This is a genomic window from Pseudomonas sp. BN415, assembly GCF_029871195.1.
GTDB lineage: Bacteria > Pseudomonadota > Gammaproteobacteria > Pseudomonadales > Pseudomonadaceae > Metapseudomonas > Metapseudomonas resinovorans.
This window is the reverse complement of record NZ_SSOK01000004.1, coordinates 54,036-150,886: the sequence shown is the minus strand read 5'-3', so window position 1 is coordinate 150,886 and position 96,851 is coordinate 54,036. Positions and strand designations below refer to the sequence as shown.

Annotated in this window: 89 protein-coding genes (1 of these 89 only partly in view); 58 read left to right on the top strand and 31 right to left on the bottom strand. The window is 64.6% G+C overall.

Annotated elements, in window-relative coordinates:
* From E8F20_RS00915 to mdcH, 22 genes are all read left to right on the top strand, one after another.
* Positions 1 to 504, top strand: a 504-nt coding sequence (locus E8F20_RS00915) for a DUF2931 family protein (protein ID WP_280282022.1), incomplete at its 5' end; no start/stop codon positions are given.
* A gap of 111 nt (positions 505 to 615) precedes the next feature.
* Positions 616 to 1,593: a hypothetical protein gene (locus tag E8F20_RS00910; RefSeq protein WP_280282021.1), complete on the top strand. Its 978-nt coding sequence runs from the start codon at positions 616 to 618 to the stop codon at positions 1,591 to 1,593.
* Positions 1,568 to 2,143, top strand: coding sequence for a hypothetical protein (locus E8F20_RS00905; RefSeq protein WP_280282020.1), 576 nt, complete (start codon positions 1,568 to 1,570; stop codon positions 2,141 to 2,143). The genes E8F20_RS00910 and E8F20_RS00905 overlap by 26 nt, the downstream gene beginning before the upstream one ends.
* Positions 2,144 to 2,190: 47 nt before the next feature.
* Entirely contained in the window at positions 2,191 to 2,454 is a 264-nt protein-coding gene (locus E8F20_RS00900) for a PAAR domain-containing protein (protein WP_280282018.1), read from the top strand.
* A gap of 36 nt (positions 2,455 to 2,490) precedes the next feature.
* Positions 2,491 to 3,705 carry a hypothetical protein gene (locus tag E8F20_RS00895; RefSeq protein WP_280282017.1) on the top strand — a complete coding sequence of 405 codons (1,215 nt, stop codon included), beginning with the start codon at positions 2,491 to 2,493 and terminating at the stop codon, positions 3,703 to 3,705.
* A 9-nt stretch (positions 3,706 to 3,714) separates the two neighbouring features.
* Positions 3,715 to 7,083 (top strand): ImcF-related family protein, encoded by a 3,369-nt coding sequence (locus E8F20_RS00890; RefSeq protein ID WP_280282016.1) that lies wholly within the window; start codon positions 3,715 to 3,717, stop codon positions 7,081 to 7,083.
* Positions 7,080 to 8,663, top strand: coding sequence for a type VI secretion system protein TssA (gene tssA, locus E8F20_RS00885; RefSeq protein ID WP_280282015.1), 1,584 nt, complete (start codon positions 7,080 to 7,082; stop codon positions 8,661 to 8,663). The genes E8F20_RS00890 and tssA overlap by 4 nt, the downstream gene beginning before the upstream one ends.
* A 28-nt stretch (positions 8,664 to 8,691) precedes the next feature.
* Positions 8,692 to 10,461, top strand: coding sequence for a type VI secretion system baseplate subunit TssF (gene tssF, locus E8F20_RS00880; RefSeq protein ID WP_280282014.1), 1,770 nt, complete (start codon positions 8,692 to 8,694; stop codon positions 10,459 to 10,461).
* Positions 10,425 to 11,519 carry a type VI secretion system baseplate subunit TssG gene (gene tssG, locus E8F20_RS00875; protein WP_280282013.1) on the top strand — a complete coding sequence of 365 codons (1,095 nt, stop codon included), beginning with the start codon at positions 10,425 to 10,427 and terminating at the stop codon, positions 11,517 to 11,519. The genes tssF and tssG overlap by 37 nt, the downstream gene beginning before the upstream one ends.
* Positions 11,500 to 12,036 (top strand): type VI secretion system lipoprotein TssJ, encoded by a 537-nt coding sequence (gene tssJ, locus E8F20_RS00870; protein WP_280282012.1) that lies wholly within the window; start codon positions 11,500 to 11,502, stop codon positions 12,034 to 12,036. Before tssG ends, tssJ begins: the two co-directional genes overlap by 20 nt.
* Positions 12,037 to 12,039: 3 nt before the next feature.
* Positions 12,040 to 12,471, top strand: a complete 432-nt coding sequence (gene tssE, locus E8F20_RS00865; RefSeq protein WP_280282011.1) for a type VI secretion system baseplate subunit TssE — start codon at positions 12,040 to 12,042, stop codon at positions 12,469 to 12,471.
* 17 nt (positions 12,472 to 12,488) lie between these two features.
* The gene (locus E8F20_RS00860; protein WP_280282010.1) at positions 12,489 to 13,622 is read left to right on the top strand and encodes a type VI secretion system ImpA family N-terminal domain-containing protein; all 1,134 of its coding nucleotides are present in this window, start codon (positions 12,489 to 12,491) and stop codon (positions 13,620 to 13,622) included.
* Between the two features lie 130 nt (positions 13,623 to 13,752).
* On the top strand, positions 13,753 to 14,343 hold the full coding sequence (locus tag E8F20_RS00855; RefSeq protein ID WP_280282009.1) for an RNA polymerase sigma factor: 591 nt from the start codon (positions 13,753 to 13,755) through the stop codon (positions 14,341 to 14,343).
* Positions 14,340 to 15,344 (top strand): FecR family protein, encoded by a 1,005-nt coding sequence (locus E8F20_RS00850; protein ID WP_280282008.1) that lies wholly within the window; start codon positions 14,340 to 14,342, stop codon positions 15,342 to 15,344. Before E8F20_RS00855 ends, E8F20_RS00850 begins: the two co-directional genes overlap by 4 nt.
* 336 nt (positions 15,345 to 15,680) lie before the next feature.
* Positions 15,681 to 18,098, top strand: a complete 2,418-nt coding sequence (locus tag E8F20_RS00845; RefSeq protein WP_280282007.1) for a TonB-dependent receptor — start codon at positions 15,681 to 15,683, stop codon at positions 18,096 to 18,098.
* A 212-nt stretch (positions 18,099 to 18,310) separates the two neighbouring features.
* Entirely contained in the window at positions 18,311 to 19,972 is a 1,662-nt protein-coding gene (mdcA, locus tag E8F20_RS00840) for a malonate decarboxylase subunit alpha (protein WP_280282006.1), read from the top strand.
* Positions 19,972 to 20,823: a triphosphoribosyl-dephospho-CoA synthase gene (locus E8F20_RS00835; RefSeq protein ID WP_280282005.1), complete on the top strand. Its 852-nt coding sequence runs from the start codon at positions 19,972 to 19,974 to the stop codon at positions 20,821 to 20,823. Before mdcA ends, E8F20_RS00835 begins: the two co-directional genes overlap by 1 nt.
* Before the next feature lie 2 nt (positions 20,824 to 20,825).
* Complete coding sequence (locus E8F20_RS00830; protein ID WP_280282004.1) at positions 20,826 to 21,143, top strand: malonate decarboxylase subunit delta; 318 nt, start codon at positions 20,826 to 20,828, stop codon at positions 21,141 to 21,143.
* Entirely contained in the window at positions 21,136 to 21,990 is an 855-nt protein-coding gene (locus E8F20_RS00825; RefSeq protein ID WP_280282003.1) for a biotin-independent malonate decarboxylase subunit beta, read from the top strand. The genes E8F20_RS00830 and E8F20_RS00825 overlap by 8 nt, the downstream gene beginning before the upstream one ends.
* Positions 21,987 to 22,769, top strand: a complete 783-nt coding sequence (mdcE, locus tag E8F20_RS00820) for a biotin-independent malonate decarboxylase subunit gamma (RefSeq protein ID WP_280282002.1) — start codon at positions 21,987 to 21,989, stop codon at positions 22,767 to 22,769. The genes E8F20_RS00825 and mdcE overlap by 4 nt, the downstream gene beginning before the upstream one ends.
* An 87-nt stretch (positions 22,770 to 22,856) precedes the next feature.
* Positions 22,857 to 23,474, top strand: a complete 618-nt coding sequence (locus tag E8F20_RS00815) for a malonate decarboxylase holo-ACP synthase (protein WP_280282001.1) — start codon at positions 22,857 to 22,859, stop codon at positions 23,472 to 23,474.
* Entirely contained in the window at positions 23,471 to 24,391 is a 921-nt protein-coding gene (gene mdcH / locus E8F20_RS00810) for a malonate decarboxylase subunit epsilon (protein WP_280282000.1), read from the top strand. The genes E8F20_RS00815 and mdcH overlap by 4 nt, the downstream gene beginning before the upstream one ends.
* A 69-nt stretch (positions 24,392 to 24,460) precedes the next feature.
* Here the strand turns inward: mdcH and E8F20_RS00805 are convergent, their stop codons facing one another.
* The 3 genes from E8F20_RS00805 to E8F20_RS00795 form a co-directional block, all read right to left on the bottom strand.
* Complete coding sequence (locus E8F20_RS00805; protein WP_280281999.1) at positions 24,461 to 24,808, bottom strand: hypothetical protein; 348 nt, start codon at positions 24,806 to 24,808, stop codon at positions 24,461 to 24,463.
* A 1-nt stretch (position 24,809) separates the two neighbouring features.
* Positions 24,810 to 25,400, bottom strand: coding sequence for a hypothetical protein (locus E8F20_RS00800; protein ID WP_280281998.1), 591 nt, complete (start codon positions 25,398 to 25,400; stop codon positions 24,810 to 24,812).
* 204 nt (positions 25,401 to 25,604) lie between these two features.
* Positions 25,605 to 26,522: a LysR substrate-binding domain-containing protein gene (locus tag E8F20_RS00795; RefSeq protein WP_028629122.1), complete on the bottom strand. Its 918-nt coding sequence runs from the start codon at positions 26,520 to 26,522 to the stop codon at positions 25,605 to 25,607.
* Positions 26,523 to 26,749: 227 nt separating this feature from the next.
* Here E8F20_RS00795 and E8F20_RS00790 point away from each other — a divergent pair, with 227 nt between their 5' ends.
* Entirely contained in the window at positions 26,750 to 27,331 is a 582-nt protein-coding gene (locus E8F20_RS00790) for an alpha/beta hydrolase (protein WP_280281997.1), read from the top strand.
* Positions 27,332 to 27,399: 68 nt separating this feature from the next.
* Complete coding sequence (locus tag E8F20_RS00785) at positions 27,400 to 28,320, top strand: sigma 54-interacting transcriptional regulator (protein WP_280281996.1); 921 nt, start codon at positions 27,400 to 27,402, stop codon at positions 28,318 to 28,320.
* A 143-nt stretch (positions 28,321 to 28,463) separates the two neighbouring features.
* Here the strand turns inward: E8F20_RS00785 and E8F20_RS00780 are convergent, their stop codons facing one another.
* The 6 genes from E8F20_RS00780 to E8F20_RS00755 all read right to left on the bottom strand — a co-directional run bounded on the left by E8F20_RS00780 (position 28,464) and on the right by E8F20_RS00755 (position 33,703).
* Positions 28,464 to 28,838 (bottom strand): nuclear transport factor 2 family protein, encoded by a 375-nt coding sequence (locus E8F20_RS00780; protein WP_280281995.1) that lies wholly within the window; start codon positions 28,836 to 28,838, stop codon positions 28,464 to 28,466.
* Between the two features lie 124 nt (positions 28,839 to 28,962).
* The gene (locus E8F20_RS00775; protein ID WP_280281994.1) at positions 28,963 to 30,153 is read right to left on the bottom strand and encodes an MFS transporter; all 1,191 of its coding nucleotides are present in this window, start codon (positions 30,151 to 30,153) and stop codon (positions 28,963 to 28,965) included.
* Between the two features lie 228 nt (positions 30,154 to 30,381).
* Positions 30,382 to 31,128 (bottom strand): L-cystine ABC transporter ATP-binding protein TcyN, encoded by a 747-nt coding sequence (tcyN, locus tag E8F20_RS00770; RefSeq protein WP_280281993.1) that lies wholly within the window; start codon positions 31,126 to 31,128, stop codon positions 30,382 to 30,384.
* Positions 31,128 to 31,796, bottom strand: a complete 669-nt coding sequence (gene tcyL, locus E8F20_RS00765; protein ID WP_280281992.1) for a cystine ABC transporter permease — start codon at positions 31,794 to 31,796, stop codon at positions 31,128 to 31,130. The genes tcyN and tcyL overlap by 1 nt, the downstream gene beginning before the upstream one ends.
* Positions 31,793 to 32,590: a cystine ABC transporter substrate-binding protein gene (tcyJ, locus tag E8F20_RS00760; protein WP_280281991.1), complete on the bottom strand. Its 798-nt coding sequence runs from the start codon at positions 32,588 to 32,590 to the stop codon at positions 31,793 to 31,795. Before tcyJ ends, tcyL begins: the two co-directional genes overlap by 4 nt.
* Positions 32,591 to 32,701: 111 nt before the next feature.
* Positions 32,702 to 33,703, bottom strand: a complete 1,002-nt coding sequence (locus E8F20_RS00755; protein WP_280281990.1) for a D-cysteine desulfhydrase — start codon at positions 33,701 to 33,703, stop codon at positions 32,702 to 32,704.
* A gap of 285 nt (positions 33,704 to 33,988) precedes the next feature.
* On the opposite strand from E8F20_RS00755, the gene E8F20_RS00750 reads away from it, so the two are divergent.
* The 9 genes from E8F20_RS00750 to E8F20_RS00710 all read left to right on the top strand — a co-directional run bounded on the left by E8F20_RS00750 (position 33,989) and on the right by E8F20_RS00710 (position 42,492).
* Complete coding sequence (locus tag E8F20_RS00750; protein WP_280281989.1) at positions 33,989 to 34,771, top strand: MetQ/NlpA family ABC transporter substrate-binding protein; 783 nt, start codon at positions 33,989 to 33,991, stop codon at positions 34,769 to 34,771.
* Positions 34,772 to 35,105: 334 nt separating this feature from the next.
* Complete coding sequence (locus E8F20_RS00745; RefSeq protein ID WP_028629112.1) at positions 35,106 to 35,855, top strand: GntR family transcriptional regulator; 750 nt, start codon at positions 35,106 to 35,108, stop codon at positions 35,853 to 35,855.
* Positions 35,852 to 37,579 (top strand): fumarate reductase/succinate dehydrogenase flavoprotein subunit, encoded by a 1,728-nt coding sequence (locus E8F20_RS00740; RefSeq protein ID WP_280281988.1) that lies wholly within the window; start codon positions 35,852 to 35,854, stop codon positions 37,577 to 37,579. Before E8F20_RS00745 ends, E8F20_RS00740 begins: the two co-directional genes overlap by 4 nt.
* 85 nt (positions 37,580 to 37,664) lie before the next feature.
* Positions 37,665 to 37,910, top strand: coding sequence for a ferredoxin family protein (locus tag E8F20_RS00735; protein WP_028629110.1), 246 nt, complete (start codon positions 37,665 to 37,667; stop codon positions 37,908 to 37,910).
* Between the two features lie 206 nt (positions 37,911 to 38,116).
* On the top strand, positions 38,117 to 39,526 hold the full coding sequence (locus tag E8F20_RS00730) for an ABC transporter substrate-binding protein (protein ID WP_280281987.1): 1,410 nt from the start codon (positions 38,117 to 38,119) through the stop codon (positions 39,524 to 39,526).
* Positions 39,527 to 39,588: 62 nt separating this feature from the next.
* A complete protein-coding gene (locus E8F20_RS00725) occupies positions 39,589 to 40,368 on the top strand; it encodes an ABC transporter permease (RefSeq protein WP_280281986.1) in 780 nt (259 codons plus the stop codon).
* Positions 40,368 to 41,222, top strand: coding sequence for an ABC transporter ATP-binding protein (locus E8F20_RS00720; protein ID WP_280281985.1), 855 nt, complete (start codon positions 40,368 to 40,370; stop codon positions 41,220 to 41,222). Before E8F20_RS00725 ends, E8F20_RS00720 begins: the two co-directional genes overlap by 1 nt.
* Positions 41,219 to 42,184 carry a HEAT repeat domain-containing protein gene (locus E8F20_RS00715; RefSeq protein ID WP_280281984.1) on the top strand — a complete coding sequence of 322 codons (966 nt, stop codon included), beginning with the start codon at positions 41,219 to 41,221 and terminating at the stop codon, positions 42,182 to 42,184. The genes E8F20_RS00720 and E8F20_RS00715 overlap by 4 nt, the downstream gene beginning before the upstream one ends.
* Entirely contained in the window at positions 42,184 to 42,492 is a 309-nt protein-coding gene (locus E8F20_RS00710) for a gamma-butyrobetaine hydroxylase-like domain-containing protein (RefSeq protein ID WP_280281983.1), read from the top strand. The genes E8F20_RS00715 and E8F20_RS00710 overlap by 1 nt, the downstream gene beginning before the upstream one ends.
* Positions 42,493 to 42,525: 33 nt before the next feature.
* Here the strand turns inward: E8F20_RS00710 and tauD are convergent, their stop codons facing one another.
* From tauD to tauA, 4 genes are all read right to left on the bottom strand, one after another.
* Positions 42,526 to 43,359, bottom strand: a complete 834-nt coding sequence (gene tauD / locus E8F20_RS00705; protein WP_280281982.1) for a taurine dioxygenase — start codon at positions 43,357 to 43,359, stop codon at positions 42,526 to 42,528.
* A gap of 81 nt (positions 43,360 to 43,440) precedes the next feature.
* Positions 43,441 to 44,274 carry a taurine ABC transporter permease TauC gene (gene tauC / locus E8F20_RS00700; protein ID WP_280281981.1) on the bottom strand — a complete coding sequence of 278 codons (834 nt, stop codon included), beginning with the start codon at positions 44,272 to 44,274 and terminating at the stop codon, positions 43,441 to 43,443.
* Positions 44,271 to 45,053 carry a taurine ABC transporter ATP-binding subunit gene (gene tauB, locus E8F20_RS00695; protein WP_280281980.1) on the bottom strand — a complete coding sequence of 261 codons (783 nt, stop codon included), beginning with the start codon at positions 45,051 to 45,053 and terminating at the stop codon, positions 44,271 to 44,273. The genes tauC and tauB overlap by 4 nt, the downstream gene beginning before the upstream one ends.
* Positions 45,054 to 45,106: 53 nt before the next feature.
* Positions 45,107 to 46,087 carry a taurine ABC transporter substrate-binding protein gene (tauA, locus tag E8F20_RS00690; RefSeq protein ID WP_280281979.1) on the bottom strand — a complete coding sequence of 327 codons (981 nt, stop codon included), beginning with the start codon at positions 46,085 to 46,087 and terminating at the stop codon, positions 45,107 to 45,109.
* A gap of 405 nt (positions 46,088 to 46,492) precedes the next feature.
* Here tauA and E8F20_RS00685 point away from each other — a divergent pair, with 405 nt between their 5' ends.
* The 7 genes from E8F20_RS00685 (at position 46,493) to E8F20_RS00655 (ending at position 52,965) form a co-directional block, all read left to right on the top strand.
* Positions 46,493 to 47,824: an OprD family porin gene (locus E8F20_RS00685; RefSeq protein ID WP_280281978.1), complete on the top strand. Its 1,332-nt coding sequence runs from the start codon at positions 46,493 to 46,495 to the stop codon at positions 47,822 to 47,824.
* A 378-nt stretch (positions 47,825 to 48,202) separates the two neighbouring features.
* Positions 48,203 to 48,841 (top strand): peroxiredoxin, encoded by a 639-nt coding sequence (locus tag E8F20_RS00680; protein ID WP_028629099.1) that lies wholly within the window; start codon positions 48,203 to 48,205, stop codon positions 48,839 to 48,841.
* Positions 48,842 to 48,941: 100 nt separating this feature from the next.
* On the top strand, positions 48,942 to 49,904 hold the full coding sequence (locus E8F20_RS00675; RefSeq protein ID WP_028629098.1) for a sulfonate ABC transporter substrate-binding protein: 963 nt from the start codon (positions 48,942 to 48,944) through the stop codon (positions 49,902 to 49,904).
* 51 nt (positions 49,905 to 49,955) lie between these two features.
* A complete protein-coding gene (ssuD, locus tag E8F20_RS00670) occupies positions 49,956 to 51,110 on the top strand; it encodes an FMNH2-dependent alkanesulfonate monooxygenase (protein ID WP_280281977.1) in 1,155 nt (384 codons plus the stop codon).
* 10 nt (positions 51,111 to 51,120) lie between these two features.
* Positions 51,121 to 51,906 (top strand): aliphatic sulfonate ABC transporter permease SsuC, encoded by a 786-nt coding sequence (ssuC, locus tag E8F20_RS00665; RefSeq protein ID WP_280281976.1) that lies wholly within the window; start codon positions 51,121 to 51,123, stop codon positions 51,904 to 51,906.
* Positions 51,903 to 52,712, top strand: a complete 810-nt coding sequence (gene ssuB / locus E8F20_RS00660; protein WP_280281975.1) for an aliphatic sulfonates ABC transporter ATP-binding protein — start codon at positions 51,903 to 51,905, stop codon at positions 52,710 to 52,712. Before ssuC ends, ssuB begins: the two co-directional genes overlap by 4 nt.
* Positions 52,713 to 52,749: 37 nt before the next feature.
* On the top strand, positions 52,750 to 52,965 hold the full coding sequence (locus tag E8F20_RS00655) for a molybdopterin-binding protein (protein WP_003455791.1): 216 nt from the start codon (positions 52,750 to 52,752) through the stop codon (positions 52,963 to 52,965).
* 200 nt (positions 52,966 to 53,165) lie between these two features.
* Here the strand turns inward: E8F20_RS00655 and aguA are convergent, their stop codons facing one another.
* From aguA to E8F20_RS00630, 5 genes are all read right to left on the bottom strand, one after another.
* The gene (gene aguA, locus E8F20_RS00650; protein WP_280281974.1) at positions 53,166 to 54,272 is read right to left on the bottom strand and encodes an agmatine deiminase; all 1,107 of its coding nucleotides are present in this window, start codon (positions 54,270 to 54,272) and stop codon (positions 53,166 to 53,168) included.
* An 85-nt stretch (positions 54,273 to 54,357) separates the two neighbouring features.
* Entirely contained in the window at positions 54,358 to 55,236 is an 879-nt protein-coding gene (aguB, locus tag E8F20_RS00645; RefSeq protein WP_280281973.1) for an N-carbamoylputrescine amidase, read from the bottom strand.
* Between the two features lie 196 nt (positions 55,237 to 55,432).
* Positions 55,433 to 56,077, bottom strand: coding sequence for a TetR/AcrR family transcriptional regulator (locus E8F20_RS00640; protein WP_280281972.1), 645 nt, complete (start codon positions 56,075 to 56,077; stop codon positions 55,433 to 55,435).
* A 160-nt stretch (positions 56,078 to 56,237) separates the two neighbouring features.
* Positions 56,238 to 57,296: a polyamine ABC transporter substrate-binding protein gene (locus tag E8F20_RS00635; RefSeq protein WP_280281971.1), complete on the bottom strand. Its 1,059-nt coding sequence runs from the start codon at positions 57,294 to 57,296 to the stop codon at positions 56,238 to 56,240.
* Positions 57,297 to 57,449: 153 nt separating this feature from the next.
* Positions 57,450 to 58,835: a glutamine synthetase family protein gene (locus E8F20_RS00630; protein ID WP_280281970.1), complete on the bottom strand. Its 1,386-nt coding sequence runs from the start codon at positions 58,833 to 58,835 to the stop codon at positions 57,450 to 57,452.
* Positions 58,836 to 59,113: 278 nt separating this feature from the next.
* On the opposite strand from E8F20_RS00630, the gene E8F20_RS00625 reads away from it, so the two are divergent.
* The 8 genes from E8F20_RS00625 (at position 59,114) to E8F20_RS00590 (ending at position 68,341) form a co-directional block, all read left to right on the top strand.
* On the top strand, positions 59,114 to 59,866 hold the full coding sequence (locus E8F20_RS00625; RefSeq protein WP_280281969.1) for a gamma-glutamyl-gamma-aminobutyrate hydrolase family protein: 753 nt from the start codon (positions 59,114 to 59,116) through the stop codon (positions 59,864 to 59,866).
* Between the two features lie 140 nt (positions 59,867 to 60,006).
* Complete coding sequence (locus tag E8F20_RS00620; RefSeq protein ID WP_028629088.1) at positions 60,007 to 61,365, top strand: glutamine synthetase family protein; 1,359 nt, start codon at positions 60,007 to 60,009, stop codon at positions 61,363 to 61,365.
* A 62-nt stretch (positions 61,366 to 61,427) separates the two neighbouring features.
* Positions 61,428 to 62,795, top strand: a complete 1,368-nt coding sequence (locus tag E8F20_RS00615; RefSeq protein ID WP_280281968.1) for an aspartate aminotransferase family protein — start codon at positions 61,428 to 61,430, stop codon at positions 62,793 to 62,795.
* Positions 62,796 to 62,952: 157 nt separating this feature from the next.
* Positions 62,953 to 64,053, top strand: coding sequence for a polyamine ABC transporter substrate-binding protein (locus E8F20_RS00610; protein ID WP_280281967.1), 1,101 nt, complete (start codon positions 62,953 to 62,955; stop codon positions 64,051 to 64,053).
* Between the two features lie 145 nt (positions 64,054 to 64,198).
* Positions 64,199 to 65,272, top strand: a complete 1,074-nt coding sequence (locus E8F20_RS00605; RefSeq protein ID WP_280282027.1) for a polyamine ABC transporter substrate-binding protein — start codon at positions 64,199 to 64,201, stop codon at positions 65,270 to 65,272.
* Positions 65,273 to 65,412: 140 nt separating this feature from the next.
* The gene (potA, locus tag E8F20_RS00600; protein WP_028629084.1) at positions 65,413 to 66,555 is read left to right on the top strand and encodes a polyamine ABC transporter ATP-binding protein; all 1,143 of its coding nucleotides are present in this window, start codon (positions 65,413 to 65,415) and stop codon (positions 66,553 to 66,555) included.
* A 23-nt stretch (positions 66,556 to 66,578) separates the two neighbouring features.
* A complete protein-coding gene (locus tag E8F20_RS00595; protein ID WP_280282026.1) occupies positions 66,579 to 67,460 on the top strand; it encodes an ABC transporter permease subunit in 882 nt (293 codons plus the stop codon).
* A complete protein-coding gene (locus E8F20_RS00590) occupies positions 67,457 to 68,341 on the top strand; it encodes an ABC transporter permease subunit (protein WP_137822323.1) in 885 nt (294 codons plus the stop codon). Before E8F20_RS00595 ends, E8F20_RS00590 begins: the two co-directional genes overlap by 4 nt.
* Before the next feature lie 120 nt (positions 68,342 to 68,461).
* Here E8F20_RS00590 and E8F20_RS00585 read toward each other — a convergent pair whose 3' ends face one another.
* A complete protein-coding gene (locus E8F20_RS00585) occupies positions 68,462 to 69,214 on the bottom strand; it encodes an NRDE family protein (RefSeq protein ID WP_280281966.1) in 753 nt (250 codons plus the stop codon).
* 170 nt (positions 69,215 to 69,384) lie between these two features.
* Here E8F20_RS00585 and E8F20_RS00580 point away from each other — a divergent pair, with 170 nt between their 5' ends.
* The 4 genes from E8F20_RS00580 to E8F20_RS00565 are packed head-to-tail and all read left to right on the top strand — an operon-like array spanning position 69,385 to position 72,821.
* On the top strand, positions 69,385 to 70,167 hold the full coding sequence (locus E8F20_RS00580; protein WP_280281965.1) for a sulfite exporter TauE/SafE family protein: 783 nt from the start codon (positions 69,385 to 69,387) through the stop codon (positions 70,165 to 70,167).
* Between the two features lie 9 nt (positions 70,168 to 70,176).
* On the top strand, positions 70,177 to 70,977 hold the full coding sequence (gene lgt / locus E8F20_RS00575; RefSeq protein ID WP_280281964.1) for a prolipoprotein diacylglyceryl transferase: 801 nt from the start codon (positions 70,177 to 70,179) through the stop codon (positions 70,975 to 70,977).
* Complete coding sequence (locus E8F20_RS00570) at positions 70,977 to 71,771, top strand: thymidylate synthase (protein ID WP_280281963.1); 795 nt, start codon at positions 70,977 to 70,979, stop codon at positions 71,769 to 71,771. Before lgt ends, E8F20_RS00570 begins: the two co-directional genes overlap by 1 nt.
* 51 nt (positions 71,772 to 71,822) lie before the next feature.
* Positions 71,823 to 72,821, top strand: coding sequence for a ribonuclease T(2) (locus tag E8F20_RS00565; protein ID WP_280281962.1), 999 nt, complete (start codon positions 71,823 to 71,825; stop codon positions 72,819 to 72,821).
* A 14-nt stretch (positions 72,822 to 72,835) separates the two neighbouring features.
* Here E8F20_RS00565 and E8F20_RS00560 read toward each other — a convergent pair whose 3' ends face one another.
* The 3 genes from E8F20_RS00560 to E8F20_RS00550 form a co-directional block, all read right to left on the bottom strand.
* Positions 72,836 to 74,206, bottom strand: a complete 1,371-nt coding sequence (locus tag E8F20_RS00560) for a GTPase/DUF3482 domain-containing protein (protein WP_280281961.1) — start codon at positions 74,204 to 74,206, stop codon at positions 72,836 to 72,838.
* Positions 74,199 to 75,593, bottom strand: a complete 1,395-nt coding sequence (locus tag E8F20_RS00555; protein ID WP_280281960.1) for a DUF2868 domain-containing protein — start codon at positions 75,591 to 75,593, stop codon at positions 74,199 to 74,201. Before E8F20_RS00555 ends, E8F20_RS00560 begins: the two co-directional genes overlap by 8 nt.
* Positions 75,594 to 75,689: 96 nt before the next feature.
* Complete coding sequence (locus E8F20_RS00550; protein ID WP_280281959.1) at positions 75,690 to 77,225, bottom strand: nucleobase:cation symporter-2 family protein; 1,536 nt, start codon at positions 77,223 to 77,225, stop codon at positions 75,690 to 75,692.
* A 295-nt stretch (positions 77,226 to 77,520) separates the two neighbouring features.
* Here E8F20_RS00550 and E8F20_RS00545 point away from each other — a divergent pair, with 295 nt between their 5' ends.
* Positions 77,521 to 78,033: a dihydrofolate reductase gene (locus E8F20_RS00545; RefSeq protein WP_280281958.1), complete on the top strand. Its 513-nt coding sequence runs from the start codon at positions 77,521 to 77,523 to the stop codon at positions 78,031 to 78,033.
* 19 nt (positions 78,034 to 78,052) lie between these two features.
* Here the strand turns inward: E8F20_RS00545 and E8F20_RS00540 are convergent, their stop codons facing one another.
* The 5 genes from E8F20_RS00540 to E8F20_RS00520 all read right to left on the bottom strand — a co-directional run bounded on the left by E8F20_RS00540 (position 78,053) and on the right by E8F20_RS00520 (position 87,732).
* A complete protein-coding gene (locus tag E8F20_RS00540; protein ID WP_280281957.1) occupies positions 78,053 to 82,147 on the bottom strand; it encodes a DEAD/DEAH box helicase in 4,095 nt (1,364 codons plus the stop codon).
* Between the two features lie 101 nt (positions 82,148 to 82,248).
* On the bottom strand, positions 82,249 to 82,716 hold the full coding sequence (locus E8F20_RS00535; protein ID WP_280281956.1) for a metallophosphoesterase family protein: 468 nt from the start codon (positions 82,714 to 82,716) through the stop codon (positions 82,249 to 82,251).
* Between the two features lie 39 nt (positions 82,717 to 82,755).
* Entirely contained in the window at positions 82,756 to 84,135 is a 1,380-nt protein-coding gene (locus E8F20_RS00530) for a nucleobase:cation symporter-2 family protein (protein ID WP_280281955.1), read from the bottom strand.
* Between the two features lie 301 nt (positions 84,136 to 84,436).
* The gene (ilvD, locus tag E8F20_RS00525; RefSeq protein WP_280281954.1) at positions 84,437 to 86,275 is read right to left on the bottom strand and encodes a dihydroxy-acid dehydratase; all 1,839 of its coding nucleotides are present in this window, start codon (positions 86,273 to 86,275) and stop codon (positions 84,437 to 84,439) included.
* A gap of 260 nt (positions 86,276 to 86,535) precedes the next feature.
* Positions 86,536 to 87,732, bottom strand: coding sequence for a class I SAM-dependent rRNA methyltransferase (locus E8F20_RS00520; protein WP_280281953.1), 1,197 nt, complete (start codon positions 87,730 to 87,732; stop codon positions 86,536 to 86,538).
* Positions 87,733 to 87,964: 232 nt separating this feature from the next.
* Between E8F20_RS00520 and E8F20_RS00515 the strand changes: the two genes are divergently transcribed.
* The 5 genes from E8F20_RS00515 to E8F20_RS00495 all read left to right on the top strand — a co-directional run bounded on the left by E8F20_RS00515 (position 87,965) and on the right by E8F20_RS00495 (position 92,648).
* Positions 87,965 to 88,777, top strand: coding sequence for an HDOD domain-containing protein (locus tag E8F20_RS00515; RefSeq protein ID WP_280282025.1), 813 nt, complete (start codon positions 87,965 to 87,967; stop codon positions 88,775 to 88,777).
* A gap of 30 nt (positions 88,778 to 88,807) precedes the next feature.
* On the top strand, positions 88,808 to 89,620 hold the full coding sequence (gene mutM, locus E8F20_RS00510; RefSeq protein WP_137822331.1) for a bifunctional DNA-formamidopyrimidine glycosylase/DNA-(apurinic or apyrimidinic site) lyase: 813 nt from the start codon (positions 88,808 to 88,810) through the stop codon (positions 89,618 to 89,620).
* A gap of 62 nt (positions 89,621 to 89,682) precedes the next feature.
* Positions 89,683 to 90,261 carry a lysophospholipid acyltransferase family protein gene (locus E8F20_RS00505; RefSeq protein WP_280281952.1) on the top strand — a complete coding sequence of 193 codons (579 nt, stop codon included), beginning with the start codon at positions 89,683 to 89,685 and terminating at the stop codon, positions 90,259 to 90,261.
* 72 nt (positions 90,262 to 90,333) lie between these two features.
* On the top strand, positions 90,334 to 90,672 hold the full coding sequence (locus E8F20_RS00500; protein ID WP_028629064.1) for a hypothetical protein: 339 nt from the start codon (positions 90,334 to 90,336) through the stop codon (positions 90,670 to 90,672).
* Between the two features lie 128 nt (positions 90,673 to 90,800).
* Positions 90,801 to 92,648, top strand: coding sequence for a Na/Pi symporter (locus E8F20_RS00495; protein ID WP_280281951.1), 1,848 nt, complete (start codon positions 90,801 to 90,803; stop codon positions 92,646 to 92,648).
* A gap of 75 nt (positions 92,649 to 92,723) precedes the next feature.
* Here E8F20_RS00495 and ggt read toward each other — a convergent pair whose 3' ends face one another.
* The 4 genes from ggt to E8F20_RS00475 form a co-directional block, all read right to left on the bottom strand.
* On the bottom strand, positions 92,724 to 94,427 hold the full coding sequence (gene ggt / locus E8F20_RS00490) for a gamma-glutamyltransferase (RefSeq protein ID WP_280281950.1): 1,704 nt from the start codon (positions 94,425 to 94,427) through the stop codon (positions 92,724 to 92,726).
* A 3-nt stretch (positions 94,428 to 94,430) separates the two neighbouring features.
* Entirely contained in the window at positions 94,431 to 94,682 is a 252-nt protein-coding gene (locus tag E8F20_RS00485; RefSeq protein ID WP_028629061.1) for a YfhL family 4Fe-4S dicluster ferredoxin, read from the bottom strand.
* 130 nt (positions 94,683 to 94,812) lie between these two features.
* Positions 94,813 to 95,292 (bottom strand): pantetheine-phosphate adenylyltransferase, encoded by a 480-nt coding sequence (coaD, locus tag E8F20_RS00480; RefSeq protein WP_028629060.1) that lies wholly within the window; start codon positions 95,290 to 95,292, stop codon positions 94,813 to 94,815.
* A 99-nt stretch (positions 95,293 to 95,391) separates the two neighbouring features.
* Positions 95,392 to 96,851 carry the 3' portion of a GMC family oxidoreductase gene (locus tag E8F20_RS00475; RefSeq protein ID WP_280281949.1) on the bottom strand. Its footprint extends 136 nt past the window's final position, so 1,460 of the gene's 1,596 nt are visible here — the last part of the coding sequence; its start codon lies off the right edge, out of view — the gene reads right to left on this strand; the stop codon is at positions 95,392 to 95,394.

The following is a 96,851-nucleotide window of genomic DNA, read 5'->3' as shown; positions in this document are numbered from 1 at the left end:
GAAAGCGTGGATGTGCTGGATCAGCGCGGTATGGCGTTTTTCCGTGTTCACGGTGGAGTCGCGGCGTATACGAACAAAGCGGAGGGCTGGCACCAGGGGGGTGGGGCGATGAAGCCGGTGAGCAACGTCGACCTGCCGGAGATGCTCTTCGTGCGCTGGCAGTCGCTGGTGGAGCCGCAGACCTACAAAGCCACTATTCCGATCCCGCCGTGGGTGCGGGAGGAGATGGTCAGGCCGGAACGGGTGTTTTGCCAAGGCTCGCAAAAGTGGAAAGACGATTACAGAAGGATGATTTCGCTGGGTCTGGCGCCAGGTGGCACCGTCAAGGTCTGGGTAGGGGGGCCTTGCACTGGCGGCTTCAAGGAAGTGGGCCGCTACCAGGCCAAGATCGAACCGCTGGGGCCGGATCAGGGACTGTCCGAGGGGCGCTACGCCTGGCCTGAGCTAGAGCCGGAGTCCAAAGCCTATATCGACAAGCACGGAATTCCCTATGGCAGTTGGTAAGGAATGTCCATAGAGGAATGCAGCCGCATTTTGCTGGTACTGCAACCAAGTTATTTCGCACAGTCGTGAAGTTGCTGGAGCTATTTGTAAATCCTCACAGAGGGCAGTGTCGTGCAACAAGCCAGAAATGCCGGAAAGAGTAATAAAGTCGAAGGCAGTGTTGTCAGGTTGATATCGGCAGCCAATGCCTTGTTTTGGGTGTCGCCGCCCGATAAGGAAGTGTTCAAGATCACGTCAGAACCTGCGCTTCCCGAAATAATATTTGAGTTCAAGGCAAATATAGATGGCAACTATGAGTGGTCATGGGTTATCGAGTGGGAAGCAAAAACGAGTGGCCTGAGAGAACGTGCGCGAAATGGCAAGACGCTGCAGACATTCAGTGAGTACGGAAGTTTCGTTGGGAAAGGTAAAAAGTGGGTGGCCGATTTTGGCGGAAAAATCCTGGGTGGAAAGTTGACGGTGACTGTCCTCGTGGACGGCAAGAAGCTTGAGCGCAGCGTTACGATTCGCGGTCATAACCCGAATAAGGAAGAGATTGCCACTTATGTTTACGGCCTCGACGGCGTGCGCGGTTTCGACAAATTGCTGGAACAGGAAACAGGCTCGAAGCACTTCATTAATCTGGATGGTGAGCCCATCGTTGCCTTCGATAAAGGTTATGGAATCACGCAGATGACCAATCCTGCCCCCACTTACGAACAAGCCTGGAACTGGAAGGAAAATATTGCGGCAGGTTCTTTTCTGTACAAGGAGAAAGTACGGCTGGCCGAGAAGTACCTGGGGCAAAGTGGCAGGGACTATTCGGATGAACAGTTGCAGCGCGAGGCCGTCAGTCGCTGGAATGGCGGTTCTTACCATGAGTGGGATCCCAATTCTGAGACCTGGCTGAGGAGGAAAAATCTGTTATGCGACTCCCAAACAGGAAACATCGGGTGGCTGGCGGACAAGGAGGAAAATAAGGACAAGACGGAGTCAGAGCTTCGTGAGCGGGATAAGGAAACTTACAAACTCGGAACGAAAGGGCAGTCCGCCGATCATCCATGGTTTTATACGGGGGTGTGTTATGCAGACCATGTGCTTGGGAAGTAGAGCTGTAAGTCTGCTTGCTCTTTTGGCGTTGGTGCTTGGCTTGGCGAATGACGCATTTTCTGAGGGGGAAACTTCATGGGTGACCCAGCAGGGCGAAAGCGTGCACTTGGTGTTCGCGGACGGCAGCGCTTACGACTTGAAGTTATTTCAAGATGTAGAAGGCGTTTTTATTGATAAATCCAAGCACGAAATAAATGGAGAGAGTTATGTTTCTGTTTTTCAGGTGTCGCCATCTAACCCTGGGAGTCCAACAAGGTACTGCGGCGCAGGAAGCGAGGTCTGGCTCTACGTATATAGGGTTTCTGGTACAGAACTGAAGGCGCAGACCAGAGTTTTGGTGAGTAGCTGTCTGCGCTCACTGTCTATGTTTGCGGTGGATAGGGGCGTGCAACAAGATAGCGCGGATTTTTCTGCTGTGCAGTGGAGTGGTGAAGGTTTCTCTATTCGCTGGTTTTACAATGTAGATAATTCTGGAAGTTCGATAAGCGAAACCAGGTATGTACTGCGCAACGATGAGTTTTCTGCGCAGAACATATTGAGCGAAGAGTAGCGGTTCTGCTTGGGCAGTCGATTTGATTTTTATGTCAGGAGGACAATATGAGAGGCATCATCCGCATCGGCGATAAGACCACTGGCGGTGGCACTGTTCTTTCGGGTTCAACGGCCATGCAGTTTGGCGGTATAGGTGTGGCCCGTCAGGGCGATCCGGTCAGTTGTCCGATTCCGGGGCATGGCCCCGCGGTAATTACGGAGGGGCATCCGACATTTCGTGACGACGGTGTACCGGTCGCCTTTCAGGGGGACCTGTTTTCCTGCGGCTGCGCGCTGATGTCTTCGCTTCCGGCCGCGACGGCGAGCTGAACCATGGCCGTCAGGTTGGACAAAGTGCCGCCTCGCATGGCGACGCCCACGCCGCCAAGCACCTGGATCTGGTTGTTGTTACTGGCGTCGCTGTTGGTAATGGGCTTGGGCGTGAGTCTGTGGTTGGGCGGCGACTCAATGGCCCAGCAGCCGGCGGCGTTCTGGCGCATGGCCTTGGGGGTGCCCTTTCTGATCGGGTGCGTGCTGGGTTTTCTAAGGGCCCTGGTGTACCTCGGAGCACTGAGCGTGGCCGAGGGCTGGGACGAGGCTCGCGAACAGGACCTGATCCGGAAAATGCGCCGCGGCCGTCGTTCGTTGCAAGTGCTGGGCGTCAGCTTGCAAACCGCGCTACGGAGTGCGGGGGACCAGGCGGGAACTGCGCAGCTGGACGCCTTATGTCGTGACGCTCGGGCCCTGACAGTTCAAGCCTCGTGGCAGGGAAGCGCGGTGCGTCATAGCCATCTCCCGCGCGCTGCGGACGAATCGCCGGAGCAATTGTTGCTGCGCGTGCTTCCGCCTGTGCTTGCCGAACTGGCGAGCGTCCTGGCGCGATTGCCTGACGACAAGCCCTTGGCCCTCTTGATGGAAGCAGACAGTACGTTGTCCCCGCACGAATTGCAGCGGGTATGGCGCCACGTTTGGCTTGAATCAGGCATTCGTCAGCCGCTCACGACGGTTAACGGGAGAGGGCCGGAGGCAGTCGATAAGTGGCTGGATCAACGTATTGGCGATCAGGCGCTATTGCTGGTGGTGGCGTTCCAAATCGCGCCGGCACAGCCGGAAGGGACGGCAGAGGCGGCAGTCGGACTATTGCTCGGCAACCGTCTGACGCAAGCGACACTGGAACCTAGGGCCTATCTGCACCGTCCCGAGCGGGAGCGCAAGGCGACAGCCGAGGATCTGGATCATGCAGCGCGTCAGGCGCTGGCGTGGGCCAAGGCGGAGGCTTCGGCCATTCAGGATGTGTGGCTGACCGGAGTCGACGCTACGCGCCAAGGTGCACTGGGCAGGCTGCGGGAAGCGTTGTCGATACCGGCGAAGCCGAGCCAGGGCTTGCATGATCTGGATGCGACCCTGGGCTATCCGGGGCGGGCCGCGCCCTGGGTGGCGATTGCCACCGCTGTCGGCGCTATCCACGGCAAAGCAGGGAAGGGGCAGCCGCAACTGATCTTCAGTGGGAACGGCGCCGCAGAGACGGAGCTGTGGAGCACGGTGGTAATGCCGGTGCTAGCGGCTCGGAATAGGGATTAGGGGTATTTGATGCGCTCTCGTCGTGCGATGTGGTTGGGGGGACTGGTCGGTCTGGTGTTGCTGATCGGCCTGATCTTGAGCGTACTGCTCTGGTGGCAGCCAATGCTTTTAGGGGTGCGTTCTGGCAGTGAAGAGCAGGCAATCTGGCGGCTTACCGCAGTGGGCATGACGATCATGTTGCTGGTTATGGTGAGTGGCTACGTGCTCTTGGGGCGCCGGATGGGTCGTTCGATGTACCGGGAGCTGGAGGGCGATGATGTGTTGGCCCCGGTGCAGGCCGTAGGAGCGGACGCCCATACGTCACTCGCAGCCTCAGTTAATGTCGATGCGATCAAGGAAGGCCTGCGTGGCACCAAGGGCCTTTTCTGGCGCCGCAATGTCCGCCTCCTGCTGGTGCTTGGTGAGCCCGACCAGATCGAAGCCATTGCCCCAACCTTGTCCAAGCAGCGCTGGCTGGAGTGTGAGGGTGTGCTGTTGCTGTGGGGTGGTAGCACCCAGGGTGAGCCGGATACGGCGCAGCTTAAGCAGTGGCGAGAGCTCTGCCCACAGCGCCCGCTAGACGGCATCGTCTGGGCGCTCACCCCTGAGCAGAGCGCTGAATTCGGGCACATCAGCAACGGCGTCATGCATCTGCAGAACGTGATGCGCCTGCTTCGCTGGCAGGCGCCGGTGCATCTCTGGCAGGTGTGCGCCAGTGCCTGGCGCCAGGCCGAGCGTCCGTCCGAGGCGGTGGGGTGTCGGTTCTGGCCGCGCGTCAGTGCTGCGCAACTGCAAAGCCGTCTGCAGCGCCTGGAACAGCCACTGCGCGAGCAGGGGCTGGTGCAGATGCAGGGCAACCCGCGCCACGACTTTTTATTGCGCCTGGCTCGCGATCTGCACAGTGACGGGACAGCCCGCTGGCAACAGACCCTGGCGCCATTGCTGCGAGCGCGCGGGGTGATCCTGCGTGGGCTGTGGTTCAGCCTGCCGCTACCCAGGCCCGGTGGAGGTCCGAAGAACAGCTGGCAAATGGACCCGGCCTGGCGCGGTGTGCTGAGGGACGCCACCCTAGGCGGCCATCCCCACGGCTGGACGCTGCCGCGCGCTGGCACAGCGCTCGCCCTCGCGCTGATGTTTGTGTGGGGCCTCGGCCTGCTGCTGTCCTTCGTCAGCAACCGCGCGCAGGTGGCTGAAATGCAGACAATCCTCGCCACGCTGGACCAACCCCAGGAGGGTGATGCGCAACTGCTGGCCCTTAACGAACTGGTCCACGAGCTCGACCGGCTCGATCACCGCGCCAAAAACGGCGTGCCTTGGCATCAACGCTTCGGCCTCAGCCAGAACGACGGCCTGCTCACCGCGCTCTGGCCCCGCTACGTGGCGGCCAACAACCGGCTGATCCGTGACCCGGCCGCCGCCGGCCTGGAACGCCAGTTGCGCGAGTTGCTCGACCTGCCGCCGGAGAGCCACGAGCGAGCGATCCGCGCCGGTGACGCCTACGACCCGCTCAAGGCCTACCTGATGATGGCGCGCCCGGAGAAGGCCGATTCCGCCTTCCTCAGCAAGACCCTGGCGGCCTACGAAGCGGAGCGCGCCGCTGTGGGTGACGGCCTCTGGCAAGGCATCGCGCCCAACCTCTGGCGCTTCTATGCCGAACACCTGGCGGAGCACCCCGAGTGGCGCATCGAGGAGGCCCCCGACCTGGTCGCCGAGGCCCGCCAGTTGCTGATCGGCCAGCTCGGCCAGCGCAATGGCGAAGCCAACCTCTATCGGCAACTGCTGGAGCGCACGGCCAATCAGTACCCGTCCCTGGGCCTGGCGCAGCTGGTTGGTGATACCGACGCCCAGCTGCTGTTCTACACCAACGCCGAGGTGCCCGGGGTGTTCACGCGCCAGGCCTGGGAAGGCGCGGTACGCAAGGCTATCGACGACATCGCCGCGGAGCGCCGGGAGGAGATCGACTGGGTACTCAGCGACGACCGCAGCCAGATTGCCGCGGAGCTGACACCGGACGTGCTGCGCGATCGCCTGGCCGAACGTTACTTCCGAGCGTACGGCCAGGCCTGGCTGGAGATGCTCAACAGCCTGCGCTGGCGCGAGGCACAGGGTTTGGCCGACACCATCGACCAGCTCACGCTGATGACCGATGTGCGCCAGTCCCCGCTCATCGCCCTGGTCAACACCCTCGCCTACCAGGGCCAGGCCGGCGCGCGCGGCCAGGCCCTCGGCGACTCCTTGCTGCAGTCCGCGCAGAACCTTATCGGCCAGGACAAGGCGCCCGTCATCGACCAACTGGCCGGGCTGCCGAAAAGCCCGTTGGACGAGAGCTTTGGCCCGCTGCTGGCGCTGCTCGGCAAAGGGGACGAGCACCCGGGCACTGACGACAGCCTCAGCCTGCAGGCCTTCCTCACCCGCGTGACCCGGGTACGCCTGAGGTTGCAGCAGGTGAGCACGGCGCCGGATCCCCAGGCGATGGTCCAGGCCCTGGCCCAGACGGTATTCCAGGGGCGCGGCGTCGACCTCACCGACACCCAGTCCTACGGCAGTCTGATGGCCGCCAGCCTGGGCAGCGACTGGAGCGGCTTCGGCCAGGCGCTCTTCGTCCAGCCGTTGGACCAAGCCTGGCGGAAGATCCTGCAGCCCTCCGCGGCGGGGCTCAATGGCCAGTGGCAGCGCGCCGTCGTCACACCCTGGAACAACGCCTTCGCCGGCCGCTACCCCTTTGCCGCAAGCGGCGCCGACAGCTCGTTGCCCATGCTCGGGCAAATGATCCGCGCCGATACCGGCCGCATCGACCAGTTCCTCACCCGGCAACTGGGCGGCGTGCTGCGCAAAGAGGGCAACCGCTGGGTAGCGGACACCGCCCACAGCCAGGGGCTGCGTTTCAACCCCGAGTTCCTTGAGGCGGTCAACCGGCTGGGGACGCTGGCCGACGTGCTTTACACCGACGGCGGCATGGGGATCGCCTTCGACCTGCGGGCCAAGCCGGTGCGCGACCTCGTGCAGACCACCCTGGTGGTGGATGGAAACGCCCTGACGTACTTCAACCAGCGGGAACGCTGGCAGCGCTTCCAGTGGCCGGGGACCCATGACTACCCCGGCACGCGCTTGAGCTGGATTCACGCCAGGACCGGCGAGCGGCTGTTCGGCGACTACCCCGGTACCTGGGGCCTGATTCGTCTGCTGGAGCAGGCCCACGTGACGCCGCTCGACGACAGCGAGAGCCGCTATCGCCTGCGGCTCGACGCCCCCGATGGCCTGGGACTGACCTGGCACCTGCGCTCCGAGCTCGGGGCCGGGCCCCTGGCCTTGCTGCAGCTCCGGGGGTTCAGCTTGCCGACGCGGATTTTCCTGGATTCCGGGAGCTACTCCCTGGCGCGGTCTGGAGATGAGCCATGAGCCTGTCCGCATTGATCAGCAGTTGCCTGGGACAGCGCGACCCCTTGGCCCTGGCCCGGCAGCAGGCTTCGGACTGGGAGGCCTGGCTGCAGCCCATCAGCTCGCAATGGGCGGTTGGCGAAGACCCCGGCTACGACGATGACTTCCAGCACATGCGCGAAGAGGTCAACAAGCTCTCCGGCGCCGATACCGAGCGGGTCGTGCAGCTGGCGGAAAAGCTCCTCACCCAACGCTGCAAGGACCTGCGGGTGGCGACCTACTACCTCTGGGCGCGCATGCAGCGGGATGGCGAGGCCGGCCTGGCCGATGGCCTGACCCTCCTGGCAGCGCTGATGGAGCGTTATGCCGACGACATCCTGCCGAGTCGGCCCAACAGCCGGCGCATGGCGCTGGAGTGGCTGGCCAGTGGCAAGGTGCTCGACGGCCTGTCGCTTTACCCCGAGGTGGTGAAAGTCGAAGCGGAGCGGACTGTGGCCGCGCTGGCCTGGCTGGCGCAGGGGCTGGCCACCTGGCCGGAGGACCAGCGACCGGCGCTGGGGGCGCTGTATGCGGCCCTGTCGAGCCGACTGACGCAGTCCGGCGGGGTCGATGCACTGGTGCCGCAGAATAGCGCCACCCATGAGGCGAACCGGCAGGGCGCTACACCAACGCTCTCGACGATCAGGTCCGGGCGCGACCTGCTGGACGGTGGGCGCGTGCTGGCCGGCTACCTGCGCGAACAGCCCCGGGGCTGGCTGGCGGCGCACCGGCTGATGAAGAGCCTGCGCTGGGACACGGTGCATCAACTGCCACCCGCGGAAGCCAGCGGCAACACCCGGCTCACGCCGCCGCGCAGCGACTACCGGGCGCAGCTCAAGCGATTGCATCTGCAGCAGAGCTGGAGCGAGCTGCTCGATCAGGTCGAGCGCATCTATGCCGAAGGCGTGAATCACTTCTGGCTCGACCTGCAGTGGTACCTCTGCCAAGCCCTCGGCAAGCAGCCGGCGCCCCACGACAGCTGGGCCGACATCGTCAAACGCGACCTGGGCATGTTCCTGGACCGCCTGCCGGGCCTGGAGTCCCTGCGCTGGAGCGACGGCACGCCGTTCGCCGACGACAGCACCCGCAACTGGATCGCCCAACACGTCAGTGGCAACCAGTCCTCGCAATGGCTGCCCGCACCGGCGGCTGCGGCGTCGGTGGATGCCGACATTCTCGCGCTGGAAGGCAAGGCGCTGGCGCAGGCCGACAGCGAGGGCGTGGAAGCGGCGATCGCCTGGCTCGGCGAGCGGCCCGAGGCGCAAAGCGGGCGGCAGCGTTGGCTACTGCGCTTGCTGATGGCGCGGGTGGCCGAGCAGTTCGGCAAGACCGAACTGGCCATTCACCTGCTCGCGGAGCTGGAAGCCACGGCACGGCGCCTGTCCCTCGCGGCGTGGGAGCCCGACCTGGCCTTCGAGGTGCTGGCGCGCCTGCTCAAGCTGCTGCGCCTGAAATCCCAGCGCAACGATGTGGACAAGGCCGCGCTCGGACGCCGCAAGGACGCCTTGCTGGCGGAACTGGTCGGCATCGATCCGGTACGGGCCGCGGTGCTCTGTAGCTGAGCCACATTCAAGACAGGAACCCAGCGGTATGGACAAGGACAATCTGACACTGCGTTACTTCGACGCGGAAATGCGCTACCTGCGCGAGGCCGGACAGGAGTTCGCCGAGGCCTACCCCGACCGAGCGGCGCAGCTCAACCTGGATCGCCCGGGCGCGCGCGACCCCTACGTCGAGCGCCTGTTCGAAGGTTTCGCCTTTCTCATGGGGCGCCTGCGGGAGAAACTGGACGACGATCTTCCGGAGCTGACCGAGGGACTGGTCAGCCTGCTCTGGCCGCATTACCTGCGGACGATTCCCTCGCTGTCGATCGTCGAACTGGCGCCCGACCTGCAGCAGATGAAGCGCAGCGAGCGGGTCGAGCGAGGCCTCGAGGTGCTGTCACAGCCTGTGGGGCCGCAGCGTACGCGCTGCCGCTACACCACCACCCAGGACCTGACCCTGCAGCCGCTGGCGGTGGAGTCCCTGCGCCTGGCCTACGAGCCCGATGGGCGTCCGCTGCTGCGCTTGCGCTTCGCCTGTGGCTCGCTGACCGAGTGGCCACAGGTGGACCTGAGCCGGTTGCCGCTGTACCTGAATGCCGAGGCATCCGTGGCCAGCGCGCTGCACCTGGCGTTGACCCGCCAGGTGCATGCCCTCTACGTGCGCCTGCCCGGCCAGTCGGAGCGCACGCCCTTGTCAGGGCATTTCGCTGCCCGGGGATTCGCCGAGGAGGACCGTCTCTGGCCCAAGGGTGACAGCGCCTTCAGCGGCTACCAGTTGCTGCTTGAGTACTTCAGCTTTCGCGAGAAGTTCATGTTCGTCACCGTGCATGGCCTGGAGCAACTGAACGTGCCGGAAGGGGCGCCCTGGTTCGAGCTGGAGGTGGTGCTGGCCGAGGGCTGGCCCCACGACTTCGAGCCGCGCGCCGAGCACATCCGCCTGCATGCCGTGCCGGTAATCAACCTGTTCGCGCTGGAGGCCGACCCGCTGCGCCTCGACCCCTTGCAGAGCGAATACCTGTTGCGTCCGATGCGCTTGCAGGACGGCCACACGGAGATCTACTCGGTGGACCAGGTCACCGCTTCGAAGAACGCCGAGCGCGAGGATTACGTCCCCTTCACCAGCTTTCGCCACAAGGGCGGCATGCTCCGTGACGACGCCCCGGAGCGCTACTTCCACACCCGCCTCAAGCGTGGCGCCAACGGCCTGCACGACACCTGGCTGATCCTGGGCGGCGAGGGCTTCGACGCCGACCGCCTGGTGCGGGGCGAGAACCTGTCGCTGCGGCTCACCGGCACCAATGGCCAGCTTCCCCGCAAGGCCCTACAGAGCACGTTGCTTGACAGCCTGGTGCAGTCCACCCAGACCGGCCTGCGGGTGCGCAACCTGTGCGCACCGACCTTGCCTTGCTACCCGCCGAACCGCGACCGTTTCCACTGGCGGGTGCTCAGCCACCTGGGCTCGAACTTCCTCCCCATGCTGGACAACGCCGAGGTGCTGCGCGGCACCCTGGCGCTTTACGACTGGACCAGCAGCGAACTGAACCGGCGTCGCCTGGAGGCCATAGTCGACGTGCGCCATCACCTGATCCAGCGCTTCGAGAAGGGCTTCCTCCTGCGCGGCGTCGACATCGAGGTGACGCTGGATGCCAACGGCTTTTCCGGGGAGGGCGACATCGGCCTGTTCGGTGAAATGCTCAGCCGCTTCTTCGCCCTCTATGCCGACGTCCACCTGTTCAACCAGCTCACGCTGATCCTGCAACCCACCGGAAAGTGCCTGCGATGGAACGAGAACCACAGTCAGCGTATTCCCGGCTGAGCGCCAGCGGCCTGCTGCAGGCGCTCGAAGGTCGCGTCGCCGAGGCGAGCCTCTACCGCTTCTGCCAGCTGCTGGAGCAGGCCCAGCCTGACCGGCCGCCCCTGGGCAGCACCGCACGGACTTCGGATGACCCGGTGCGTTTCCGCCCGGATCCCGGCATGGGGTTTCCCGCCGGCGAGCTGAAGGCCATCGAGTTCGACGAGCGTTGCCCCTCGGGGCCGGCGACGGTGCGTACGCGGCTGCTCGGGCTCTACGGCGTAGACTCGCCCCTGCCGACCGCCTACCTCGACGACATCGCCCAGCGTCGCGAAGGGCACGAGGCCCTGGAGGCCTTTCTCGATATCTTCAACCACCGGATATTCACCCAGTTCTATCGAATCTGGCGCAAGTACTCCTATCCGGCGACCTTCGAGCGCGGTGGCACGGACGCGACCTCCCAGTGCCTGTTGGGGCTAATCGGACTGGGCATTCCCGGTACCGCCCGGCATGTCGCGACGCCGATTTCCCGCTTCCTCGCGCTGCTCAGCGTCATGCGCCTGCCAACGCGCAACGCCGAGGGCGTGACGGCACTGGTGACGCTGCTGGCGCCTCGCACCCGCGCCACGGTGACGCCGCACTGGCCGCAGCGGGTGCTACTGGCGCAACCGGCCAGCCTGTCGTCCCGCCGCCCGGTGAACCTGTCCCAGGGCACGCCCCTGGGCAGTGTCGGCCTCGATGCCAACAGTCAGTTGCACCTGGCGTTGTACACCGAGGATCCGCAGGAGGCGCTGGGTTGGCTGCCTGGCGCTCGCCTGCACGGCGACCTGCTGGCGCTGCTGCGGGTCTACCTCGGCTGGCGCTGCACGGCGTGCCTGGAGCTGACCTTGCCGACGCGCTGCCTGCCGCGCCCGGTGCTGGGCCAGGCGACGCTGCTGCTCGGCATGACCGGCCTGCTGGGTCTGGGCAGCAGCCGGCGGGCGGATGAGCAGTGCACCGTCAGCATTCCGCTGGGCCGTTACCAGGGCCTGCTGAGCAACCCCCAAGCACGAGAGACAGAACATGTCGTGTACCCTTTCTAGAACTTTGCTGCCGGCCCTGCTGGCCACCCTGCTGGCTGGCTGCGGTCTGTACCAGAGTGTCGGCGACTCGTCGGCGGCCCTCGCGAGGTCGATCTTCTACAAGCCGGTAAAGACCCTGCACCTGGACTTCAGCGGCCGCGCCGCGATGAACACCGACAGCCTCGACATGACCGGGCTGTCGGTGCCCACCCTGGTGCGCATCTACGCCCTGCGCGACGACAAGGCCTTCCGCCAGGCGTCCTACGACCAGTTGGTGGACGACAGCCGTGAGGTGCTGGGGGCGGACCTGCTGGATGAGCGGGCGGTGCTGATCCTGCCTGATGAGGGGGGGCAGCTCAGCGTGCCGCTGGACCAGGCGGCGCGGGTGGTCGCCGTGGCCGCGTTGTTCCGTAAGCCGGATACCCTGACCGACTCCTGGCGCCTGGTGCTGACCCGCGACGAGCTTGACCCGGACCAGCCGCGGGTGGTCGAGCTGGCGGACAACCGCGTGACCCTTCGCGCGCTGCCCGAGGAGTGACCGATGACCGAGCAGGCACCTTCGCTATACGAGACGCTGCTGCAGAACTTCGCCGGCGAGCTGGAACTGCATCGGGTGCGTGAAGAGGATCAGCTTATGCTCTCGGTGCTGGATAACCTCCAGCGCATCCTCGACAGTCGCGCCGGCTCGCTCGATCACCTGCCCGACTTCGGCCTGCCGGACCTCGGCCAGGTGCTTCAGGGGTTGCCCGCGGCAGCCCACGGCCTGATCGGCACCCTCACCCACACGCTGCTCAAGTACGAGCCACGCCTGGCTGAGCTGCAAGTCCGGTTGCTGCCTCAGTCGCAGCCGGGGCAACTGGAGTACAGCCTCGATATCCGGCTGAAAAGCGGGAGGCAGGCGACCTTCGGCACCACCCTGGTGCCATCGGGCAAGGCGCTGATGCGCCACCTCAGGCAGCAGAACCATCTGTAGACAGGAAAGTGAACAGCATGAATGGACGCATTGGACGGGTTGGAGACGAGCACGGCGACCTCGCGGCGCTCTATGAAGAACTGGCCAAGCTGCATCATCCGGCCTGCCCGGATATCGATTGGCGCAAGGTCGAGCAATGGTGCCGGGAACTGCTTCGCGACAATGGCAGCGACCTGCAGATCGCCGCCTTCCTGGCGTTGGCGCTGGCCCAGCGCTATGGCCTGCCGGGCCTGGCCGAAGGCATGACCGTGCTCACCCAGCTGCTGTCGGGGGCCTGGGATCGGCTGTGGCCTCGCAACGCGACGGAGCGCACGGACATCCTCGCCTGGCTGTTCGTACAGCTCCAGCCGCTGTTGCGCGGGGTCACTGTCGATGAACGGGGCGCCGCGACTATCCGCAGCCTGGAGGCCGACCTGGAGGCCATGCAGGCGCTGTTGAAGCACTATCGCCTGCCGACGATGACGGCGATGCGGGCCTTCACCCAGCAGGTCGACTTGCTGGTTGCTCGACTGGATGACATACCGGTGCCGCCGGCTCCTGGCCTTCGCCCGGGGGGTGCGGATATGCCCGAGCCGCCGCTCCGGGTCTTCATCTCGGTTCCCGAGGCCGGGCCGGTGGCGCCGCGGGTTTATGTGGAGCGGCAACCGGCCGAGCCGACGCATCGGCGTCGGGGTGGCTTCACACTCTGGGGGCTGGTCGGGGGCGTCGTGCTGACGTTGTCCTGCGGCCTGGCCTGGCACTACTGGCAGCAACGTCAGGAGCAGGCCCGGGTGGCGACCGAGCCGATCCAGCTGGACAGCCTCCAACTGTTCAGGTCCGGCAGCGCGGAACTGAAAGCGGACTCGACCAAACTGCTGATCAATGCGCTTGCCAGCGTCAAGGCGCAGCCCGGCTGGCTGATCGTTATTACCGGCCACTCCGACGCCACCGGCGATGAGCCGCGCAACCTGGCGCTGGCACAGGCCAGGGCCGAAGCGGTGCGTGAGTGGATGAAGGACATGGGCGATGTCCCGGACGACTGCTTCGCCGTTCGCGGCCAGGGTTCGAGCCAGCCCATCGCGGACAACGCCAGCGAAGCGGGGCGCGCGGCCAACCGCCGCGTCGACATCAGCCTGGTGCCGGAGCCGGGCGCCTGCCAGGCCCATCACTGACGAGAACGGGCGCGTTTCTGGTTGAGGGCGCCGGCCTGACGTGTGCCCATCCTCTGCGTTGGTCGGGTAACTAGGCGGATTCATTTGATAAGCATTATCATCTAGGCTTTTCCTCCCTTGCCCAGCCACCATGACCGACCCTTCCTTCCCGGCCCCGCCTTTACCGGACGTTGCCGCGTCCGCCGAGTCGGCCTGCGGGGAGGATTTCCTGCGGACCTTCCTGGCCCGCCGGCAACAGATGGAAGCGGTAGTCCGCCGCAAGGTGGGTTGCCGGGCCACGGCAGCAGACCTGGTTCAGGACCTGTTCCTGCGCTTCTGGCGTCGGCCTGATACGCCGGTGGAGGACCTGGGCAGCTACCTGCTGCGTAGCGCCCACAATATGGCAATCGACCATATGCGCAGCGAGGGTTCGCGCAGCCGCGCCGAGAACGCGCTGTTGCCAGAGCAACACCTAGCCGAGCCCGCTTCGCCCGAGGCTGCCCTGCAAGCCGGCAGCGAGCTGCGCCATGTCGAGGCGGCCCTGCGCGGGCTGCCGGAGCGGACGCGGCAGATCTTCCTGCTCAACCGCATTCATGGCCGTACCTACGGCGAGATCGCCCGCGCCATGGAGCTGACCCAGAGCGCGGTGGAAAAACATATGATGCGCGCCCTGGATGCCTGCAAGGCGAGCCTTACCGAGGCAGCACAGGCGCGTCACAGCAGCCGGAGCGCCAAGCCATGAGCCTCAAACCACCGCCGTTGCGGACCGTCGAGGGCCGACGCGAGTCCGACCTGGATCAGGTCGCCTGGCTCTGGCTCGGACGTTTACAGGGGCAGCCGGCGCCAGCCCTGCGCGAGGCGTTCGAGGCGTGGCTCTACGCAGCGCCCGAGCATGTCGACGCTTACACCCGTGCCGAGGATCTCTGGCGGATGACCCAGCCCGGCGCCTCGCGCCTGGCGGTCGAGGAATCCGATCAACTGGATGCGTTGCTGGCGCGTATGGACGCCCCGCCGCGTCGTCGCGCTGGCCGCTGGGGCGCCGTCCTGGCCATGGCCGCGAGTCTGTTGCTGGTGGTCTGGGCGGGGGGGTGGCATCCCCTGGATCGGCTGGACGACCTCGGCGCCGACCACGTAACGGCCGCCGGCGAGGTACGCGACGTCACCCTGGCCGACGGTTCGGTGCTCACCCTGGATGCCGACAGCGCGGTGGCCATCCACTACGGCGCCCAGGTCCGCGAGGTGGAACTGCGTCGTGGGGCGGCTTTCTTCAGCGTCACGCCGGGGCAGGTTCCCTTCGTGGTCACGGCTAATGGCGGCGAGGCGCGCGTGCTCGGTACCCGTTTCGAAGTGCGCCTGCGACCGGCCGGTGCGCGGGTGACGGTGGAACAGGGCCGCGTCGGCGTGCGCGCCCATCCCGGCGACGTGCAGCAGGTGCTGGGCGCTGGCCAGCAAGTGCACTTCGCGGATAGCCGGACCGGTACCGTGGAGGCGGTGGACGCGCCGGCGCAGCTGTCCTGGCGCGAAGGTCGCCTGACCTTCTACCGCGCACCCTTGGGCGAAGTGCTGGTCGAGCTGGATCGTTACTACCCCGGTCGCATCGTCCTGCTCGACCGCGATCTGGCCAGCCAGCGCATCAGCGGCAGTTTCCCCAGCAATGATCCGGCGGCCGTCCTTGCCTCGCTGCAAGCGGTGGTGGGGTTCAAGCAGGATGAGTTGCTGGGGCGGGTGATGATCCTGCGCTGAGGCCTTTGCTTCCACGGAAACCTTGTAGGCGCGAATTTATTGGCTATGTCTGCATTACGTGTTGTAGGCAGCTGCATTGCCCGTAGGAGCTGGCTCTTGGCTCGATGGTAAATCTCTCGCAACAGCTAACGCAGGCAGAGCGAACTCATTCGCCAAGCAGGCTACAAGCCGGCCCTGGAAGGCAACAGGGGCCAGTTGCGAATGAACGAGGTGTACCCGGGCTCCCCGAAACTTTTTCACGTTGTCACTGAGGTACTTCATGGCGGCATCCGTGTAGTGCTTGTAATGCGAGTTATTCGCAAACAAGAAGCCAATACGCCAAGGGTGAACGACCTCATGAAGTACGGGACAACGCGGGTGCAGGGTGGTGGGCTCAGGGGCCTGGGGATGGCCTTTCTGCTGGTGGCGGGGGCGTTGCTGCCGCTGGCGGCGGGCGTGGCCCAGGCGGCCTCGGCCCAGGCCAGCGCAATGGCCTATGACTTCGCAATTCCCGCCCAGCCTCTGCCCCAGGCACTGAATGCCTTCAGCCGCGTCACCGGCCTCAGCGTGGTCTACACCGTCGATGCGCCATATGGCTTTACTGCCCCGGCGGTGAATGGCCGCATGGGCGCGAACGAAGCCCTTGGCCGGCTGCTTGCCGGTTCCGGTTTCACCTGGCGCCAGGCGGGCGCCGGCACCCTGACCCTGGAGCCGAGCGGCAACGATGGCGCATTGAAACTGGATGCGGTGAACATCGACTCGCGCCTGAGCCGGGTGGAGAGCTACCAGCCGCCGCCCGAGACCTCGATCATGCGTTCCGAGACGCCGCTGCTGGAAATTCCCCAGGCCGTTGCGGTGGTGCCCAGCCAGGTGCTTGAGGACCAGCAACCGCAGAACCTCGACGATGCCCTGTTCAACGTCAGCGGCATCACCCAGGCCAACACCCTCGGCGGCACCCTGGATGCGGTGATGAAACGCGGCTTCGGCGACAACCGCGACGGCTCGATCCTGCGCGACGGCATGCGCACCATCCAGGGCCGCAACCTCACTGCCACGGCCGACCGCGTCGAAGTGCTCAAGGGGCCGGCCTCCATGCTCTACGGCATTCTCGATCCGGGCGGGGTGATCAACGTCATCAGCAAGAAACCGCAGCTTACGGCCTACCACGCCATCACCGGTCGTGCGTCCACCTATGGCGACGGCAAGAACGGCAGTGGTGGCCAGCTCGATGTCACCGGCCCGCTGGGTGAAACCGGCCTGGCCTACCGCCTGGTCGCCGACTATGACGATGCCGATTACTGGCGCAACTTCGGCCACAGCCGCGAGAAAACCATCGCACCGTCCTTCGCCTGGTTCGGCGAGGACACCACGATCAATCTCAGCTACGAGCATCGCGAGTACCGCGTGCCGTTCGACCGCGGCACGGTGTTCGTCAACGGCAAGCCCCTGTCGATTCCTGCCGAGCGCCGTCTGGATGAGCCCTACAACATCACCGAGGGCCGCTCGGACCTGACCATCTTCGATGTTGCGCACCGCCTGAATGACGACTGGAACGCGCATTTCGCCTACAGCTACAACCGCGACACCTACGACGACTACCAGGCGCGGGTGACCCGGGTGAACAACGACGGCACCGTAACCCGCCGCCTCGACGGCACCCGCGGCGCCGTCAGCACCGAGCACTTCGCCACCTTCGACCTGGACGGCAAGATCGAGCTTGGCGGCATGCAACATGACCTGCTGATGGGCGTGGACCACGAGTACCGCAAGTTCTTTCGCGAGGACCTCATCCGCCAGACCACCCGTCAGCGGCTGAACTACAACGCGCCGGTCTACGGCCAGGTTCCGGTGCCCACTACCGTGGTCGCCAGCGACAGCGACCAGACCGACCGCATCGAAACCCAGTCGGCGTTCATCCAGGATTCGCTGCATCTGACCGATCGCTGGATATTCGTCGCCGGTGCCCGTTACCAGCTCTATGACCAGCTTGCCGGACGCGGCCGCCCGTTCGTGAAAAACACCGATATCAACGGCCAGACCTGGGTGCCGCGCGCCGGGCTGGTCTACAAGTGGAACGATTCGCTGTCGTTCTACGGTGGCTACAGCGAGTCCTTCAAGCCCAACTCGACCATCGCCCCGCTCACCGGCAATGCCTCCATCAACGGTCTCGATCCCGAGGAGGGCAGGAGCTGGGAGATCGGCGCCAAGCTGGACCTGCCGGGGCGCATCACTGGCACCCTGGCGCTGTTCGACATCGACAAGTCCAACGTGCTGGTGACCCAGAGCATCGACGGCATCGCCTATGCCACTGCCGCCGGCGAGGTGCGCTCGCGCGGGCTGGAACTGGACCTCACCGGCCAGCTCACCGACGAGCTCAGCCTGATCGGCAGCTTCGCGCTCATCGATGCCGAAGTGACCCAGGACCCGGTGCTGGAAGGCAATCGCCTGCAGAACGTCGCCCGCCACACCGGCTCGCTGTTGGCGGTGTATGACTTCGGCCCGCTGTTCGATGGCGACCGCCTGCGTGCCGGCGTCGGCGCGCGTTACGTGGGTAAACGCGCGGGCGATGCGGAGAACACCTTCGACCTGGATGCCTATACCGTGGCCGATGCCTTCGCCAGCTACGAAACACCGCTGGGCGAAAACCGCCTCAAGGTGCAGTTGAACGTGAAGAACCTGTTCGACAAGACCTACTACAGCTCGGCGGTGAACAACCTCAATGTCTCCATCGGCGATCCGCGCCAGGTGCAGGTGGCGACCACGCTGGAGTTCTGATCGCGCTGGGTTCTTTCCGTACGGTGGAAATCGCGCTTCATTTCCACCGTCGGGTGTTCGGGTCGGCTCCGAATGGTGGGTCGGTGGAGCGTGACCCACCAACCGAGGCAATCGTTAACTTCGCCGTAACGATCCCCACGCGGGCTTGATTGATGACCCACCGGTCGCGCTCCTAATGTGCGCTCCACGACAGCGGAACCCGTGGAGCCACCATGACAACAAGACCCTCCCCCCCGCCGCAATGGTCGCGCCGGCGCACTGAAAAGCAGCGTCGTCTCGACCAGGTTCGCCACCTCGCCGATGGCGTCGTGCTGCCCAGCGAACGGATCGTCGAAGCCCTCGAAGCATTGATCGCCCCCGGCGACCGCGTGGTGCTCGAAGGCAACAACCAGAAGCAGGCGGATTTCCTTTCCCGCTCCCTGGCCAAGGCCGATCCCGGCCGTCTGCACGACCTGCACATGATCATGCCCAGCGTCAGCCGCGCCGAGCACCTCGATCTCTATGAACGCGGCATCGCCCGCAAGCTCGATTTCTCCTTCGCTGGCCCGCAGAGCCTGCGCATCGGCCAGCTGCTGGAAGACGGCCTGCTGGAAGTGGGCGCCATCCATACCTACATCGAGCTCTACTCGCGCCTGCTGGTGGACCTGATCCCGAACGTCGCCCTGGTGGCCGGATTCATGGCCGACCGCGACGGCAACATCTACACCGGCCCCAGCACCGAAGACACCCCCGCCCTGGTCGAGCCCACCGCGTTCAGCGACGGCATCGTCATCGTCCAGGTCAACGAGCTGGTGGACGACGTGCGCGACCTGCCGCGCGTGGACATTCCCGCGTCCTGGGTCGACTTCGTGGTGGTCGCCGACAAGCCCTTCTACATCGAGCCGCTGTTCACCCGCGACCCGCGCCACATCAAGCCGGTGCACGTGCTGATGGCGATGATGGCGATCCGTGGCATCTACGAGAAGCACAAGGTCCAGTCGCTCAACCACGGCATCGGCTTCAACACCGCCGCCATCGAGCTGATCCTGCCCACCTACGGCGAATCCCTCGGCCTGAAGGGCAAGATCTGCCGCAACTGGACGCTCAACCCGCACCCGACGCTGATCCCCGCCATCGAGACCGGCTGGGTGGAAAGCGTGCACTGCTTCGGTACCGAACTGGGCATGGAGGACTACATCGCCCAGCGCCCGGACGTGTTTTTCACCGGACGCGACGGCTCCATGCGCTCGAACCGGATGATGTGCCAACTGGCCGGACAATACGCGGTGGACCTGTTCATCGGCGCCACCTTGCAAGTGGATGGCGATGGTCATTCCTCCACCGTCACCCGGGGTCGCCTGGCCGGTTTCGGTGGCGCGCCGAACATGGGCCACGACCCGCGCGGCCGTCGTCACGCCACGCCCGCCTGGCTCGACATGACTGAGCCGGTGACGATGCTCGAGCGCGGCAAGAAGCTGGTCGTCCAGATGGTCGAGACCTTCCAGGAAGGCGGCAAACCCACCTTCGTCGAGACGCTGGACGCCGTCGAGGTGGCGAAGAAGGCCGGCATGCCGCTGGCACCCGTGATGATCTACGGCGACGACGTCACCCACCTGCTCACCGAGGAGGGCATCGCCTACCTCTATAAGGCGCGCAGCCTGGAAGAGCGCCGCGCGATGATCGCGGCGGTCGCCGGCGTTACCGCCATCGGCCTGCGCCATGACCCGAAAGAGACCCTGCGCATGCGTCGCGAAGGGCTGATCGCATTGCCGGAAGACCTCGGCATCCGTCGTACACAAGCCACGCGGGAACTGCTGGCGGCGAAAAGCATCGCCGAACTGGTGGAGTGGTCCGGCGGCCTTTACAACCCCCCGGCCAAGTTCAGGAGTTGGTGATGAGCGCACTGATTGCACGCAATGCCGACCTGCCGCTGGCCGATTGGCTAGCGGATCTGGCGGTGGACGCACTGATCGACGAAGCCGACCTCTCGCCCAAGCCGGCGCTGGTTGACCGCCGCGGCAGCGGCGCCCACAGCGACCTTCACCTGGGCCTGATGCATGCCTCTGCGTTGTCTCTCTGGCCCTGCTTCAAGCAGATGGCCGAGGCGGCGCTGGAGCATGGCGAAGTCGGCCAGCCGCTGCGCGAAGCCCTGGGCCGCATCGGCCGCGAAGGCGAAGCGGCGATGCTCGTCACCACCGACGGGGTGAATACCCATCGCGGCGCGATCTGGGCCCTGGGCCTGCTGGTGGCGGCGCTGGCGCTGAAACCCGCTAGCCGCGACGCCCACGCCATCGCCCTGCGCGCAGCGCGCATCGCCCTCATCGACGACCGCGCCGCGCCGCTCAACGATAGCCACGGTGCCCAGGTCGCCCGCCGCTACGGTGCCCGTGGTGCGCGGGAAGAAGCCCAACTCGGCTTCCCTACCGTGATCGAACAGGGCCTGCCGCAACTGGCCCGCAGCCGCGCAGCGGGCGCCGGCGAGCAGAACGCCCGCCTCGATGCGCTGCTGGCGATCATGACTACCCTGGCTGACACCTGCGTGCTCTGGCGGGCCGGCCTGGAAGGTCTTGCCGCCATGCAGCAGGGCGCACGTGCCGTGCTCGACGCCGGTGGCAGCGCCAGCCTTGCCGGCCGTCGCCAACTGCGCGCGCTGGACGCCCGCCTGCTGCAACTCAATGCCTCGCCGGGTGGGGCCGCCGACCTGTTGGCCGCCTGCCTGTTCCTCGATAAAGCCGGGAGCCTGTGACCATGGAAACCCTGACCTTCCAATTTCCCGCCGGCCAGCCGGCCCGGGGCCGCGCCCTGGTGGGTTGCGTCGGCTCCGGCGACCTCGAAGTGCTGCTGGAGCCCGGCCGCGCCGGCATCTTGTCGATCCAGGTCGTGACCTCGGTGAATGGCAGCGGCCCACGTTGGCAGCAACTGTTCCAGCGCCTCTTCGACGGCCAATCGCTGCCGGCCCTGAACATCGACATCCACGACTTCGGCGCCACGCCCGGCGTGGTGCGTCTGCGCCTGGAGCAGGGGCTGGAGGCCCTTTCTTCTCAAAAGGAGCCCGCACATGACTGATATCGCACGCCTGCTCGAAGCACGCAGCTTCGTCGAACTGGGCGCCCGCCAGCGTGCCCGCGAGCTGCTGGATGCCGGCAGCTTCCGCGAACTCATCGGCCCCTTCGACCGGGTCATTTCCCCCTGGCTGCCGCAGCAGGGCATCGTGCCCCAGGCCGACGACGGCGTGGTGGTGGCCAAGGGCAGCATCAATGGCCAGCCGGCGCTGATCGCCGCCATCGAAGGCGCCTTCCAGGGCGGCAGCATGGGTGAAGTCGGTGGTGCCAAGATCGCCGGTGCGCTGGAACTGGCGGCTGAAGACAACCGTAGGGGCATCCCGACCTGCGCCGTGCTGCTGCTGGAGACCGGCGGCGTGCGCCTGCAGGAAGCCAATCTGGGCCTCGCCGCCATTGCGGAAATCCAGGCGGCCATCGTCGAGCTGCGCCAGTACCAGCCGGTGATCGGTCTGGTTGCAGGTCCAGTGGGTTGCTTCGGCGGCATGTCCATCGCCGCCGGCCTGTGCAGCCACCTGGTCGCCACCCGCGAAGCGCGCCTGGGGCTCAACGGCCCGCAGGTGATCGAGCAGGAGGCGGGCATCGACGAGTACGACTCCCGCGACCGTCCCTTTATCTGGAGCCTCACCGGTGGCGAGCAGCGCATGGCCAGCGGCCTGGTGGACGCCTATGTCGCTGACGACATCGACGCCATCCGCGAAACCCTGCAAGCGTTGCTCGTGCAACCGGAACAGGGCCTGCCGCGCAGCCGCCGACATTCCTGGTTCCTGGAGCGCCTGGCGCAACTGGGGGACGAATGCGAACAACTGGACGCCGCCGCTGTGCGTGCCCTTTATCAAGGAGACCGGACATGAGCCGCGGACTGAACTGGCTGCAAGGCCTTGCCGGCGGCAAAACCCTGCAAGGCTTTCCGGCTTCGGTAAAGGTGGTCGATGGCGAGCTGGGCAACCGCGCCGCACGCTTCATCGCCGTTGTGCCCGACCCGCACAACCCATTTCCCCGCGCCCGCAATGGCGAGGTCGGCCTGCTGGAAGGCTGGGGCTTGGCCAAAGCGGTCGATGAGGCCATCGAGGCTGATCGCGACGGTGCCAAGCGCGTGCTCGTGGCCCTGGTGGATGTACCCAGCCAGGCCTATGGCCGTCGCGAAGAAGCCTTGGGTATCCACCAGGCCCTGGCCGGCGCGGTAGACGCCTATGCCCGCGCCCGCCTTGCCGGACACCCGGTGATCAGCCTGCTGGTGGGCAAGGCCATGTCCGGTGCCTTCCTCGCCCATGGCTACCAGGCCCAGCGCCTGATCGCCCTGGATGACAGCGGCGTGATGGTCCACGCCATGGGCAAGGCCGCCGCCGCACGCATCACCCTGCGTAGCGTGGAGGAGCTGGAAGTGCTGGCCGCGAAAGTGCCGCCGATGGCCTACGACCTTCAGAACTATGCGTCCCTCGGATTGCTGTGGGAGCGGGTTGCCGTAGGCGATGCGCAGCAGCCGAACGAAACCGATATCGGCCGGGTGCGTGACGTACTGGTGCGCGCGGTGGAGGATATCGGCAGCAGCACGGACCTGAGTGGCCGGCAGGGTGCGGAAAACCGTGTGGCGTCTTCGAGAGTCAGGGAGATGTTAAGGGTGCAGTGGTAGAGCCCCTCACCCCCGGCCCCTCTCCCTCAGAGAGAGGGGCCGGGGGTGAGGGGGAGTCCCGAGCCGCCGAACTTCAAGGAGCCACGAATGAACAAGACTCCAAAACCCCACGACCTGCTCTGGGGCATGACATCCGACCAGCTCCCCGCTGATGCTCCTGCCTGGGCGCAGCAGGCCCTGGCCGCCGGCCATCCCGTGGTGGTGCGCCGTGCTGTTTGCGCGGACGGTCGGGTTGCCGTCGGCATCCGTGGCACCAGCCGTGAGCAGCGCCTTGCTGCTGTCATGCCGGTCCATGCCATCCAGCGTCTGCTCAGCCCCGAACAACTGCGGTCTCGTGCTGCGGCCGATTTCCCGGCGCTGCGGGCGCTGGAAGCCGTTGCCCCGATCCTGACCGCCACCAGCTTGCCCTGGGGCCCGACCGGTGGCGTCGGCTTCCAGCTCGCCACCGGCATTGCCGTGCTGCACGAGGCCAGCGACCTCGACCTGATCCTGCGTACGACGAACCCTTTCAGCCGCCAGCACGCCCGCGAGCTGCTGGCGGCACTGGCCGACGCGCCGTGCCGCATCGACCTGCAACTGGAAACCCCCAATGGCGCAGTGGCCTTGCGCGAATGGGCCGGCGAGGCGCGTCGCGTGCTGCTGAAATGCGCCGAAGGGGCCTGCCTTGTGGAGAACCCCTGGCACGTCCTGGAGCATGCTGCGTGAGCAGCCTGTTCGCCTTTCCCGGCCAGGGCGCGCAGCAGGTGGGCATGCTCCATCAGCTGCCGGCGGAAACCGCCGTCGTCCTGGAGCAAGCCAGCGCTGCCTTGGGCAAAAACGTGCTGGCGCTGGATTCGGCGGAGGCGCTGCAATCCACCCGAGCCGTGCAACTCTGTCTGCTGGTGGCCGGTGTCGCCTGCGCACGGCTGCTGATGGCGCGCAGCCCGGCGCCGGACTATGTGGCTGGGCTCTCCATCGGTGCTTATGCGGCAGCGGTGATCGCCGGTTCGCTGGACTTCGCCGATGCCGTGCGCCTGGTGGCCCTGCGCGGGGAGCTGATGCAGCAGGCGTATCCGCAGGGCTATGGCATGACCGCCATCCTCGGGCTCGATCAGGCCACCGTGGAGCGTCTGTTGGCTGACGCGCCAGGGCCGGTCTACCTCGCCAATATCAATGCCGACAACCAGCTGGTGATCGCCGGCAGCGATGCCGCCATGGCCGCCGTCGCCGAGCGTGCCCGGGTGCTCGGAGCCGGTGCGGCGAAGCGTTTGGCGATGAGCGTGCCCTCCCATTGCGAACTGCTGGAGCAACCCGCTCGCGAGCTGGCCGACGCCTTTGCCGGGGTGGAACTGCGCCGCCCGGCGATCCGCTACCTGAGCGGCAGCACGGCACGGCCGATCTTCGATCCGGAGCGCCTGCGCGACGACCTCGCCTTCAACATGTGCCGTGTCATCGACTGGCACGCCACCCTGCGCACCGCGTACGAGCGCGGCGTGCGCCTGCACATCGAACTGCCGCCCGGCGCCGTGCTCAGCGGCCTGGCGCGGCGGGTTTTCGACCAAGGTACGGTGATCGCCTTCCAGGGCGCCCGTCTGGATACGCTGGACGCCTTGCTGCGTGAGGAGGTAAGCCGGACCCGATAACCGCCGTGCCCTGCGAAAGACAACTAGGCGCTCTTGGGCCTAGGCGTTCTCGGCCTCCTGACGGCTGGACTAATAGAGTGTCAATTCTATTTCGGTCCTGTACACGGCAAAGGTAGTCACCATGCAGGCCTGGCCATTGAGCCTCAAGGTGCCGTTGGAGAGTTTCCCGGCCAAATCTGCAAGTGCTTCCCTCAGCCACTTGCGATGGGCCCCGATGGCGGCGCCGGATGCCAGTCCCGACAGAAGGCTCAGCATCTCGCTGTTGCATGCTCTATGGCTTTCGATGGCCTGCTGCACAACATCCACCGTCATCTCGTTGAAACTGTGCGTTCTGTTTGCAAAAACCTCGACGTATCGCCCCCAGAGAGATCTCATGACCAGATAAAGGGCTTCCTGTTCCACATTTTCAAGATACATATCACTTCTCCGGTGGCAGTCCATTCAAGTACAGGTTGTCCAGTATCAGCTCCTGCAGTTGTTCCTCGTTGATGCCAAATGTCGTTATCAGATTGAGCGCGCGAAAGTTATCATCTGCCGTCAGATGGGCAATTATTCGCCGTTCCTTGTCATCAATTATCAAGTAGGCCTGGCCGCCGGGTATCTTCAAGACTTTCGTGCGGCGCCCTTTCACAGTGGCTCGCCAGGTATTGTGGATGTCCTCGAGCGCAATATCGCTCAAGCCAAGTTCGGGCGTGGGTTTCTCCAGCCTTAGTAAAAGCCTGGGGAACTTGCGCATATCGATCTCATAGCCGAATTCGGGATTGCGGATGGCAGACATGGAGATCCATCGCTGCAATTCCTTGTCTCTTCGGTTAAACACCAGTGAAATACCATTTCTTTCAGAACCCATGATCGTGACGCCCCGCAGTGCATCGGTGGGTATCTGAATTGAATACGGTCTGATCAGTAGATCGGTATATGCACCTTCGTTCACGTCTGTCGGATTTAAGGCACATCCGCTCAGTGTAAGGGCAAGTGCCATGAAAAACAGGTGGCGTATGGGCTTCATATCTTTCTCCGAATTAATGGTCGATGTGAAGTTTAACTATCCAATGCGGGATAAGTTGAGAAAAGTTCAGATTAGTTGCGTTGGAAAGTTCGAAAAATTACGTGGAATCAACCAGGATATGGCGCGGAAAAGTCCCGCGATGGCTGAGTTTGTGGTCGGCGGCCGGTAGCGCGCTGGGCGATCAGACAGGCCGAAGTATTTTGTTCAGCCCTCGTTGCGCAGGCTGTACATGCGGCACTCGGCGATCAGCGCGAGCAGGTTCGGGTCGCGCTCGCGGGCTTTCAGGAAGACCACGCCGATGTGTTGCAGCAGGCGATAGCGCGCCTGCAGGCGGATCAGCTTCACCCGGTTTTCGTAGACCGCCGCGATGCGCCCGGGCAGCAGCGCGTAGCCGACCCCGGAGCTGACCATGCTGAGCAGGGTGAAGATGTCGTTCACCTGCATCGCCACCTTGGGCTCGAAGCCGGCCTGCTGGAACACCCTCGCGCCGTCGCGGTGGGTGGCGAAACCCTGGGTCAGGGTGATGAACGTGGAGTCGGCGAGGTCCGCCAGGTCGACTTCGTCCTGGTCGGCGAAGGGCGAATCAGTCGGGACGGCGAGGAAGATGTCGTCGGAGAACAACGGCAGTTGCTCGCAATCGGGGTCGTTCACGCTGTCATCCAGGGAGACCAGGATGGCGTCCAGTTCCATGTTCTTCAGGCGGTAGAGCAGGTCGACGTTGGAGCCCAGGGTGAGGTCGATGTTCAGCTCGCTACGTCGCAGCTTCAGGCCCATGACCAGCTGCGGCACGGTCTTCACGGTCAGCGAATAGAGCGCGCCGAGCTTGAAGCGTTCGGCAGAGAAGCCGGCCGCCTCGCGGGTCAGACGGACCATCTCGACGGCGTCCTGGATCAGCTTCTGCGCTTTCTCCTCCAGCACATAGGCGCTCTCCAGCGGCGTCAGGTTGCGGCCTTCATGCTTGAACAGCGGGCAGCGCAGGGCGCTTTCCAGCGAGTGGATGGCGCGGTGCACGCTGACGTTGCTGGTGTTCAGTTCCGCTGCCGCACGCGACAGGTTGCCGCTGCGCATGAAGGCGAGAAAGGTCTCCAGCTTCTTCAGGGTCAGTTCTTCGTCGATCTGCATGGCGTCCGGCTGCCGTCCGTAGGAAGGGTTGAGCAACGCGATACCCATCAAGCCCGCCGATGGGTATCGCTCCGCTCAACCCATCCTACAGGGGCGTCGCTGAGGCGCCGAGGCGACCTTTAGTGAATAAGCTAATAATGCATAAGCAAATGAATTCTTATTCCTTAACAGATATATGGCTAGCACCTAGACTGCCCAGCATCGAAATTCAGCAAGGAGGGCTCGCCATGCGCAGCCAGGCCATTCGCTACCTGATCCTGCCGGGCTGGCAGGGCTCCCCCGACGAGCATTGGCAAAGTCACTGGCAACGCAGCCTGCCCAATGCCAGTCGGGTCGAGCAGGCCGACTGGAACAACCCGGACCGTGCGTCCTGGGTGGCGGCGCTGGAGCGCGCCATCGACGCCGAACGCACTCCGGTGATCCTCATCGCCCACAGCCTGGGCTGCGTGACTGTGGCGCACTGGGCTGCGCAGTCCGATCCGGATGTGCTGCGTCGCGTGCGCGGCGCCCTGCTGGTCGCGCCGGCGGACGTGCAGCGTCCCGGTTGCCCGGACGCGCTCAAGGGCTTCGCGCCTATCCCGCGTGACCTGCTGCCCTTCCCCAGCCTGCTGGTGGGTTCGGACAACGACCCTGCGGCCAGCCCCGCGCGAGCCCTGGAAATGGCCCGTGACTGGGGCTCGGAAGCCGCGATCCTCACCGGCGCCGGGCACATCAATGTGAAATCCGGGCATCACCGTTGGGAACAAGGCTTCGCCCATCTCTATCGCTTGCAAGCGCGCGTCGAGCAATCGTCCAGAAAACGCGCCTGATCCAATCCAATTCAGCAATACGTCGGGGCCCGCTGCATCGCAGCCTGGGCCCGGCGGGAGATTTCGCCATGAGCAAGGAAAAACCCGGTCAACCGCTGCTGACCTTCGCCGATGCCGACCGCAGCCCCCTCAGCATCCGCGCCCGTGCGCTGGTGTTCGTCGACGCGCGATCGCGGCGGTTGCGCGAGGAAGTCGAGCAGCTCGCTCCGAGCACCCTGCCCGTGCTGATCCAGGGTGAAACCGGCACCGGCAAGGAATTGCTGGCCCGGCAGATCCATCGTTCCAGCGACCGTCCCGGCCTGTTCGTGGCGGTGAGCTGCAGCGCCATCAGCAAGGCCTACGCAGAGGCCGAACTCTTCGGTCACACGGCCGGCGCTTACAGCGGCTCGGCCAGCAGCCGCGCCGGCTGGTTCGGTTCGGCCAATGGCGGAACGCTTTACCTGGATGAGATTGGCGACCTGCCATTGCCCCTGCAGACCAAGCTGTTGGCGGCACTGGAAAGCCGCGAGGTTATCCGCGTTGGCGCCCACCAGCCGACCCCGGTGGACGCGCGTCTGGTAGCCGCCACCAGCATCGACCTGGCCAAGGCGGTGCGCGTCGGCAAGTTCAATGCGCGGCTCTATCAGTACCTGGACGAGGGACGGGTGGAGCTGCCGCCATTACGTGAACGGCCGGACGATATTCTGCCGTTGGCCGAGTATTTCCTCGGCATCTACGCGCAGCGCCTGGATCTGTCATTGCCGCTGATCAGCCCGGCCGCCCAGGCTGCGCTGGAAGCTTACCCCTGGCCGGGCAATACCCGTGAGCTGGAGAACAGCGTGCACTTCGCCCTCCTGGTCAGCGAAGGTGAGGAAATCCTGCCGCAGCACCTCAACCTGCCGCCCTTGCCGGGCTATGCCCAGCTTGCCGTGCAGCTGCGACGGCTGGCGGCCAACGACGAAGAGCGCGACCACCTGCGCCAGCTCTTTGCCGAAGTGCTGGCCGGGTAGCCGCGCTACATCGGTGCATGATTCGGGGCTTCGTAGAACCCCGTCGGTGGATGCGAAGGGCGACATCCACCCTACGCACGGATTGAGCTTTTCGTAGGCTGGACCACGCTTCATCGGTCCACCGTTCGGGGTCGCGGGGGGCGCTACTGGTGCAGGTAGTAGAGCTTGTTGATGATGCACCAGCGACCGCCGATCTTCAGCAGCGAGAGGAAGTCGGTGAAGCGCATGTCGGCGTAGTCGTCGATTACCTTCGCCGAGGCGGCGTCGCCGGTGATGTCCAGCGCCTGGATAGTCCAGACGGGCGTTTCGCCTTCAGCCAGCACCGGGCCGGCGTCGAGGATGGCGCCCGCGAAGTCGTCTACCGAGAGCCATTCGAGCTCGCCCTGAAAGTGGCCGATGATATGGCTCTGCGGGTGAAAGGCCCGGCGCAGGCGGTGTTCGTCGGCGAACACCATGCCTTCGACATAGTCACGCACGACGCGGTGGATGGCGTCTTGGTCAGTCTCGTGGGCAGTCATTTCCCGCGCTCCGTTGATATCGGCAAATCAGCCAAGCCGAATGCTAGTTCGCCCGGCGCGGCGCGAGCGATCCATTGCGAATAAGCGCGTGGGGAGTGCTTCCGAATCGATCTCCGCGCGCTCGTCAGTGAATCTGTCCGCTTTCCTTGAGCCGATCACGTACTGCGCGCAAGCGCGGCAGCGGAAGGCAGACGAGGATGGTCAGGGCCAGCACGCCCACACCCATCAGCGGCAGGCTGGACAGGCCCATGCTGGTGCTCAGCCACAGGCCACCGATGAAGGCGCCGCTGGCATTCCCCAGATTGAACGCGGCGTGGCTGAGGGTGGCGGCCAGGCTCGCCGATTCGCCAGCCTGTTCCACCAGCAGCAGTTGCAGAGGCGAGGAAATGGCAAAACTGGCCACGCCCCAGAGGAACAGGCAGCCCAGGGCGAGCGCCGGAATCTGCGCGAAGACGAACAGGCCCAACAGACACAATGTGCTCACCCCGAAGGCCATCGGCAGTGCGTAGCGGAAGCCTTTGTCGGCCAGGCGCCCCCCCAGCAGGTTGCCCACGGTGAGGCCGACGCCGAACAGCAGCAGGGCGAAGTTGGCGTGCTCCGGGGAGAAGCCGGATACGTCCCGCAGCAGCGGGCTGATGTAGGTGAACACGCCGAACAGCGCCACCGACGACAGGCTGCAGACGAACAGTGCGTGCAGCACCGGGCGCCGCAGGATGCCGTCCCAGGCGCCGGCCGCATTGGCCTGTGGCTTGGGCGTGGCGGGAAGCCAGAGGGCCTGGGCGAGCAGGGTGAGGAAACCGAGTGCCGCCACCACCATGAAGGTCACCCGCCAGCTGGTGGCCTGGCCCAGCCAGGCGCCGGCAGGAACGCCGAGCACGTTGGCGATGGTCAGGCCGCTGAGCACCAGGGCCATGGCCGAAGCCCGGCGGTGTGGGGGTGCCAGTTCGGCGGCGAGCAGGGTCGCGCAGCCAAAGAATCCGGCGTGGCTGAAGGCGGTGAACATGCGCATCGCCAACAGCCACTCGTAGTTCGGCGCCAGGGCGCAGCCGAGGTTGCCCAGGGCGTAGGCACCCATCAGCCAGAGCAGCGCCTGGCGGCGCGGCAGGCGGCCGAGCAGCGGGCCCAGCAATGGCGCACCGATCACCACCCCCATGGCGTAGGCGCTGACCAGCAAGCCGGCGTCGGAAAGGCTGACCTTGAGGTCGCTGGCCACTTCGGGCAGCAGGCCCATGATGATGAATTCGCTGCTGCCTACGACGAAGCCGCCCAGGGCGAGGGCCAACAGCGGCAGAGAGAGGAGGGTGCTCGGGTTCATGCGTGTTCCGGTGGCGGGGCTGTATTGCGAGGGGCGCGGATTCTACGCGCATTTCCTTGCAGGGGGCTTGTGGGGTGTGGGCCGCCGGTGGAGATGGACACTGTGGGGGCGAATTCATTCGCTATGCAGACCGCAGGTCTGCCCCTGGGGCTTCCAGAGGGGCAGCTGCGCTGCCCTTTGCGAATGAATTCGCCCCCACAAAAGCAGGGCAAGGACCTGCCGACGGCTTCAGCCGTTGATGAACTTGCTCAGGAACTGCTTGGTGCGCTCTTCCTTCGGTGCACTGAACAGGGCCTTGGCGTCGCCTTGTTCGACGATCACGCCCTTGTCGATGAAGATCGCGCGGTTGGCCACGTCGCGGGCGAAGCTCATTTCGTGGGTGACGATGACCATGGTGCGGTTCTCTTCGGCCAGGCCGCGAATGGTGGCGAGCACTTCGCCCACCAGCTCCGGGTCGAGCGCCGAGGTGGGCTCGTCGAAGAGAATCACGTCAGGCTCCATGGCCAGGGCACGGGCGATGGCCACGCGCTGTTGCTGGCCGCCGGAGAGGCGCTTGGGATAGGCGTCTTCCTTGCCTGCCAGGCCGACCTTGGCCAGCAGCTTGCGTGCCTTCTCGACGGCCCGCTCGCGGGGTTCCTTCTTCACCACCACCGGACCTTCGATGACGTTCTCCAGCGCGGTGCGATGGGGGAAGAGGTTGAAGTTCTGGAAGACAAAGCCGACGTGCTGGCGCAGCTTGCGGATCAGCCCTTGCTGTTGCTTCAGCGGCTTGCTCGCGTCGATCTCGATGTCGCCCACCTTGATCAGGCCGCCACTGGGCACTTCCAGCAGGTTGAGGCAGCGCAGCAAGGTCGTCTTGCCCGAGCCGCTGGGGCCGATGATGGCCACCACTTCGCCCGGTTCGATGGTCAGGTCGATGCCCTTGAGCACCTCCTGGCCCTTGAAGGATTTGGTCAGGTTACGGACGGTGATCATCAGCTGTCCTGCTCATGCTGGTTGACCCGAGCCTCGAGGCGACTCTGGAAGTGCGACAGCACGGTGGCCAGCACCCAGTAGATCAGCGCGGCGGCCAGGTACATGGTGAAGATCTCGAAGGTGCGCGCGGTGATCAGCTGCGCCTGGCGGAACAGTTCTGGCACCTGGATGGTGGCGGCCAGGGCGGTGTCCTTGACCAGCGAGATGAAACTGTTGCCCAGCGGCGGCAGGGCGGTGCGCGCAGCCTGCGGAAGGATGGCGCGGACCAGGGTCTGGGTGCGGCTCATGCCGATGCTGGCGGCGGCTTCCCATTGCCCCTTGTCGATGGAGGCGATGGCGGCGCGGAGGATTTCCGAGGTGTAGGCGGCCATGTTCAGCGAGAAGCCGATCAACGCCGCGGGCAGCGGGTCGAGCTGGATACCCAACTGCGGCAGCCCGTAATAGATCATGAACAACTGCACCAGCAGCGGCGTGCCACGGAAGAAGGACACGTAGATCCGCGAGAGCCACTGCAGGGCGGTGAAACCGTAGAGGCGCATCAGGGCGAGGACGAACCCCAGCAGCAGTCCGAAGAACATGCCGCCGAGGCTCAGTACCACCGTAAACACCGCGCCCTTCAGCAAGAAGGGCGCGGAATCCAGCGCAAGTTGAAGGCTTGCGTCGATCATTGGGTCACGTCAGCCTTGAACCATTTCTCGGAGAGCTTTTTCAGGGTGCCGTCGGCCTTCAGCTTGGCCAGCGCCTTGTCGATGGCGGCCAGCAGTTCCGGGTTGCCCTTGCGCAGGGCGATGCCGGCTTCCTGACGGGAGAAGGGTTCACCGGTCACAGCGAGCTTGCCGCCAGTTTTCTCGACCATTTCGAAGGCGGCCAGGCGATCCACCAGGATGGCGTCGATACGGCCGACGTTCAGGTCCTGGAACTTGGTGGGGTCGTCGTCGTAGGTGCGGATGTCGGCCTGCGGGACGTTGTCCTTCAGCCACTGCTCGTAGTTGGTGCCCAGGCCCACGCCGACTTTCTTGCCGGCCAGGTCCGCGGCGGTCTTGATGTCACCCTCGGTGCCCTTGCGCACTAGCGCCTGGATGCCGGAGACGGTGTAGGGGGTGGAGAAGTCGTACTTCTTCTTGCGCTCGTCGGAGATGGTCACCTGGTTGATCACCACGTCCAGGCGCTTGGACTCCAGCGCCGCGAGGATGCCGTCCCACTTGGTCGGCTGGAACTCGGCCTTCACGCCCAGCTCTTTGGCCAGGGCCTCGGCCAATTCCACTTCGAAGCCGGTCAGCTTGCCGCTCTCGTCCTGGTAGTTGAAGGGCGGGTAGGTGCCTTCCAGGCCGACCTTTATGGCGCCTTTCTGCTGGATGTCCTGGAGCAGGTCGGCGGCGGAGCTGGTGCCGACGAAGCTGGCGCCGAGCACCAGGCTCAGGCTGCCGAGGATGAACTGGCGACGCAGGGTTGCGAATGTCATATGAGCCTCACGGGGCAGGTGTCTAAAAGGTGGGGCAACTCTAGGGATTTGGTTATATGCAATAAAATAATAAAAAATTATTTGCTGCTTAAATTAATGCATAAGAAGGTGTCACGGTGTACCCGCAGGATGATAGGCGAACAACGCCGGCGAGCCACCGGTGTGCAGGAACAGCACCGGCCCATCACCTTCGAATGCGCCCTTGGCGATGCCATCGAGCAGGCCGGCGAAGGCCTTGCCGGTGTACACCGGGTCCAGCAGCAGGCCTTCCAGGCTGGCGACCTGACGCACCGCGTCCAGGGTGCCGGCGTTCGGCTCGCCATAGCGCGGGAAGAAATACTGGTCCCACAGCTCCACCTTGAGCCCGGCCGGTACCGGCACGCCGAGCAGTTCGGCGGTGCGTTGCAACAGGCCTTCGACCTTGGGCCGCTGGGTGGCGTCCGGGCGCGAGACGGTGACGCCGATCACACGAGTGCCAGGCAGGGCGTATTCCAGCGCCAGGGCGAGGCCCGCGTGGGTACCGGCGCTGCCGGAGGCCAGCACCACGGCGGAGAAGTGCTCGCCGCTGGCCTTGATCTGCTCGGCCAGTTCCAGGCCGGCGCGTACATAACCCAGCGCACCCAGGGCATTGGAACCACCGATGGGCACCAGGTACGGCTTCTTGCCGGCAGCGCGCAGGCGCTCGGCCGCAGCGGCCAGCAACTCGTCGGCGTTGTCCAGGTTGGCCACCAGCTCGCACTCGGTGCCGAACAGGTCCAGCAACAGGCGGTTGCCGTTGCCGAGGTAGTTGCTGTCGGAGGTGCCGATGGGGTTTTCCAGCAGTGCGACACAACCCAGGCCGAGGCGCGCGGCGAGGGCGGCGGTCTGGCGAACGTGGTTGGACTGGATGGCGCCGGCGGTGACCAGGGTATCGGCACCCTGGGCCAGGGCCTCGGCGGCGAGGAACTCCAGCTTGCGCACCTTGTTTCCGCCCAGGGCGAAGGGGGTGAGGTCGTCGCGCTTCACATGGACGCCGCGGCCGAGCTTCTGCGACAGGTGCGCAAGCTTCTCCAGCGGGGTGGGCGAGGGAACCAGATCCAGGCGGGAAAAGCGGGCGAGGGCTGCATCGAGCATGGCGTGGTTCCGATAGGCGGTTGCGAAGGCTGCCACTCTAGTGAGCCGGGGCTTCGCAGGCAATTCGCAGAGGCGACATGAACGTACCGGGCAGTCAGGGTGTGGGAATTAATATCCTGCAATTTTGTAATTCGATTATGGAATATAAAAATAAGAAATTAGTATTTTATTGGAATAAAGAATTTCCGTAGTGTCGCCCTCAACCCGGCGCACCCAGACCGGGCATCCCAACACCCGCTCGTGGCTGAAGATCCAGCCGGAGCCGCAGATTCGAAAAGGACCACCATGAAGAAGACCTTGCTGTTGACCGCCCTGGCCGCTGCCCTCTCCGCCACCCTCGCCCATGCCGGCGAGAAGCTCGTAGTAGCCGCCACCCCGGTACCGCACGCTGAAATCCTTGAGCTGATCAAACCTCAGCTGGCCAAGGAAGGCGTGGACCTGGAAGTGAAGGTCTTCACCGACTATGTGCAGCCCAACCTGCAAGTCGACCAGAAGCATCTGGACGCCAACTACTTCCAGACCAAGCCCTACCTGGACAACTTCAACAGCGGCAAAGGCACCCACTTGGTGATCGTCAAGGGCGTGCACGTCGAGCCCTTCGGCGGCTACTCCAGCAAGTACAAGTCCCTGAAGGAGCTGCCGGACGGCGCCACCATCGCCATCCCCAACGAAGGCAGCAATAGCGGCCGCGCCCTGCTCCTGTTGCAGAAATCCGGGCTGCTCAAGCTGAAGGACCCGAAGAACGCTCTGGCCACGCCGAAGGACATCGCCGAGAACCCGCACAACTTCAAGTTCAAGGAACTGGAAGCGGCCCTGCTGCCGCGCGTGCTCGACCAGGTCGACCTGGCCCTGATCAATACCAACTACGCGCTGGAAGCCAAGCTGAACCCGTCCAAGGACGCGCTGGTGCTGGAAGATCGCACCTCGCCCTACGTGAACTACCTGGTAGCCCGTCCGGACAACAAGGACAGCGACGCCATCAAGAAACTCTCCTCCGCGCTGACCAGCCCGGAAGTGAAAGCCTTCATCGAGCAGAAGTACTCCGGCGCAGTGGTGCCCGCCTTCTGATCACCTGCTAGCCACGGTGGCGCACCGGCCAGTGCGCCTCTCCTCACGCCGACGAGTCTGTACTATCGTCGGCGTTCTTTTTTCTGCTGCACTTGCAGGGGCGATTCCTTGTGGGGGCGAATTCATTCGCTGAGGACCGCGCAGCGGTCCCCGACCAGCCAGGGCAATCCTGCGACCTGCATCGCGAATGAATTTACCCCCACAAAACAGCAAGAGCACCGTCCCTCGACCTTCTATCCTTATTCAATAAAAGTATTTCAAAGCGATCTCTTATGCCCGCTACTCTCTCGCCACAACTTGTTATAACAAGTCAGGATCACGAGCGAACAACGACATGGCCGAACTGCTTCCCCTCTCCCCGGTACCGCTCTACAGCCAGCTCAAGGAGCTGCTGCGCGGGCGCATCCTCGACGGTACCTACCCGCCCCACAGCCGCATGCCTTCGGAAAGCGAGCTGGGCAAGGTCTTCGGCGTCAGCCGTATCACCGTGCGCCAGGCGCTGGGGGACCTGCAGAAGGAAGGGCTGATCTTCAAGATCCACGGCAAGGGCACCTTCGTGGCCAAGCCCAAGGCCTTCCAGAACGTCAGCACCCTGCAGGGGCTGGCCGAGTCCATGACGCAGATGGGCTACGAAGTGCTTAACCGCTTGCGCAGCTTCCGCCATGTGCCAGCCAGTCCGCTGGTGGCGGCGCGCCTGCAGCTGGAGGAAGGCAGCCCTGTAACCGAGATCCGCCGCGTGCGCCTGATCAACCGTGAGCCGGTATCTCTGGAAATCACCTGGTTGCCGAAGGCGGTGGGCGAAAAGCTGGAGAAGGCTGACCTCGCCACCCGCGACATCTTCCTCATCCTCGAGAACGACTGCGGCATTCCCCTCGGCCATGCCGATCTCGCCATCGACGCGGTACTGGCCGACGGCGACCTGACCCAGGCGCTGGAGGTGGAGGAAGGTTCGCCGATCATGCGTATCGAGCGCCTGACCCACGCTGCCGACGGCACCCCGCTGGATTTCGAACACCTCTACTACCGCGGCGATGCCTTCCAGTACCGCCTGCGCATCGACCGTCAGAAGGGATCCCAGGCATGAGTACGCGAGAGCAGGACTACGACATCGTCGTCATCGGCGGCGGCACCGCTGGCCCCATGGCCGCAATCAAGGCCAAGGAGAAGAACCGCGAGCTGCGTGTGCTCCTGCTGGACAAGGCCAACGTCAAGCGCAGTGGTGCCATCAGCATGGGCATGGACGGGCTGAACAACGCCATCATCCCCGGCCACGCGACGCCCGAGCAGTACACCAAGGAAATCACTATCGCCAACGATGGCATCGTCAATCAGGCCGCCGTCTACGCCTACGCCACCCACAGTTTCGAAACCATCCAGCAACTCGACCGCTGGGGGGTGAAGTTCGAGAAGGACGAGACCGGCGACTACGCAGTGAAGAAGGTCCACCACATGGGCGCCTACGTGCTGCCGATGCCCGAGGGGCACGACATCAAGAAGGTGCTTTACCGCCAGCTCAAGCGTGCGCGGGTGGAGATCAGCAACCGTATCGTCTGCACCCGTCTGCTGCTGGATGGCGAGGGTGCGGCGAGCGGGGTGATGGGCTTCGACTGTCGCAGTGGCGAATTCCGGGTGATCCGCGCCAAGGCGGTGATCCTTGCCTGCGGCGCCGCTGGCCGCCTTGGCCTGCCATCTTCCGGCTACCTGATGGGCACCTACGAGAATCCCACGAATGCCGGCGACGGCTACGTCATGGCCTATCACGCCGGGGCGGAGTTGGCGAACCTGGAGTGCTTCCAGATCAATCCGCTGATCAAGGACTACAACGGCCCCGCCTGCGCGTACGTCACCGGCCCGCTGGGTGGTTACACCGCTAACAGCAAGGGCGAGCGCTTCATCGAGTGCGACTACTGGAGCGGCCAGATGATGTGGGAGTTCCACCAGGAACTCGAAGGCGGCAATGGCCCGGTGTTCCTCAAGCTTGATCACCTGGCCGAAGAAACCATCCAGACCATCGAAGAGATCCTCCATAGCAACGAGCGCCCCAGTCGCGGGCAGTTCCACGCCAACCGCGGCACCGACTACCGCTCGCAGATGGTCGAGATGCACATCTCCGAGATCGGCTTCTGCTCCGGCCATTCGGCCTCGGGTGTGTGGGTCAACGAGAAGGCCGAAACCTCGGTGAAAGGGCTGTACGCAGCTGGCGACATGGCTGCCGTGCCGCACAACTACATGCTCGGCGCCTTCACCTACGGCTGGTTCGCCGGGGTCAATGCGGTGGACTACGTGGCCGGGCGCGACTTCGCCGAAGTCGACCCGGGACAGGTGGAGCGCGAGCAGGCGCGGGTCTTCGCGCCGCTGCAGCGTGAACATGGTCTGCCGCCGGCCCAGGTGGAGTACAAGCTGCGGCGCATGGTCAACGATTACCTGCAGCCGCCCAAGGTGACGAAGAAGATGGAGATCGGCCTCACGCGCTTCGCCGAGATCGAGCGGGACCTGGCGCAGATGAAAGCCAGCAACCCTCACGAGCTGATGCGCGCCATGGAAGTGGCGGTTATCCGTGACTGTGCCGAGATGGCCGCCCGCGCTTCGTTGTTCCGCGCCGAGAGCCGCTGGGGCCTGTACCACCACCGCGTCGACCACCCCGAGCGTAATGACACCGACTGGTTCTGCCATTGCCACCTGAAGAAGGGCGAGGACGGCCACATGACGAGCTTCAAGAAAGCGGTGGAGCCGTACCTGATCCCGCTGGATGCACAAGAGCAGCAGGCCTACGACCGCCTGCGCGTGAAGGCCGAAGCGGCAGCGTAGGTTTTAGGGTGGGCTTCAGCCCACCCTATGTTGACCAGCGTACAAGACCCATAACGAGAGCCCCAGGCTCCAAGGAAATCGTGAAATGGCCCATCAACCCCAGGAAATTTTCTTCCGCAGCAGTGCGCCGGTGACCATCGACGAAGACAAGTGCATCGCCGAGAAGGGCTGCACGGTCTGTGTCGAGGTCTGCCCGATGGACCTCTTGGCCATCAACCCGGCCACCCAGAAGGCCTACATGGCCTTCGACGAATGCTGGTACTGCATGCCCTGCGAGAAAGACTGCCCGACCGGCGCGGTGAAGGTGGAGATTCCTTACCTGCTGCGCTGACCGAGTGTGAGAAACCTCTAGGAGCCAGCTTGCTGGCGAACAACGGACCTGCAGGCAAGCGCTTCGCCAGCAAGCGGGCTCCTACAAAAAATGCAATCCGCCATCCGGCCAACCCCCGGACGCCTCACCTGAAAGCCCCTCGTTTCCCACCACCCGACCACGTGGCGGAGACGATTCCAACACTCATGATTCGAGGGGAAAAACCCATGCGTCTTCGTGCAACCGTCGCCGGCCTCGCGCTGGCCATCTCCAGCCTGTCCGCCTCCGCGGAAACCATCCGCATCGCCATCGGCACCCAGGACACCACCATCAACTGCGCCACCGGCGGCCTGCTCATCCGCGAGCTGGGCCTCCTGGAGAAATACCTGCCCCGTGATGGCAAGTACAAGGACGCCGACTACCAGGTGGAGTGGAAGAACTTCACCAGCGGCGCACCGCTGACCAACGAGATGGTCGCCGGCAAGCTGGACTTTGGCGCCATGGCCGACTTCCCCGGCTCCTTCAACGGCGTCGCCCATCTGGATGCGGGCAAGCGGAGCCTGTTCATCAGCGTGCTCTCGGGCAGCACCCTTGGCAGCGGCAACGGCATCGTGGTACCGGCGTCGTCCCCGGTGCAGTCGCTGGCCGAGCTCAAGGGCAAGACCATTTCCGTGCCCTTCGCCTCCACTGCTCACGGCATGTTGCTGCGCGCTGTTGCTGCCCAGGGCTGGGACCCGGAGAAGGACGTGCGCATCATCGCCCAGCCACCGGAGATCGCCGGCTCCGCGCTGCGCAGCAACCGCATCGAGGCTCACGCTGACTTCGTGCCCTTTGCCGAGTTGTTCCCCAACCGCGGCTTCGCAAGGAAGATCTATGACGGCTCCCAGGCCGAGGCGCCTACCTTCCACGGCGCACTGGTGGATGCGGCCTATGCGAAAAAGTACCCGGAGATCGTCACCGCCTACCTGCGCGCCAGCCTGGAAGCCGACCGCCTGATCGCCGAGTCGCCTGAGAAGTACAGCGAGCTGATCGAGAAGGTCACCGGCATCGAGGCCGAGGTGAACTACCTGTTCCACGGCCCCCTTGGCCTGCAGACCCGCGACCTGACCTGGAAGCCCGAGTACCGCAAGGCGGTGGCCACCTCGATCGATACCCTGAAACTGCTGAAGAAGACCGATCGGGGCCTGGATACCGCCCAGTTCATCGACGACCAGTACATCAGCGCCGCCTTCAAGCAGGCCGGGCAGGACTACGACAAGGCGCTGAAGAACTATGCGCAGCTGCCACTGGTGGCCAACGACGCGGCCACCGGCAAGCCGATCACCGACTTCAAGCGCCTGGCGCAGATATGGGTGCGCGGTGAGGGCAAGGTCCGTCATTACGCGTCGCCGGAAGCTGCGCTGACCGCCCTGGCGCAGCTGGAACAGGAGGGCAAGGACATCCGCGCCATCTATGCCCAGGCCGCCGACAGTGGCATCAAGTTGCTGGCCAACCAGGCCTGGTTCGTGCGCAACGACAAGGGTGAGCTGAGCGCCTTCCTGCTCAAGTCCCAGGCCGAGCGGTTCGCCCAGCAACACGGCGGCACGGCGCTCGATTTTGTCAGCGCCAATCAGAAGCAGGCTGTCGCCAGCCGCTGATCGCCTTGCCCTCTCCCTTCAGGGAGAGGGTTGGGGAGAGGGAAACGAGCAGGAGACGATCCATGACAAATCTGTACCGCTGGCCCCTGCGCCTCGCCTCATTGGCCACCTGCCTGCTGTTCTGGCAACTGGCTGCCAACGCGCGCCTGGACCTCGGGCTGTTCACCTTCACCTACGTGCCCACGCCCGCCGCCGTGCTCGATGCGGCCTGGCAGCTGGTGCACTCCAGCAAGCTGTTGCCGCACCTCACCAACAGCCTTTCACGGGTGTTCGCCGGTTACCTGGCCGCGGCCTTGCTGGGCGTCCTGCTGGGCCTGGTCATCGGCCGTTCGAGATGGGCCGAGGACAGCCTGCTGCCGCCGTTGGAGGTGCTGCGGCCGATTCCTGCGGTGGCCTGGATTCCCCTGGCCATCCTGATGTTTCCCTCGTCGGAGCTGTCGATGGTGTTCATCACCTTCACCGGTGCGCTGTTCCCCATCCTGCTCAACACCGTGCATGGCGTCGAAGGCGTCGACCCCCGGCTGATCGCTTCGGCACGCAGCCTTGGCGCTGGGCGTCTGGCGATCCTGCGCGAGGTGATCCTGCCCGGCGCGGCGCCGAGCATCGTCACTGGCCTCGCCATCGGCATGGGCACGTCGTGGTTCTGCCTGGTCACCGCCGAGATGATCTCCGGGCAGTTTGGCGTCGGTTATTACACCTGGGAGTCCTACGTGGTGCAGAACTACGCCGACATCGTCGTCGGCATGCTGCTGATCGGCTTGCTAGGCATGGGCAGCAGTGCCCTGGTCAAACGCTTGGGCGCGCTCGCCACACCCTGGTACCGCGCGCGGAGGAACGCCTGATGAGCAGCTTCGAACGCGCAGTGGAACCAGGCCGCATCGAGGCCAGGGGCGTCTCCATCCGTTTGGGACGGGGCCGCGAGGCCTTCGAGGCGGTACAGACGTTGGACTTCGCCATCGCGCCGGGGGAGTTCGTCTGCATTCTGGGCCCTTCCGGCTGCGGCAAGTCCACCTTGCTCGGCGCCCTAGCCGGGCACCTGAAGCCCAGCGCCGGCAGCCTAGAGGTGGATGGCCAGCCGGTGGAGGGACCTTCACCCGAGCGCGGCATGGTGTTCCAGCACCACACGCTTTTGCCCTGGCGCAGGGTGCTCGACAACGTCGCCTTCGGCCTGAAGATGCAAGGCATCGGCAAGGCCGAGCGGCAGCGCCGCGCCGCCGAACTCCTGCGCCTGGTAGGCCTGGAGGATTTCGCCGGGCGCTGGCCCAACCAGCTCTCCGGCGGCATGCAGCAGCGTGCCGAGATTGCCCGCGTGCTGATCAACCGCCCGCGCCTGCTGTTGATGGACGAGCCCTTCGGCGCGCTGGATGCGCAGACCCGCTCGCGCATGCAGGAACTGCTGCTGGATATCTGGACGCGCATCCGCACCACCGTGGTGTTCGTTACCCACGACATCGACGAAGCCTTGTTCCTGGCCGACCGCATCCTGGTGATGAGCCCGCGCCCCGGACGCTTCATCGAAGACCTGCGCCTGGACTTCCCGCGTCCGCGCCGCGCCAGCCTCCTTACCACCCCCGGCTTCACCCATCTCAAGCGCCATTGCCTGGAACTGCTGCGCCATGAAGACGGCCGCGAGCTGCCACGCCTGACGCCGCTGGGGCTGCCCACCGATCACCCGCCACTGCGAGTTGCCCTATGACCAACCGTGAAACCGACAACCCCGACATCCTCGAACTGCTGCCACGCCTCGCCGATGACGACGCTGGTGTGCGCCGCATTGCCCTGATCGAACTCGCCGACCTGGCAGACCCGGAGGGCCTACCCTGGCTCACCGACGCCCTTGCCGTGGATGACGCTGCTGAGGTGCGCGCCGAGGCTGCGCGTCTGCTGGAGGCCTGGGAGGAACCCGACGTCGTCGAGGCACTCTGCGCGGCCCTGGCCGATGGTGCCGAGCCGGTGCGCCTGGCCGCTGCCCAGAGTCTCAGTGAGCTGAAGAGCCTGGAGGCGGGGAGGCTGATTCTGCCGTGGGTGACCCATGCCGATGCCTTTGTCCGCGCCAGTGCGCTACGTGCTCTACGTGAGCTGCGCCTGGAGGAGGCCGCCGGCCCTGCGTTGTTGGCGCTGCACGACGGCGAAGCGCCGGTGCGCCGGGAGGCGGTGGGCATCCTCGGCTGGTTGAAACACGAAGCTGCGCTGCCAGCGCTGGCCCGCCTGGCCAGTGACGACGCGGATACCGAAGTACGCCGCGCTGCCACCGGTGCCCTGGGGCTGGCCAGTGACGGGGAGGTACTGCCAGCCCTTTACGCTGCCTTGGCTGATAATGCCTGGCAGGTGCGCGAGGAGGCCGCCACCACCCTCGGCAAGGTCGGTCTGACAGACGCTGGCGCGGCACTGGTGCGGGCCTTGGAAGACGAATACTGGCAGGTGCGTTTGCGCGCCGCGCGTGCCCTCGGTCGCCTGCGCTATCGCGAGGCTCTTGCAGAGCTTTCCGTGCTGCTCGGCCACGGCATCGCCAACTTGCGCAAGGAGGCTGCGCTGGCGTTGGGCGAGCTGGGCGACGCCGATGCGTTGCCGGCGCTGCGCCAGGCCGAGGTCGATGGTGATCCGGAAGTGCGCAAGGCAGTACGCATTGCCCTGGCGCAACTCCAGGGAGCGGCCTGATGGAAGCCCCCAGTGCCCTGCGCAGTTCGCGCAGCGAAGCACGTTTGTTTTTGGAGTGGGCAGATGGGGATCGGCGGGAGATCAGTCATGCCCGCTTGCGTGGTGCCTGTCCCTGCTCGCAGTGCAAGGCGACGCGGCTGCGTGGGGCGATTGCGCTGGTGGATGAAGGCGTGCGCCTGGAGCGCATCGCGCTACAGGGCTATGGCGTGCAGCTGGTGTTCAGCGATGGGCACGAGCGGGGGATCTATCCCTGGGGGTACTTGCGGGAGCTGGGCACCGCTGCCCTCACCCCCACCCCCTCTCCCTGAAGGGTTGGGGTTTGGGGGAGAGGGGGCGGACTTTCAGAACGGCTTGTCCCCCAGGATCGTCGCGCGGTGCATCACACGACGCTGCGGACGGTAGTCGTCCACGGCGAAATGCTGGGTGATGCGGTTGTCCCAGAAGGCCACGTCATTGGCCTGCCAACGCCAGCGGATAGTGAATTCCGGGCGCGTCGAGTGGGCGAAGAGAAAGCGCAGCAGCGTGTCGCTTTCCGCCGTCGAGAGTTCGTTGATGCGGGTGGTGAAACCCTCGTTGACGAACAACCCCTTGCGCCCGGTGACCGGGTGCGTGCGTACCACCGGATGGCTGCGTGGCGGGTATTTGCGCTTGGCGTCTTCCAGGCGCTCGTGTTCCTCGGCTGTGAGGCTGAAGCGTTCCTCTGGAAAGGAGCGGGACAGGTCGTGGGTGGCGGTCAGGCCTTCGAGCAGCAGCTGGATGGGGTTGGACAGCGCGTCATAGGCCGCGCTGCTGCTGGCCCAGAGGGTGTCACCGCCGTAGGGCGGGAGCTGTTTGGCAGTAAGCACGGCGCCGAGCGCCGGGGTTTCCAGGAAGGTCACGTCGGTGTGCCAGAGGGCGTTGTCACGCACATCGGTCACGGCGGTATCCAGCACCAGTACTTCCGGCTGCTCGGGAATGTTCGGGTAGATCGGGTGGATGTGCAGGTCGCCGAAGTTGCGGGCGAAGGCGGCCTGCTGTTGCGGGTTCAACGGCTGGTCGCGGAAGAACAGCACCTGGTGGGTGAGCAGGGCGTTTTCCACCGTTTTACGCAGCGAGGCATCGAGCGGCCTGCTGAGGTCGAGGCCTTCGACCAGAGCGCCGAGGGCGGGGGAGAGCGGGGTGATATGCAGGGTCATGGCAGTGAATCTCCAGATAGCGCTGAGCGGGGATTGCCCTCACCCCGACCCTCTCCCGGAGGGAGAAGGGGTAATGCGGGATCAGTGGCTCTGCCCATGCCAGGGCACGAGCTTGCGTTGCAGGGCGCGCAGGCCGAGTTCGAGGGCGAAGGCGATCAGGGCGATGACGAGGATGCCGAGGATCACCACGTCGGTGACCAGGAACTGCGCCGCCGACTGCACCATGAAGCCCAGGCCACGGGTGGCAGCCACCAGTTCGGCGGCCACCAGGGTGGACCAGCCGACCCCGAGGCCGATGCGCACGCCGGTGAGGATGTCGGGCAGGGCGCTGGGCAGGATCACATGGCGGATCAGTTGGGCCTGGGTGGCACCAAGGGACTGCGCCGCCCTCAGTCGCGCCGGGTCGACGTTGCGCACGCCGGTGGCGGTAGCGATGGCGATGGGGGCGAAGATCGCGAGGAAGATCAGCAGTACCTTGGACAGCTCGCCGATGCCGCACCAGATGACGATCAGGGGCAGGTAGGCCAGCGGTGGAATGGGCCGATAGAACTCGATTAGCGGGTCGAAGATGCCACGGGCAATACGGTTGCGGCCGATAGCGATACCCAGCGGAACGGCGGTCAGTACCGAAGCCAGCAGCGCGGCGCCGATGCGTCCCAGGCTCGCGCTCAGATGCTGCCAGAGGCTGGCGTCCATGTAGCCCTGGGTCAGCAGCACCCAACCCTTGCGGGCGATGGCCTGCGGGCTGGGCAGGAACAGGGGTTCGATCAGGCCGGCGGTGGTCACGGCCCACCAGGCCAGCAGCAGACTGCCGAGGGTCAGCAGGCTGATTGACAGGGTGCTCAGGGGCCGGCGCTGGCGTGGTTTCACAGTCGTGGCGGTCTTGCTGGCCAGGGTCAGGTCGAGACTACTCATGTGCTTCTCCTTTGGCGTTCGGCGAAGACCTGGGCGAGTACATGTTCGCGCGTCTCGATGAACTGCGGATCGGACTTGATCGCCCGTGCACTTTCCCCGGCGGCGTAGCGCTGGCCGAAGTCCAGGCGCAGGCGTTCGCTGATGCGGCCCGGGTTGGGCGACAGCAGGATGAGTTCGGTGGCGAGGAAAACCGCTTCCTCGATGTCGTGGGTGATCAGGAAAACGGGTTTGGCCGCGCGTCGCCAGACTTGCAGTAACAGCTCCTGCATCTGTTCGCGGGTGAAGGCATCGAGGGCGCCGAAGGGCTCGTCCATCAGCAGCACGCGCGGGTCGGCGGCCAGGGCACGTGCGATCCCGACGCGCTGTTTCTGTCCACCGGAAAGTTCCCAGATGCGGCGCTTGTCGAAGCCGACGAGGTCCACCAAGGCGAGCATTTCGCGGGCACGCGCCTCACGCTCGGCACGGGGCACGCCGGCGAGTTCGAGGCCGAAGGCGACGTTGCCGAGCACGTCCTGCCAGGGCAGTAGGGCATCGTCCTGGAACACCACGCCGCGTTCGGCGCTGGGACCGTTGACGGGCAGGCCGTCGAGGCTGATGCGACCGGCGCTGGGGCTGACAAAACCGGCAATGAGATTGAGCAGGGTGGTCTTGCCGCTGCCGGACGGGCCGAGGGCTACCAGCAGTTCGCCGGGGCCGAGGTCGAAGGAAATGTCGGTCAGTACCGGCTCGGCCGCGCCTGGGTACTGTGCGCTGATGCGCTCCAGCTGGAGTAAGGCCATTTTCTGCAGGGTCTCGAAAGGGCCTGCCCGACGTGTCGGGCAGGCGGGGTGAATCAGTTCTGGACGTACTTGGAGCTTACGTACGGGGCGTAGTCAGGCAGCACGGCGTCGACCTTGCCTTGCTCCTTGAGGAAGCGCGCGGTCTCGCTGATGGCCTGGGTGGTCGGTGCACCGAGGGCGGTTACCTGGTCGGCGGCGAGCGGGAAGACGTTGCCCTGCAGCAGCAGCGGGATGTCCTCGGCCTTGGCGCCGGACAGTTTCACCAGCTTGTCGATGTTGGCCTTGTCGGCCAGCCAGGCTTTCGGGTCCTTGCGGTAGGCGGCGTAGGCGTCGAGGGTCACCTTGGCGAAGGTGCGGACGACTTCCGGATGCTTCTTGGCGAAGTCCTTGCGCACGATCCAGGCGTCGAAGGTGGGCGCGCCCAGCTTGCTCAGCTCACCGGAGCTGATCAGCACCTTGCCGTTGGACTTGGCAACGCCCAGGGCCGGGTCCCAGACGTAGGTGGCATCGATGTCGCCACGCTGCCAGGCGGCGACGATGGCTGGCGGTGCGAGGTTGAGGATGGTGACCTTGGTGGGGTCGATCTGCCAGTGCTTGAGGGCGGCCAGCAGGCTGTAGTGGCCGGTTGAAACGAAGGGCACGGCGATCTTCTTGCCGATCAGATCTTCGGGCTTGGTGATACCGGCGCCATTGCGCGCCACCAGGGCTTCGGCGTCGCCGATCTGGGTGGCAATGAGGAATGTCTGGATCGGCAGCTGGCGAGTGGCGGCGGCGGCCAGCGGGCTGGAGCCGACATAGCCGATCTGCACGTCACCGGAGGCGACGGCGGTGATGACTTCAGCGCCGCTGTCGAACTTGCGCCAGTCAATGCTGGATTTGCTCGCCTTCTCATAGGCGCCATCGGCCTGGGCGACCTTGGCCGGGTCGACGGTGGTCTGGTAGGCGACGGTGAAATCCGCGGCCTGGGCGCTCAGGGCCAGGCCGCCAAGGGTCAGGGCCGCCAGCAGGCGACGGGGAAACTGGGACGAAAGCATGGGGTGCTCCTCAACGGGCTGGGGCCGGTCTAGGAGGCCGGTCCACGGGACAGGGGGTGTTGCGCTCGGGGTTGTCCGGTGGTCCGGTGAGGCGAATTTAATTGATCTAAAAAACAAAAAATAAATAACTTTTTTGCATGAGAATAGATCGGACGAATCGAAGCCGTGGGGAGTCTCCGTAAAACTGCTTATTGCTAAAAGTTATTTATATCTAAAAAATAATTCTTTTTTGAAATTAGCATTCGCCTTCTAGAGTGGCGGCCTGCCGAAAGCGGACCGCCGCATCGCTTATGCACCGGAGCCTGTGAAAACGACAGTGGCTTCGAAGGTCACGCAGCGGCGCATCGCGTCTGCTCCTGCTCCGGGCATCCCACACCCCTACAAGATCGCAATGGAGCATCGAGCATGAACAAGTCGTCCCTCGCCCTGGCCGTCGCCCTCGGCGTGCTGGCCCAGCAGGCCGCCGCTGGCGGTTTCATCGAAGACAGCAAGGCCAGCCTGACCTTGCGCAACTTCTACATCAACTCGGACAACCGCCAAGGCACTGCCGCGCCGTCCAAGCAAGAGGAGTGGGGCCAGGGCTTCCTCTTCAACTACGCCTCCGGCTACACCGAAGGCAGCGTTGGCGTGGGGGTCGACGCGCTCGGCCTGTTGGGTGTGAAGCTGGATTCCGGCAAGGGCACGCACTACAACCCGACCAGCGCCAGCTACGGCGGCACCGTGTTCCCGACCGACAACGACGGCCGCGCCAAGGATGACTTCGGTAGCCTGGGCGTGACCGGCAAGGTGCGCATCTCCAAGACCGAAGCGCGCATCGGCACCCTGCTGCCGAAGCTGCCGGTGGTGACCTACAACGACGGTCGTCTGCTGCCGCAGACCTTCGAGGGCGGGCAGGTGACCTCCAGCGAGATCGCCGGCCTGACCCTGGTCGGCGGCCAGCTGGAACACGCCAAGGGGCGTAACTCCAGCGACGCTCGCGGCCTGTCGATCGCCGGCGCGAACAACGCCCGCACGGGTCAGTTCGTCAACAAGTTCTACTTCGCCGGTGGCGACTACAAGGTCAGCGACAACCTGCTCGCGCAGTACTACTACGGCAACCTGGAAGACTTCTATAACCAGCACTTTCTCGGCCTGACCCACAACTGGGCGCTGCCGGTGGGCGCGCTGAAGTCCGACCTGCGCTACTTCTACAGCGATTCCGACGGCAAGAACGGCAGCGTTGCCGGCCGCCGCGAAGGCTTCCGCAGCGCGGGCAACTGGGCGGCCAACGATCCGGACCGCTTTGAAGTCGACAACCGCACCTGGAGTGCGCTGTTCACCTACACCCTCGGCGGCCACGCGGCCAGCCTGGGCTACCAGCAGGTCTCCGGCGACAGCGCCTTCCCGTTCCTCAACCAGGGTGATGGCGCCACCGCCTACCTGATCACCGACCGCCAGATCGGCAAGTTCCTCAGCGCCGGCGAGCGCACCTGGGTCGCCGAATACGGCTACGACTTCGCCAAGCTCGGCGTGCCGGGCCTGAAGGCCGTGGGCACCTACCTGAAGGGCAGCAACATCGAGACCCAGGGCAGTGATCAGGGCGAGTGGGAACGCGACTTCCGCCTCGACTACGTGCTGCAGGGCGGCCCGCTGAAAGGCCTCGGCGTGTCCTGGCGCAACGCCGCGCTGCGCAGCGATGCCGCCCGCGACCAGGACGAGAACCGCCTGATCCTGAGCTACACCCTGACGTTGCTGTAAGGGCGGTGGTGGGCTGAAGCCCACCCTATGATCGCGAATGAATTCGCACCTACAAGGAAGTGCCAGGCCCGAACGCTGGCACGGATAGCCCCCTCTCCCTCTGGGAGAGGGTTGGGGTGAGGGCGGCCGCGGTGTTTGAGCGTGTTGGGTTTCGCTGCGCGCTAGCGGAACGCCGCCCGCACCAACCTATGGGGTCGATGAATTAGTCGCTACGGAAACCGCCGGGAGCCTCATTCCAGAGGCCTTCCCGGCGTTTTCACGTCCATATCTTTATATCTCTAAATAGAATAAATAAAGCGTTATTTATTCTTTTTAATTTACAGTGCGGCTACGCATAGTGGGCCCCACGGAACGACACCCAGACACAGGAGCCGCACCATGAGTATCCGCCTCGGCGACATCGCCCCCGACTTCGAACAGGACTCCAGCGAAGGCCGCATCCGCTTCCATGAATGGCTGGACGGTAGTTGGGGCGTGCTGTTTTCGCACCCCGCTGACTTCACGCCGGTGTGCACCACCGAACTGGGATTCACCGCCAAGCTCAAGGATGAATTCACCGCCCGTGGCGTGAAGGCGATCGCCTTGTCGGTCGACCCGGTGGACTCCCATCACCGCTGGATCGATGACATCAACGACACCCAGGGCACCCTGGTGAATTTCCCGATCATCGCCGACGCCGACCGCCAGGTGTCCGACCTCTACGACCTGATCCACCCGAACGCCAACGACACCCTCACCGTGCGCTCGCTGTTCATCATCGACCCGAACAAGAAGGTGCGCCTGATCATCACCTACCCGGCCAGCACCGGGCGCAACTTCAACGAGATCCTGCGGGTGATCGACTCCCTGCAGCTGACCGACAACCACAAGGTCGCCACCCCAGCCAATTGGCAGGACGGCGACGATGTGGTGATCGTGCCCTCGCTCAAGGATGAAGACGAAATCCGCCAGCGCTTTCCGCGGGGCTACAAGGCGGTCCGGCCCTACCTGCGCCTGACGCCGCAACCCAACCGCTGATTCATCCGGCGCCTCGCGCGCACTTAACGACCCCGCCTTACTCACCCGCCAACGGGCCAGCAGGCAACGACATCACAAGCAAAGTCATGAGGAGAGCGCCATGCGCACCATCACTTTGCGTCGGAGCCTGGCTGCCCTGTTCGCGGCTGCCCTGGCTTTCGGCGCCATCACTCAAGCACAGGCCGAAACCCTGCGAATCGGCTACCAGAAATACGGCACCCTGGTGCTGCTAAAGGCCAAGGGCACGCTGGAGAAGCGTCTGGCCGAACAGGGCATCGACGTCAAATGGACCGAGTTCCCCGGCGGCCCGCAGCTGCTGGAAGGCCTCAACGTGGGCTCCATTGACTTCGGCGTGACCGGCGAAACCCCGCCGGTATTCGCCCAGGCAGCAGGCGCCGACCTGCTCTACGTGGCCTATGAGCCGCCGGCACCGCAGAGCGAAGCGATCCTGGTGCCCAAGGGGTCGTCCATCCAGTCGGTGAAGGCGCTGGCCGGCAAGAAGGTCGCCCTGAACAAGGGTTCCAACGTGCACTACCTGTTGGTGCGTGCGCTGGAGGAGGCCGGTCTGAAGTACAGCGATATCCAGCCCGTCTATCTGCCCCCGGCCGACGCCCGCGCCGCCTTCGAGCGCGGCAGCGTGGACGCCTGGGTGATCTGGGACCCCTTCCAGGCCGCCGCCGAGAAGCAGCTCGAGGCGCGCACCCTGCGCAATGGCGAAGGGCTTGTGGATAACCACCAGTTCTACCTGGCCACTCGCACCTATGCCCAGAAGCACCCGCAGGTGATCAACACCCTGATCGAGGAAGTGCGCGCCGTGGGCGAGGACTCCAAGGCCGATCCGGACAAGGTCACCGAACAGGTCGCGCCGCTGCTGGGCCTGCCAAAGGACATCACTTCCATCGCCGTGAAGCGCCAGGGCTACGGTGCCCAGCCGCTGAGCCCGGAGGTGGTCACTGCTCAGCAGAAGATCGCCGACACCTTCACCGCGCTGAAGCTGATTCCGAAAAAGCTCAGCATCGCCGACGTGATCTGGACGCCGCCGGCCAAGGTCGCGCAGCAGTGACTTGAACCCCTCTCCCGGAGGGAGAAGGGACACCTTTAAGGAGACCACTCCATGAGCTTGAACATCTTCTGGTTCCTGCCGACCCACGGCGACGGCCACTACCTCGGCACCTCCGAGGGCGCCCGCGCCGTCGACCACGGCTACCTGCAACAGATCGCCCAGGCAGCCGACCGTCTCGGCTTCGGCGGCGTGCTGATCCCCACCGGGCGTTCCTGCGAGGACTCCTGGCTGGTGGCAGCTTCGCTGATCCCGGTAACCCAACGCCTGAAATTCCTCGTCGCCCTGCGCCCCGGGATCATTTCGCCGACCGTGGCCGCGCGCCAGGCGGCGACCCTGGATCGTCTGTCCGGTGGCCGCGCCTTGTTCAACCTGGTCACCGGTGGCGACCCGGATGAACTGGCCGCCGATGGCCTGCACCTGGACCACGCCGAGCGTTACGAAGCCTCGGTGGAGTTCACCCGCATCTGGCGCCGCGTGCTGGAGGGCGAAACCGTCGATTACGACGGCAAGCACCTCCAGGTGAAGGGGGCCAAATTGTTCTACCCGCCACTGCAACAGCCGCGTCCGCCGCTGTACTTCGGAGGTTCCTCCGAGGCCGCCCAGGACCTCGCCGCCGAGCAGGTCGAGCTGTACCTGACCTGGGGCGAGCCGCCGGCAGCGGTGAAAGAGAAGATCGAACAGGTGCGCGCCAAGGCCGCCAAGCTGGGTCGCACGGTGCGTTTTGGCATCCGCCTGCACGTGATCGTGCGTGAAACCAACGAAGCTGCCTGGGCGGCTGCCGACCGCCTGATCGAGAACCTCGACGATGCCACCATCGCCAAGGCGCAGGCTGCCTTCGCCCGTTTCGACTCGGTAGGCCAGCAGCGCATGGCTGCCCTGCACAACGGCCGGCGCGACAAGCTGGAAGTCAGCCCCAACCTCTGGGCCGGCGTCGGCCTGGTGCGTGGTGGTGCCGGTACGGCGCTGGTGGGCGATGGCCCGACCGTGGCCGCGCGGGTGAAGGAGTACGCCGACCTCGGCATCGACACCTTCATCTTCTCCGGCTATCCACACCTGGAAGAGTCCTATCGCGTTGCGGAATTGCTGTTCCCCCATCTGGATGTCGCCCGTCCGCGCACCAACGACGGCCTGGGCTTCGTCAGCCCCTTCGGCGAGATGGTGGCCAACGAGGCCCTGCCCGAAGCCAAGCTGGCGTCGCAGAGCTGAGGGCGCGGGGATGAAATTCAACTCCATACTCCTGCGCCTGGCGCCCTGGGCCTTGCCCGTGGCGCTGCTGGCGATCTGGCAGGGTGCAGTGGCAACCGGCCTGCTCTCCACCCGCATCCTGCCAGCGCCAAGCGCGGTGCTGGCGGCGGGCTGGGACCTGCTGTCCAGCGGCGAGATCTGGACCCATCTGGCCATCAGCGGCTGGCGTGCGGGTATCGGTTTCTCCATTGGCGGCGGCCTCGGCCTGTTGCTGGGCTTCATTACCGGCCTGTCGAAGTGGGGCGAGCGCCTGCTGGACAGCTCGGTGCAGATGATCCGCAACGTGCCGCACCTGGCGCTGATTCCACTGGTGATCCTGTGGTTCGGCATCGATGAATCGGCGAAGATTTTCCTGGTCGCCCTCGGCACCCTGTTCCCCATTTACCTCAACACCTACCACGGCATCCGCAACGTCGACCCGGCGCTGGTTGAAATGGCGCGCAGCTATGGTTTGTCCGGCTTCGCACTGTTCAGCCAGGTGATCCTGCCCGGCGCGCTGCCCTCGATTCTGGTGGGCGTGCGTTTCGCCCTTGGCTTCATGTGGCTGACGCTGATCGTCGCCGAGACGATTTCCGCCAGCTCCGGCATCGGCTATCTGGCGATGAACGCCCGCGAGTTCCTGCAGACCGATGTGGTGGTTCTGGCAATCCTGCTCTACGCGGTGCTCGGCAAGCTGGCCGACGTCGCCGCTCGGGGCCTGGAGCGCGTCTGGTTGCGCTGGCACCCGGCTTACCAGGCCAAGGGAGGTGCCGCATGACCGCTGCCCAGGTTCCTCAACGCCTCAAGCGCGGCATACCGCTGGCGCTGCGCGGAATCGGCAAGGCCTTTGGCGAGCGTGAAGTGCTCAAGGGCATCGACCTGCTGATTCCTGCCGGCCAGTTCGTTGCGGTGGTCGGTCGCAGCGGGTGCGGCAAGAGCACCCTGCTGCGCCTGTTGGCCGGGTTGGACAAGCCCTCCCGTGGCGAGCTGCTGGCCGGCTCGGCGCCGCTGGAAGACGCCCGCGAGGACACTCGCCTGATGTTCCAGGATGCGCGCCTGTTGCCCTGGAAACGGGTGATCGACAACGTCGGCCTGGGCCTCTCCGGCAACTGGCGCCCGCGCGCCCTGGAAGCGCTTGAAGCGGTAGGCTTGGCCGACCGTGCGCATGAGTGGCCGGCGGCGCTCTCCGGTGGCCAGAAGCAGCGCGTGGCCTTGGCCCGCGCCCTGATCCACCAACCACGCCTGTTGCTGCTGGACGAACCGCTGGGGGCGCTGGATGCGCTGACCCGCATCGAGATGCAGCAGTTGATCGAGCGCCTCTGGCAGCAGCACGGTTTCACTGTCCTGCTGGTGACCCATGACGTGAACGAGGCGGTGGCCGTAGCCGACCGGGTGATCCTGATCGAGGACGGTGCAATCGGACTGGATCTACCGGTTGAGCTGCAGCGTCCGCGAGCCCGTGGCTCGGCCCGCCTCGCTGCGCTGGAAGCCGAAGTGCTGGATCGGGTGCTGGCGATGCCGCCGGCCCCACCGGAGCCCGAACCTGTTTCCCCCTTGCCCACGCAGTTGCGTTGGGCGCTTTGACCCAAACCCCAATACCCCGAGCAAAGGAACAACTGTCATGACCATCAAAGCCATCAACGTCCGTAACCAGTTCAAGGGCACCATCAAAGAAATCATCGAGGGCCCGGTACTTTCCGAGATCGACGTGCAGACCGCCGCCGGCATCGTGACCTCCGTCATCACCACCCGCTCCGTGCGCGAGCTGGAACTGGGCATCGGTTCCGAGGTGATTGCCTTCGTGAAATCCACCGAGGTGTCGATCGCGAAGCTGTGATGAGTGAGGACCGCTTCGCTTCCCCTGTGGGGGCGAATTCATTCGCTAAGCAGTCCGCAGGACTGCCCTGCAAGGTCGGGGACCGCTGCGCGGTCCTCAGCGAATGAATTCGCCCCCACAAGAGCAAGGCTCCCTGCAGTTTCGTGCCGCTCCAAAAACAAACCCCCGTAATGCGGGGGTTCGTTTTATCCGGCTTTCACTCAGCGCTTCTGCGGCGCCGGCTGCTGCTGGGTAATGCAGTGGATGTTGCCGCCGCCGAGGAGAATCTCGCGGCCGGGCACCATCACCACTTCGTGCTGCGGGAAGATGCGCTTGAGGATGGCTTCGGCCGTGGCGTCCTTCGCGTCGTCGAACTTCGGCGCAATGATGCCGCCGTTGACGATCAGAAAGTTCACGTAGGAGCCAGCCAGGCGGATCGACGGATCGCGTTCCTGAGTGCCTTCCACCAGGTCCACACCGGCGCATTCTTCCTCGGTGGCGTAGATCGGGCCGGGGATCGGCATCTTGTGCACCACCAGCTGGCGGCCCTTGGCGTCGCGGGCGTGCTCCAGAACCTTCATGGCCGCCTGGCAGCGCGGGAAGTTCGGGTCGTGCGGGTCATCGGTCCAGGCCAGCAGGACTTCGCCCGGGCGCACGTAGCAGCAGAAGTTATCCACATGGCCGTCGGTCTCGTCGTTGTACAGGCCGTCCGGCAGCCAGATCACAGTCTCGACCGACAGCTGCTCGCGCAGCACGGCTTCGATCAGGTCGCGGGTCAGGTGCGGGTTGCGGTTCTTGTTCAGCAGGCACTCTTCGGTGGTGATCAGGGTGCCTTCGCCATCCACATGGATGGAGCCGCCTTCGAGCACGAAGCCGTCGGTGCGGTAGCGCTTGCAGCCTTCGATTTCGAGGACTTTGCGGGCCACTTGGTCATCGCGGTTCCAGGGGAAGTAGAGGCCACCATCGAATCCGCCCCAGGCGTTGAAGGTCCAGTCCACGCCGCGTACGTCGCCGTTGTCGTTGACCACGAAGGTCGGGCCGGTATCGCGGACCCAAGCGTCGTCGGTGCTGATTTCCACCACGCGGATGTTCGGTTCGTCGAGGCGTGCGCGGGCATTCTCGTACTGGGTGGCGGAGACGCAGACGGTCACCGGCTCGAAGCGGGCGATGGCCTTGGCCACGGCGGTGAAGGCCGCTTGCGCGGGCTTGCCGCCGAGGCGCCAGTTGTCGGGGCGTTCCGGCCAGACCATCCAGGTGCGGGTATGGGGTTCCCATTCGGCCGGCATGCGGAAACCGTCATCGCGGGGGAGGCTGCTCAGTGTGTTCATCAACAATTCACCGTCTGAAATGGAGCAGGGGCCAACCCGCTGGCGAACAGTGCATCGCCATCGGGCTGGCCCCTGGATTCGGGCATTACGACTCGAGGGAGCCGTCCAGGGTCTTGATCGGGGAGTATAGGTTCGGGCGGCGGTCGCGGAACACACCCCAGGCGCTGCGCACATGCTCCAGTTTGTCGAGGTCGAAGCTGTGCACCAGGATGCCTTCTTCGGTCTCGTTCAGTTCCTCGACCTTGGCGCCGAACTGGTCAGCGATGAAGGAGGAGCCGTAGAAGGTGATGTCGTAGCCGTCCTGCTCTTCCTTGCCGATGCGGTTGGACGCCACCAGCGGCATCAGGTTGGCGCCGGCATGGCCCTGCTGCACGCGCTGCCAGTGGTCACGGGAGGTGATGTTGGCGTCGTGCGGCTCGCTGCCGATGGCGGTCGGGTAGAAGAGGATCTCGGCACCCAGCAGGGCCATGCTGCGCGCGGCCTCCGGGAACCACTGGTCCCAGCAGATGCCCACGCCGATCTTGGCGTAGCGGGTGTTCCAGACCTTGAAACCGGTGTCGCCCGGGTTGAAGTAGTACTTCTCGTGGTAGCCGGGGCCGTCCGGGATGTGGCTCTTGCGGTAGACGCCGAGGTTGGAGCCGTCGGCATCGATGATGGCGATGCTGTTGAAGCGCGCGCGGCCAGCCTGCTCGAAGTAGCTGATGGGCAGCACGACCTGCAGTTCCTTGGCGACATTCTGGAAGTGCGCGATGGCTTCGTTGGTCTCGGTCGGCGTCGCCAGCTGCAGGTAGTCCGGGTTCGGCTTCTGGCAGAAGTAGGGGGTCTCGAAGAGTTCCTGGATCAGGATGATCTGGGCGCCCTTGGCGGCGGCCTGGCGAACCAGTTTCTCGGCGTTGGCGATATTCGCGGCGCGATTCCAGGTGCAGGCCATCTGGGTGGCGGCGACGGTAACGATGCGGGACATGGAACACCTCGTCAGTACGAATCAGGGCCGGTTGCCGGATATCTATCGGCAAACGGTGGTTTTTCCGTGCTGGCGGAGTGTGCCGCCGTGCGGATGGCGACTTTATAGCCGATAAAAATCTGCTTTTAAAGCGAGATTTATCTATCGAAGACTGTTTTTCGATTTATTTGCGGATAAATATCGGTTTTGCGCGGATTCAGTCGTCCCGCTCAGCCGCGCGCTTGGGCAGGTAGGGCGGCAGGTACAGGCCAAGGTAGGCATCGAACACGCGCATGCCTTCCTCGGCCAGGCGCGGGGTGATTGCGCCGTGCAGCTGCACCGAGCGGGCGTAGACGCGGTCGCCCAGCTCCATGGCCAGGGCGAAGACGTCGACGTCTTCTGGCAGCACCGGCAACTCGAAGTGGCGCGCGAAGAGGGCGTGCATCAGTCGGCCCAGCTCGATGTCGTGCTGGCGGTCGGCCTGGGTGACTTCGGTGAGGCCGTGCTGGGCGAGTATCAGCTGACGCGCGGCGGCGTCGGCGGCATAGATCGACAGCATGCGCTCTTCTACCAGCCGCGAGAGGTCGTGCCAGTGGCGCAGGCCGTCGTGCTCGATGGGTTGCTGTAGGCAGGCGCGAAAGGCGGCGTGGATGTCGGCAGTCAGTGCTTCGAGGATCGCCGGCACGCTGGCGAAGAAGTGGTAGACGGAGGAGGGCGGCATCTCTGCGCGCTCGGCAACGCTGTAGATCGACAGGTTGGCTACGCCCTGTTCGGCCAGCAGGGCGCGGGCGGCGTCGAGAATCCCGGCGATGCGCAGCTGACTGCTGGCGCGCGGTTTGCGGGCGGTGGCGGGACGCGGCATGGGAGGCTCCTTTCCGTAGAGGCGCTATTGGACGCCAGGCGGTGGTTCAGGAGCAAGTGAGCGGATGTATGGCCCCCCTCTCCCGCTTGCGGCAGAGGGCCGCGGGAGAGGGGCTTTTCTGGGCGGACTGCGTCCTGCTGGGCGAATAAATTCGCCCCTTCTACAGGCCTTCGCGAAACGCCGTCCAGACCTCGTCGCGGGTGGCGCTGAGCTTCTCCGGCACTGGCTCGACCGGGAACAGGCGACGCTTGGTCTCCTTGTCCGGATAGAGGCCGGGCTGGTTGCGCAGGGTTTCGTCCAGGTACTGACGGGCGTCGGCGTTGCCATTGGGATAGAGCGTTGCGGTGGTGACCTTCGCCGCGATTTGCGGGCGCAGCATGAAGTCGATGAACCGGTGTGCGAGGTCGGCGCGGTTGGCACTGGTGGGGATCACCAGATTGTCGATGAAGACCACCGAGCCTTCGTCCGGGACCATGAAGGTCACCGGCTGGCCGGCCGCGGCGGCGTTCAGGGCGTCGCCGACCCAGGCCATTGCGACGCAGAGGTTGCCGGCATTGAGATCAGCAATGTAGCGCTCGCTGTCGATGTAGCGCAGGTTCGGGCGCAGGCCATTGAGCACCTCGGCGCTGCGCTTGAGCCGGCTCGGCGCGCTGCGGGCGAAGTTGCGACCCTGGTAGTTGAACAGCACGGCGAGGGTTTCGTCGGGGGCGTCCAGCAAGCTGATGCCGCACTGGCCGAGGCGAGCGCTCTGCTCGGCATCGAACAGCAGGCTCCAGCTGTGGGGCAGCGGGCCGCCGAAGGCCTTCTCCGCCAGGGGCGTGTTCACCGCGAGGCCAACGGCTCCCCAGAGGTAGGGCACGGCATGCTGGTTATTCGGGTCCATGGCAGCCAGCTTGCTCAGCAGTTGCTTGTCCAGGTGTTGGCGGTTGGGCAGTCGGGATAAGTCCAGGGATTGCAGGCGGCCCTCCTTGATCAGTCGCGGAAGGTCGTTGTGCGAGGGGACTGCCACGTCGATCGGTTTGCCGCTGGTCAGGGCCTTGTCCAGCTCTTCGGCGCTGCTGAAGGTGTGGTACTCGACCGTGATGCCGGTTTCTTTCTGGAACTCTTCCAGCACCTGCGGGGCAATGTAGTCGTTCCAGTTGTAGACACGGATCAGGTCTTCGGCCTGGGCCAGTGCGGGGAGCAATGCGAGCAACAGCGGGGCGAGCAAGCGGGGCATGACGTCCTCCCTGATAAAGCATGCAGGTTCTGTTTGTTGTGGTTTCTTGCGGGTGCTGCAAGGCGCAGGCGGCCGGAAGTGTCCGTTGCGCCGGATGTTGCAAAGGGTCCAGATACGACAACGCCGGCCCTGGGGCCGGCGTTGTGGACTCGCTTACACGGTATGCAGGTACCAGTTGTACTCGAGGTCGGAGATGGAGTGCTCGAACTCCTCCAGCTCGCTTTCCTTACAGGCGACGAAGATATCGATGTAATCCGGGCTGATGTACTTGGCCAGGATTTCGCTGTCGTCCAGCTCGCGCAGGGCATCGCGCAGGTTGTTCGGCAGGCTTTGCTCCAACTGCTCGTACGAGTTGCCTTCGATAGGCGTGCTCGGCTCGATCTTGTTGGTCAATCCATGGTGAATACCGGCCAGGATGGCCGACATCATCAGGTAGGGGTTGGCGTCGGCGCCGGCCACGCGGTGTTCGATGCGTACGGCATCTGCGCTACCGGTGGGCACGCGAACGGCTACGGTACGGTTGTCCAGCCCCCAGCTCGGCGCGTTCGGCACGTAGAACTGCGCGCCGAAACGGCGATAGGAGTTCACGTTCGGGCAGAGGAAGCCCATGGATGCAGGCATGGTCTCGAGCACACCGCCGACTGCATGGCGCAAAGCGGCGTTCTGCTCGGGATCATCGGCAGCGAAGATGTTCTTGCCAGTCTTCTTGTCGATCAGCGAGATATGCACATGCAGGCCGTTGCCCGCCTGGCCCGGGTAGGGCTTGGCCATGAAGGTGGTATCCATTTCATGGTCGTAGGCGATGTTCTTGATCAGACGCTTGAGCAATACGGCGTAGTCGCAGGCCTTCAGGGCGTCTTCAACGTGATGCAGGTTGACTTCGAACTGGGCCGGGGCGCTTTCCTTGACGATCGCGTCGGCCGGGATGCCCTGGACCTTCGCGCCTTCGAGGATGTCCTGCAGGCAGTCGGCGTACTCGTCGAGGTCGTCGATCAGGTACACCTGGGTGGACTGCGGACGCTTGCCGGAGATGGGCGAACGCGGCGGCTGCGGGCGGCCGTTGATGTTCTCCTGGTCGATCAGGTAGAACTCCAGTTCGAACGCGGCGCAGATGGTCAGGCCGAGCTCATCGAACTTCTCCACCACGCGACGCAGGACTTCGCGTGGGTCGGCGAAGAAGGGTTCGCCTTCGCCTTCGACCTCATGCATGGTCATAAGCAGCTGCGCGGTCGGGCGCTTCTGCCAGGGTTCGTCGCTGAGGGTGTCGGGGATGGGATAGCAGATGCGGTCTGCGTCGCCGATGTCCAGGCCGAGGCCGGTGCTTTCGACGGTGGATCCGTTGATATCGAGAGCGAAGATGGAAGCGGGGAGGTTGATGCCTTTCTCGTAGACTTTGGTCAGGCTGGCGCGTTCGATTCGCTTGCCTCGTACCACTCCATTCATATCTGCAATCAACAGGTCGACGAACTGGACCTCAGGATGCTCCTTAAGGAACTCGTTCGCTTCTTGAAGCTGAACGGCACGCGGGGGTACCGACATGATGCAACACCTTTATTGTTAAAAATATCAATCACGCTCTATCTAAGGTGTGAGTCAATCCGAATCACCCGTCGATGTCAAGCGAGCCCTATTTTGCCCCAAAAACGGGCTCGATGGCCAGTTTTGGGGCGTTCTGGGGCATCCGAACCTCTCTCAGAGCCCTGTCGGCTGCGGTGCTCAGCGGGGCGTGTTCAATTTTTTACAGCCCTATTGTGTAAAAAAATGAACAACGCTAAGCTCGGTCGCAACCCATAACAGACAAATAAAACGGGTGTCTCATGTCTCGCCTGCCGTTGATCGGCGTCTCCGCTTGCACCAGAGAGATTGGTCCTCAGACTTATCATATAGCGGGTGACAAGTATGTTCGTGCGGTGGCGGTCGGAGCTGGTGGTGTTCCGCTAGTGATCCCGGCCCTGGCTGAACTGATGGATCAGGCGAGCCTGCTGGCCAGCCTGGACGGTCTTCTCTTTACCGGCTCTCCTTCTAATGTAGAGCCCCATCATTATAGCGGCCCCGCTTCCGAGCCCGGCACTCGTCATGATCCCGCCCGGGATCGCACTACTCTGCCTCTGGTCCGTGCGGCCATCGCCGCCGGTATTCCCGTTTTGGGCATTTGCCGTGGTTTCCAGGAAATGAACGTGGCCTTTGGCGGCACCCTGCACCAGCGCGTACATGAAGTAGAAGGTTTCATGGACCACCGCGAGCCGGCCGACGAGCCGCTCGAGGTGCAATACGCTCCCCGTCACCTGCTGCGGGTGCAGCCGGGTGGCGTTCTCGACGGCATCGGCTTGCCGTCCGAGATTCAAGTCAACTCCATTCATGGCCAGGGCGTTGAACGTCTGGCGCCGGGCCTGCATGTAGAGGCTCTGGCGCCCGATGGGTTGGTCGAGGCCTTTTCGGTCGAAGGCGCCAAGAGCTTTGCCCTTGGGGTGCAGTGGCATCCCGAATGGCAAGTGCTGACCAACCCGAACTATCTCGCCATCTTCCAGGCCTTTGGTGAGGCTTGCAGGGAGAAGGCGGGGCAACGCTGAGCGGGAGAACTCTTCAGGAAACCAGCGATTTGCCGTGTCGCGCAGTTCGGACTGTACTGATCGCGGCCGGTGCCTCGATGGGCGTGAACGGCACGAACCTGTAGATGCCTCCTAGCGAAGCTCTCAACCCTGAGGTCTTTATGACTACCAAGCTCGACCAGCTGACTAGCTGGCTGAAAGAACGCAAAATCACCGAAGTTGAATGCATGATCAGCGATCTTACCGGTATTGCTCGCGGTAAGATCTCGCCGACCAACAAGTTCCTGGACGAGAAGGGCATGCGTCTCCCCGAGAGCGTACTGCTGCAGACCGTGACCGGCGACTATGTTGAGGACGACATCTATTACGAGCTGCTCGACCCGGCGGACATCGATATGTTCTGCCGCCCGGACGAGAACGCCGTATACCTGGTGCCCTGGGCCATCGAGCCCACTGCAATGGTGATCCACGACACCTTCGACAAGCAGGGCAACCCCATCGAGCTGTCCCCGCGCAACCTGCTCAAGCGCGTGCTCAAGCTCTATGCCGACAAGGGCTGGAAGCCCATCGTCGCGCCGGAGATGGAGTTCTACCTGACCAAGCGTTGCGACGACCCGGACTTCCCGCTGCAGGCCCCGCTGGGTCGCTCGGGCCGCCCGGAAACGGGTCGCCAGTCTTTCTCCATCGATGCGGCGAACGAGTTCGACCCGCTGTTCGAGGATATGTACGACTGGTGCGAGACGCAGGACCTGGACCTCGACACATTGATCCACGAGGAAGGTCCGGCGCAGATGGAGATCAACTTCCGCCACGGCGACGCCCTGGACCTGGCTGACCAGATCCTGGTGTTCAAGCGCACCATGCGCGAGGCCGCGCTCAAGCACAACGTGGCGGCGACCTTCATGGCCAAGCCGATCACCGATGAGCCGGGCAGCGCCATGCACCTGCACCAGAGCGTGATCGACATCAAGACCGGGAAGAACATCTTCTCCAACGATGACGGTTCCATGAGCGAGCTGTTCCTGAACCACATCGGCGGTCTGCAAAAGTACATCCCCGAAGTGCTGCCGCTGTTCGCGCCGAACGTGAACTCCTTCCGCCGTTTCCTGCCGGACACCTCCGCGCCGGTGAATGTGGAATGGGGCGAGGAGAACCGTACGGTGGGCCTGCGTGTACCGGATGCCGGTCCGCAGAACCGCCGTGTGGAGAACCGCCTGGCCGGGGCCGACGCCAACCCCTACCTGGCCATCGCTGCCAGCCTGCTGTGCGGTTACATCGGCATGGTAGAGGGTGTGAACCCCAGCGCTCCGGTCAAGGGCCGCGGCTATGAACGCCGCAACCTGCGCCTGCCGCTGACCCTCGAGGCAGCGCTGGAGCGTATGGAGTCCTGCCGGGATATCGAGAAATACCTGGGCGGCAAGTTCGTGACGGCCTATGTGGCGGTCAAGCGTGCCGAGCATGAGAACTTCAAGCGGGTGATCAGCTCCTGGGAACGCGAGTTCCTGCTGCTCTCCGTCTGATCCGGAACGGAGGCCGGCCGCCTCGGCCGGCCCTCCTGATACGTGTTTACTGAGGTAGAGAAATGAATAGCCAAGTGACCAACCCCAAGACCCTTGAATGGCAAGCGCTCGGTCGTGACCACCACCTGCCGCCGTTCACCGACTACAAGGCGCTGAATGCCAAGGGTGCGAGGATCATCACCAAGGCCGAAGGCGTGTACATCTGGGACAGCGAAGGCAACAAGATCCTCGATGGCATGGCCGGTCTCTGGTGTGTGAACGTCGGCTACGGCCGCGAGGAGCTGGTTCAGGCGGCGACCCGACAGATGCGAGAGCTGCCTTTCTACAATCTGTTCTTCCAGACCGCGCACCCGCCGGCGGTGGAACTCTCCAAGGCGATTGCCGAGATCGCGCCGGAAGGCATGAACCATGTGTTCTTCACCGGCTCGGGTTCGGAAGCCAACGACACCGTGCTGCGCATGGTCCGCCACTACTGGGCGACCAAGGGGCAGCCGCAGAAGAAAGTCATCATCGGTCGCTGGAACGGCTACCACGGCTCCACCGTCGCCGGTGTCAGCCTGGGCGGGATGAAGGCCCTGCACGGTCAGGGTGACCTGCCGATTCCCGGCATCGAGCACATCGACCAGCCTTACTGGTTCGGCGAGGGCGGTGACATGGCGCCCGCCGAGTTCGGTGTCTGGGCCGCCGAGCAGCTGGAGAAGAAGATTCTCGAAGTTGGCGAGGACAAGGTTGCGGCCTTCATCGCCGAACCGATCCAGGGCGCGGGCGGCGTGATCGTCCCCCCGGAAACCTACTGGCCGAAAATCCGCGAGATCCTCGCCAAATACGACATCCTTTTTGTCGCCGACGAAGTGATTTGCGGCTTCGGCCGTACCGGCGAATGGTTTGGCAGCCAGTACTACGGTAACGCCCCTGACCTGATGCCGATCGCCAAGGGCCTGACCTCGGGCTACATCCCCATGGGCGGCGTGATTGTCCGCGACGAGATCGTCCATACCCTGAATGAGGGTGGAGAGTTCTACCACGGCTTCACCTACTCTGGACATCCAGTGGCGGCGGCTGTGGCGCTGGAGAACATCCGCATCCTGCGCGAAGAAAAGATTGTCGAGAAGGTCAAGGCCGAGACGGCACCGTATTTGCAGCAACGCTGGCAAGAGCTGGCTGACCACCCGTTGGTTGGCGAGGCGCGCGGTGTCGGCATGGTGGCGGCCTTGGAACTGGTCAAGAACAAGCAGACCCGTGAGCGTTTCGCTGGTGGTGTGGGGATGCTGTGCCGTGAGCACTGCTTCCGTAACGGCCTGATCATGCGTGCGGTGGGCGACACAATGATTATTTCGCCGCCGCTGGTGATCAGCAAAGACGAAGTCGACGAACTGGTGACCAAGGCACGCAAGTGCCTGGACCTCACCGCGGCTGAAGTCAAAGGTTAAGAAAAGTGGGCTTGGTGGTGGCATTTCGAGATGCCGCCTGTTGTAAGCAAGCCCTCTACCTTGCCAGACTTCGCTGGTGCGTTGGCCAGGCTCACCGAGTGGTGGCGTATTCGGTACGACGCCACTCGGACACTTCAACAAAAATGGAGCTACCCGCATGATCAAAACCTTCGGCAAGACCCTGCTCGCCATCACCCTGGCGGGTACCGTGGCCGGTATGGCCCAGGCTGACGACAAGGTGCTGCACGTCTACAACTGGTCGGACTACATTGCAGCGGATACCGTCGAGAAGTTCACCAAGGAAACCGGTATCAAGGTCGTCTACGACGTCTTCGATTCCAACGAAACCCTCGAAGCCAAGCTCCTGGCCGGCAAGTCCGGTTATGACATCGTGGTGCCGTCCAACAACTTCCTGGCCAAGCAGATCAAGGCCAAGGTCTATCAGCCGCTGGACAAGTCCAAGCTGCCGAACTGGAAAAACCTGGACCCCAACCTGCTGAAGACCGTCGAAGTCTCCGACCCGGGCAACCAGTACGCCTTCCCCTACATGTGGGGCTCCATTGGCATCGGTTACAACCCGGACAAGGTCAAGGCCGTTCTGGGCGATAACGCCCCGGTCAATTCCTGGGACCTGCTGTTCAAGCCGGAAAACATCGAGAAGCTGAAGTCTTGCGGCGTGTCCTTCCTCGACTCGCCGACCGAGATCCTGCCGATCGCCCTGCACTACCTCGGCTACAGCCCGGTCAGCCAGGACACCAAGGAGCTGAAGGAAGCCGAAGCGCTGTTCCTGAAGATCCGTCCGCACGTGACCTACTTCCACTCGTCCAAGTACATCTCCGACCTGGCCAACGGCAACCTCTGCGTGGCAGTTGGTTACTCGGGTGACGTGTACCAGGCCAAGTCCCGCGCCGAAGAGGCCAAGGCTGGTGTGACCGTGGCCTACAACATTCCGAAAGAGGGCGCAGGTACCTTCTTCGACATGGTCGCCATCCCCGCTGACGCTGCGAACACGGAAGCCGCCTACGCGTTCATGAACTTCCTGATGAAGCCGGAAATCATGGCCGAGATCACCAACGAGGTGCAGTTCCCCAACGGCAACGCCGCTGCTACCCCGCTGGTCGACGAGGCGATCCGTCAGGACCCGGGCATTTACCCGAGCGCGGAAACCATGGCCAAGCTCTACGCCTTCCCGGACCTGCCGGCCAAGGTGCAGCGCGCCATGACCCGCGCCTGGACCACCATCAAGTCGGGCAAGTAAGTACGGCTGCCGTGCCCGGCGGGGGAATCCCGCCGGTGCGCGGACCGCAAGTTCACTGGCTCCGGTTGCGGGACGAACCTGGGCTTCTTCCGGCACCGGCCGGACACAAAAAGAGGACGAACCTGTGCAATCTCCCATCCGCAAGATGATGATCACTGCCGCCGCCACTTTGACCCTGGTGTCACAGGCCCAGGCGGAACAGACGGTGCATATCTACAACTGGTCGGACTACATCGGCGAGACCACCTTGGCGGATTTCCAGAAGGAAACCGGCATCAAGCCGGTGTATGACGTATTCGATTCCAACGAGACCCTGGAAGGTAAGTTGCTGGCGGGCCGCACCGGCTATGACGTCGTCGTGCCGTCCAACCACTTCCTCGGCAAACAGATCAAGGCGGGCGCGTTCCAGAAACTCGACCGCAGCCAACTGCCCAACTGGCAGAACCTGGACCCCAACCTGCTCAAGCAGCTCGAGCGTAACGACGCGGGTAACCAGTACGCTGTCCCCTATCTCTGGGGCACCAATGGCATCGGCTACAACGTCGAGAAGGTCAAGGCTGTGCTCGGCGTCGATCACATCGATTCCTGGGCGGCGATCTTCGAACCCGAGAACATGAAGACGCTCAGCCAGTGCGGCGTGGCCTTCCTCGACTCGGCGGATGAGATGATTCCCGCCGTACTCAACTACATGGGCCTGGACCCCAACAGCACCAACCCGGACGACTACAAGAAGGCCGAGGAGAAGCTGATGGCGGTACGCCCCTACGTCACCTATTTCCACTCTTCCAAGTACATCGGCGATCTGGCCAACGGCGACATCTGCGTCGCTGCCGGTTTCTCCGGTGACATCTTCCAGGCCTCCGCTCGCGCCGAAGAAGCCGGCAAGGGTATCGAGATTGCCTACGCGATCCCGAAAGAGGGCGGCAACCTCTGGTTCGACATGCTGGCCGTCCCGGCCGATGCCGCGAACGCCAAGGAAGCCCACGCCTTCATTAACTATCTGCTCAAGCCCGAGGTGATCGCCAAGGTCAGCGACTACGTTGGCTACGCGAACCCCAACCTCAAGGCTGGAGAGTTCATGGATCAGGAAGTACGCACCGACGAGTCCGTCTACCCGCCACAAGCGGTGCTGGACAAGCTCTACGTTTCGGCGGAACTGCCGCCGAAAGTCCAGCGGCTGATGACCCGCAGCTGGACCAAGGTCAAGTCGGGCAAGTGATGCACGGCCGGCGGTGCCCGTAGTGTGGCGGGCCCGTCGGATCAACCCTGGCTGCGCCAGGCAGGAAGCCTGGTTCACGCCCATGCTGTATAAGCGCGCCCGGCCGCGGTGGTCGGGCAGCAATTTCTGGGAGTGTGGTAATGGCAATAGCCTCCGGTGCCTACAAGAAAGCCCTCGAGGGCAACCAGCAGCCTAAAGAGGTGCTGGTAAAGATCGACCGGGTAACCAAGAAGTTCGACGAGACGGTGGCCGTGGACAGTGTGTCCCTGGACATCAAGAAGGGTGAGATCTTCGCCCTGCTCGGCGGTTCCGGTTCGGGTAAATCAACTCTGTTGCGTATGCTCGCGGGCTTCGAGCGACCCACCGAAGGGCGCATCATGCTTGACGGCGTGGATATCACCGACATGCCACCCTATGAGCGCCCGATCAACATGATGTTCCAGTCCTATGCGCTCTTTCCGCATATGACTGTTGCGCAGAACATCGCCTTCGGACTTAAACAGGACAAGCTCTCGAGCTCCGAGATCGATGAGCGTGTCAACGAGATGCTCAAGCTCGTGCAGATGACCCAGTACGCCAAGCGCAAGCCGCACCAGCTGTCCGGCGGCCAGCGTCAGCGCGTGGCGCTGGCCCGTTCGCTGGCCAAGCGTCCGAAGCTGCTGCTGCTCGACGAACCCATGGGTGCCCTGGACAAGAAGCTGCGCTCGCAGATGCAGCTGGAGCTGGTGGAGATCATCGAGCGTGTGGGCGTGACCTGCGTGATGGTGACCCACGACCAGGAAGAGGCCATGACCATGGCCCAGCGCATCGCCATCATGCACCTGGGTTGCATCGAGCAAATCGGCAGTCCTGTGGATATCTACGAGACGCCTATCAGCCGCCTGGTGTGCGAGTTCATCGGCAACGTCAACCTCTTCGACGGCGAAGTGGTGGAAGACGCCGAGGCCCATGCGCTGATCGCCTGCCCGCAACTGGAGCGCCCGATCTTCGTCGGCCATGGTGTAACCACCTCGGTGCAGGACAAGCGCATCACCTATGCGCTGCGCCCGGAAAAACTGCTGGTGACCACCGAGCAACCGACCTGCGAATACAACTGGTCGCGCGGCCGGGTCCATGACATTGCCTACCTGGGCGGTCACTCGGTGTTCTACGTCAAGCTGCCGAACGGCACGGTCGTCCAGTCCTTCGTGGCCAACGCCGAGCGCCGCGGCGCCCGTCCGACCTGGGATGACGAAGTATTCGTCTGGTGGGAAGACGATAGCGGAGTGGTGCTGCGGTCATGAAAACCCCCAAACTGAAAAACCTGCTGCCGACCGGCCGACACCTCGTCATCGGGCTACCGTTCTTCTGGCTGTTCCTGTTCTTCCTGCTGCCCTTCGCCATCGTGCTGAAGATCAGCTTCGCCGAAGCCGATGTAGCGATCCCGCCGTACACGGAGATCTACACCTGGGCGGACAACCAGATCCAGCTCATCCTCAACCTGGGCAACTACCTGATGCTCCAGGAGGACGAGCTGTATCTGGCGGCCTATATGGGCTCGCTGAAGATTGCTTTCTTCAGCACCCTGATCTGCCTGCTGATCGGCTATCCGATGGCCTACGCCATCGCCCGTGCCAGCAAGGAAGCCCAGACCGTGCTGCTGCTGCTGATCATGATGCCGACCTGGACTGCGATCCTGATCCGCGTCTATGCCTGGATGGGCATCCTCAGCAACAACGGCCTGCTCAATGCCTTCCTGATGGGCATTGGACTGATCGACGAACCGCTGCAGATCCTCAACACCAACCTGGCGGTGTACATCGGCATCGTCTATTCGTACCTGCCGTTCATGGTGCTGCCGCTCTACGCCAACCTGGTGAAGCATGATCAAAGCCTGTTGGAGGCTGCCTCGGACCTGGGTTCGAGCAACTTCAACAACTTCTGGAAGATCACCGTACCGCTGTCGAAGAACGGCATCATTGCCGGCTCGATGCTGGTGTTCATCCCGGTGGTGGGCGAGTTCGTGATCCCGGAACTGCTCGGCGGCCCCGAGACCCTGATGATCGGCAAGGTGCTGTGGCAGGAGTTCTTCAACAACCGCGACTGGCCGGTGGCATCCGCCCTGGCAGTGGTGATGCTGGCGATCCTGCTGGTACCTATCATTCTCTTCAACCGTAACCAGGCGAAAGAGCTGGAGGGCAAGGTATGAAGCGCTTCAGTTTCTCCACGCTGATGCTGTGGGCAGGTTTGCTGTTCATCTACCTGCCGATGGTCATCCTGGTCATCTACTCCTTCAACGCTTCCAAGCTGGTGACGGTCTGGGGCGGCTGGTCGGTGAAGTGGTACGTGGGCCTCCTGGACAATACCCAACTGATGAACTCGGTGGGTCGTTCCCTGGAGATCGCCCTCTACACCGCAGTCGCCGCCGTGGCCCTGGGGACCCTGGCTGCCTTCGTGCTGACCCGTATCCCGCGTTTCCGTGGCCGTACCCTGTTCGGCGGCATGGTCACGGCACCGCTGGTCATGCCTGAGGTGATCACCGGTCTGTCGCTGCTGCTGCTCTTCGTGGCCATGGCGCAACTGATCGGCTGGCCCCAGGAGCGCGGCATCGTCACCATCTGGATCGCTCACACCACCTTCTGCTCGGCCTATGTGGCCATCGTGGTGTCGGCGCGCCTGCGTGAGCTGGACCTCTCCATCGAGGAAGCCGCCATGGACCTGGGGGCGCGGCCGTGGAAGGTGTTCATCCTGATCACCATCCCGATGATCGCACCCTCCCTGGCGGCGGGCGGCATGATGTCCTTCGCCCTGTCCCTGGACGACCTGGTGCTGGCGAGCTTCGTCTCCGGTCCTGGCTCCACCACCTTGCCGATGGAGGTCTTCTCCGCCGTGCGTCTGGGCGTGAAGCCGGAGATCAACGCGGTGGCCAGCCTGATCCTGCTGACCGTCTCGCTGTTCACCTTCTTCGCCTGGTTCTTCACCCGTCAGGCCGAGGAGCGTCGCAAGCGCGCGATCCAGCAGGCGATGGAAACCATGGCCGAGGAAGCTTCGTCCTCCAACTGGAAACCGGCGTCTACCCAGACTGCCTGATCCAGCGCTGCAAAACACAAAGGCCACCTTCGGGTGGCCTTTGTTTTTCCAGGAATCAAGGCGTCATTTCTTGTGAGCGAATGCCTTCGCGATTGAAATGGCGCCCGTGGGGTACCGGGGCTAGTCCTGCAGTTCCACCTTCACATCCCCCAGCTTGGCGCCATAGGGACCGTAGCTGCGTTCCACCAGTTCGCGGCTGCCGTCGGCGCGGACGATCAGGGCCGAGCTGGCGCGGGTGCCGTAGGTGCGGGTGGCGATGAACACGCTGGAAAGCATGCGCTCGGTGTTCAGGCCCACGCCGGTGTCCGGCAGGATGTGATCCGGCGCCACCTCCGGGTCGTGCAGCAGGTTCAGCAGGGCATCGGTGGAAGGCGGCGCCAGGCATTCGGCGATGGCCGCCTTGCCGCGCTCGACCTTCGGCCAAGGGGTGTCCAGGTCTGCGTTGGAAACACCATAGACACCGGCCTTGAGGTTGATCGGTCCACCACTGCGTGGATTGAGGAACCAGAGTTCGCGGTCGTCCCCGATCACCAGGTTGAAGCCCGCGTAGTCGTTGGCGCGGCGCAAGGCGTCTTCGAGGAACTCTCCCGGCCCCATGCTGCCACGCAGGTACTGCACGCAGAGCTCGCCACGGGTTCGGCCAACCGGGGGCGTGCGCGCGTCGCGGATGTTGGTGAGTGCGGCGAAACGGCCTTTGGGTCCGGCGCCGAGCCAGGTCCCTCCGGCTTCCAGGTCGCGGCCGGCAATCACGCCGGGCGCGTCTTCCCATCTCGCCATGGGAAGGGTGGGACGTGCGTAGAATTCATCGCGGTTTGCCGCGAGCACCAGCGGGACTTCGTGTCCGGGGCGCCATGCGAATACGATCAGGCACATGGAGTCATCTCCTTCTTGTGAGCCGGAGTGTAGCAGCCGGTATGAAAGCTACATCGGCTGAACGCGCTTTTCCATGGGTGTTATCGGCAGCATTCGACGGGTATCCATCGCCCCAGGTGGAGCGTGAAACGGCCTTCCGTTAACATGCCGCTTTGTTTTCGGGGGTGTCCATGGAATTCCTGCTCTACCTGGTGCTTGGCGCCTGTGCCGGGGTGCTGGCCGGGCTGTTCGGCGTCGGTGGCGGCATGATCATCGTGCCGGTGCTGGTGTTCAGTTTCACCGCTCACGGCTTCGATCCGGGCATCCTCACTCATCTGGCCGTGGGCACTTCACTGGCCACCATCATCTTCACTTCGGTCAACTCGGTGCGCGAGCATCACCGCAAGGGTGCGGTGCGTTGGGCGGTCTTCGCCTGGATGGCAGTCGGCATCCTGCTCGGCGCCGGCTTGGGCTCCCTGACGGCAGCTGGCATCCAGGGGCCGATGTTGCAGAAGATCATTGGTATCTTCGCCATACTTGTAGCGATGCAGATGGGCCTTGACCTGAAACCCAAGGCCAGCCGCGAGGTCCCAGGCAAGCCGGGGTTGACCCTGGCAGGCCTGGTGATCGGATGGGCGTCGGCCATCTTCGGCATAGGTGGAGGGTCGCTGACCGTCCCCTTCCTGACCTGGCGCAGCGTACCCATCCAGCAGGCAGTGGCCACTTCCGCGGCCTGCGGTCTGCCGATCGCTGCGGCGAGCGCGCTGTCGTTCATCGCGCTGGGTTGGAACAACGCCAATCTGCCGCCTTACAGCCTGGGTTTCGTCTACCTTCCGGCGCTGGTGGGCATTGCCGTCACCAGCATGTTTTTCGCCCGTTTCGGCGCGCGTCTGGCCCATCGGCTGTCGCCGCGCCTGCTGAAGCGCCTGTTCGCCCTGCTGCTGCTGGCAGTGGGCCTGAACTTCCTGATCTAAGGAGCTGTGATGCTGGCTTATCCCCAGATCGACCCGGTGGCCCTGGCTATCGGTCCACTGAAAATCCACTGGTATGGCCTGATGTACCTCATCGGCATCGGTGGCGCCTGGTGGCTGGCTTCGCGCCGGCTGAAGGCCTTCGACCCCGCCTGGACCAAGGAGAAGCTCTCCGACCTGGTGTTCTGGGTCGCCCTGGGTGTGATCGCCGGTGGGCGCCTCGGCTACGTGCTGTTCTACGACCTGTCCGCCTACATCGCCAACCCGCTGCTGATTCTTGAAGTCTGGAAGGGCGGCATGTCGTTCCACGGCGGCCTGATCGGTGTGATGCTGGCGACCCTCTGGTTCGGCAAGCGCAACAACAAGAGCTTCTTCCAGCTGATGGATTTCATCGCGCCCCTGGTGCCCATCGGCCTGGGTGCCGGCCGTATTGGCAATTTCATCAACGCCGAGCTGTGGGGCAAAGCCACCGACCTGCCCTGGGCGATGATCTTCCCTACCGATCCGGCGCAGTTGCCGCGCCATCCGTCGCAGCTCTACCAGTTCGCCTTGGAAGGCGTGGCGCTGTTCGCCATCCTCTGGTTCTACTCGCGCAAACCCCGGCCGACCATGGCGGTTTCCGGCATGTTCGCGCTGTTCTACGGCATTTTCCGTTTCGCGGTGGAGTTCGTTCGCGTGCCTGATGCCCAGCTCGGTTACCTGGCCTTTGGCTGGCTGACCATGGGCCAGATCCTCTGCCTGCCCATGATCATCGGCGGCATTGCCATGATCGTCTGGGCCCACCGCCGCCAGGCCGCCCAAGGAGTCGTCTGATGAAACAGTATCTTGACCTGATGCGCCGCGTGCGTGAGACCGGCACCTTCAAGAGCGACCGCACCGGCACTGGCACCTACAGCGTGTTCGGCCACCAGATGCGCTTCGATCTGGCCGATGGTTTCCCTATGGTGACCACCAAGAAGTGCCACCTCAAATCCATCATCCATGAGTTGCTGTGGTTCCTTCAGGGCGACACCAACATCAAGTACCTGAAGGACAACGGCGTTTCCATCTGGGATGAATGGGCCGACGAAGAGGGCAATCTGGGACCGGTCTATGGCTACCAGTGGCGCTCCTGGCCGGCGCCTAACGGAGAGTCCATCGACCAGATCGCCAAGGTCGTTGAAATGATCAGGAAAAACCCGGACTCGCGCCGGCTGATCGTTTCTGCCTGGAACCCGGCACTGGTGGACGAGATGGCCCTGCCGCCCTGCCATGCGCTGTTCCAGTTCTACGTGGCCGACGGCAAGTTGAGCTGCCAGCTGTACCAGCGCTCGGCCGACATCTTCCTTGGCGTGCCGTTCAACATCGCCAGCTATGCGCTGCTGACCCTGATGGTGGCCCAGGTGTGCGACCTGGAGCCCGGCGAGTTCATCTGGACCGGTGGCGACTGCCACCTGTACGCCAACCACATCGAGCAGACCGACTTGCAGCTCACCCGCGAGCCGCTGCCGCTGCCGACGATGAAGCTCAACCCGGCCGTGAAGGACCTGTTCGCCTTCACGTTCGAGGATTTCGAGTTGGTGGGCTACCAGTCGCACCCGCACATCAAGGCGCCGGTCGCCGTCTGATCCGCTGTGCCGGGTGCTCCTTGCCCCGGCCATATCCAGCCAGGAGTCTCCATGAAAGCCCCCTTTGCGGCACTGCTCGCCGGCCTTGTCGGCGTATGGTCGAGCGTTTCCGCCTGGGCCGAGCCTGCCCAGGGCAGCTTCGTGGCCAGCCAGCGTTGCGAAGCCTTCCAGTCCATCCGCAAACAGACCAACCCGGACGACTTCAAGGTGCAGCCGGGCCAGCGTTACGAGGTGGTGGAGGTGAACAAGCGCGAGTACGACTGGCTGCGAATCCGCGTTCCGGGCAGTGACACGCCGTTGCGCTGGGTGTCTGCCGACTGCGGCTCGGCCGAAGGGCTTGCGTTCAATACCGGCAAGGCTGCCGCCTCCGGAGAGAGCGCTGGCGCCTGCAACGTGCCGGACCAGCACGACAGCTACGTGTTGGCCGCCACCTGGCAGCCGGGCTTTTGTGAACATGCCCGCTACAACGGCAAGAAGCCTGAGTGCGAAGGCCTGAATTCCGGTGAGCTGCAAATCTCCCACCTGACCCTGCATGGCCTTTGGCCCAACCGCCAGGCTTGCGGTAAGGACTACGGCCGCTGCGCCGGGCCAGAGATGAAGCTCAGCGGCGACACACTGGCCTACGTCCGTCCGTGGATGCCGAACTTCCGCTACGGCACCAGCTTCGGCCGTTACCAGTGGGACAAACACGGCATCTGCCAGACCCAGATGGACGACGACGCCTACTTCCGCCGCGCGGTGGACCTGGTGCGGCAGCTCGACCAGTCGGCGGCGGGCCAGTACATCGTCGCCAACATCGGTGGTGCCATTTCGAGGCGCGCCTTCTACGAACGCGTGGAACAGGACTTCGGCAGCCGCGATGCGCAGAACAACGTCCTGCTCATCTGCAGCGGCAAGTACCTGCAGGAAATTCGCGTCTCGCTGCCTCGTGAGCTGAAGCAGGCTGACAGCCTGGTCGGGGTGGTCGATGGCCAGTTCGCCGAGCGTCGCGCGCGTGACCGCAGCGAGTGCAGCGCCGACCGCATCCTGATCGAGGCTGGCGGCCGCTGACCGCCGGCCCGATTTCAGGGCCGCAAGCCTTCCGCCAGGGCAGCGACCCAACCCTGGCGCTCCGCCTGCTCCAGCTCTGCGCCAGGATTCAGCGACGACCATTCTGGATGGGCGCGTGCTTTGGCCAGCACGGCTGGCAGCTTGCCTTCTCGCCACTGTTTCTCTTCTGGCGTATCGATGTGCACGGCTTCGAACGCAGCGTGCCCCCGCGCATCCAGTGCTGCCAGAAGCTTGCGCTGACGAAGGGCGAGGAGACGCAGGATCGCGTCGTCCACCGTCAGCTCTCGCTGTCCCTTGATCTTGCCCAACAGGCGTTCGCCGTAATGGCCGAAGGTCTGCCAGGCGCCACCAGCCAGGGCGCCCAGCGCTGCCGCCGCACCGAGCGTGAGACCGCCCACCAGCAGGTCGACACCCGCGCCGGCCGCCGCACCAGCCGCCATGCCACCGCCCAGGCGCACGCCAAGCTGCTTGAGGGTTTCCGGGTTGAACAGGTCGTCACCCCAGCGTCCTCCCAGCAGAGGTAGTTCGCTGGCGGAGGCGTCATCCTGGCCAAAGGCGTAGAGCCGCAGCAGGGCCTCCACACAGCGTTGCTCGCGCTGGCGCACCTGCTGGCGCAGCGCCTCGGTAGCGGCCTGCAGGGCGGCGTCCTGCGCTGGCACGCTGCGCCGGCAGGCCGCCACGTCCAGCAGCAGCTCCGCGATCATCCGGCTGCCGGTCTCCAGGCGCAGGCGACGCTGTGCCTGATGGTCGTCCACCAGTCGCTGCAGCTGCGGGCGGGCTCGCTCCAGCAGCAGGGCCAGGCTGTCATAGAGCCGCTGCTCGCCATCCAGCGGCGGCGCCACACTGTCGAAGCGCACCAGGGCGTGCAGGCCGAGGCGGGCCAGGGCCTCACGCCAATCCGCTTCGCGGTGGCCTTGGACGGCGACGAAGTTCAGCACGGGTAACAAGGGGCGACCGCACATGGCGAGCACCGCCAGCTCATCGCGGTATTTGGCCAGCACCGGCTCGCGGGCATCGATCACATAGAGCCCGGCGTCGGAGGCCATCAGTTGCCGCAGCACCTTGGCCTCCTGTTCGAAGCGTTGGCGCGCCTCGCTGCCATCGAGGAAGCGGGCGAGTCGGGCGGGGCCATCCAGGCGCTCACCAGGGCGTTCCAAGCGCTCCAGGTGGTCCAGCAGGGCGATGGCGTCTTCCAGGCCGGGGGTGTCGTAGAGCTCCAGCAGCGGTTGGCCCTCCACCGACAGCCGCGCACCTTCCACATGGCGCGTGGTGCTGGGGCGATGGGATACCTCGCCAAACGCGCGGTCGCGCAGCAGCGTGCGCAGCAGCGAGGTCTTGCCCACGTTGGTATGGCCGACCACGGCCAACTTCAGCGGCTTAGTCATGCCCGGTCTCCAGCCAGTTCATCGGCGCCCCTTGGGTATGCGGCAGGGCCAGGTTATCGAGCGCCTGGTGCCAGTCCTCCAGGCGCTGGCTGTCGAGGGCTTCGCCGGATGGTGGGGGCAGCAGCCAGACCCGGGTTTGCCCGGCGCTGCGCGCCAGTTCACCGATCAGTGCCAGGGTGCCGCGGTCCGGCGACCGACGCGGGTCGCAGGCCACCGCCAGGCGCTCCGGCGGGAAGCGGCTGAGTTGGTCCAGCAGACGCTGGCGTTGCTCACGGCTGTCCAGCACGCCGGCATCGCCTACACCCTTGGGCAGGGCCGGCGGCCAGGGGCGGCGGTCATCCAGTTCGATGGCCACCAGCAGAGCGCCCTGGCTCGCGCCATTCAGGTTTCCCGCCCGAGGCTCCATCAGTTCGGCAGGCGCCGCATCGAAGACGCCCAGGCGCTCGCTGGCCGGCTGCAGGCGCTCGCGCAGCAAGCTGTAACCGGGCAGGCCGAGATCCAGATTCAGGCGCGCGCGCCCCTGCGTCCAGCGCCACAGGCAGAACAGCGCGAGCAGCAAGCGTGGCAGCAGGCCGTAGGTGAAGGTGACGCCCAGCAGCCAGCCCGACCAGGCCTGGCGTGCAGGCTCCGCGCCGACCACGCTGCTGCTCGCGCGGATGGTTTCGGCATCCGGCAGGCTGAATCCCAACAGGCCGGGCAGGGCGCCCAGCGCCTGGGTGAGGAAGACGAAGGTGTCGCTGCCGAGGATGGTGGTTTCCCAGACGAAACCGTAACGACGGGTGGCGAGCAGTAGCAGCAGGACCATCAGGGCGCTGCCCAGTGCCAGCAGCCAGGCGCCATGGACCAGCGCGCCCAGGCCCCAACGGGTCAGTCCCTGGCGCTGCAGCAGCAGGAGCAGGGCCGGGGCCAGGTGTGCGGCTTGTGCATCGCGAGCCAGCTTGCCGCTCGTCCAGAGCCAGAGACGGCCAAGCGCGCTGGCGCTGCTGCCGAGGCCGAAAGACAAGGCCCAGCCCAATAGCGTCAGTAGGTGCAGTCCGAGCAGGGTGCCCAGGGCCCAGAACAGGTTGACCGGACGTTGGCCGTCACCCAAGGCGGCAAAGGCCGCTCCGGTACCGCTGACCAGCGCTAGCACCACCAGCAGCAGGGCGGCGAGCCGGGCACCCTGGCGCCAATGCTGCAGCGCCTGTGCTTGACCGTCGCGCTGGGCCAGCCAGAGGGCGCGGGCCTGGATACGTTGTCCCAGGTCGCCGCCGGCGGCATTGGCGCAACGATTGGCTTCGGCATCTTCGAGTGGGCCGGCATGTTCTTCACGCAGGCGGATGGCCTCGGTCAGCCAGAGTTGATCGAGGCGGGAAAGGGAGGTGGAGGTAGGGCTGGTATCGCTCACGAAGGGCCTCTTGGCCAAGGGTGAGCCGTGAGGATAGCCGCTGCGGGCGCCCCCTTCATCAAGAGAAAGGCCGGCGCTGGGCGCCGGCCTTTCTGGTCAATGGCTGTGGGAGCTGGCCGCTACCTTCACTCTCGGTGTGGGTGGCGAGTCGTGGTGGTCATCCTGGCCGGTTACCTTGACCTCGTTGCCGTCGCAGTCATACAGCTTGCCGTCGCGGAAATAGTCACCCTCGTGCAGGGCGGCGATGTCCTGGTAGCGCAGAGTGCGCTCGCTGGCGGCGACGAACACCGACTGCTGGTCTGAATTGCCGGCTTTCAAGTGGTTGAAGATGAGGTTCAGTGCGATAGCCATGATGGCGGCCGAGCTGATGCCGGAGTGGAAGATGGTTTCGAACCAGGCCGGGAAGTGGTGGTAGAAGGTCGGCGCGGCAATCGGGATCATGCCGAAGCCGATCGAGGTGGCGACGATGATCAGGTTCATGTTGTTGCGGTAGTCCACCTGCGCCAGGGTGCGGATACCGGAGGCAGCCACGGTGCCGAACAGCACCACGCCCGCGCCACCCAGAACCGAGGTAGGCACGGCGGCGATCAGGCGGCCCATCACCGGCAGCAGGCCGAGGGTGACCAGGATCAGGCCCGCCGTGGCCACCACGTAGCGGCTCTTCACACCGGTTACGGCCACCAGGCCCACGTTCTGGGCGAAGGCGCTCTGGGTGAAGGAACCGAACAGCGGCGCCAGGGAGCTGGAGATCATGTCGGCGCGCAGGCCGTTGCCCAGTCGCTTGGAGTCGACCTTGGTACCGATGATTTCGCCGACGGCGAGGATGTCCGCCGAGGTTTCCACCAGGGTCACGATGATCACGATCAGCATCGACAGGATTGCCGCGATATGGAACTCCGGCATGCCGAAGTGCAGCGGCGTGGGCAGGGCTACCAGCGGGCCTTCGAGCACATTGGAGAAGTCCGCCATGCCGAAGAACACGGCCACCACGGTACCGATGACCATGGCCAGCAGGATCGACAGGCGCGAGATGCTCGAGCTGCCCAGCTTACTCAGCAGCAGCACGGTCGCCAGGGTGAAGGCGGCCAGGCTGACGTTGGCCATGCTGCCGAACTCCGGCGACTGGCTATTGCCGCCCATCGCCCAGCGTGCCGCGACAGGCATCAGGGTGAGGCCGATGGTGGTAATCACGATGCCGGTCACCAGCGGCGGGAAGAACTTGGTGATCCGCGAGAACACCGGGGTGATCAGCAGGCCGATCAGCGAGGCCGCGATCACGGCACCAAGGACGGCGGGGATGCCGCCGGCGCCGTCGCTGCCGATGATGGCGATCATGGTCGCTACGCCGGCGAAGGACACGCCTTGCACCAGGGGTAGCTGACAGCCGAATAAGGGCAGGCCGATGGTTTGTAGCAGGGTGGCCAGGCCACCGGCGAACAGGGAGGCAGCGATCAATAGGCCGATGTCTGCGGGCGACAGCCCGGCAGCCTGGCCGATGATCAGGGGTACCGCGACAATGCCGCCATACATGGTCAGCACATGCTGCAGACCGTAGGCGAAGTTGGCTCCAATGCCGAGGTTTTCGTCTTCCGGGCGTTGCACCGGAGACGGACTTGCGGATGGGACTGTCATGGTGGGCTCTCGGTTTTGTTATTGTGCTGGCAACTGTAGACAATTACTAAGCCTATTGACTAGTGCTTTGTATACAATTTTTTGTGCAGCCTTTTTCGCCTAACTCCTCGGTTTAGCGGTCTACTTCTGCGAAATATGGAAAACACGTTCCTGACCTTATGGTCAGTTTATCGCCTGTCGACGAATGGCGATGGTGGAGGGGCCGGACGGGAGTCGTGATATCCAATCGTGCAGCGGCCGGCGCCCATCCTCCGTTGGCTTTCTCTCGCAGGCGGCAGTCGGTATCCTCGCCGCCATGAACAAGACCCTGCCCCTCTGCCTGATCGCCGCCCTCGCACAGAACCGCGTGATCGGTCGTGATAACCAACTGCCCTGGCACTTGCCGGCGGACCTCAAGCACTTCAAGGCCATGACCCTCGGCAAGCCGATCATCATGGGCCGCAAGACCTGGGACTCCCTCGGCCGCCCACTGCCTGGCCGGCTCAATCTGGTGGTCAGCCGCCAGCGCGGACTGGTGCTGGAGGGAGCGGAAGTCTTCCCCAGCCTGGAAGCCGCAATCGAACGCGCTGCCGCCTGGGCGCGCGAGGAAGAGGCCGAGGAGCTGATGCTGATCGGCGGCGCCCAGCTGTACGCCGAGGGCTTGGCCCAGGCCGATCGCCTCTACCTGACCCGCGTGGAGCTGGCCCCGGAAGGCGATGCTCACTTCCCTGAAGTGTCGCAGCAGGACTGGCGCCTGGCTTCCAGCATCGAGCACGAGGCGACGACCGACACGCCCGCCTACGCCTTCGAGGTGTGGGAGAGGCGTTGAGTCAAGGCTGCCGGCAGGCTCAGTCCGTCTCGCCGCGCAGCAGGCGTAACAAGGCGTCTGCATCCATTCGGGCGCTCAGCTCACCGCCCTCCAGCAAGCTGTCCGCCAGCTCGCGCTTCTTCTGGTGCAGGGCAACGATCTGCTCTTCGATCGTGTTCTCGGTCACCAGGCGGTAGATGGTGACCGGCCGCTGCTGGCCCATGCGGTGGGCTCGGTCGCTGGCCTGGTCCTCGACGGCCGGGTTCCACCAGGGGTCGAGGTGGATCACATAGTCGGCCGCCGTCAGGTTTAATCCACTGCCACCGGCCTTGAGGCTGATGAGGAAGAGGTCCCCGTTGCCGGCCTGGAAGGCGTCGATGCGCTTCTGGCGCTCCTTGGTCGGTGTGGCGCCATCGAGGTACTGGTAGTGCATGCCTTTCTGTTCGAGCCAGGCGCGAACGATCTCCAGATGGTCGACGAATTGGCTGAACACCAGTGCCTTGTGACCATTCTCCAGCAGCTCGTCGGCGATTTCCGCGAAGGCTTGCAGCTTGCTCCCCGCTAGCGGGCTGCCGGGCACTGATAGCGAGGGATGGCAGCAGAAACGCCGCAGGCGGGTGATCTCTGCGAGCACCTGCAGGGGGCGACTGGCGTTCGAATCGAGCTGGCTGACGCTGTCCAGTGCCTGTTGGCGTAATGCCTCGTACAGGTGCGCCTCTTCTGTAGAGAGCGGCACCCGGTAGGTGATCTCGGTTCGGGGTGGAAGCTCGTCCAGTACCTGGCTCTTCAGGCGACGCAGGATGAAGGGTTGGATCAGGTTCCTGAGGGCCCTGCGTGCGGCTGCATCACCTTGTTCGATGGGGGTGGTGAAGCGCGCCGAGAAGCTTTCCTGGCTACCGAGAAGGCCCGGGTTGATGAAGCGGAACAGGTTCCAGAGTTCGCCCAGATGGTTTTCCAGCGGAGTGCCGGTGGCAACCATGCGGAAATCCGCCTGCAGGGCCATGGCCGCCTGGGAGCGCTTGGTCTGGGCGTTCTTGATCGCCTGTGCCTCATCGAGCACCGCGCTGGTCCAGTGGCGCGCGGTGAAGGCGTCGCTATCCTGCTGCAGCAAGCCGTAGCTGACGATCACCAGGTCCATGGGGCCGAGGTCCTCCAGGCTGCGCGTCTCGTGGTAGAGGCGTGCTCTGAGGGTGGGGGCGAAGCGGGTACATTCCGCCCGCCAGTTGAGGGTCACCGACGTGGGGGCGACGACCAGTTGGGGGCCTTGCGCCGCCCGCTCAAGCAGTAGCGCCAGGATCTGGATGGTCTTGCCGAGGCCCATGTCGTCCGCCAGACAGGCGCCGACGCCCCAATGCGCCAGGCGGGATAGCCAGCAGAAGCCTTCCTGCTGATAGTCGCGCAGCTGGGCTCGCAGGGTCTGCGGTACCTGCGGCTGGTGGCGGCGCATCGAAGCGAGGCGCTCCAGGTGCTCCTGCCAGCGTTTGTCGGCCTCGAAGGCGCCTGCCTCGTTGGCCAGGGTTTCCAGCAGCGGGGCGCTTAGTGTGCTGAGTTGCAGGCCACGGTCAGTGACTCGCTCGGCCAGTTGCCCCAAATCTTCCAGGTGCTTGCGCAGGTTGTCGCTCAAGGCCAGCCAGTCGCGGTCGTCAAGCCGGATGAAGCGCCCGGGCGAGGCCTTGAGCAGGTCCAGCAACTGCCGCAGTTGCAGCACCTTGCCATCATCCAGAGTGATCCCGCCCTGCAGCATGAACCAGTCCCCTTGCTGCTTCAGGCCCAGGCGCAATTGGCTCAGGCCGGGACGGGCCTTGATGCGCATGCGCTCACCTTCCGGCCACACGCACTGCAACCACTCGTCGTCCAGGGCCTGCAGCTCGCAGAGGACCTGCAAGGCGTCCTCGGGATGCTGCAGTTGCCATTCCCGACCATCGCTCTCGGCCCTGGCCAGCCCAGGGCAGGCGCTCAGTACACGCTCCAGCAGTTGGCGTTCTGCCGGCAAGTCGCGACAGACCTGCACAGCCTTGCCGTCGCGTTCACCGAGCAGGTTGCGACTCCCTTGGCCAGGGCGGAACCAGCCGCCTTCGGCCAGTGGCCGCACCAGCAGCTGCAGGCGCAGTCCGGTTTCCAGCGGCAGCAGATGGGCATACAGCCGCACATCCGCAGGCACCGTCTCCAGATGTGCGGCCAGTTCCGGGATCTCGGAGTGGATCGGCAACAACGGGGCGATCGCACCCATGGCCTCGATCAGCTGCGCTTTGGCCGATTGGGGCATGCTCAGGCCATCGCCAACGATAGCGGCGATCTGCCTCAGCTCCGGGCTGATCGGGTAGACGAGCACGCGGGTCGGGGTTTCCTTTTCGATCACCAGGTTGCTGTTGGCGACGAGGCTCTCAGGCGCAAGCCGCAGCTGGATGCACTCGCCTTCGACCTGAAGGTGCAGTCCGGGTTGTCCGGCCACCAGTTCGAGGCGTACATCGGGCCTGTCCATCCAGAACAGCGCTGGATGGCCCACCAGTGCCGGCAGGGCCAAATCTGTAGGCAGCTCGTAGCGGTCGCTGTAGTAGTTTGCGCAGACTTGGATCTTGCGAATGGCCTGGCGGTCCTGCTCATTGAGAAAGTCGATGGAATCGCCTTCCTCTGCCAGGCGTTGCAACGCGACGACCCGTCCTTTGCTCCACTGGCCCTTGGCGCTGAGCTTTTGCTCTCGGGGCTCGACGCGAGCCATGTAACGGTCCAGGTTGATGAGCCAGGCCAAGCGCGCACTTTTTGCCGGGGCAGCCTTGTCGCCGGATCTGGGCTTGAGTTGGCTCAGGGCCTGCAGCGCCTGCTGCCAGGCTTCCCGGCGTTCATGGAGCTTCAGCAGGGGGCGAAGGGCCGCGTCCTTGTGCACATGGCCAAGGGTGCGTGGCAGGCCGAACTGTGCTTCCAGCAATGCGTCGAACTCGGCGGCCAGCCACAGATAGCCGGCGTCACCGAGCGTCCTGCGATAGTCCTCAAGACGCTGGCGCCATGCGGGCGCGCGTGCTTCGGGTGCGTCTAGCCAGTACAGCCCCAGGGCCAGCATCAGGCTGTCAAACCCGTTGAGCTCCGTGGGAATGAAGAGCGTCGACTTCCGGTGCGAGTTGCCCTGGAGCCGTTCGAAGAGCTCCTGGAGGATCGGGTAGGCGCGGCCGTAATTATTCTTCACGCCCGTTGCCAGTGTTTGCTTGAGCGCGACCCTGTGTCCGGGCTCGTAGGCGCCGATCAGGGCCAGGCAGTAGAGGTGGTTGAGGACAGGAGGCAGGTCGAGTTTGCGCTGTCCGGACTGCTTGCGCACGCCGGCGAGCCATTCCCGGACGAGTTCCAGAGAGCGCTGGACGTTACCGTTCAGCAAGCTGCGGATGACCTCGCGGAACAGGTTGTATCCATGCGCGCCCAGGCTTTCCATGCGTTGCCAGTCGCCGCGCCAGAGCGCCTGCAGCAGGAGTTGCAGATGCAGTTCACCTTCCTCCTGCAGGTGCTGGATCGCCTCCAGCGCCCATTCGTAGGCAGGTTGCGTTGGCACGAGATGGACATTGCAGAGATCGAGGTAGTCTTCCAGCAGGAGCTCGCGGATCCACCCATCAAGACGGTCGAACAGCTGCTTGCCCCAATGATCCGCTCCCAGCTGGTGCATGGGGTGGATAGCCTGCAGTTGATTCAGGGGGAGTAGGCGGGACAGCAGCTGAAACGAATTCAGCATCGCACTGGCATCCCCGCTGAGCAGGTTCAGCCAGAGCTCCTGTTGTGCCTGGTTCTTGCTGGGAACTTGCCAGGTGTCGCGGCTAGGCAGGCTTGCTTTCAGCGTGGCCAGCCAGCTCGTCGCATGGGGGGATTGCATGAGGTGCAGCAGGACGCGGTTGCGCTGCTCTTGCGCCAGATTATTGAAGCGACCCCGGGGAAGCTCTTCGTGGTAGATCCAGCCCAGTTGCTCAAGGGGGTCCAGCAGGTCCGGCATGTGTTCACTGGAAATTGGCCAGCCGCCAGTAGTCGTCACATTGCGCATCTGCAGCAGTTTGAGCAGAGCGGTCTTGCCTTTGCCGCCGAAGGCTGTGGCCAGCGCATAGAGGAGTGCCTGACCGGAGTGCGGTAGGGAGTCGATGTCCAGCATGGGGGTGTTCATGAGCAACCTGAAGCCTGAGCCCGGCGGGCATGGTCAGGCAGTTTGGCGCGGATTTCAACGGACAGGGGTGGCCTTTCCAGGCGACGCGCCGATGTGAGCGCTCAGGGCACGAGCTCCAGTAGCTCTGCTTTCACCCCCCGCGCCTGTATATGGAGAAACCCCACCGATACCGGCAGCTTGAAGCGTCGCGGCCCGGCACTGCCGGGGTTGATGTGCAGCAGTCCATCGCGCTCGACGATCAGTGGCTTGTGGGAGTGCCCGGTGACTACGACCTTGAAGCCGCGTTCGGCGAGATCGACAGGGATGTCCGCCTGGTCGTGCACCAGGTAGATGCCCACGCCCCCCAGGCGCAGCTCTTCCGCGTCGCGAATGCCGTCCGCCCAGGCGTCGCGGTCGTTGTTGCCGCGCACGGCGGTCAGCGGTGCCAGTTGGGCGAGGGATTCGAGGATCTCGGGTTTGCCGATGTCACCGGCGTGGAGAATGCCGTCGCAGCCGGCAAGCGCCGCGAGGGCCTGGGGACGGAGGAGGCCGTGAGTGTCGGAGATCAGGCCGATTCGAAGGACGGTCATGAAGTGTGCCCTGCCAGGAGACAGGGCACATTCTGCCACTTAGCGGGGCTGCGCCGGGGTATCCGGCAGGAACCAGTTCAGCAGCAGGGCACAGAGGCCGCCCGTGGCCACGCCGGACTCGAGGATGTTGCGCAACGCCGCTGGCATGTGCGCAAGGAACTCCGGCACTTGGGACACGCCCAGCCCCAGGGCCAGGGACACGGCGATGATCAGCAGCGCACGGCGGTCCAGGGTGGTGCCGGCGAGAATGTTGATGCCCGAGGCGGCCACGGCACCGAACATCACCATGGCGGCGCCGCCGAGCACCGGCTCGGGAATGGCCTGGAGTACGCCGGCTACCGCCGGGAACAGGCCGAGCAGCACCAGCATCAGGGCGATCCACAGTCCGATGTGGCGGCTGGCGATGCCGGTCAGCTGAATAACGCCGTTGTTCTGCGCGAACACCGAGCTGGGGAAGGTGTTGAACAGGCCGGCCAGCAGCGAATTGGCGCCGTTCACCAGTACACCGCCCTTGATCCGCTGCATCCACAGCGGGCCTTCTACCGGCTGGCGCGAGACCTTGCTGGTGGCGGTGACGTCACCGATGGCTTCCAGTGAGGTCACCAGGTAGATCACCAGCATTGGCACGAGCAGCGACCAGGAGAAGCCCAGGCCGAAATGCAACGGTACCGGGACCTGAACCAACGGCGCGTCATGCAGTCCGCTGAAGTCAAGCCGGCCAAGCCAGGCGGCCAGGGCATAGCCTGCGAGCAGGGCGATGACGATGGCGCAGCTGCGCATCCACACCAGTGGGATGCGGTTGAGCAGCAGGATCACTCCCAGCACGGTGCCGGACAACAGCAGGTTCTCGCCATTGGCGAAGGTGCCGTTGGCCATGGCGCCGAAGCCACCGCCCATGCTGATCAGGCCCACCTTGATCAGGGTCAGGCCGATCATCAGCACCACGATGCCGGTCACCAGCGGGTTGATCAGTCGCTTGACGAAGGGCAGCACGCGGGAAATACCCATCTCGACGAAGGCCCCGGCCATCACGACGCCGAAGATGGCAGCCATCACCGCTTCCACCGGGGTGCCTTGCTTGACCATCAGGGCGCCACCGGCAATCAGCGGGCCAACGAAATTGAAGCTGGTGCCCTGGACGATGAGCAAACCGGCCCCGAACGGGCCGAAGCGCTTGCACTGCACGAAGGTGGCGATGCCGGAGACCACAAGGGACATGGAGACGATCAGGTTGGTATCCCGCGCCGACTCGCCGAGCGCCTGGCAGATCAGCAGGCCGGGCGTGACGATGGGAACGATGATGGCCAGCAGGTGCTGCAACGCCGCCAGCAGGGCAGCCAGCGGACGCGGCTTGTCTTCCAGACCGTAGAGCAGCTCGTTGCGAGCTTCGGTGATGGGGGGCTTTTCCAGTGAAGTCATGGCGATCGACCGCAAAAAAAGCGGCGATTCTACCCGAATGGTCAGGTTTGGTGAGGGAGGCTGGGTCTTGTGGGGGGAATTCATTGGCTAAGTCTGCATGACGTGTTTCAAGCAGATGCATTGGCCGTAGGAGCTGGCTTGCCAGCGAATGGCCCCGTTTCGCTGGCAAGCCAGCTCCTGCAGGGTTCTTGGCCCGATGGTAAATCTCTCGCAACAGCTAACGCCCATTGGCGATTGAAAGCGTCCCCACGAAAAGCAGAAAGCCCGGCACAAGACCGGGCTTTCCGTGTATCGCGAACGATCAGTCGTCGAGCATCGCCTTGTCACGCACCGCGCCCTTGTCGGCGCTGGTGGCGAGCAGGGCGTAGGCCTTGAGGGCGGTGGTTACCTTGCGCGCGCGCGGGGCGGCGGGTTTCCAGCCTTTCTTGTCCTGCTCGGCGCGGCGAGTCGCCAGCTCTTCATCGGACACCAGCAGGTTGATGCTGCGGTTGGGGATGTCGATCAGCACCTTGTCGCCGTCCCGCACCAGGCCGATGGCGCCGCCTGCGGCGGCTTCCGGAGAGGCGTGGCCGATGGACAGGCCCGAGGTGCCGCCGGAGAAGCGGCCGTCGGTGAGCAGGGCGCATTGCTTGCCCAGGCCCTTGGACTTCAGGTAGCTGGTCGGGTACAGCATTTCCTGCATGCCCGGGCCACCTTTCGGGCCTTCGTAGCGGATGATCACGATGTCGCCGGCCTTCACTTCGTCGGCGAGGATGCCTTTCACGGCGCTGTCCTGGCTTTCGAAGATCTTCGCGGTGCCTTCGAAGACATGGATGGACTCATCCACGCCAGCGGTCTTCACCACGCAGCCATCGAGGGCGATGTTGCCGTACAGGACCGCCAGGCCACCTTCCTGGGAGTAGGCGTGCTCGACGCTGCGGATGCAGCCTTCGGCGCGATCGTCATCCAGGGTGTCCCAGCGGGTGGACTGGCTGAATGCGACCTGGGTCGGGATGCCGGCCGGGCCTGCCTTGAAGAAGGTATGCACGGCTTCGTCGCGGGTCTGGGTGATGTCCCACTGGGCGATGGCGTCGGCCATGCTCGGGCTGTGCACGGTGGCCACCTCGGTGTGCAGCAGGCCGCCACGGGCCAGCTCGCCGAGGATGGAGAAAATGCCGCCGGCGCGGTGCACGTCTTCCATGTGGTACTTCTGGATGTTCGGCGCCACCTTGCACAGCTGCGGCACCTTGCGCGACAGGCGATCAATATCGCGCAGGTCGAAGGCGACTTCGCCCTCCTGGGCGGCGGCCAGCAGGTGCAGGATGGTGTTGGTGGAGCCGCCCATGGCGATGTCCAGGGTCATGGCGTTCTCGAACGCCTTGAAGTTGGCGATGTTGCGCGGCAGCACGCTGTCGTCGCCTTCGCCGTAGTAGCGCTGGCACAGCTCGACGGCCAGGCGTCCGGCGCGCAGGAACAGCTGCTCACGGTCGGCATGGGTGGCCAGGGTGGAGCCGTTGCCCGGCAGCGACAGGCCGAGGGCTTCGGTCAGGCAGTTCATCGAGTTGGCGGTGAACATGCCGGAGCAGGAGCCGCAGGTCGGGCAGGCGCTGCGTTCGTACTCGGCGACCTTTTCGTCGGAGCAGGAGTCGTCGGCGGCCACCACCATGGCGTCGACCAGGTCCAGGCCGTGGTTGGCCAGCTTGGTCTTGCCGGCTTCCATCGGGCCGCCGGAGACGAAGACCACCGGGATGTTCAGGCGCAGGGCGGCCATCAGCATGCCGGGGGTGATCTTGTCGCAGTTGGAGATGCAGACGATGGCGTCGGCGCAGTGGGCGTTGACCATGTATTCCACGGAGTCAGCGATGATCTCCCGGCTCGGCAGCGAATAGAGCATGCCGTCGTGGCCCATGGCGATACCGTCGTCCACGGCGATGGTGTTGAATTCCTTGGCCACGCCGCCGTGCTTTTCGATCTCGCGGGCGACCAGCTGGCCCAGGTCCTTCAGGTGCACGTGGCCGGGCACGAACTGGGTGAAGGAGTTGGCGATGGCGATGATCGGTTTCTTGAAGTCCTCGTCCTTCATCCCGGTGGCGCGCCACAGGGCACGGGCGCCGGCCATGTTGCGGCCGTGGGTAGAGGTTTTCGAGCGGTAATCAGGCATGAGGGGTTCCTGCGGCTAATCAGGTATCGGTAAGAGTCTCATCGTGAGCGCGGAACGTACCGGATGCAAACGGCAGATGGCCATTCGGTCGGTGGTGGCCGGAAGGCGGGGCGGGGTCACCGCTCGCTCGGCCGGGGCTCACTGGCCCGCCGGAGGATGGTTGGCGAGGAATCGCCCGATTCTACGCCGGGCCCGGCCGGCAGGGAAAGGCTGGCGGTCGGGCCGGCGCAGCGGCCGGCCCGAATGCCGAGCGGAGGTGCTTAGCTGTTGGGCAGCAGGCGGCAGGTCAGGCTCTTGATGTAGCGGGTCTCGACGATGGCCGGGTGCACCGGATGGTCCGGGCCCTGGCCGCCGCGCTCCAGCAGTTGGATGTTGCGGTCCAGGTGGCGGGCGCTGTTGAGGAGGATGTTCTGCAGATCGTCTTCCGGCAGGTGCATGGAGCAGGAGGCGCTGACCAGGATGCCGTCCTTGTTCAGGAGGCGCATGGCCTGCTCGTTGAGGCGGCGGTAGGCGGCCTCGCCGTTCTTCAGGTCTTTCTTGCGCTTGATGAAGGCCGGCGGGTCGGCGACCACGACGTCGAAACGCTCCTCGGCGGCTTTGAGTTCTTTGAGGGCTTCGAAGACATCGCCTTCCACGCAGGTGACCTGCTCGGCCACGCCGTTGAGGGTGGCATTGCGCTCCACGCCATCGAGGGCGAAGCCGGAAGCGTCGACACAGAACACTTCGCTAGCGCCGAAGGCCGCAGCCTGCACGCCCCAGCCGCCGATGTAGCTGAACAGGTCGAGCACACGCTTGCCCTTCACGTAGGGCGCCAGGCGGGCGCGGTTCATGCGGTGGTCGTAGAACCAGCCGGTCTTCTGGCCTTCCATTACCGGGGCCTCGAACTTCACGCCGTTCTCTTCGAGGGCAACCCACTCCGGCACCACGCCGAAGGCGGTGTCGACGTAACGCTCCAGGCCTTCGGCTTCACGGGCGCTGGAATCGTTCTTCCAGAGCACGCCGCGGGGCTTGAGGACCTGCACCAGGGCGTCGAGTACGGCGTCCTTGTTCCGCTCCATGGCGGCGGAGGCGAGTTGCACCACCAGGTGATCGCCGAAGCGGTCCACCACCAGGCCGGGGAGCAGATCGGAGTCGCCATAGACCAGGCGATAGAAGGGCTTGTCGAAGAGGCGCTCGCGCAGGCTCAGGGCGACATTGATGCGGTGCACCAGCAGGGACTTGTCCAGGGTGTGCTTGGTATCGCGGGACACCAGGCGCGCGCAGATCAGGTTGTTCGGTGAGAGCGCGACCACGCCCAGCGGCTTGCCGCCAGCGGCTTCGAGGATGGCCTGATCGCCTGGCTGGAAGAGGTTCAGCGGGGTGGCGACCACGTCCACTTCGTTGCTGTAGACCCACAGGTGGCCGGCGCGCAGGCGTCGATCGGCGTTGGCTTTGAGGCGCAGGCTGGGCAGGGACATGTGTCGCTCTCCGGAAAAAAGGCGAGGATTATACCCTAGCCCGCATGTGCTCCGGGGTCCGCCCGGCGGCGCTTCGGGGCACTTGGCACGATGGTCGGAAAATCGCTGGAAATCCCGCGCAACCGGCTGGTGCAACCGGGTAGACTGTCGACTCGGTCAACCTTCACTCTCATCCCCCATGGCTCAAGAACTTTCCGCAGATCAGATCCGTCAGGTCCTGCAGGGCATCAGTGTGCCGCCGCAGCCGCAGATCATGGTCGACCTGCAAATGGAGCAGGTCATGCCCTCGCCGGACCTCAAGTCCATCGCCCGCCTCATCAGCCAGGACCCTGGCCTGTCGGGCGCGTTGCTGAAGATCGTCAATTCGCCCTTCTTCGGCCTGACCAATCGCATCGCCTCGATCCAGCAAGCGGTCAACCTGCTCGGCTGCAACACCGTGATCAACCTGATCAACGCGCAGTCGATCAAGGGCGAGATGACCGATGAGGCCATCGTCACGCTGAACCGCTTCTGGGATACCGCCCAGGACGTGGCCATGACGTGCCTGACCCTGGCCAAGCGCATCGGCTACCAGTCCGCCGACGAGGCCTATGCCCTGGGGCTGTTCCACAACTGCGGCATCCCGCTGATGCTCAAGCGCTTCCCCGACTACATGATGGTGCTGGAAGAGGCCTATGCCAGCGCAGGTCCGGAGCGTCGCGTGGTGGACACCGAGAATCGCCTGCTGAACACCAACCATGCGGTGGTTGGCTACTTCACCGCGCGGTCCTGGCGTTTGCCGGAGCATCTCTGCGAGGCGATCGCCAATCATCACAACGCGCTGTCCATCTTCACCGACGAGTCGGGCCGCGATGCGCCGCTCAAGACCTTGCTGGCGATCCTCAAGATGGCCGAGCACATCTGCGCGTCGCACCTGGTGCTGGGCAATCAGGCCGAGGATTACGAATGGATGAGCATCCGCTCCCAGGTGCTGGACTACGTGGGGTTGTCGGAGTACGACTTCGAGAACCTCAAGGAAAGCATCCGCGAGCTCGGGACGAGCTGAGCCGTCCCGCTGCCTGAAACCGAGATATCGATGCCTGAATTACCCGAAGTCGAAACCACCCGCCGTGGCATCGCGCCCTTCCTCGAAGGCCAGCGCGTCAGCCGGGTGATCGTGCGTGAGCGTCGACTGCGCTGGCCGATTCCCGAGGACCTGGATGTGCGCCTGTCCGGCCAACGCATCCTGCATGTGGAACGCCGCGCCAAGTACCTGCTGCTTGAGGCCGAGGTCGGCACCCTGATCAGTCACCTGGGTATGTCCGGCAGCCTGCGCCTGGTGGAGGCCGGGCTGGCTGCGGCCAAGCACGAGCATGTGGATATCGAGCTGGAATCGGGTATGGCGCTGCGCTACACCGATCCGCGTCGCTTTGGCGCGTTGCTCTGGAGCGACGATCCGCTGAACCACGAGCTGCTGCGCCATCTGGGCCCGGAGCCCCTGACCGATCTGTTCGACGGAGAGCGCCTGTTCCAGCTGTCCCGTGGCCGCAGCATGGCGGTGAAGCCCTTTATCATGGACAACGCGGTGGTGGTGGGCGTCGGTAACATCTACGCCAGCGAGGCGCTGTTCGCCGCCGGCATCGACCCGCGTCGCGAGGCCGGCTCCATCTCTCGGGCGCGCTACCTGACGCTGGCCGTGGAGATCAAACGCATCCTCGCCCAGGCCATCGAATGCGGTGGCACCACGCTGCGTGATTTCGTCGGCGGTGACGGCAAGCCGGGCTACTTCCAGCAGGAACTGTTCGTCTACGGCCGCGCGGGCGAATTCTGCAAGCGCTGCGGCTCGACCCTGCGGGAAATCCGTCTGGGCCAGCGTGCCAGCGTCTACTGTCCGCGTTGCCAACGCTAATCCCCCGCCGGGTCGGCAGACTCGGCGTCGAGCATTCCTAGAACAAGAAAGAAGTCTGTCCTATGTACGGTAACTACCTGCCCCGCAATCCCTTTGCCGAAGCGATCGGCCACGGCGTGCTGCGCCTGATGGGGTGGCGCATCGAAGGGCGCCTGCCACCACTCGACAAGTTTGTGGTGATCGGCGCCCACCACACCTCCAACTGGGATTTCGTGATCTTCCTTGCGGTCAAGTTCGTGCTGCGGCTCAACGCGCGCTGGTTCGGCAAGCACACCATCTTCCGCTGGCCTTTCGCTGGATTGATGCAGCGATGGGGCGGCGTGCCGATCCGCCGTCACCTCAAGCTGAACATGGTGGATCAGGCCGTGGAGCGTTTCCGTGAGAATCGCGAGTTCATGCTGGTGATCTCGCCGGAAGGCACTCGCAAGCGGGTCGATCGCTGGAAAATGGGCTTCTATCACATCGCCTGCGGCGCCGGAGTGCCCATAGTTCCGGCTGCGCTGGACTACGCCAACCGCCGGGTAGTGCTCGGCCAGCCGTTCTACCCCACGGGCGACGAGCAGGCCGATCTGCGCCAGTTGCTGGCCTTCTATCGCCCGTACGTGCCGAAAAAACCCGACTACGCTTTCAATGGCGATTGAAGGCCGTCACGCCGTCAATGCGCCATGCACTGTTATAGTTTTCCGCACACCCCTAGCTGAAGGATCGCCCGCATGAACCTGTTCCGCACATCCGCTGCTGTCCTGGCGCTGACCACTGGCCTGCTGGCGCTGCCGGCTCATGCGGAAGTGGTGCAGGAAAATACCAGCGGCGACCCCATGTACACCGTCAACGCGCCCAGCGGCTACAGCATGGCCGGCGATGTGATCATCGCCCGCCCACTGCTGCTGGGTGCCACCATCATCGGTACCGGCCTGTTCATCATCAGCCTGCCGTTCTCCGCGCTGGGCGGGAACGTCGGTGAGGCTGCCCATGAGCTGGTGGTGGTGCCGGCAAAGGAAACCTTCGTGCGCTGCCTGGGCTGCACCATCAGTGGCTACAAGGCTGACTGACCGCTAACTCCGGCATCATCGAGACGGCCCCTTTTCGGGGCCGTCGGCGTTTTCGGGCACCCTGCGGGTTGCCGGTCGGCCGCCGCATCGGGTAATAGCTGGGCCTCATCTGGTGAAGGAATACCGCCGTGAAGCACTACTCCCGCATCGTTCTGCTCGCCCTGTCCGCCATCGGCCTGGCCTTGAGCTTCTGGTTCAGCTCCGGCTGGCTGGAACTCTGCGCGGGCCTCGCGCTGTTCCTGTTCGGTATGCAGTGCCTCGAAGAAGGCTTGCGCCAGTTGGCCGGCGGCAAGCTGGAGCAACTGTTGGCGCGCAGCACGGCCACTTCCTTCAAGGGGCTGATGTTCGGCATCTGCGGCACGCTGCTGTTGCAATCCAGCACCCTGGTGTCGCTGCTCACCATTGCGTTCATCAGTGCGGGGCTGATCCAGTTGGCTGGCGGCATCGCGATTCTCTTCGGCGCGAACCTGGGTGCCACAAGCGGCATCTGGCTGCTGGCACTGGCCGGGCAGAATCTCAGCCTTAGCCCGCTTGCGCTGCCGCTGCTGGTATTCGGTGTACTTGGCGGTTTCATGGGCGAAAAGAGCAAGGCGGCCGGACGCATTGTCCTCGGCATTGCCTTCATCTTTCTCGGCATCGACCAGATCAAGGAAGGCTTCTCCGCCTTCGGAGATGGCCTCGACCTCAGCGCCTACCAGGCCGACGGGTTGGTGGGCAGCTTGCTGTTCGCCTTGATCGGCCTGTTGATAACGGTGGTACTTCAGTCCAGCCACGCCACCCTGATGCTGACCCTGGCGGCCCTCGCCGGCGGCCAGCTGGATCTGGCCCAGAGCTTCGCCATCGCCATCGGGTCCAATGTCGGCAGCAGCGTCACCACCGCCTTCGTCGGCTCCCTTGGCGGCAACCGCAGCGGCCAGCGCCTGGCCCTGGCACATGTAACGTTCAACGTGGTCACCTGCACGCTGGCGTTCATCCTGCTCGGGCCGCTGAGCTGGCTGGTCGATCGGATTGCCGAGGCAACGGGCTTGGGCGAGAACGAGCTGATCCAGCTTGCGATGTTCCATAGCTTGATCAATGCCATGGGTGTGCTGCTGTTCTGGCCGCTGCAGGAGCGCCTCGCCGGCTGGCTGGTGCACTGGTTGCCGGAGCGCGAAGAACCGCAGGTGCTGATCACCGAGCTGGTTGAAGGGCCGCAAGAGCCGCCGCGCACCCAGGCGCGCTACCTTAATGAGCGTGCGCTGGATTCGGTGGATGCGGCAGCCAGCGCAGTGGTGCGTGAATTGCGCCACCTGGGTCGCCTGAGCCTGGAGGTGATCTGCCACGCCCTCTACCTGCCGGTGGACCAGTTGGCCCGTGCGCAGGTCGAGGAGAGCCTGCTGCGGGCGCGGCCGGAACGCTATCACCTGGATGCCGAAGCGCTCTATCAGCGGCATATCAAGGGCGTCTACGGCGATTTGCTGAGCTTCATGGGCCGGCTCGATCTGCCGCTGGACGAAGCACATCAGCAGTTCTGGGTCAGTTGCCAGTTGGCGGCGCTGCAACTGGTGGATGCGGTGAAGGATGCCAAGCACCTGCAGAAGAACCTCGGCCGCTACCTGGATCAGGACCCGTCACCCATACGGGATGCCTATGTGGACCTGCGCCGCCACCTGCTGGCGATGCTCCACGAGCTGCGCGAGCTGGGCCGCTCCGACTTGCCCGAGGAAGCCTGGAACGAGCGCCTGGGCTGGCTGGATGGGAGAGCCGCAGCCTTCGACGGCGCTTTCCGCACGCGTCTGTTCAATTCCGTGCGCAATAGCGATCTGGACGGCCTGCAGACCAGCTCGCTGATGAATGACCTGGGCTACGCCAGCCGCATCTTCCAGAGCCTGCGCAACGTCTTGATGCTGGGTGAGGGCCAGCTGCTGTTCCGCGAGCTGCGTCGGCTGGAACAGGATGACGAATCGCTGATCGTGCTCGAGGGGAATCGGTCGTAGTCCGTCGGGTGCGTACGGCGCACCCTACCGGCATGTATGGGGCCGCTGCGCGGCACTTGGCGAATGAATTGGCCCCTACTTCATCTTCTCGATTTCAAGCGTTTCGGACAGGCCCAGGCCGCGAGGGTCGCTGGCGGCTTCAAGGTTGCCCTTGGCTTTGTTCCACAACAGCACCTGCTGGTTGCCATAGTTGCGCTCAAGCGGTTTCAGGCTGTAGCCGCGAGCGCGCAGCTCGGCGCTTTCGCTGCTGCTGAAGGCGCCTGGCTCGTGCTCGATCTGGTCTGGCAGGTATTGGTGGTGGTAGCGCGCCACGGCCGGCCAGCGGCTCACCGGCTGGCCGTCGAGGTATTCCAGCACCGACAGCAGCACCATGCTGGGAATCCGGCTGCCACCGGGCGTGCCGAAGGCAGCGAATTCCGTTTCGCTCTCGATGAACGTGGGGCTCATGGACGACAGCGGGCGCTTACCCGAGCCGACTGCATTGGCCTGGCTGGCGGCAAGGCCGTAGGCATTGGAGCCGGTCGGATTGGCGGCGAAGTCGTCCATTTCGTCGTTCAGCAGCACGCCGGTGCCGGGCACGGTGAAGGCGGCGCCGAATGGCAGGTTGATGGACAGGGTGGCGGCGACTGCGTTGCCGTCCTTGTCGATCACGGCGAAGTGGGTGGTGTGGTCGCCTTCGCGCCAGGTCGGTGAGGGTGGCAGGCTGCTGCTGGGCGTGGCGCGGCGGGCATCGATGCCGGCGGCGAGTTTCTTCAGGTAGCTGGCGTCTAGCAGCCTGGCCTGAGGGATGGCGACGAAATCCGGGTCGCCCAGCAGACCGCGGTCGCGGTAGGCGCGACGCAGCGCTTCCACCACGTAGTGGGCGCGCTGCACGCGGTCGGCCTTGCGCCATGGCAGCTCCTGCAGCATGCCCAGGCTCTGGGCAAGGGCGATGCCACCGGCGGAAGGGGGCGGGGCGCTGATCAGTTCGCGGCCTTCGGCGAGGCGGAAGCGGATCGGCTGGCGCTCCACCGTCTTGTACTCAGCGAGGTCGCGCAGGCTCCAGATGCCGCCGGCGGCATTCACGCCCTGCACCAGTTTTTCGGCGGTGGGCCCGTTGTAGAAGCCGGCCTTGCCGTAGCGGGCGATACGTTCCAGGGTGTTGGCCAGTTCAGGCTGGCGCAGCAGGCTGAACTCTTCCGGAACCTCCCCCCTGTGATCGAGAAACAGGCGCGCTGTCTCGCGGTCGTCGCGCATTGACGACAGGCGCCAGGCGGCGCGTTGGCGGTAGATGCGATCTACCGAAATGCCGTCACGGGCCAGACGGATGGCTGGCGTCAGGCTGTCAGTCAGTGGCAGGCGGCCGTAACGGCTGGCGAGATCCGCCAGGGCGGCCGGCAGGCCTGGGATGGCAGCGGCGAGAGGTCCGTCCAGGGACAGCGCCGGGTCGACCTTGCCGTCGCGTACGTAAAGGTGCGAATTGGCCGCCAGCGGCGCGCGTTCACGGGCGTCGAGGAAGCGGTAGACGGGCTTGTCTCCGCCTTGGCGGAGCAGGAAGAAGCCTCCGCCACCCAGGCCCGAACCGTAGGGTTCGGCGACCGCCAGCGCAGCGCTGATGGCCACGGCAGCATCGAAGGCATTGCCGCCCTGGGCCAGGGTTTCCAGGCCAGCCACGGTGGCCGAAGGATGGGGCGTAGCTACCGCCGCGCGGCCCGGCTCGGCGGCCTGCGGGGCGCTCGCGAGCAGCAGCAGGGTCGCGAGTAGTGCGCCACGGTAGGCGCCGCGTACCGGGCGGCCCATGGGTCAGGCCTTGCCGGTGAGCTTCAGGTACTTCTGCATCAGCTCATCCTTGCTTTCGACATGGGTTTCGTCGAGGGGAATGCAGTCGACGGGGCAGACCTGCTGGCATTGGGGTTCGTCGTAGTGGCCGACGCATTCGGTGCACAGGTTGGGATCGATCACGTAGATCTCTTCGCCCTGGGAAATCGCGCCGTTCGGGCACTCGGGCTCGCAGACGTCGCAGTTGATGCAGTCGTCGGTGATCTTGAGGGACATGGGAACAACTCCTGCCGTCGCCAGGCAGCGGCGGCCTTGAACAGAAAATAGCGGAATTGTGCCGGATTGCCGTGATCGGCGCACGCGCCGATCACCATGGTTCAGGACCGGCGCTGGCGAGCCTTCAGTATCAGCGCTTGAAACGCTCGGCCAATGCCGCAGCGACAGCCGGATGGACAAACTTGCTGATGTCACCGCCCAGGGCCGCTATTTCGCGCACCAGGGTGGAGGAGATGAAGGAGTACCGTTCCGACGGAGTGAGGAACATGCTCTCCACGTCCGGCGCCAGTTGGCGGTTCATGTTGGCCAGCTGGAACTCGTACTCGAAGTCAGAGACCGCGCGCAGGCCGCGGAGGAAGACATTTGCATTCTGCTCCTTGACGAAGTGCGCCAGCAGGGTGGAAAAGCCCACCACCTCGACGTTCGGCAGGTGCTTGGTGACTTCGCGGGCCAGTTCTACGCGCTGCTCCAGGCTGAACAGCGGATTCTTCTTCGGGCTCGCGGCTACGGCGATGATCACCGTATCGAACAGGCGCGAGGCGCGTTCGATCAGATCGCCGTGGCCCTTGGTGATGGGGTCGAAAGTGCCCGGATACAACACTCGGTTCATCGCGACGTCCTGGCAGGGGACCGAAAGGGAATCGGATGGTAGCGCAGCAGGCCCCCGCGGCCAAGATTAGCTAGCGTGCGGGGACGCGCGGCAGGCATGTCACGGCTTGCCCATGCGCTCGGCCAGGGCGCTGGCCAGCTTGGCCGTGAGGCCGTAGACCGATAGCTGCGGGTTGGCGCCGATGCTGGTGGGGAACAGCGAACCGTCGTGGATCGACAGGTTGGCCAGTTGATGGTGCCGGCCCAGGCTGTCGGTGACCGCCTGCTTCGGGTCCTCGCCCATGGCGCAGCCGCCCATTACGTGGGCGCTGCCCAGGCGTGCGCGGTAGAGCTCCATCGACAGGCCGTCGATCAGGTTGCGTGCTTCGTCCAGGGTCTTCACGTAGTCGGCGTCGTTGTGCATCGGCAGCACGGCGCGGGCACCTGCTGCAAACTGGATTTCGGCCATGACGTGGTAGGCCCGGCGGATGCCGTCCCAGGTGTAGTCGGTCATGCGGTAGTCGAGCACCGGGCTGCCGTCGCCGCGCAGCTCCACCGAGCCCTCGGCGCTGTCCGGGTGGAAGCCGTCACGCATCAACGCCAGCATCACGTTGGTATGCGGCAGCTGCTCCATGCGCAGGGCGTTGTCGATGCCGAATCGTCCCAGCAAGGTGGTGGTGAGCGCGGGTTGCAGCGGCGGCACTTCCAGCTTGTAGGACATGCGCCCGGTGGCGCCGTCGTCCCACTGGAAGTGATCGGAGTAGATGGACTGTGGCGCGCCGTAGAAGGGGTTTATCACCCGGTCGAACTGCGCCGCGGAGAAATTCACCACATGCAGGAAGGTACGCTTGCCGGTGCGGCCGTGCGGGTCCGGCGCCTTGGAGCGCAGGAGCAGGCCGGGGGTGTTGATGCCGCCACCGGACAGCACGTAATGACGTGCCTTGACCGTGATCGTGCGGCCATTGGGCGCCACGCAACGGTCGTCCAGGCCGAGGCACTCGATGCCGGTGACCTTGTCACCTTCGATCAGCAGCTTGTCGGCGCGGGCCAGATAAAGCAGCTCGCCGCCCTTTTCCAGGGTGGCGGGAATGGTGGTGACCAGCATCGACTGCTTGGCGTTGGTCGGGCAGCCCATGCCGCAATAGCCGAGGTTCCAGCAGCCGCGCACGTTGCGTGGGATGACTTTCCAGTGCAGCCCGAGCTTCTCGCAGCCCAGGCGGATCACATCGTTGTTCGGGTTCGGCGGGACAGCCCAGGGCGAAACGCCGAGGCGCTGTTCCATTTTCTCGAACCAGGGGGCCATGTCGGCCGCAGACAGGCCTTTCACGCCGTGCTCGCGGGCCCAGTGCTCCAGCGTGGGTTCCGGGGTGCGGAAGCTGGAGGTCCAGTTGATGAGCGTGGTGCCGCCCACTGCGCGGCCCTGGAGGATGGTGATGGCGCCATCCTTGCTCATGCGGCCGATGCCTTCCTGATAGAGGCTCGGGTAGGCCTCGGCTTCCTGCATCTTGAAGTCTGAGCTGGTCTTCAGCGGACCTTCCTCGATCAGCAGCACCTTGAAACCGGCTGCGCTGAGGATTTCCG

Excerpts from the sequence above, each read along its gene's own strand:
- E8F20_RS00905 (WP_280282020.1), top strand. The coding sequence starts at position 1,568 with ATGCAGACCATGTGCTTGGGAAGTAGAGCTGTAAGTCTGCTTGCTCTT.
- E8F20_RS00900 (WP_280282018.1), top strand. The coding sequence starts at position 2,191 with ATGAGAGGCATCATCCGCATCGGCGATAAGACCACTGGCGGTGGCACT.
- E8F20_RS00895 (WP_280282017.1), top strand. The coding sequence starts at position 2,491 with ATGGCGACGCCCACGCCGCCAAGCACCTGGATCTGGTTGTTGTTACTG.
- E8F20_RS00890 (WP_280282016.1), top strand. The coding sequence starts at position 3,715 with ATGCGCTCTCGTCGTGCGATGTGGTTGGGGGGACTGGTCGGTCTGGTG.
- tssA (WP_280282015.1), top strand. The coding sequence starts at position 7,080 with ATGAGCCTGTCCGCATTGATCAGCAGTTGCCTGGGACAGCGCGACCCC.
- tssF (WP_280282014.1), top strand. The coding sequence starts at position 8,692 with ATGGACAAGGACAATCTGACACTGCGTTACTTCGACGCGGAAATGCGC.
- tssG (WP_280282013.1), top strand. The coding sequence starts at position 10,425 with ATGGAACGAGAACCACAGTCAGCGTATTCCCGGCTGAGCGCCAGCGGC.
- tssJ (WP_280282012.1), top strand. The coding sequence starts at position 11,500 with ATGTCGTGTACCCTTTCTAGAACTTTGCTGCCGGCCCTGCTGGCCACC.
- tssE (WP_280282011.1), top strand. The coding sequence starts at position 12,040 with ATGACCGAGCAGGCACCTTCGCTATACGAGACGCTGCTGCAGAACTTC.
- E8F20_RS00860 (WP_280282010.1), top strand. The coding sequence starts at position 12,489 with ATGAATGGACGCATTGGACGGGTTGGAGACGAGCACGGCGACCTCGCG.
- E8F20_RS00855 (WP_280282009.1), top strand. The coding sequence starts at position 13,753 with ATGACCGACCCTTCCTTCCCGGCCCCGCCTTTACCGGACGTTGCCGCG.
- E8F20_RS00850 (WP_280282008.1), top strand. The coding sequence starts at position 14,340 with ATGAGCCTCAAACCACCGCCGTTGCGGACCGTCGAGGGCCGACGCGAG.
- E8F20_RS00845 (WP_280282007.1), top strand. The coding sequence starts at position 15,681 with ATGAAGTACGGGACAACGCGGGTGCAGGGTGGTGGGCTCAGGGGCCTG.
- mdcA (WP_280282006.1), top strand. The coding sequence starts at position 18,311 with ATGACAACAAGACCCTCCCCCCCGCCGCAATGGTCGCGCCGGCGCACT.
- E8F20_RS00835 (WP_280282005.1), top strand. The coding sequence starts at position 19,972 with ATGAGCGCACTGATTGCACGCAATGCCGACCTGCCGCTGGCCGATTGG.
- E8F20_RS00830 (WP_280282004.1), top strand. The coding sequence starts at position 20,826 with ATGGAAACCCTGACCTTCCAATTTCCCGCCGGCCAGCCGGCCCGGGGC.
- E8F20_RS00825 (WP_280282003.1), top strand. The coding sequence starts at position 21,136 with ATGACTGATATCGCACGCCTGCTCGAAGCACGCAGCTTCGTCGAACTG.
- mdcE (WP_280282002.1), top strand. The coding sequence starts at position 21,987 with ATGAGCCGCGGACTGAACTGGCTGCAAGGCCTTGCCGGCGGCAAAACC.
- E8F20_RS00815 (WP_280282001.1), top strand. The coding sequence starts at position 22,857 with ATGAACAAGACTCCAAAACCCCACGACCTGCTCTGGGGCATGACATCC.
- E8F20_RS00805 (WP_280281999.1), bottom strand. The coding sequence starts at position 24,808 with ATGTATCTTGAAAATGTGGAACAGGAAGCCCTTTATCTGGTCATGAGA.
- E8F20_RS00800 (WP_280281998.1), bottom strand. The coding sequence starts at position 25,400 with ATGAAGCCCATACGCCACCTGTTTTTCATGGCACTTGCCCTTACACTG.
- E8F20_RS00795 (WP_028629122.1), bottom strand. The coding sequence starts at position 26,522 with ATGCAGATCGACGAAGAACTGACCCTGAAGAAGCTGGAGACCTTTCTC.
- E8F20_RS00790 (WP_280281997.1), top strand. The coding sequence starts at position 26,750 with ATGCGCAGCCAGGCCATTCGCTACCTGATCCTGCCGGGCTGGCAGGGC.
- E8F20_RS00785 (WP_280281996.1), top strand. The coding sequence starts at position 27,400 with ATGAGCAAGGAAAAACCCGGTCAACCGCTGCTGACCTTCGCCGATGCC.
- E8F20_RS00780 (WP_280281995.1), bottom strand. The coding sequence starts at position 28,838 with ATGACTGCCCACGAGACTGACCAAGACGCCATCCACCGCGTCGTGCGT.
- E8F20_RS00775 (WP_280281994.1), bottom strand. The coding sequence starts at position 30,153 with ATGAACCCGAGCACCCTCCTCTCTCTGCCGCTGTTGGCCCTCGCCCTG.
- tcyN (WP_280281993.1), bottom strand. The coding sequence starts at position 31,128 with ATGATCACCGTCCGTAACCTGACCAAATCCTTCAAGGGCCAGGAGGTG.
- tcyL (WP_280281992.1), bottom strand. The coding sequence starts at position 31,796 with ATGATCGACGCAAGCCTTCAACTTGCGCTGGATTCCGCGCCCTTCTTG.
- tcyJ (WP_280281991.1), bottom strand. The coding sequence starts at position 32,590 with ATGACATTCGCAACCCTGCGTCGCCAGTTCATCCTCGGCAGCCTGAGC.
- E8F20_RS00755 (WP_280281990.1), bottom strand. The coding sequence starts at position 33,703 with ATGCTCGATGCAGCCCTCGCCCGCTTTTCCCGCCTGGATCTGGTTCCC.
- E8F20_RS00750 (WP_280281989.1), top strand. The coding sequence starts at position 33,989 with ATGAAGAAGACCTTGCTGTTGACCGCCCTGGCCGCTGCCCTCTCCGCC.
- E8F20_RS00745 (WP_028629112.1), top strand. The coding sequence starts at position 35,106 with ATGGCCGAACTGCTTCCCCTCTCCCCGGTACCGCTCTACAGCCAGCTC.
- E8F20_RS00740 (WP_280281988.1), top strand. The coding sequence starts at position 35,852 with ATGAGTACGCGAGAGCAGGACTACGACATCGTCGTCATCGGCGGCGGC.
- E8F20_RS00735 (WP_028629110.1), top strand. The coding sequence starts at position 37,665 with ATGGCCCATCAACCCCAGGAAATTTTCTTCCGCAGCAGTGCGCCGGTG.
- E8F20_RS00730 (WP_280281987.1), top strand. The coding sequence starts at position 38,117 with ATGCGTCTTCGTGCAACCGTCGCCGGCCTCGCGCTGGCCATCTCCAGC.
- E8F20_RS00725 (WP_280281986.1), top strand. The coding sequence starts at position 39,589 with ATGACAAATCTGTACCGCTGGCCCCTGCGCCTCGCCTCATTGGCCACC.
- E8F20_RS00720 (WP_280281985.1), top strand. The coding sequence starts at position 40,368 with ATGAGCAGCTTCGAACGCGCAGTGGAACCAGGCCGCATCGAGGCCAGG.
- E8F20_RS00715 (WP_280281984.1), top strand. The coding sequence starts at position 41,219 with ATGACCAACCGTGAAACCGACAACCCCGACATCCTCGAACTGCTGCCA.
- E8F20_RS00710 (WP_280281983.1), top strand. The coding sequence starts at position 42,184 with ATGGAAGCCCCCAGTGCCCTGCGCAGTTCGCGCAGCGAAGCACGTTTG.
- tauD (WP_280281982.1), bottom strand. The coding sequence starts at position 43,359 with ATGACCCTGCATATCACCCCGCTCTCCCCCGCCCTCGGCGCTCTGGTC.
- tauC (WP_280281981.1), bottom strand. The coding sequence starts at position 44,274 with ATGAGTAGTCTCGACCTGACCCTGGCCAGCAAGACCGCCACGACTGTG.
- tauB (WP_280281980.1), bottom strand. The coding sequence starts at position 45,053 with ATGGCCTTACTCCAGCTGGAGCGCATCAGCGCACAGTACCCAGGCGCG.
- tauA (WP_280281979.1), bottom strand. The coding sequence starts at position 46,087 with ATGCTTTCGTCCCAGTTTCCCCGTCGCCTGCTGGCGGCCCTGACCCTT.
- E8F20_RS00685 (WP_280281978.1), top strand. The coding sequence starts at position 46,493 with ATGAACAAGTCGTCCCTCGCCCTGGCCGTCGCCCTCGGCGTGCTGGCC.
- E8F20_RS00680 (WP_028629099.1), top strand. The coding sequence starts at position 48,203 with ATGAGTATCCGCCTCGGCGACATCGCCCCCGACTTCGAACAGGACTCC.
- E8F20_RS00675 (WP_028629098.1), top strand. The coding sequence starts at position 48,942 with ATGCGCACCATCACTTTGCGTCGGAGCCTGGCTGCCCTGTTCGCGGCT.
- ssuD (WP_280281977.1), top strand. The coding sequence starts at position 49,956 with ATGAGCTTGAACATCTTCTGGTTCCTGCCGACCCACGGCGACGGCCAC.
- ssuC (WP_280281976.1), top strand. The coding sequence starts at position 51,121 with ATGAAATTCAACTCCATACTCCTGCGCCTGGCGCCCTGGGCCTTGCCC.
- ssuB (WP_280281975.1), top strand. The coding sequence starts at position 51,903 with ATGACCGCTGCCCAGGTTCCTCAACGCCTCAAGCGCGGCATACCGCTG.
- E8F20_RS00655 (WP_003455791.1), top strand. The coding sequence starts at position 52,750 with ATGACCATCAAAGCCATCAACGTCCGTAACCAGTTCAAGGGCACCATC.
- aguA (WP_280281974.1), bottom strand. The coding sequence starts at position 54,272 with ATGAACACACTGAGCAGCCTCCCCCGCGATGACGGTTTCCGCATGCCG.
- aguB (WP_280281973.1), bottom strand. The coding sequence starts at position 55,236 with ATGTCCCGCATCGTTACCGTCGCCGCCACCCAGATGGCCTGCACCTGG.
- E8F20_RS00640 (WP_280281972.1), bottom strand. The coding sequence starts at position 56,077 with ATGCCGCGTCCCGCCACCGCCCGCAAACCGCGCGCCAGCAGTCAGCTG.
- E8F20_RS00635 (WP_280281971.1), bottom strand. The coding sequence starts at position 57,296 with ATGCCCCGCTTGCTCGCCCCGCTGTTGCTCGCATTGCTCCCCGCACTG.
- E8F20_RS00630 (WP_280281970.1), bottom strand. The coding sequence starts at position 58,835 with ATGTCGGTACCCCCGCGTGCCGTTCAGCTTCAAGAAGCGAACGAGTTC.
- E8F20_RS00625 (WP_280281969.1), top strand. The coding sequence starts at position 59,114 with ATGTCTCGCCTGCCGTTGATCGGCGTCTCCGCTTGCACCAGAGAGATT.
- E8F20_RS00620 (WP_028629088.1), top strand. The coding sequence starts at position 60,007 with ATGACTACCAAGCTCGACCAGCTGACTAGCTGGCTGAAAGAACGCAAA.
- E8F20_RS00615 (WP_280281968.1), top strand. The coding sequence starts at position 61,428 with ATGAATAGCCAAGTGACCAACCCCAAGACCCTTGAATGGCAAGCGCTC.
- E8F20_RS00610 (WP_280281967.1), top strand. The coding sequence starts at position 62,953 with ATGATCAAAACCTTCGGCAAGACCCTGCTCGCCATCACCCTGGCGGGT.
- E8F20_RS00605 (WP_280282027.1), top strand. The coding sequence starts at position 64,199 with ATGATGATCACTGCCGCCGCCACTTTGACCCTGGTGTCACAGGCCCAG.
- potA (WP_028629084.1), top strand. The coding sequence starts at position 65,413 with ATGGCAATAGCCTCCGGTGCCTACAAGAAAGCCCTCGAGGGCAACCAG.
- E8F20_RS00590 (WP_137822323.1), top strand. The coding sequence starts at position 67,457 with ATGAAGCGCTTCAGTTTCTCCACGCTGATGCTGTGGGCAGGTTTGCTG.
- E8F20_RS00585 (WP_280281966.1), bottom strand. The coding sequence starts at position 69,214 with ATGTGCCTGATCGTATTCGCATGGCGCCCCGGACACGAAGTCCCGCTG.
- E8F20_RS00580 (WP_280281965.1), top strand. The coding sequence starts at position 69,385 with ATGGAATTCCTGCTCTACCTGGTGCTTGGCGCCTGTGCCGGGGTGCTG.
- lgt (WP_280281964.1), top strand. The coding sequence starts at position 70,177 with ATGCTGGCTTATCCCCAGATCGACCCGGTGGCCCTGGCTATCGGTCCA.
- E8F20_RS00570 (WP_280281963.1), top strand. The coding sequence starts at position 70,977 with ATGAAACAGTATCTTGACCTGATGCGCCGCGTGCGTGAGACCGGCACC.
- E8F20_RS00565 (WP_280281962.1), top strand. The coding sequence starts at position 71,823 with ATGAAAGCCCCCTTTGCGGCACTGCTCGCCGGCCTTGTCGGCGTATGG.
- E8F20_RS00560 (WP_280281961.1), bottom strand. The coding sequence starts at position 74,206 with ATGACTAAGCCGCTGAAGTTGGCCGTGGTCGGCCATACCAACGTGGGC.
- E8F20_RS00550 (WP_280281959.1), bottom strand. The coding sequence starts at position 77,225 with ATGACAGTCCCATCCGCAAGTCCGTCTCCGGTGCAACGCCCGGAAGAC.
- E8F20_RS00545 (WP_280281958.1), top strand. The coding sequence starts at position 77,521 with ATGAACAAGACCCTGCCCCTCTGCCTGATCGCCGCCCTCGCACAGAAC.
- E8F20_RS00540 (WP_280281957.1), bottom strand. The coding sequence starts at position 82,147 with ATGAACACCCCCATGCTGGACATCGACTCCCTACCGCACTCCGGTCAG.
- E8F20_RS00535 (WP_280281956.1), bottom strand. The coding sequence starts at position 82,716 with ATGACCGTCCTTCGAATCGGCCTGATCTCCGACACTCACGGCCTCCTC.
- E8F20_RS00530 (WP_280281955.1), bottom strand. The coding sequence starts at position 84,135 with ATGACTTCACTGGAAAAGCCCCCCATCACCGAAGCTCGCAACGAGCTG.
- ilvD (WP_280281954.1), bottom strand. The coding sequence starts at position 86,275 with ATGCCTGATTACCGCTCGAAAACCTCTACCCACGGCCGCAACATGGCC.
- E8F20_RS00520 (WP_280281953.1), bottom strand. The coding sequence starts at position 87,732 with ATGTCCCTGCCCAGCCTGCGCCTCAAAGCCAACGCCGATCGACGCCTG.
- mutM (WP_137822331.1), top strand. The coding sequence starts at position 88,808 with ATGCCTGAATTACCCGAAGTCGAAACCACCCGCCGTGGCATCGCGCCC.
- E8F20_RS00505 (WP_280281952.1), top strand. The coding sequence starts at position 89,683 with ATGTACGGTAACTACCTGCCCCGCAATCCCTTTGCCGAAGCGATCGGC.
- E8F20_RS00500 (WP_028629064.1), top strand. The coding sequence starts at position 90,334 with ATGAACCTGTTCCGCACATCCGCTGCTGTCCTGGCGCTGACCACTGGC.
- ggt (WP_280281950.1), bottom strand. The coding sequence starts at position 94,427 with ATGGGCCGCCCGGTACGCGGCGCCTACCGTGGCGCACTACTCGCGACC.
- E8F20_RS00485 (WP_028629061.1), bottom strand. The coding sequence starts at position 94,682 with ATGTCCCTCAAGATCACCGACGACTGCATCAACTGCGACGTCTGCGAG.
- coaD (WP_028629060.1), bottom strand. The coding sequence starts at position 95,292 with ATGAACCGAGTGTTGTATCCGGGCACTTTCGACCCCATCACCAAGGGC.